This window comes from Ensifer sp. LC11, from assembly GCF_001695835.1.
Taxonomy (GTDB): Bacteria; Pseudomonadota; Alphaproteobacteria; order Rhizobiales; family Rhizobiaceae; genus Ensifer.
On record NZ_MBSO01000056.1, the window covers coordinates 170,823 to 258,332 of the forward strand.

Annotated in this window: 81 protein-coding genes and 2 pseudogenes (1 of these 83 cut by a window edge); 33 read left to right on the forward strand and 50 right to left on the reverse strand. The window is 63.0% G+C overall.

The genetic code is table 11. The features are described 5' to 3' along the window. Positions 1-401 carry the 3' end of a dienelactone hydrolase family protein gene (locus BBX50_RS26350; RefSeq protein WP_065778238.1) on the forward strand. The gene continues 499 nt to the left of window position 1, outside the view, so 401 of the gene's 900 nt are visible here — the last part of the coding sequence; the start codon falls outside the window, past its left edge; the stop codon is at positions 399-401. A gap of 45 nt (positions 402-446) precedes the next feature. On the opposite strand, the gene BBX50_RS26355 is transcribed toward BBX50_RS26350, so the two are convergent. The 8 genes from BBX50_RS26355 to BBX50_RS26395 form a co-directional block, all read right to left on the reverse strand. Next, the gene (locus BBX50_RS26355) at positions 447-1,520 is read right to left on the reverse strand and encodes an LLM class flavin-dependent oxidoreductase (RefSeq protein WP_065778239.1); all 1,074 of its coding nucleotides are present in this window, start codon (positions 1,518-1,520) and stop codon (positions 447-449) included. A gap of 11 nt (positions 1,521-1,531) precedes the next feature. Then, positions 1,532-2,467, reverse strand: coding sequence for an ABC transporter substrate-binding protein (locus BBX50_RS26360; protein ID WP_065778240.1), 936 nt, complete (start codon positions 2,465-2,467; stop codon positions 1,532-1,534). A gap of 68 nt (positions 2,468-2,535) precedes the next feature. After that, complete coding sequence (locus tag BBX50_RS26365; protein ID WP_065778241.1) at positions 2,536-3,480, reverse strand: ABC transporter substrate-binding protein; 945 nt, start codon at positions 3,478-3,480, stop codon at positions 2,536-2,538. Between the two features lie 73 nt (positions 3,481-3,553). Continuing rightward, positions 3,554-5,329: an amino acid ABC transporter permease/ATP-binding protein gene (locus tag BBX50_RS31005; protein WP_083213811.1), complete on the reverse strand. Its 1,776-nt coding sequence runs from the start codon at positions 5,327-5,329 to the stop codon at positions 3,554-3,556. Between the two features lie 63 nt (positions 5,330-5,392). After that, positions 5,393-5,956, reverse strand: a complete 564-nt coding sequence (locus BBX50_RS26380) for a GNAT family N-acetyltransferase (protein ID WP_065778242.1) — start codon at positions 5,954-5,956, stop codon at positions 5,393-5,395. A 10-nt stretch (positions 5,957-5,966) separates the two neighbouring features. Further along, positions 5,967-7,154, reverse strand: a complete 1,188-nt coding sequence (locus tag BBX50_RS26385; RefSeq protein ID WP_065778243.1) for a M20 aminoacylase family protein — start codon at positions 7,152-7,154, stop codon at positions 5,967-5,969. A 22-nt stretch (positions 7,155-7,176) separates the two neighbouring features. Next, positions 7,177-8,526: an LLM class flavin-dependent oxidoreductase gene (locus BBX50_RS26390; RefSeq protein WP_065778244.1), complete on the reverse strand. Its 1,350-nt coding sequence runs from the start codon at positions 8,524-8,526 to the stop codon at positions 7,177-7,179. A gap of 21 nt (positions 8,527-8,547) precedes the next feature. Beyond that, positions 8,548-9,543, reverse strand: coding sequence for an MsnO8 family LLM class oxidoreductase (locus BBX50_RS26395; protein WP_065778245.1), 996 nt, complete (start codon positions 9,541-9,543; stop codon positions 8,548-8,550). Between the two features lie 386 nt (positions 9,544-9,929). Between BBX50_RS26395 and BBX50_RS26400 the strand changes: the two genes are divergently transcribed. Genes BBX50_RS26400 through BBX50_RS26410 form a run of 3 tightly spaced genes read left to right on the forward strand, consistent with a single transcriptional unit; the run spans position 9,930 to position 14,784 of the window. Continuing rightward, positions 9,930-11,879, forward strand: a complete 1,950-nt coding sequence (locus BBX50_RS26400) for a PrkA family serine protein kinase (protein ID WP_065778321.1) — start codon at positions 9,930-9,932, stop codon at positions 11,877-11,879. A 25-nt stretch (positions 11,880-11,904) separates the two neighbouring features. Further along, the gene (locus tag BBX50_RS26405; RefSeq protein ID WP_065778246.1) at positions 11,905-13,224 is read left to right on the forward strand and encodes a YeaH/YhbH family protein; all 1,320 of its coding nucleotides are present in this window, start codon (positions 11,905-11,907) and stop codon (positions 13,222-13,224) included. Positions 13,225-13,236: 12 nt separating this feature from the next. Beyond that, positions 13,237-14,784: a SpoVR family protein gene (locus BBX50_RS26410; RefSeq protein ID WP_065778247.1), complete on the forward strand. Its 1,548-nt coding sequence runs from the start codon at positions 13,237-13,239 to the stop codon at positions 14,782-14,784. A 217-nt stretch (positions 14,785-15,001) separates the two neighbouring features. Here the strand turns inward: BBX50_RS26410 and BBX50_RS26415 are convergent, their stop codons facing one another. Next, positions 15,002-15,919, reverse strand: a complete 918-nt coding sequence (locus tag BBX50_RS26415; RefSeq protein ID WP_065778248.1) for a LysR family transcriptional regulator — start codon at positions 15,917-15,919, stop codon at positions 15,002-15,004. Between the two features lie 325 nt (positions 15,920-16,244). On the opposite strand from BBX50_RS26415, the gene BBX50_RS26420 reads away from it, so the two are divergent. After that, entirely contained in the window at positions 16,245-18,701 is a 2,457-nt protein-coding gene (locus BBX50_RS26420; protein WP_065778249.1) for a penicillin-binding protein 1A, read from the forward strand. Between the two features lies 1 nt (position 18,702). Next, entirely contained in the window at positions 18,703-20,439 is a 1,737-nt protein-coding gene (locus tag BBX50_RS26425) for a penicillin-binding protein 2 (RefSeq protein ID WP_139108393.1), read from the forward strand. Positions 20,440-20,517: 78 nt separating this feature from the next. On the opposite strand, the gene BBX50_RS26430 is transcribed toward BBX50_RS26425, so the two are convergent. The 7 genes from BBX50_RS26430 to BBX50_RS26460 are packed head-to-tail and all read right to left on the reverse strand — an operon-like array spanning position 20,518 to position 27,173. Beyond that, on the reverse strand, positions 20,518-21,573 hold the full coding sequence (locus tag BBX50_RS26430; protein WP_065778250.1) for an ABC transporter substrate-binding protein: 1,056 nt from the start codon (positions 21,571-21,573) through the stop codon (positions 20,518-20,520). A gap of 17 nt (positions 21,574-21,590) precedes the next feature. Continuing rightward, positions 21,591-22,733, reverse strand: coding sequence for an FAD-dependent oxidoreductase (locus BBX50_RS26435; RefSeq protein ID WP_065778251.1), 1,143 nt, complete (start codon positions 22,731-22,733; stop codon positions 21,591-21,593). Further along, positions 22,730-24,130, reverse strand: coding sequence for an FAD/NAD(P)-binding oxidoreductase (locus BBX50_RS26440; protein WP_065778252.1), 1,401 nt, complete (start codon positions 24,128-24,130; stop codon positions 22,730-22,732). Before BBX50_RS26440 ends, BBX50_RS26435 begins: the two co-directional genes overlap by 4 nt. Further along, complete coding sequence (locus tag BBX50_RS26445; protein WP_065778253.1) at positions 24,123-24,437, reverse strand: (2Fe-2S)-binding protein; 315 nt, start codon at positions 24,435-24,437, stop codon at positions 24,123-24,125. Before BBX50_RS26445 ends, BBX50_RS26440 begins: the two co-directional genes overlap by 8 nt. 6 nt (positions 24,438-24,443) lie before the next feature. Beyond that, positions 24,444-25,238, reverse strand: a complete 795-nt coding sequence (locus tag BBX50_RS26450; RefSeq protein ID WP_065778254.1) for an ABC transporter permease — start codon at positions 25,236-25,238, stop codon at positions 24,444-24,446. Positions 25,239-25,242: 4 nt separating this feature from the next. After that, a complete protein-coding gene (locus BBX50_RS26455) occupies positions 25,243-26,115 on the reverse strand; it encodes an ABC transporter permease (RefSeq protein WP_065778255.1) in 873 nt (290 codons plus the stop codon). Beyond that, positions 26,115-27,173 carry an ABC transporter ATP-binding protein gene (locus BBX50_RS26460; protein ID WP_065778256.1) on the reverse strand — a complete coding sequence of 353 codons (1,059 nt, stop codon included), beginning with the start codon at positions 27,171-27,173 and terminating at the stop codon, positions 26,115-26,117. Before BBX50_RS26460 ends, BBX50_RS26455 begins: the two co-directional genes overlap by 1 nt. Positions 27,174-27,507: 334 nt before the next feature. On the opposite strand from BBX50_RS26460, the gene BBX50_RS26465 reads away from it, so the two are divergent. Further along, a complete protein-coding gene (locus BBX50_RS26465) occupies positions 27,508-28,332 on the forward strand; it encodes an IclR family transcriptional regulator (protein ID WP_065778257.1) in 825 nt (274 codons plus the stop codon). 28 nt (positions 28,333-28,360) lie between these two features. On the opposite strand, the gene BBX50_RS26470 is transcribed toward BBX50_RS26465, so the two are convergent. Beyond that, positions 28,361-29,047: a TetR/AcrR family transcriptional regulator gene (locus BBX50_RS26470; RefSeq protein WP_065778258.1), complete on the reverse strand. Its 687-nt coding sequence runs from the start codon at positions 29,045-29,047 to the stop codon at positions 28,361-28,363. Positions 29,048-29,192: 145 nt separating this feature from the next. On the opposite strand from BBX50_RS26470, the gene BBX50_RS26475 reads away from it, so the two are divergent. The 3 genes from BBX50_RS26475 to BBX50_RS26485 are packed head-to-tail and all read left to right on the forward strand — an operon-like array spanning position 29,193 to position 32,171. Continuing rightward, positions 29,193-30,203 (forward strand): efflux RND transporter periplasmic adaptor subunit, encoded by a 1,011-nt coding sequence (locus tag BBX50_RS26475; RefSeq protein ID WP_065778259.1) that lies wholly within the window; start codon positions 29,193-29,195, stop codon positions 30,201-30,203. Positions 30,204-30,210: 7 nt separating this feature from the next. Next, positions 30,211-31,452 (forward strand): ABC transporter permease, encoded by a 1,242-nt coding sequence (locus BBX50_RS26480; protein ID WP_065778260.1) that lies wholly within the window; start codon positions 30,211-30,213, stop codon positions 31,450-31,452. Next, positions 31,449-32,171 (forward strand): ABC transporter ATP-binding protein, encoded by a 723-nt coding sequence (locus BBX50_RS26485; RefSeq protein WP_065778261.1) that lies wholly within the window; start codon positions 31,449-31,451, stop codon positions 32,169-32,171. Before BBX50_RS26480 ends, BBX50_RS26485 begins: the two co-directional genes overlap by 4 nt. An 8-nt stretch (positions 32,172-32,179) precedes the next feature. Here the strand turns inward: BBX50_RS26485 and BBX50_RS26490 are convergent, their stop codons facing one another. From BBX50_RS26490 to BBX50_RS26500, 3 genes are all read right to left on the reverse strand, one after another. Then, positions 32,180-34,234 carry a calcium-binding protein gene (locus BBX50_RS26490; protein WP_083213809.1) on the reverse strand — a complete coding sequence of 685 codons (2,055 nt, stop codon included), beginning with the start codon at positions 34,232-34,234 and terminating at the stop codon, positions 32,180-32,182. Between the two features lie 441 nt (positions 34,235-34,675). Then, a complete protein-coding gene (locus tag BBX50_RS26495; protein WP_065778262.1) occupies positions 34,676-34,939 on the reverse strand; it encodes a hypothetical protein in 264 nt (87 codons plus the stop codon). Between the two features lie 152 nt (positions 34,940-35,091). Further along, on the reverse strand, positions 35,092-35,277 hold the full coding sequence (locus BBX50_RS26500) for a hypothetical protein (RefSeq protein WP_065778323.1): 186 nt from the start codon (positions 35,275-35,277) through the stop codon (positions 35,092-35,094). 330 nt (positions 35,278-35,607) lie between these two features. Here BBX50_RS26500 and minC point away from each other — a divergent pair, with 330 nt between their 5' ends. The 3 genes from minC (at position 35,608) to minE (ending at position 37,559) form a co-directional block, all read left to right on the forward strand. Next, entirely contained in the window at positions 35,608-36,366 is a 759-nt protein-coding gene (gene minC / locus BBX50_RS26505; RefSeq protein WP_065778263.1) for a septum site-determining protein MinC, read from the forward strand. A 120-nt stretch (positions 36,367-36,486) separates the two neighbouring features. Next, a complete protein-coding gene (gene minD, locus BBX50_RS26510; RefSeq protein WP_065778264.1) occupies positions 36,487-37,302 on the forward strand; it encodes a septum site-determining protein MinD in 816 nt (271 codons plus the stop codon). Then, positions 37,299-37,559, forward strand: coding sequence for a cell division topological specificity factor MinE (gene minE, locus BBX50_RS26515; RefSeq protein WP_065778265.1), 261 nt, complete (start codon positions 37,299-37,301; stop codon positions 37,557-37,559). Before minD ends, minE begins: the two co-directional genes overlap by 4 nt. A gap of 105 nt (positions 37,560-37,664) precedes the next feature. Here minE and BBX50_RS26520 read toward each other — a convergent pair whose 3' ends face one another. The 10 genes from BBX50_RS26520 to BBX50_RS26565 form a co-directional block, all read right to left on the reverse strand. Then, complete coding sequence (locus tag BBX50_RS26520; protein WP_065778266.1) at positions 37,665-38,516, reverse strand: cupin domain-containing protein; 852 nt, start codon at positions 38,514-38,516, stop codon at positions 37,665-37,667. 70 nt (positions 38,517-38,586) lie between these two features. After that, positions 38,587-39,150 (reverse strand): TetR/AcrR family transcriptional regulator, encoded by a 564-nt coding sequence (locus tag BBX50_RS26525; protein WP_065778267.1) that lies wholly within the window; start codon positions 39,148-39,150, stop codon positions 38,587-38,589. Positions 39,151-39,184: 34 nt separating this feature from the next. Continuing rightward, positions 39,185-40,270 carry a Gfo/Idh/MocA family oxidoreductase gene (locus BBX50_RS26530; RefSeq protein ID WP_065778268.1) on the reverse strand — a complete coding sequence of 362 codons (1,086 nt, stop codon included), beginning with the start codon at positions 40,268-40,270 and terminating at the stop codon, positions 39,185-39,187. Between the two features lie 34 nt (positions 40,271-40,304). Beyond that, positions 40,305-41,144 carry a carbohydrate ABC transporter permease gene (locus BBX50_RS26535; protein ID WP_065778269.1) on the reverse strand — a complete coding sequence of 280 codons (840 nt, stop codon included), beginning with the start codon at positions 41,142-41,144 and terminating at the stop codon, positions 40,305-40,307. A 1-nt stretch (position 41,145) separates the two neighbouring features. Next, the gene (locus BBX50_RS26540) at positions 41,146-42,051 is read right to left on the reverse strand and encodes a sugar ABC transporter permease (RefSeq protein ID WP_065778324.1); all 906 of its coding nucleotides are present in this window, start codon (positions 42,049-42,051) and stop codon (positions 41,146-41,148) included. A gap of 7 nt (positions 42,052-42,058) precedes the next feature. Then, the gene (gene ugpC / locus BBX50_RS26545) at positions 42,059-43,132 is read right to left on the reverse strand and encodes a sn-glycerol-3-phosphate ABC transporter ATP-binding protein UgpC (protein ID WP_065778270.1); all 1,074 of its coding nucleotides are present in this window, start codon (positions 43,130-43,132) and stop codon (positions 42,059-42,061) included. Further along, entirely contained in the window at positions 43,129-44,055 is a 927-nt protein-coding gene (locus tag BBX50_RS26550) for an ROK family protein (RefSeq protein WP_065778271.1), read from the reverse strand. The genes ugpC and BBX50_RS26550 overlap by 4 nt, the downstream gene beginning before the upstream one ends. Continuing rightward, the gene (locus BBX50_RS26555; protein ID WP_065778272.1) at positions 44,055-44,852 is read right to left on the reverse strand and encodes a 6-phosphogluconolactonase; all 798 of its coding nucleotides are present in this window, start codon (positions 44,850-44,852) and stop codon (positions 44,055-44,057) included. Before BBX50_RS26555 ends, BBX50_RS26550 begins: the two co-directional genes overlap by 1 nt. Then, positions 44,849-45,724: a sugar phosphate isomerase/epimerase gene (locus tag BBX50_RS26560; protein WP_161490880.1), complete on the reverse strand. Its 876-nt coding sequence runs from the start codon at positions 45,722-45,724 to the stop codon at positions 44,849-44,851. Before BBX50_RS26560 ends, BBX50_RS26555 begins: the two co-directional genes overlap by 4 nt. Positions 45,725-45,795: 71 nt before the next feature. Continuing rightward, positions 45,796-47,064 carry an ABC transporter substrate-binding protein gene (locus BBX50_RS26565; protein WP_244513172.1) on the reverse strand — a complete coding sequence of 423 codons (1,269 nt, stop codon included), beginning with the start codon at positions 47,062-47,064 and terminating at the stop codon, positions 45,796-45,798. 277 nt (positions 47,065-47,341) lie between these two features. Here BBX50_RS26565 and BBX50_RS26570 point away from each other — a divergent pair, with 277 nt between their 5' ends. Then, positions 47,342-47,581 carry a MurR/RpiR family transcriptional regulator gene (locus BBX50_RS26570; RefSeq protein WP_083213824.1) on the forward strand — a complete coding sequence of 80 codons (240 nt, stop codon included), beginning with the start codon at positions 47,342-47,344 and terminating at the stop codon, positions 47,579-47,581. 13 nt (positions 47,582-47,594) lie between these two features. Here the strand turns inward: BBX50_RS26570 and BBX50_RS26575 are convergent. Continuing rightward, positions 47,595-48,688 (reverse strand): annotated as a pseudogene (locus tag BBX50_RS26575) (citrate/2-methylcitrate synthase). 69 nt (positions 48,689-48,757) lie between these two features. Here BBX50_RS26575 and BBX50_RS26580 point away from each other — a divergent pair. The 3 genes and pseudogenes from BBX50_RS26580 to BBX50_RS26590 all read left to right on the forward strand — a co-directional run. Beyond that, positions 48,758-49,891, forward strand: a complete 1,134-nt coding sequence (locus tag BBX50_RS26580; protein WP_065778327.1) for a citrate synthase — start codon at positions 48,758-48,760, stop codon at positions 49,889-49,891. 323 nt (positions 49,892-50,214) lie between these two features. Continuing rightward, positions 50,215-50,661 carry a hypothetical protein gene (locus BBX50_RS26585; protein ID WP_065778273.1) on the forward strand — a complete coding sequence of 149 codons (447 nt, stop codon included), beginning with the start codon at positions 50,215-50,217 and terminating at the stop codon, positions 50,659-50,661. A 156-nt stretch (positions 50,662-50,817) separates the two neighbouring features. Continuing rightward, positions 50,818-51,975 (forward strand): annotated as a pseudogene (locus BBX50_RS26590) (Do family serine endopeptidase); the annotation flags it as partial. A 97-nt stretch (positions 51,976-52,072) separates the two neighbouring features. On the opposite strand, the gene BBX50_RS26595 reads toward BBX50_RS26590, so the two are convergent. Next, positions 52,073-53,110 carry an AraC family transcriptional regulator gene (locus tag BBX50_RS26595; RefSeq protein WP_065778275.1) on the reverse strand — a complete coding sequence of 346 codons (1,038 nt, stop codon included), beginning with the start codon at positions 53,108-53,110 and terminating at the stop codon, positions 52,073-52,075. 141 nt (positions 53,111-53,251) lie between these two features. Here BBX50_RS26595 and BBX50_RS26600 point away from each other — a divergent pair, with 141 nt between their 5' ends. Next, positions 53,252-54,310 carry an alpha/beta fold hydrolase gene (locus BBX50_RS26600; protein ID WP_065778276.1) on the forward strand — a complete coding sequence of 353 codons (1,059 nt, stop codon included), beginning with the start codon at positions 53,252-53,254 and terminating at the stop codon, positions 54,308-54,310. A gap of 164 nt (positions 54,311-54,474) precedes the next feature. After that, a complete protein-coding gene (locus BBX50_RS26605) occupies positions 54,475-54,882 on the forward strand; it encodes a cupin domain-containing protein (protein WP_065778277.1) in 408 nt (135 codons plus the stop codon). A 40-nt stretch (positions 54,883-54,922) separates the two neighbouring features. Here BBX50_RS26605 and pcaD read toward each other — a convergent pair whose 3' ends face one another. From pcaD to BBX50_RS26650, 9 genes are all read right to left on the reverse strand, one after another. Further along, positions 54,923-55,708: a 3-oxoadipate enol-lactonase gene (gene pcaD, locus BBX50_RS26610; protein ID WP_065778278.1), complete on the reverse strand. Its 786-nt coding sequence runs from the start codon at positions 55,706-55,708 to the stop codon at positions 54,923-54,925. Between the two features lie 158 nt (positions 55,709-55,866). Further along, positions 55,867-57,201, reverse strand: a complete 1,335-nt coding sequence (locus BBX50_RS26615; protein WP_201723526.1) for an MFS transporter — start codon at positions 57,199-57,201, stop codon at positions 55,867-55,869. A gap of 39 nt (positions 57,202-57,240) precedes the next feature. Next, entirely contained in the window at positions 57,241-58,029 is a 789-nt protein-coding gene (gene benD, locus BBX50_RS26620; RefSeq protein WP_065778279.1) for a benzoate diol dehydrogenase BenD, read from the reverse strand. Continuing rightward, positions 58,026-59,054: a benzoate 1,2-dioxygenase electron transfer component BenC gene (benC, locus tag BBX50_RS26625; RefSeq protein WP_065778280.1), complete on the reverse strand. Its 1,029-nt coding sequence runs from the start codon at positions 59,052-59,054 to the stop codon at positions 58,026-58,028. The genes benD and benC overlap by 4 nt, the downstream gene beginning before the upstream one ends. A gap of 45 nt (positions 59,055-59,099) precedes the next feature. Beyond that, the gene (gene benB / locus BBX50_RS26630; RefSeq protein WP_065778281.1) at positions 59,100-59,588 is read right to left on the reverse strand and encodes a benzoate 1,2-dioxygenase small subunit; all 489 of its coding nucleotides are present in this window, start codon (positions 59,586-59,588) and stop codon (positions 59,100-59,102) included. Next, a complete protein-coding gene (locus tag BBX50_RS26635) occupies positions 59,585-60,943 on the reverse strand; it encodes a Rieske 2Fe-2S domain-containing protein (RefSeq protein WP_065778282.1) in 1,359 nt (452 codons plus the stop codon). The genes benB and BBX50_RS26635 overlap by 4 nt, the downstream gene beginning before the upstream one ends. A gap of 97 nt (positions 60,944-61,040) precedes the next feature. Further along, positions 61,041-61,979, reverse strand: coding sequence for a catechol 1,2-dioxygenase (catA, locus tag BBX50_RS26640; RefSeq protein WP_065778283.1), 939 nt, complete (start codon positions 61,977-61,979; stop codon positions 61,041-61,043). Positions 61,980-62,054: 75 nt separating this feature from the next. After that, positions 62,055-62,345: a muconolactone Delta-isomerase gene (gene catC, locus BBX50_RS26645; RefSeq protein ID WP_065778284.1), complete on the reverse strand. Its 291-nt coding sequence runs from the start codon at positions 62,343-62,345 to the stop codon at positions 62,055-62,057. A 10-nt stretch (positions 62,346-62,355) separates the two neighbouring features. Next, entirely contained in the window at positions 62,356-63,537 is a 1,182-nt protein-coding gene (locus BBX50_RS26650) for a muconate/chloromuconate family cycloisomerase (RefSeq protein ID WP_065778285.1), read from the reverse strand. 150 nt (positions 63,538-63,687) lie between these two features. Here BBX50_RS26650 and BBX50_RS26655 point away from each other — a divergent pair, with 150 nt between their 5' ends. Further along, positions 63,688-64,629 (forward strand): LysR family transcriptional regulator, encoded by a 942-nt coding sequence (locus BBX50_RS26655; protein ID WP_065778286.1) that lies wholly within the window; start codon positions 63,688-63,690, stop codon positions 64,627-64,629. Here the strand turns inward: BBX50_RS26655 and BBX50_RS26660 are convergent. The 6 genes from BBX50_RS26660 to BBX50_RS26685 all read right to left on the reverse strand — a co-directional run bounded on the left by BBX50_RS26660 (position 64,622) and on the right by BBX50_RS26685 (position 70,486). After that, the gene (locus BBX50_RS26660) at positions 64,622-65,503 is read right to left on the reverse strand and encodes a sugar phosphate isomerase/epimerase (protein ID WP_139108392.1); all 882 of its coding nucleotides are present in this window, start codon (positions 65,501-65,503) and stop codon (positions 64,622-64,624) included. The genes BBX50_RS26655 and BBX50_RS26660 overlap by 8 nt on opposite strands. After that, the gene (locus BBX50_RS26665; RefSeq protein WP_065778288.1) at positions 65,503-66,708 is read right to left on the reverse strand and encodes an FAD-dependent oxidoreductase; all 1,206 of its coding nucleotides are present in this window, start codon (positions 66,706-66,708) and stop codon (positions 65,503-65,505) included. Before BBX50_RS26665 ends, BBX50_RS26660 begins: the two co-directional genes overlap by 1 nt. Positions 66,709-66,936: 228 nt before the next feature. After that, positions 66,937-67,881: a substrate-binding domain-containing protein gene (locus BBX50_RS26670; protein ID WP_065778289.1), complete on the reverse strand. Its 945-nt coding sequence runs from the start codon at positions 67,879-67,881 to the stop codon at positions 66,937-66,939. 79 nt (positions 67,882-67,960) lie between these two features. Then, positions 67,961-68,272: a MocE family 2Fe-2S type ferredoxin gene (locus tag BBX50_RS26675; protein ID WP_065778330.1), complete on the reverse strand. Its 312-nt coding sequence runs from the start codon at positions 68,270-68,272 to the stop codon at positions 67,961-67,963. Positions 68,273-68,280: 8 nt separating this feature from the next. After that, positions 68,281-69,315 carry a sterol desaturase family protein gene (locus BBX50_RS26680; RefSeq protein WP_065778290.1) on the reverse strand — a complete coding sequence of 345 codons (1,035 nt, stop codon included), beginning with the start codon at positions 69,313-69,315 and terminating at the stop codon, positions 68,281-68,283. 169 nt (positions 69,316-69,484) lie between these two features. Next, a complete protein-coding gene (locus tag BBX50_RS26685; protein WP_065778291.1) occupies positions 69,485-70,486 on the reverse strand; it encodes a LacI family DNA-binding transcriptional regulator in 1,002 nt (333 codons plus the stop codon). A 156-nt stretch (positions 70,487-70,642) separates the two neighbouring features. Here BBX50_RS26685 and BBX50_RS26690 point away from each other — a divergent pair, with 156 nt between their 5' ends. After that, complete coding sequence (locus BBX50_RS26690) at positions 70,643-71,368, forward strand: glutathione S-transferase (RefSeq protein WP_065778292.1); 726 nt, start codon at positions 70,643-70,645, stop codon at positions 71,366-71,368. 19 nt (positions 71,369-71,387) lie between these two features. On the opposite strand, the gene BBX50_RS26695 is transcribed toward BBX50_RS26690, so the two are convergent. Continuing rightward, positions 71,388-72,521, reverse strand: a complete 1,134-nt coding sequence (locus tag BBX50_RS26695) for an aminotransferase (protein WP_065778293.1) — start codon at positions 72,519-72,521, stop codon at positions 71,388-71,390. A gap of 194 nt (positions 72,522-72,715) precedes the next feature. On the opposite strand from BBX50_RS26695, the gene BBX50_RS26700 reads away from it, so the two are divergent. Continuing rightward, complete coding sequence (locus tag BBX50_RS26700) at positions 72,716-73,285, forward strand: XRE family transcriptional regulator (RefSeq protein WP_065778294.1); 570 nt, start codon at positions 72,716-72,718, stop codon at positions 73,283-73,285. Positions 73,286-73,340: 55 nt separating this feature from the next. Here the strand turns inward: BBX50_RS26700 and BBX50_RS26705 are convergent, their stop codons facing one another. After that, positions 73,341-73,736: a DUF427 domain-containing protein gene (locus tag BBX50_RS26705; RefSeq protein ID WP_065778295.1), complete on the reverse strand. Its 396-nt coding sequence runs from the start codon at positions 73,734-73,736 to the stop codon at positions 73,341-73,343. 134 nt (positions 73,737-73,870) lie between these two features. After that, positions 73,871-76,501 carry an autotransporter outer membrane beta-barrel domain-containing protein gene (locus BBX50_RS26710; RefSeq protein ID WP_083213807.1) on the reverse strand — a complete coding sequence of 877 codons (2,631 nt, stop codon included), beginning with the start codon at positions 76,499-76,501 and terminating at the stop codon, positions 73,871-73,873. 261 nt (positions 76,502-76,762) lie between these two features. Here BBX50_RS26710 and BBX50_RS26715 point away from each other — a divergent pair, with 261 nt between their 5' ends. From BBX50_RS26715 to BBX50_RS26765, 11 genes are all read left to right on the forward strand, one after another. Then, positions 76,763-77,446: a GntR family transcriptional regulator gene (locus BBX50_RS26715; RefSeq protein WP_065778296.1), complete on the forward strand. Its 684-nt coding sequence runs from the start codon at positions 76,763-76,765 to the stop codon at positions 77,444-77,446. 1 nt (position 77,447) lies between these two features. Beyond that, positions 77,448-78,887 (forward strand): aldehyde dehydrogenase family protein, encoded by a 1,440-nt coding sequence (locus BBX50_RS26720; protein ID WP_139108391.1) that lies wholly within the window; start codon positions 77,448-77,450, stop codon positions 78,885-78,887. Positions 78,888-78,952: 65 nt separating this feature from the next. Further along, the gene (locus BBX50_RS26725; RefSeq protein WP_065778298.1) at positions 78,953-79,699 is read left to right on the forward strand and encodes an SDR family oxidoreductase; all 747 of its coding nucleotides are present in this window, start codon (positions 78,953-78,955) and stop codon (positions 79,697-79,699) included. 145 nt (positions 79,700-79,844) lie between these two features. Continuing rightward, positions 79,845-81,320: an ABC transporter substrate-binding protein gene (locus tag BBX50_RS26730; RefSeq protein ID WP_065778299.1), complete on the forward strand. Its 1,476-nt coding sequence runs from the start codon at positions 79,845-79,847 to the stop codon at positions 81,318-81,320. Between the two features lie 152 nt (positions 81,321-81,472). Next, complete coding sequence (locus BBX50_RS26735) at positions 81,473-82,423, forward strand: ABC transporter permease (protein WP_065778300.1); 951 nt, start codon at positions 81,473-81,475, stop codon at positions 82,421-82,423. Then, complete coding sequence (locus BBX50_RS26740) at positions 82,423-83,283, forward strand: ABC transporter permease (protein WP_065778301.1); 861 nt, start codon at positions 82,423-82,425, stop codon at positions 83,281-83,283. Before BBX50_RS26735 ends, BBX50_RS26740 begins: the two co-directional genes overlap by 1 nt. Then, entirely contained in the window at positions 83,280-84,296 is a 1,017-nt protein-coding gene (locus BBX50_RS26745) for an ABC transporter ATP-binding protein (RefSeq protein ID WP_065778302.1), read from the forward strand. Before BBX50_RS26740 ends, BBX50_RS26745 begins: the two co-directional genes overlap by 4 nt. After that, entirely contained in the window at positions 84,293-85,267 is a 975-nt protein-coding gene (locus BBX50_RS26750; RefSeq protein WP_083213806.1) for an oligopeptide/dipeptide ABC transporter ATP-binding protein, read from the forward strand. The genes BBX50_RS26745 and BBX50_RS26750 overlap by 4 nt, the downstream gene beginning before the upstream one ends. 53 nt (positions 85,268-85,320) lie before the next feature. Then, complete coding sequence (locus BBX50_RS26755) at positions 85,321-86,712, forward strand: amidase (RefSeq protein ID WP_065778303.1); 1,392 nt, start codon at positions 85,321-85,323, stop codon at positions 86,710-86,712. Then, a complete protein-coding gene (locus tag BBX50_RS26760) occupies positions 86,709-86,960 on the forward strand; it encodes a hypothetical protein (protein ID WP_065778304.1) in 252 nt (83 codons plus the stop codon). Before BBX50_RS26755 ends, BBX50_RS26760 begins: the two co-directional genes overlap by 4 nt. A gap of 65 nt (positions 86,961-87,025) precedes the next feature. Continuing rightward, positions 87,026-87,510 (forward strand): isocitrate/isopropylmalate family dehydrogenase (locus BBX50_RS26765; RefSeq protein WP_244515133.1); only part of this gene is annotated, 485 nt, incomplete at its 3' end.

An 87,510-nucleotide genomic window follows, 5' to 3' on the forward strand; every position in this document is an offset into this window, starting at 1 on the left:
TGGGCGCCACGCTTTCCTATTTTCTGGCTGCACTCGACGGGCGTATCGCCGCAACCGCGCATCTCTGCTGCTTTGCCGATTTCGCGTCCCTCGTCGAAACCGGCGCCCACGATCGGCACGGCCTCTATCTCACGATCCCCGGTCTGCTCGCAGAGACCTCGACCGGCGTGATCGCCGGCCTCGTCGCGCCGCGACCGCAACTGATCTGCGTGGGGCTTGATGATCCATTGACGCCGCCTCAGGCGGTGGAGCGCGCCTATGCCGAGACGCAGGCGGCCTATCGCGCTGCCGGAGCCGAAGACGCTCTGTCCCTTTTGGCGGAGCCCGGCGTCGGGCACGTCGAGACCGCGCCGATGCGCGACGCGGTGCTCGCGTTCCTGAAACGCCATCTGGGCGGCTAAGGCCGCGCCTGATGCCCTGGGCACGCATGCGGCGAGATGCCACCGTCAGATGCCGGCAGCCGGACGACGGACCTGCCCGCCATCGACGCCTGTCGGCGCGATTGCCGATGCGGCATCGCTCCACCCGAGTTCGGGCGCGATCAACCGCACGAAATCGTCGAGGATTTGGCAGTACTCGTCCTCTTGGAATTCATAGGGCAATTCCAGCCTGATCTCGGTGACCTCCGGCAGGATCGGGTCGGCAAACAGCCGCTCCAGGATTTCGTCCGAGCTTCCGACCAGATCGTCGGCGTAGAGCGTGCGCCGTTCTCCCTGAGGTGTCAGCGTGCGCTCGAAACGTCCGGCCGCATAGTCCCGATATCGCCTCCGGGTCGCGGCATCCGCGCTGTCGAGCGGAACGATCACCCGTCCGAGCGCCACGCGTTTGCCTTCCCCGCCCGAAGAACGGTAAAGCCCAAGCTGCCGCGCCTGCGCCACGAAAAACGCGTCCGTCTCCTCGCCTGTCGTGACGTTGCCGATCAGCAGGTTGAAGCCGTGGCTGCCGGCCCAGGCGGCCGAGCGCAGCGAACCGCCGCCATACCACAGCCGATCGGCAAGGCCTCTCGCATGTGGCTGCAGCCGCGGACGCTTGGCGCCGAAAGGCGTCTTGATCACCGTGTCGTCGTCGCCCAGCAGATTTCCGCGCAGGTTCTCCTGAAAGCGCAGCACCCGCTGATGCGAGAAGTCATAGGCCGACCAGTCGCCGTCGAAAGCGAGAGGCCCGATCAGATCGAGATGCGGCGGTTTTCCGGCACTCAAGCCGACGTTCAGCCGACCGCGCGACAGCACGTCGACCGTCGAGAGGTCTTCGGCGAGGCGATAGGGGTTCTCGTAGCCGATCGGGATGACGGCGGTGCCGAGCTCGATGCGGCTCGTTCTCTGGGTGGCGGCCGCAAGGAATGCGGCGGCCGACGAGATGCCGGGCTCCAGATGCCGCTGGCGCACCCAGGCGCTGGCAAAGCCGAGCGCCTCGCCATACTGCAGTAGCGACAGGGTCTTTTCGAGCCCGTCCAGCGGATTGTCGGGCGCATAGTTGCCGGGGCTCAAAAAGCCGATTTGACTGATGGATATGTTCGTCATCCACCGCGCCTTCAGAATTTCGGCAGGCCGGGCGGGTTGGTCTCGGACTTCGGCAGAGCTTCTTCCTGGAGATGCCAGCGCGCCAGAACCTTGGCATAGGCGCCGTTTTCGATCAGGCCGTTGGTGGCGATCGTCAGCGCGTTGGCAAGGCCGCTGCCCTTGCGGGTGGTGATCGCCACGTCCGAGCGCTCCGGCCAGCCGGCGCTGAGCGTGCCGACACGTTTGATGTTGCGGTCGCGCGCGGCGATGAAGACGAGCTGCGCATGCGGCTGGACGATGACATCGGCACGACCGGAAGCCAGCGCCACGAGGCTCGTCGCCTCGTCGTCGTAGTATTGCAGCGCCAAGGGTTTCAGGCCGGCGGCGACATTCTCGTCGCTCCATTTGAGCAGAATGCGCTCCTGATTGGTGCCGGCGCCGACGATGATCCTCAGGCCCGCCGCATCCTTCGGCTCCCCGATCGCGGTGATGCCGCTATCGGCCTTGACGAAGAAGCCGTGCAGGCCCTGGCGGTAGGTCGAGAAGTCGAATTTCTCCTTGCGCTGCTCGGTGACGCCGACATTGGAGATGACCGCGTCGTACTTGCCTGAGGTCAACCCAAGTGGCCAGTCGATCCAGGCGGTGGGCACGAGCTCGAGTTCCAACCCCAGGCTGTTGGCAATCGCGCCGGCATATTCCGGATCGGCCCCAATGACCGTACGCGCATCGGTGGCGTAGGTGGCAAGTGGCGGTCCACCCGGGCTGACCCCGACGGTGAACTTGCCCGGTGTAACGAACTTGAAATCGGCAGGGATCGCAGCAACAGCCTTTTCGTTGCGGGTCGCATGGACGCGGCCCGGCTGTTCCGGGCTGAGATCAAAGCCGGTTTCGGCCGTGGCCGAGCCGACATGAAGGAGGGCTACCGCGGCGGCGGCGAGAAGAGTGCGAAGGGTGGTCTTGCCGATCATGCTGTTGGTCTCCGGATGGGATGCGGAAAAGGAGGACCGGCGTTGCCGCCGATCCCCAAGGGTTGAGATCACGAGCCGCTCTTCGGCAGGCCGGGCGGGTTGGTCTGGGCGGCATCGACCGCTTCGGCGCCGAGGCTCCAGCGCTTCAGCACTTCGCCGTATTTGCCGTTCTTGATGAGATCGTTGAGCGCTGTCGTGACGGCGTCGGCCAGGCCACCGCCCTTGCGCGTGGTGACGGCGATCTCGGCCGTCAGCGGCCGACCGCCGCTGGCGATACCGACCACCTTGGTGTTGTTCTTGATCGATGCGGCATAGGCCCGCGTCGCGTTCGGATTGAACTCGACGTCTGCCCGACCCGACTGCAGCGCCAGATCGCCGGCGGCGCGATCGTCATAATACTGCACCTCGATCGGCTTCAGGCCGGCTGCGACGTTCTGCCGGTCCCATTCGAGAATGATCTTTTCCTGATTGGTGCCGGCGCCGGTGATCACCTTCAGCCCGGCGACATCCTTCGGTTCCTTGATCTCGGTTATCTTGCTGTCGGACTTGACGAAGAAGCCGAGCACGTCCTTGCGATAGGTGGAGAAATCGAACTTCTCCTTGCGCTCTTCGGTCACCGTGACATTGCTGATCACCGCGTCGTATTTGCCCGAGCTGACGCCGAGCGGCCAATCGGCCCAGGCGACGGGCACGAGTTCGAGCTCGAGACCGAAGCTGTCGGCGAGCAGCGAAGCGATATCCGGATCAGCGCCGACAACGGTCTTGGAGTCCGAGGCATAGGTCGCAATCGGCGGATCCCACGGGTTGATCGCGACGGTAAACTTGCCCGGGTTGACGAATTTGAAGTCGCTAGCGATCGCCTTGATTGCCGCTTCGTTCTTTTCCGCACGCACGCGGTTCGAGGTGTCCGGGCTGAGGTCGAATTTCTCCTCGGCCTGGACGGGACCCAAGCCAAGAGTCACCGCCGTGACGGCACCAGCCAGAAGCAACTTTGCAGTGTCGAGTATGGTCATAGTCCTCTCCTTTTCAATCTTTGGTTGTTGGCGATAGCAAAGCTTCCCCATCGGAAGATCGCCGACGGGTTTTTCAGAGAACGCGCGCCAGGAATTCGCGAGTGCGCGGATGCTTGGCTTCGGCGAAGATCTGTGCCGGCGGTCCTGCCTCCAGCACCCGTCCCGCCTCCATGAAGACGACGGTGTCGGCGACCTCGCGGGCAAAGCCGGTTTCATGGGTGACGATGACCAGCGTCGTGCCGGTTCGGGCCAATTCCTTGATGACGTCGAGCACTTCGCCGACGAGTTCCGGATCGAGCGCCGAAGTCGGCTCATCGAAGAGCAGCACCTTGGGCCGGAGTGCCAACGCACGGGCAATGGCGACACGCTGCTGCTGGCCGCCCGAGAGCTGGCGTGGATAGGCGTCGATCTTGTCGCTAAGGCCGATGCGAGCCAAGAGCTCCTGGGCAAGCCGCACCGCTTCCTCCCGGCTGAGACCGCGCACGTGAATGGGCGCCTCGATCAGGTTTTCGAGCACGGTCAGATGCGGGAACAGATTGAAGTTCTGGAACACCATGCCGATATCGGCACGCCGCTTCAGAATGTCCTTTTCCTTCAGTTCGTAGAGCGTGTCGCCCTTCTGGCTGTAGCCGACGAGTTCGTCGTCGATTGCAATGAAGCCGTCATCGACCCGCTCCAGATGGTTGATCGCCCTGAGCAAAGTGGATTTGCCGGAACCCGATGGCCCGAGGATTGCCGTGACGCTGCCCGCCGGCAGGTCCAGCTCGACCCGGTCGAGTACCTTCAGCGGCCCGAAACTCTTCGATATGCCGTGCACATGCACGGTGCCGCCGGAGCGTAGAACCTGGGCGTCGCGAAAACCAACCTTTCCGGTTGCAGCAGCCGTGCGCGCGACCTCCGACAGCGGTCGGCGAAAGCGCGAAACGAGTGCCTGGAAAGGCAGCGGCACCGGATTGCGCACAGCACCTCTCGAATAGTAGCGCTCGATATAGTGCTGGGCGATTGAGAGCCCGGTCATGATCACCAGATACCAGACGGTCGCGACCATCAGCAGCGGGATGACCTCGAGATTGCGGCGATAGATGACCTGAACCGTGTAGAAAAGTTCAGGCAACGCCAGCACGTAGACCATCGAGGTGCCCTTTGCGAGACCGATGATCTCGTTGAAGCCGGTGGGCAGGATCGAGCGCATGGCCTGCGGCAGCACGATGCGGAACGCCTGGCGGCGACGCGGCAGGCCAAGAGCGGCCGCCGCCTCATGCTGTCCCTGGTCGACGGCAAGGATGCCGCCGCGCACGATCTCGGCAAAGAAGGCCGATTGATTGAGCGTGAGACCGAGGAAAGCAGCGGCAAACGGCGTCAGAAGTTGGGTCGTCGGATAGTTCAGCCAGACGGTGTCCGTGAACGGCACGCCGATCGCGATCGTCTCGTAGAGGTAACCGAGATTGTTGAGCACCAGCAGCAGCACAATCAGCGGGATCGAGCGCAACAACCAGATGTAGCCGAAAGAGAGGCCGGCAAGCAGCGGCGATTTCGACACGCGGGCGAGCGCCAGCGCCGTGCCGAGCAGCGAACCCGAGACGGTGGCGAGCGCCGTCAAAAGCAGCGTCCGGCCGAGGCCCGCCAGTACCGGCTCAGCGAAGAACCATTCGGCGAAAACCGGCCAGCCCCAGCGCGGATTGGTCAGCACCGAATAGAGCGCGCCTGATATGACGAGTGCCGCAAACAGCGTGCCGAGCGCACGGCCTGGATGGCGTGCCGGCACGATGCGGTAGTGCGCATAGCCCGGGTTCGGCTCGCTGGTCCGGCTGACACCGGGCGCGCCGGCAAGATCGCTCAGAACTGCCATGTTGGATCCTCTCTTGAAAATCGGTTGGCGGCCGGCGTTCGCGGCCGGCACGATCGGTCGGCGTCAGGCGTGGCTTGCGACCTGGGGATGGGAGGACGGCACTTCGGCCAGAAACGCCAGGGTGGTTACGAGATGCGAGATGTTCTTCTCGAAGGGTAGCGTCTTGTAGACTTCCGGATCGGCTTCGACGTCAAACAGCGCCGTATAGCCATTGGCAAGGTAGAGGCCGACGGCCTCCGGCTGGCGGAAGCCGGTCGTGAGATAGATGCGCGAATAGCCCTGGCGAGCGGCCTGCGCCTCAAGCTCGAAAAGCACCTTTCGCGCCAGACCCTGACGCCTGAGATCGGAGCGGGTCCAGATGCGTTTGAACTCGGCGGTATGGTCGTCATAGCGCTTGAAGGCGCCGCCGCCGATCGTTTCGCCATTGCGGATCAGGAGGACGAAGTTGCCGTGCGGCGGGGCAAAGGCTTCCGCCGGATAGCGGTTGAGTTCGGCCGCGGCCCCTTCGTCACTGAAATAATTGCCGTAGCGGCTGTCATATTCGACGATCAGTTCGTCGATCAGCGGCTGGGCGCGGGGATCGAGGGGCGTGGTGTAGAGAAACGTGTCGCTCATGTCGTTCGCCATCCCATGGTCGTCATGCGAGGAAGGTTTCCACCAGCCGGACCCAGTAGCGGGCGGCCGGTGCGATGATCGCGTCGTTGAAATCGTACTCAGCGCTGTGGAGGGCTGCGCCTTCGCCATTGCCGATGAAGGCGTAGTTGCCAGCCTTCTCCTCGAGGAAAAATGCAAAGTCCTCGCTGGCGGTGCGCGGTTTGAAGTCGGCAATGACCGCTTCGGGACCTAGGTCCCTCAGCACGACATTGCGGGCGAAGTCCGTTTCGCTCGGATGGTTGACAAGGGCCGGGAAGCCGAGCCGATAGTCGACCTCGGCCGTCGCGCCAAAACTTTCGGCCTGTGCCCGCGCCAGCGCCTGCACACGCTCGCCGAGCAGGCGGCGCACATCGCCATTGAAGGCGCGCAAGGTCAGCTTCAGCGAAACGCTCTCGGGTATGACGTTCGACGCCTGGCCGCCATGAATGGAGCCGACGGTGACGACGGCCATTTCCTGCGGGTTCACATTGCGCGCAACCAGGCTCTGCAAGGCAGTGATCAGCGATGCCGTCGCCAGCACCGGATCAACAGTCAAATGCGGCTCGGCGCCATGGCCACCCTTGCCGATGACCGTGATGTTGGCCTGGTCCACCGACGCCATGGCAGGGCCCTCGACGAAACCGAAGCGCCCGGCCGGCACGCCCGGCCAATTGTGCAGACCGAAGACGGCATCGACGGGGAAGCGCTCGAACAGGCCCTCCGACAGCATCTTGCGGGCGCCAGCGCCAATCTCCTCGGCGGGCTGGAAGATCAGCTGTAGCGTGCCGTCGAAACGGCCGTCGGCGGCGAGAAAGCGTGCCGCGGCCAGAAGGATCGCCGTGTGGCCATCGTGGCCGCAGGCGTGCATGACGCCCTTGTGGCGGCTGGCATAGGTTAGTCCGGTTGCCTCCTCGATCGGCAGCGCATCCATGTCGGCGCGCAGGCCGATCGCCCGCTCGCCATGTCCGCGCCGGAGCGTGGCGACGAGGCCGGTGCCGGCGATGCCGCGGTCGACCTGATAGCCCCAGGAAGCAAGCAGATCACCAACAACGGCGCTCGTCCGCTTCTCCTGAAAGGCGAGTTCCGGATGCTGGTGCAGATCACGGCGGATGGCGACGATCTCGTCGAGAAAGACGCCGAGGCCGCGCTCCACCGCCGCGGACCTCTGGGTGTCGGTGAGAATTAGGTTCATGAGCGCAGCTCCGCCGAAGCCGTCAGGCCCCGACGCCCCTTCCCCGTTCGATAGCCGGCACGGGTGCGGCGTAGCGGCTTTCGCGGTAGGGGAGCCCCAGATGGTCGCGCAGCGTCTCGCCCTCGAGTTTGGGCTTGAAGTACCCTCTGTTTTCGAGCAGCGGCAGAACATGCTGGGTGAAATCGGCAAGCCCTTCGGCGATCACAGGGAAGCCGAGAATGAAGCCGTCGGCCGCATCCTCATCGATCCAGCGAATGATCTCATCGGCGATGTGCTCGGCCGTGCCGATGAAGGCGGTTCTTGGCGTTGCGACATCGAGCGCGATCTCCCGCAGCGTCGCGCCGGTGTCACGCGCGGTCTTTTTGATGCGGTCGGTCGTTGCCCGGAAACTGTTCTTGCCGATGTCGCCGATATCAGGGAATGGCGCATCCAGCAGGTAGGCGCTGAAATCGTGATGATCGAAGAAGCGGCCGAGATAAAGCAGCGCCTCCTCGATCGTGACGAGATCACGGATGGCACGGTACTTCGCCTCGGCCTCTTGCGCAGTCGTGCCGACGATCGGACCGATGCCGGGAAAGATGCCGATCTCGGCGGCACGGCGCCCCTGAGCCACCGCGCTCTGTTTGACTTGCCTGTAGAAAGCCTTGGCGTCCTCGATCGGGCCGCCATTGGTGAACACCGCATCGGCATGTTTGCCGGCAAGGCGGACGCCGGAATCGGACGCACCCGCCTGGAACACCACCGGCTGGCCCTGCCTGGAGCGCTCGATGTTGAGCGGCCCCTCGATGCGGAAGAACCGCCCCTTGTGATTGAGCCGGCGCAGCTTCGTCTTGTCGGCATAGACACCGGTTGCCCGATCGCGCACGAAGGCGTCGTCGTCCCAGCTATCCCAGAGCCCCTTGATGGCGTCCAGATATTCGTCGGCGATCTCGTAGCGCAGTTCGTGCTCCGGATGCTCGCGCCCGTAGTTGCGACCGGAACCTTCGAGCGGCGAGGTCACTGCGTTCCAGCCGGCGCGGCCACCGCTCAAGAGATCGAGCGAGGCGAATTGGCGGGCAACCGTGAACGGGTCGCTGTAGGAGGTCGAAACCGTGCCGACGAGGCCGATCTTCGAGGTCGAGGCGGCAAGCGCCGAGAGGATCGTCAACGGCTCGAAGCGGTTGAGAAAATGCGGGATCGACTGCTCGTTGATGTAGAGGCCGTCAGCGACGAAGGCGAAGGCGATGCCGGCCGCTTCGGCCTTGCGCGCCGTCTCGACGAAAAAGTCGAAGTTGACGCTGGCGTCGGCCGGCCCGCTCGGATGCTTCCAGGCGTTCATGTGCCCGCCTGGTCCCTGCAGCATGATGCCGAACGTCACGTTCTTGTTGGTCATGAGAGATCCTTTCCGGAATGATCAGGCGGCGAGCGACAAGCGCTCGCGTGCAATGAGTTCGATCGAGGCGAAGCGTTCGGTGGCGCCAACCGAAGGCGTATCGATGACGAATTCCTTGACGCCGTAGCGGCGATGCAGGTCGTCCAGTTCCTGGCGCACTTGCCGCGCCGTGCCATGCAGAACGCTCGGGTTCTTTTCCTCGACACGGTAGTCGGCGAACCCGGCCTGGCGGGCGTATTCGGCCGCCTGTTCCTCGCTGCCGACATTCACGCTCTGGCCGTTGCCGAAGAGCACTTTGAAGATCTTGAGGCCCGCCACCCGTTCGCGTGCCCGCTGTTCGCTGTCGGCCGCAAAGGCTGCAGCAAGCGCGAGCAGCGGCCGCTTCCCACCCGTGGCGCGCTCATAGGCATCGAAGGTCTTTTGCAGATTGTCGGGATCGCCGTTGAGATGTCCGGCAAAGACGAGCTTCCAGCCCTTTTCGGCGGCCAGCACGGCGCTGTCGACACTAGCCCCAAGGAGGAACCGCTCCGGTGCGACGGGCGGCAGCGGTGTCGCCAGCAGCTCCGATTGCGTTGCGGCGCCAAGGAGGTAGCGATTGAGATCGGCCAGTTGCTCGGCAAAGCTCGGCCGCAGCGCCGGGTCAATCCCTGCCTGAAGCGCTCGGGTCGAAAGCGGAAAGCCGCCCGGTGCCTTGCCGACGCCGAGATCGACACGTGACGGCGCGAGGCTGGCGAGAAGATTGAAAGTCTCGGCCACTTTGTAGGCGCTGTAGTGCTGTAGCATGACGCCGCCGGAACCGATGCGGATCTTCGACGTCCTCGCCAGGAGGTAGGACATCAGGGTCTCCGGCGCCGAGCTTGCAAGGCTCGACATGTTGTGGTGCTCGGCCACCCAGAAGCGATGATAGCCCCATTCTTCGGCGCGGACCGCAAGGCGTATCGTTGCCTGCAGCGCCTCGGTCGCGGTTTGCCCCTCATCCAGAGGGCTCTTGTCGAGAAGGCTGAGCAGATAGGACATGACGCGTGTTCCAGATTGCCGCGGTGTCGCTCACCGCATTAATCTATAAAACACATAGACAATATGCATTATAAGAAATGGATTTCCATTTCCGCCAGCGGATGGAGAAAATCAGCGTCGCCACCTGCGCACGCACGTATATGTGAGAGAACGCCAAAAGGTAGTTGCCTGGGGCGGCATGCCCGCTCACCGGGCGCTGCGGCGGGACCGCAATCAAATTTCGTGACGCTCCGTTCACGATCTTTCAAACAGTGAAAGCAACCCCTTCGAGAATCACAAGAAAGCGAGTACTCTGAAGGAACTTTGCGAATGGGACGCCGTTTATTCGAATGAGCGAGCCGATAAGCAGCGATCCCCGTCTCAGCCAGCGGCCGCGGGAGAGCATGATGCAAAAGAGCGAATGCGACGTCTTCGATCTCTTCTCGGAGATCTACACCAGTGCAGCGCAAGAAGAAATCAGCCTTCAGGAATACCTCCTCGCATGTCGCGATGACAAAAGCATGTATGCCACCGCGCAGGAGCGGATGGTTTCAGCCATCGGTAATCCGACCCTGATCGATACCAGCGCAGACGAGCGCCTCGGTCGCATCTTCTCCAACCGGACCGTCAAGATCTATCCATCCTTCGCTGATTTCTACGGCATGGAGGATACGATCGAGCGGATTGTCGGCTACTTCCGCTACGCCGCGCAAGGGCTCGAGGAGCGAAAGCAGATCCTCTACCTGCTCGGCCCGGTCGGCGGCGGCAAGTCGTCGCTCGCCGAAAGGCTAAAGAAGCTGATGGAACAGCAGCCGATCTACACGCTGGCGGTCGGCGGCAAGATAAGCCCCGTCTTTGAATCGCCCCTCGGCCTCTTTCATCCCGACCGCATGGCCGACCTGCTCGAAGACAAATACGGAATTGCGCGACGCCGCTTGACCGGCCTGATCTCGCCCTGGGCAACGAAGCGGCTCGACGAAGTCGACGGCGACATTTCCAAGTTCAGCGTCGTCAAGCTGATGCCGTCGCGCCTGCGCCAGGTGGCGATCGCCAAGACCGAACCGGGTGACGAAAACAACCAGGACGTCTCCTCGCTGGTCGGCAAGGTCGATATCCGCCAGCTTGAAAACTACAGCCAGGCCGACCCCGACGCCTATTCCTACAGCGGTGGCCTTAACCGCACGACGCAAGGCCTGCTCGAATTCGTCGAGATGTTCAAGGCGCCGATCAAGGTTCTGCATCCGCTGCTGACTGCCACCCAGGAAGGCAATTACAACGGCACGGAAAGCTTCGGCGGCTTCCCCTACCAGGGCATCGTCGTCGCGCACTCCAACGAGTCGGAATGGCTGCAGTTCAAGAACAACAAGAACAACGAGGCCTTCCTCGACCGCATCCTGGTGGTCAAGGTTCCCTATTGCCTACGCGTCACCGAAGAGCGGCAAATCTATGAAAAGCTGCTGCGCGAAAGCGAGCTCACCAAGAGCCCTTGCGCCCCGGAAGTGCTGGAAAGCCTCAGCCGCTTCACCGTGTCGACCCGCCTTGCCCGCCACGAGAATTCGCCGCTTTACACCAAGATGCGCGTCTATGACGGCGAGAACCTCAAGGACACGGATCCCAAGGCGAAATCGGTGCAGGAATACCGCGATGCCGCCGGTGTCGATGAGGGCATGACCGGCATCAGCACCCGCTTCGCCTTCAAGGTGCTGTCGGAGACCTTCAATTACGACACCAAGGAGGTCGCGGCCGACCCCGTGCACCTCATGTACATCCTGGAACAGGCGATCCGCCGCGAACAGTTCCCGAAGGAGACCGAGGCGAGCTATCTCGACTTCATCAAGTCCGAACTGGCCTCCCGCTACGCCGAGTTCATCGGTCACGAAATCCAGAAAGCCTACCTCGAATCCTACAGCGAATACGGCCAGAACCTCTTCGACCGCTATATCGCCTATGCCGATGCCTGGCTCGAGGATCAGGATTTCAAGGACCCCGACACCGGGCAGATCCTCAACCGGGAGATCCTCGACAGCGAGCTGTCGCAGATCGAAAAGCCGGCCGGCATTGCCAACCCCAAGGACTTCCGCAACGAGGTCGTGAAATTCACGCTGCGCGCCCGCGCCAAGAACCATGGGCGCAACCCCTCCTGGACGAGCTACGAGAAACTTCGCGACGTGATCGAGAAGCGCATGTTCGGCCAGGTCGAAGACTTGCTGCCTGTCATCAGCTTCGGCTCGAAGAAGGACAGCTCGACCGAAAAACAGCATGCCGAGTTCGTCCAGCGCATGACCCAACGCGGCTACACCGAGCGTCAGGTCCGGCGACTGGTCGATTGGTACATGCGGGTCAACAAGGCGGGCTGACGATGCCGAAGCAGGGGATTGGTATATGCCGAATTTCATCGACCGGCGGCTCAATCCGAAGGACAAGAGCCTCGGCAACCGACAGCGTTTTCTGAAGCGGGCCCGCGAGGAACTCAAGCGGGTCATCAAGGAACAGGTCAAATCGGACAGGATCATCGACGTCGATGCTGCCCACGGCGTGCCTATGCCGACCGATGGCGCCAGCGAGCCGACCTTCCAGCCCTCCCGCGGCAGCGGCGAGCGCGACTACGTGCTTCCCGGCAACAAGGAGTTTTCGGCGGGCGACCGCCTGCCGAAACCGGAGGCCGGCGGCGGCGGTGGCGGCAAGGGCCGGCCCGGACGCGGCGAGAGCGATGATGACTTCCAGTTCATTCTCTCGCGCGAGGAAGTGCTCGACCTCTTCTTCGAGGACCTCGAGCTCCCCGATATGGTCAAGCTGAACCTCAAGGAAACAGTCACCTTCAAGCCCCGCCGTGCCGGCTTTGCCACCGCCGGGACGCCGACGAACATCAATGTCGGACGGACGATGCGCAACAGTTTCGGGCGGCGGATGGCGCTGCACCGGCCGAAAGAGAAGGAGCTGACGGCGATCACCGACGAGATCGCCCTGCTGGAGGCGGCACCCGAGCCGACGGCAAAGGACCGCCAAAGGCTCAAGGAACTGCGCTCCGAACTGGAGAGGATCGAGAAAAAGCGGCGGCGCATTCCCTATGTCGACCCGGTCGACATCCGCTTCAATCGCTTCGAACAGCAGCCCTTGCCCAACGCCAATGCCGTCATGTTCTGTCTGATGGACGTCTCGGCCTCGATGGGCGAACGCGAGAAGGATCTTGCCAAGCGCTTCTTCGTGCTTCTGCACCTGTTCCTGAAGCGGCGCTATGAGCGCATCGACATCGTCTTCATTCGTCATACGGACGAGGCGCACGAGGTCGACGAGCAGACCTTCTTCTACAGCACCCAGAGCGGCGGCACGATCGTATCGACCGCGCTTGAGGAAATGCTTCGGATTATCGAGGACCGCTACCCCTCGCAGATCTGGAACATCTATGCCGCCCAGGCGTCTGACGGCGACAACATCATCGGCGACAGCGAGCATTGCGCCGCACTGCTCAGAGAAAAGCTGACGAAGCTCTGCCAGTACTATGCCTATGTCGAGATCATCGACGAGCGCGAAACGGAGATCTTCGGATCGACGGACAATGGCACCGCACTCTGGCGCGCCTATCGCACGGTCGACGGCGAGAAGACGAATTTCCAGATGACCCGGATCGCCAAACCTGCCGACATCTACCCGGTCTTCCGCAGGCTTTTTGCCCGGCAGCCGGCCACACGCACGCGCAAATGAGGGGGAGACTGAATGGCACGACGCGCGACTTCAGGTCTCCTGTTCCAGGGGTCCGACTGGAATTTCGCGACGCTGTCGCGTACCTATGACGCGATCGAGACGATCGCGCTCGAGGAAATGGGCCTCAGCATCTATCCGAACCAGTTGGAGATCATAACCTCCGAGCAGATGCTCGACGCCTATTCCTCGGTCGGCATGCCGCTGATGTACCAGCACTGGTCGTTCGGCAAACGCTTTGCCTATGAGGAACATCACTATCGCAAAGGGCATCGCGGCCTTGCCTATGAGCTGGTGATCAACTCCAATCCGTGCATCACCTATCTCATGGAAGAAAACACCATGGCGATGCAGGCGCTGGTGACCGCGCATGCCGCCTTCGGCCACAATCACTTCTTCAAGAACAACTACCTGTTTCGCCAATGGACCGACGCCGGTGCCATCCTCAGCTACATGGATTTCGCCAAGAAATACGTGATGAAATGCGAGGAGCGGCACGGCACCGCCGCCGTCGAAGCCATTCTCGATTCCGCCCATGCGCTGATGGACCAGGGCGTTTTCCGCTATCGCCGCCCGCCGCGGCTATCCTCCGAGAAGGTGCGGGAAAGGGCGCGCGAACGGCTGGAATACGAGGAACAGACCTATAGCGATCTCTGGCGGACCCTGCCGCAGGTCGCGGAAAACCGCGATCCCGCAGATGCCGAGCGCGACGCCTCCGAACGCAAGAAGGTGCTCAACCTGCCAGAGGAGAACCTGCTTTATTTTCTTGAGAAACACAGCCTGATCCTGGAACCGTGGCAGCGGGAGCTGCTCCGGATCGTCCGCGTCATCGCCCAATATTTCTCGCCTCAACGCCAGACGAAGGTCATGAACGAGGGATGCGCCACCTTCGTGCATTACACCATCATCAACCGGCTCTACGATCAGGGCAGGATCGGCGAAGGGCACATGCTGGAACTTTTGCAGAGCCACTCCAATGTCGTGTTCCAACCGGATTTCGACGACCGGCGCTATCCCGGCATCAACCCTTACGCGCTCGGCTTCGCCATGATGCAGGACATCCAGCGGATCGCCACCGAACCGACGGCTGAAGACCGCGACTGGTTCCCGTCCTTTGCCGGCAATGGCGACTGGATGGAGACCCTGCGCGACGCCTGGGCGAACCACCGCGACGAGTCCTTCATCCTGCAATATCTGAGCCCGGCGGTGATGCGCAAATTCCGGCTGTTCCAGCTTTCGGACCGCTCCTCCGATCGTTTTGTCGAGGTCGCCTCGATCCACAACGAGCGCGGCTATTCGGCCGTTCGCACGGCACTTGCCAACAGTTACGACGTCGCCGCCAACCAGCCGGACATTCAGGTGATGGACGTCGACCTGCTCGGCGACCGGCAACTGCGCCTCCAGCACAACGTCAAGCACGGCATCCTGCTTGACGAAGGCAGCCGCGACGCAACGATGCGCCATATCCGTCACCTCTGGGGCTACGAAGTCAGCCTCGCGGGCGTCGACGTGCAGACCGGACGCACTGTCTATGAATGCTCGACGGCAAAGGCCGCGGATTGATCGTCGCCAGGGGATTTGCAGAGCCGAAAGCCGACTTTCGGCCGATCGGAGCAATCGCGCTGGCCATGACAAGAATTCAAGGCTGCCATTAGAAATATTGAGCCTCAGGCGCTTGCTTTGCCGACCCATCAGCGCAGAGCCCACATGACGGGACAGCCCGAGTGCTGACGCTTCGGCTCCGCCCTCGACCAGCACCTATCTCTCTCGTGACGTGACGTCAGCCCGCAACCACCTCCTGCACGAAAGACAAGGACATTGCCTCCTGCTCCGCCGCCGCAGAAAGCCAATCGTGAAAGGCCTTCATCGCCGGCGTGAGCGGGCGCGACTTCAGCCGCGTCAGCCAATAACTTCCCATCGAGGTGTGAACGTCGAAGGGCTGCCGGATCGTGCCGTTCGACAGCAGCCGCGAGAACATCAGCGGCGGCGCCAGCGCGATCCCGATCCCTTGGGCCGCCGCCTCCATCATCGCCAGCGACGAATCGAAAACGATCCCTTTCAAGAGTGGCGCCGGATAGGCGATACCGGCCGCCTCGAACCAGTTCACCCACTCGTCCGCGCGATAGGACCTGAGCAGCGTTTCGTCCAGCAGATCGGCGGGCGTCTGCATTCTGTCGGCGATCTCTGGAATACAAAGCACCGATAGCGGCGCTTCGAACAGCCGCGTCGCCTCGATGTTGTGCCAGGAGCCGCCACCGAAGCGGATGGCGAAGTCCAGCCCTTCAGCCGCCATGTCGACCCGATTGTTGTTGGTCGAAAGGCGAACGTCGATAAACGGATGTTTCGCCTGAAAATCGGCAAGCCGCGGCAACAGCCAGCCAACCGCGAAGGTGCCGACGGCGCCGATCATCAGGACTTCCCTGATATGACCGGCCTCGAACCGCTCGAGCATGTCCGCCATCCGGTCGAAGGAATCGCGCAGCACCGGCAGCAGCGCTTCGCCCTCCGCCGTGATCATCAGGCCGCGTGGCAGCCGCTTGAACAGCGTCACGTTCAAACGGCTCTCGAGCAGCTTGACCTGGTGGCTGACGGCCGCCTGCGTCACGCACAGCTCGATCGCCGCGCGGGTAAAACTCAGATGCCGCGCAGAAGCCTCGAAGGCACGCAGCGCATTGAGCGGAAGATATGGTCTGACCATGTATGCCCTAACTCACCTAATGGGTCTCGCAAATAAACGTGGTTTGTTGCGTGAGCACAATCCCTTTACGGTGAAGTACATCGGCTGACCGGTCATGGGCCGCGGTATCGACAAATCAGGAGCGGCCCGCCAAACCGCCACCCTTCGGAGAACCGATCCATGCGCCGCTTCAACTGGCCGTAGCGCCCTGGTCACACGCGTCATCGTCGCAGTCGGCGCCTCCAGCAAGCGCCCTCAAGTACCCGCTCTCGGAACATCATCAGCCGCTCGGACAGCTGTGTCGGCTGGGTTTTGTCTTTTGCCCTGAAGGTCAGTTCAGCCCATCATGAAATTCGTTACAAATCTGCTTGGCACCGCTCTCAATCTTGCGACCGTCGTCGCACTTGCCTCGGCCACGATGGTCGCAGCGCTGACCAGAAACCTGCCCGATCACCGAACCCTCACCAGTTGGGAGCCGGCGGTGACCACCCGCCTCTACGCAAGCGACGGCACGATGGTCGGCGAATTCGCGCGGGAACGCCGGCTGTTTCTGCCGATCGGCGCCATCCCCGCACGCGTCCGCCAGGCATTCCTTTCGGCCGAGGACAAGAATTTCTACACCCATCCCGGGATCGATCTTGCAAGCGTCGGCACGGCGCTCGTCGCCAACCTTGCCAATTACGGCTCCGGCCGGCGCATGATCGGCGGCTCGACCATCACGCAGCAGATCGCCAAGAATTTCCTGCTCACCTCCGACCGGACGGTCGAGCGCAAGCTGCGCGAGGCGATCCTTTCGCTGCGCATCGACCAGACTTATTCCAAGGACCGCATTCTCGAGCTCTATCTCAACGACATCTATCTCGGGCTCGGCGCCTATGGCGTCGCGCAGGCGGCGCTGACCTATTTCGACAAGCCGGTTGGCGAGCTCTCGGTCTCGCAGGCGGCCTTTCTGGCTGCCTTGCCGAAAGGTCCCAACAACTACGACCCCTACCGCCAGGCGGAGCGGGCGACGGGGCGCAGAAACTGGGTCATTGAGCAGATGCGGCAGAACGGCTTCATCGATGCTGAGACCGCGACCAAGGCGACGGCGACCCCGCTCGGCGTCAAGTCCCGCATGCATTCGCCGGCGATCGCAACGGCGGACTATTTCACCGAGGACGTCCGTCGCCAGCTCAACGGCCAATACGGCGATGCAGCGCTTTACACCGCAGGATTTTCGGTGCGCACCACGCTCGATCCGCGACTGCAGAACGCCGCCATGAAGGCGCTGCGCAAGGGCCTTGTCGCCTATGACCAGGCGAAGGGGTATCGCGGGCCGATCGAGCGGCTCCCCTCGACGGCGGACTGGTCTTCAGCACTCGCCGAGCTCCGCCCGCTCTCCGACGTCCCGGAATGGCGGCTCGGCGTGGTGCTGGCGGCAGGGACGACGGAAGCGGAAATCGGGCTAAGGCCGCAGACTGCCGAACCAAGCGGCTCTGCCGGCGCGGGAGAGACCATTCGTCTCGACCGTCAGGCGGTGGCCTGGGCGCTCTGCCGGTCGGCGAAAGGAAGCCGCGGCTGCGCGGCGAGTGTTGATGGCGTCCTGTCTCCCGGCGACGTCGTCTATGTGGAGAAGCAGGGTGGCGGATATGTTCTGCGTCAGCCACCGCTCGTCCAGGGCGCGCTCGTGTCCATGGATCCGAATACCGGCCGTGTGCTTGCTGTTGCCGGCGGCTTTTCCTATGCCCAATCGGAGTTCAACCGCGCCACTCAGGCCTATCGCCAGCCCGGCTCCTCCTTCAAGCCTTTCGTCTATGCCGCGGCGCTCGACAACGGCTATGCACCGACGACGCTGGTGATGGATGCGCCGATCGCCCTTGCCGATGGCGCGGGCAGGACCTGGAAGCCGAAGAACTATGACGGCCGTTTCAGCGGACCCTCGACCCTGCGCGTCGGGCTGGAGAACAGCCGCAACCTGATGACGGTGCGTCTCGCCCGCCATCTCGGCATGGATCTCGTCGCCGACTATGGCAAGCGTTTCGGCATTTATGATGAGCTCAAGCCCTATGTGCCGATGTCGCTTGGCGCTGGCGAAACGACGCTGCTGAGGCTGGTCTCGGCCTACGCGGTCATTGCCAACGGCGGCAAGGCTGTGACGCCCTCGATGATCGATCGTATCCAGGATCGTTATGGCCGCACCATCTTTCGCCATGACCAGCGCGGTTGCGACGATTGCAATGTTTCCGCCTGGAGCGGCCAGGAGGAGCCGGTGCCGGTCGATGATCGCGAGTACGTGCTCGATCCGATGACTGCCTTTCAGGTGACCTCGATGCTGCGCGGCGTCGTCGAGCGCGGAACCGCCAGAAATGTCAGTTCGCTCGGTGTTCCGATTGCCGGAAAGACCGGCACCACCAACGACGAGAAGGATGTCTGGTTCGTCGGCTTCACACCCAACATCGTGACCGGCGTGTTCCTCGGCTACGACACGCCGAAACCGATGGGCAATGGTGAAACCGGCGGCGGCCTGGCCGCACCGATCTTCATCGATTTCATGAAGACGGCACTTCAGGGCCAACCGGTAGCGGATTTCCATGCGCCGGCGGGCATGATGCTTGAAGCGATCGACCGGAAGAGCGGCCAGCCGGTGCCCGGGGGAACCCCAGGCGCCATCATCGAGGCCTTCAAGCCGGGGACCGCGCCTTGCGCCAGCGGTTGCCCCATCATCGATGGTTTCGAAACGGCAAGCACCTCGGCGACCGCCGAGGTCGATCTCTCTCCGGAACTGCGCGAAAAACTCCTCACCAACGGCAATGGGCTCTACTGAAATGGCGCGCGAGCTCCAGCCCCGTCGGGATCATCGCGGCCGCCTCCTTTTCGTCATTGGCGCCTTCGCGCTCGTCTTCGGGCTCATGCTGGCACGCCTCATCCAGCTTGGCGTCGCCGACTATGAGCGCACCGGCTACATTCCGCCGCCACCGAGCCTCGGCCGCCCTTCGATCCTCGACCGGCACGGCAATCTTCTGGCAATCGACGTGCCGAGCTCCGGGCTCTATGCCGAACCGCGCCTGATCGTCGACGTCGACGAGGCGGTCGAGAAACTGACGGCGATCTTTCCCGACATTGATAGCGGCGACCTCTATCGCCGTCTGAAGAGCGGCGCTGCGTTTGCCTGGATCAAGCGCCAGGTGACGCCGGCGGAGGAGCAGGCGGTCTGGAACGCCGGCATTCCCGCTATTGGCTTTCAACGCGAGAAGCAGCGCTTCTACCCCAACGGCTCGCTTGCTGCCCATGTGCTTGGCGCCGTCGACATCGACAATATCGGGATTGCCGGCATCGAGCGGTGGATCGAAGGCCAGGGGCTGGAGGTGCTGCGCCAAAGCGGCATGGATCTCTCTCACCGCAATCTCGACCCGGTCAGCGTCACCCTCGATATCCGCATCCAGCACGCGCTCGAAACCGAACTTCGCAAGGCTATCGCCAAGTTCAGCGCCAAGGCGGGAGCCGGCCTGGTGCTGGATGTCACCAATGGCGAGATCCTGGCGCTCGTCTCCTATCCGGATTTCGACCCGAACCTGCCAATCGATGCGGTGAAACCAGACCGCATCAACCGCATCGCCGCCGCAACATTCGAGATGGGTTCGACCTTCAAGGCGCTGACGACAGCCATGGCGCTCGACTCCGGGCAATTTACGCTTCGCTCCGTTGTCGACGCCAGCAAGCCGCTCGCCTTCGGTCGCTTCCGCATCAACGACTATCGGGGCCAATATCGGCCGCTGACGCTGCCGGAGGCGTTCATCTACTCGTCCAACATCTCGATGGCGAAGATGGCGATATCAGTCGGACCGGAAAATCTACGCGCATTCCTGACACGGTTCGGGCAGATGTCGCGGCTGACGACCGAATTGCCTGAGAGCGCCCACCCGCAATTGCCGCGACGCTGGGGCGAGATCGATACGGCAACCGCCTCCTACGGTCATGGCATTGCCGTCACCCCGCTGCAGGCGAGCATCGCGGTGGCGGCGCTCGTCAATGGCGGCCGGCTGATCCGGCCGACCCTGATCAAGGACGCGCCGCTCGAAGACCGTGTGCTTGCGCGTGATCTGATCAAGCCGGAAACCGGCGAGGCGCTGCGCTATCTGCTGCGGCTCAACGCCAAGACCGGCTCGGCGAAGAAGGCGGAAGTCAAAGGCTATTTCATCGGCGGCAAGACCGGAACGGCCGAAAAGGTGGTCGGGGGCCGCTATTCCAAGGAGCTCAACATCACGTCCTTCATGGGTGTCGTTCCGGTGGACAATCCGCGCTACCTGCTCCTGACACTGCTCGATGAACCGAAGGGCCTGCCGGAAACCTATGGTTTTCGTACCTCCGGCTGGAACGCAGCACCGCTTGGCGGCGCCGTCTTCGAGCGCATCCTGCCGATGCTCCAACTCATGCCCGATTTCGATATCGCCGATGTCAGCTTTCCGGAGATCAGCAGTCAGGGCGCGTTTGGCTCGCGGCTCTTTCCGTCATCTGCGAGCAAGGGCGAGCGGAACAGCGATGTGATCAATGGCGCGCTTTGATGCGCCATCATGAATGCAGCAACGCCCCCGTGTCTCCGCGGGGGCGCGCTCAAAGTGCGAATAAAGGTTAGCTTGCGCTTACCTTTCGATCATGCGGTTCCAGCGCTTGTTCCACTCCTGCCGGCTCTGGTTGATCGCGTCCCAATCAAGGACCTTGGCGGTCTGCATGTTGGCCTTGAAGGTCGCAAGCTTCTGGTTCGCCGCATCCGTGCCGGCCTTGGCGTTGACGTTCGACGGAATGATGTTGCCGTTGTCGAGCGCCAGGCTCTGCGCCTCGGCCGAAAGCAGGTAATGGGCGAGCTTCTGGCTGAGCTCCGGCTCGCTGTTGTTGGCGATCACGCATTCGGTGACCGCGAGCACGACGGAGCCTTCCTTCGGCTGGGCGTATTCGACCGGGATGCCCTTGTCCTTGAGGTTGTTGACCGCCGTCGGGGTCAACGGGAAGATCGCGGCTTCGCCGGTCTGCACCATCTCGGAGATCTTGGCCGAGCTCGGGATGAACTCGATGACGTTCTTGCCGATCGTATCGGAGAATTTTTCAAAGCCGGGCTCGACGTTTGTTTCGTTGCCGCCCTGGATGCGGTTGAACATCAGGAAGGCGTGCAGGCCGAAGCTCGATGCGGAAGCGGACTGGAAGACGACGGCATTTTCGAACTTCGGATCGGCCATATCCATCCACGAGGTCGGTGCCGGCCAGCCCTTCTCGTCGAAAAGCTTCTTGTTGTAGGCAAGCCCGGTCATGCCCATGTCGACACCGATCGCCATATCGTCCTTCAGTCGGGCGGCTGGCTGGATCTGCTCGAGCACCGGATCGGCAGCAATCTTCTGGCAAAGGCCGCCGCCGATGGCGCGTACCATCACGCCGTCGTCGAGCAGCATGACATGCATCTGCGGATTGTCCTTGGCGGCGGTCGCCTTGGCAAGGATGTCGGCGGAGGTGCCGGGCACGACGACAACCTTGACGTCGTTCGCCTTCTCGAAGGGCGGAAGCACGTGTTCGGTATAGGCGCGCTCGAAGTTGCCGCCATTCATGCCGATATAGAGCGTCTTGGTCTCCGCCGACGCGGCGCTCTGCTGCAGGACGAAGGCCAGCAGTGCGAGGGCAGTGGTTTTCATAAGCCGTTGGTCGATCATGGTATTCCCCTTTCTGTTTACAACGAGGCTGCAGTTTCGACCGCCACCTTGCGGAAGCGGCCAATGGAAAAGGCTTCGATGGGCGTGGTGCTGCGCCCCTCGGTGACGAGCTCGGAAAGCACCGCGCCGACGGCGGGTGCGGTCTGGAACCCGGCACCGCAGAAGCCGAAGGCGTGGAAAAGGCCTGATGTCGTTTCGCTCGGTCCGATCACCGGATTACCGTCAGGCATCTCGGCTTCGGTGCCGGACCAGAAGCGGATGACCTGGGCTTCAGCCAGATGCGGAAAAAGCGCGATGGCGCGCTGCATGACGGAAGAAGCAGCCGTCACCGACGGGCGCGAATAATCGGGATCGGCAAGAGGCAGGCCACGGCCACCGCCCATGACGTAGTTGCCGCGCGCCACCTGCCGGCCGTAAAAGCTGCCGCCCTGCTCGCCCATGCTGACAGGCAGGCGCAGCGGCTGCGGCTCAGTGACGACCATCGAGGGGTATATGCGCGTCAGCGGTACTGGCTCGCCGAAATGGGCAGCGAAGCGGTCGGACCAGGCGCCCGCGCTGTTGACCAGCTGCCGGCAGCGGATCTCGATGTCATCGCCGGCCAGAATTTCGAAGCCGCTGCCGGTTGCCGCAACCGCCCGTACCGGTGTCTGCTCCAGCACGGTGACACCGGCCCGCTCGGCGGCGCGGGCAAACGCCGGTGCGACCAACCGCGGATTGGCGTGGCCGTCGTCGGGGCAGAGCGACGCGCCGACGGCTTTCGCCGAAAGCCAGGGAAACCGCTTGCTCAACGCCGATCCGGCAACGAGTTCCAACCCGAGACCGTAGTCCCGGACAGTTTCGGCATAGGTTTCGAGCTTGGCGAAGTCCTTTTCAGTGCGGGCGAGCTTCAGGTGTCCGGACCTGATATATTCGGCATCGATGCCGATCATCGCTCTCAGTTGCGGCCAGATGCGGTGCGCCCGTTGCGACAGCGGCAACTGCTCGGGCGGCCGGCCTTGCCGGCGTACGCCGCCATAGTTCACGCCGCTCGCCTGGGCGCCGCAGTAACCCTTGTCGATGAGCGCGACGGAAAGCCCGGCTTTACGCATGGCGAGCGCTGCGGAGCTGCCGACCAGCCCGCCGCCGATGATCGCGACGTCGACGGAGATACGCCGTCTCATGACCGCGCCTCCAGTTCGCCACCACCAAAACCGAGCGGGATCGGCTTGACCGGCGCCTGTGCGCGCAGCCGGCCGACCTCGCCGGTGGGGACACCGCAGGCCCCGCTCAGCAGCTCGGTCGCCGCGGCAGAGCACATGCGCCCCTGACAGCGCCCCATGCCGACGCGGCTCAGTGCCTTCAGGCGGTTGATCTCCGTGATCGAACCTGCCGTCATCGCGCGGCGCGCTTCAGCAACGCTGATCTCCTCGCAGCGGCAGAGTGTCGTCTCGTCCGGGACCGTCTCGAACCAATCAACCGGGAACGGAAAGGCGCGTTCGAGAATGTCGCGCTCCCGCAAAATGGCTTCCCTCGATGCCAGCAGACGCGCCACATCCGTTGATACGTTGCCCTGATCCTGCAGCATTGCCACAGCGGCGAGTTCGCCCGAAATCTCCGCCGCATCGGCGCCGGCAATGCCGCTGCCGTCGCCGGCGACATAGACATCGGTTCGGCTCGTGCGCCCCAGGGCGTCGCGCTCCGGCAGCCAGACACGATCGCGCTCGTCGAAGCGGAAACGGCAGCCGGCAAGATCAGCAAGCTGGGTTTCCGGACGAAGGGCGAAACCATAGGCGAGTGCGTCGCAGGTGACCGTTTCGACGCGCTCGCCCTTGAGCGTCCGCCGACGGTAACGAAGACCTTCGACTTTGCCCTTGCCGAGAACCGCCTCGGGTCTCACGCCATGGCGGACCTTCACGCCGGCAAACTGGAGCTGCAGCCCATAGAAGAGACCGAGCGCGACGATCCGCGGCGCGTGAGCGGCGAGCGACAGCAGGTGCCGCTTCGACGCGAGGGGTGCCGTATCAAGCACCGCTTCCACACGTGCGCCGGCCTTCATGTATTGCCAGGCGACGAGATAGAGCAGCGGCCCGGAACCCATGAAGGCGACGCGGTCGCCGATCGTGCAGCCCTGCGCCTTCAAGGCGGTCTGCGATGCGCCGAGCGTATAGACACCTGGCGTCGTCCATCCCGGGAAGGGCAGCACGCGATCGGTCGCACCGGTGCAGAGGATCAGTTGCGAAAAGCCGATCTGCCGGTGAACGCCTGATGAGAGAATATCGAGCTGATTGCCGCGTTCGGGTGCAGAGATGTTCCAGACAAGGGTTTCGGGCCGGTAGTCGATCGCAGGCAGCAGCGCCTCGAAAGCCTGGTGCAGCCTCTGCGCCTTGCCGGCTCCCGAGCCATAGCGGCTGCGATAGGAGCGTCCGTCGTCGATCAACGGGCGGCGATAGATCTGCCCGCCGGCGCGCTGGCCTTCGTCAAGCACGATCGGCCGAAGACCGGATCGGACGAGACGCTCGGCGGCGCGAATGCCGGCAGGGCCGGCACCGACGATGACCGGTTGCAACGGCTCACTCATGGGCCGCCTCCGCCGTTGCACCGCGACCGGTGATGAAGGCCATGCCCGGCTGCAAGGCCGTGCTGCAGGCCCTGATCCGGCGGCCATCCGCCATCATCACATAACAATCCTGGCAGGCGCCGATCAGGCAGAAGCCGGCCCGGTCCTCGCCGGTGAATTCGCTTTGCCGGAGGCGGCCGCTGACCGAAAGGATCGCCGTCAGCACCGTGTCGCCGCGACGCCCGGTTTCGGCCACGCCGTTCAGCGAGAAGGGCACGGGTGTCTCGTCCAGGCGGTAGCGCCGGCGGAATTGTGCATGCATCGACATCGGTTCTTAGCCCTTGCCCACCAGGAGCCGGTCGAGACCGAACAGGCGATCGAGAATGATCATGGTGACGGTGGCAAGTGCGATCATCAGCGTCGAAACGGCCGCCATCATCGGATCGATGGATTCGCTCGCATACATGTACATGCGCACCGGCAAGGTCACGGTCGACGGCGAGGTCACGAAGATCGACATGGTCAGCTCGTCGAAGCTGTTGATGAAGGCGAGCAGCCAGCCGCCGCTGATGCCCGGCAGCATGAGCGGCATGGTGATCCGACGAAACACCGTCCATTCCGCCGCACCCAGCGTGCGCGCCGCGTTCTCGGCATTGCGGTCCATGCTGGTCAGCGACGCGAGGATCAGCCGCAGCGTATAGGGTGTGACGACGATCGCATGGGTGGCGACCAGCCAGGCGAAGGAGCCGCCCATGCCCATCAGCGAGAACAGGCGCAGGAAGGCGACGCCGAGCACCAGGTGCGGGATGATCAGCGGCGACAGGAACAGGGCATTCAGCGCGTCGCGGCCGCGGAACTCGTAGCGGGTGATCGCCAGTGCTGCCGGCACCGCAAACACGGTCGAAATGGTCGCCGAAAGCAGCGCCAGCCGGACGCTGTTGCCGAAGGACGACATGAAGTCGGCGTGCTGGAAGACCGCCTCGAACCAGCGCAACGACAGGCCGTTCCAGGGCATCGCCAGCGTGTTTTCGGGCGTGAAAGCGACCAGACAGACGACCACCATCGGCGCCAGCATGAAGACGACGACGAGGCTGTGGAAGGCGAGAGCGATGGGTCCGTTTCTCTGCATGGCTTCAACCCAGCTTGCGCTTCGCCTGCCGCTCGATGAGGCGGTTATAGGCGAGCATGATCACGAGATTGGCGACGAGCACGATGATCGCGATGGTCGCGCCGAGCGGCCAGTTCAGCTCGATCAGGAACTCGTCGTAGACGAGCGTCGCCGCCATTTTCAGACGCCGGCCACCGAGCAGGCCGGGAATGGCAAACGAGCTCGCCGAAAGCGCAAAGACGATCAGGCTGCCGGAGAGAATACCGAGGGCCGCCTGCGGAAAGACGATGCGGCGAAGGGCAGTGAAGCGCGAGGCGCCGAGCGTGAGCGCTGCCGCCTCGACCGTCGGATCGAGCTTCTGCAGAACGGTCCAGACAGGGATCACCATGAATGGCAGCATGATATGCACGAGGCCGATGACGATCGCCGTTTCGGTGTAGAGAAGCTGGACCGGATCGAGGCCGACGATGGCCAGCGCGCTGTTCACGAAGCCGTTTTTACCCAGCAGCATGCTCCAGCCGAAGGTGCGCACGACCACGGAGACCAGCAGCGGACCGATGATCACCAGGAGGAAGATCGACCGCCAGGGTTTGCGCATGTTCGAGAGGACATAGGCCTCCGGCACGCCGATCAGCACGGTGATGACTGTCGTCAGCAGCGCCAGGCGCAGCGTTCGCCAGAAGGTCGAGAGATAATACTCGTCCTGCAGCACCGTCAGGTAGTTGGCGAAGGTGAAATCGCTCTGAATGCCGGCGGTATAGTCATAGCTGTTGAAGGAGAGAATGACCGTCAAGAGCAGCGGCAACAGGACGAGCCCGATGAAAAGCAGGGTCGTCGGCCCTGAGAGCGCCAGCGGCGCGAGCAGGCGCGGTTTGATGGCGGAGGTGGCAGCGCTCATCACTTGGCCGCTCCCGCAAGGACCCGACAATCGGCGTTCTGCCAGGCGAGCCCGACGGTTTCGCCTTCCAACGGCGGCGGCGCACCGAGATTGGGAACAGCGACGGCGAGAACGCCCGCCGGCGTCTCGGCGCTGACCAGCCATTGGCTGCCCAGGAAGTAGCGCGTCGTCACCTTGCCCTCGATCTGGCCCTCACCCGGCTCAGTCAGCTTTAGCTTTTCCGGGCGGATGAAGACCGAAACCTTGCCATCCGGCTCGCGGCGGTCGGTGTTGAAGCGGATCGGCGTGTTGTCGATGCTGATCGAAGCGCCCTTGCCGTTAAAAGCCGCGGTCGCGTGCAGGAAATTGGACTTGCCGACGAAGGACGAAATGAAGTCGTTGCGGGGGTGCTCGTAGAGTTCATAGGGCGTGTCGACCTGGGTGATGCGCCCCTTCTCCATGACGACAACGCGGTCGCTGATCGACAGTGCTTCCGCCTGATCATGGGTCACCATGATGGTGGTGATGCCGACGGTCTGCTGGATGCGGCGCAGTTCGAACTGCATCTCCTCGCGAAGCTGGGCATCGAGGTTCGACAGCGGCTCGTCAAGCAAGAGCACCGGCGGATTGATGACGAGCGCACGGGCAATCGCGACGCGCTGGCGCTGACCGCCGGACATCTCGCGCGGATAACGATCGGCGAGCGCCGAGAGATGGACGAGCGCCAGGATCTCCTTGATGCGCCGGTCGCGCTCAGCCTTCGCAACTTTGCGCATTTCGAGGCCGAAGGAGACGTTCTGCGCGACCGTCATGTGCGGGAAAAGCGCATAGCTCTGGAAAACGACGCCAAGTTCGCGCTGCGGCGGCGGCAGATGGGTGATGTCGCGCCCACCCATGGTGATCGTGCCGGCGGAGGGACGCACGAGCCCGGTAATCATCTGCAGGGTCGTCGTCTTGCCGCAACCGGATGGGCCGAGCAGCGAGATGAACTCGCCCTTTTCGACCGCCAGATCGAAATCGTGAACGGCCGCCACCGATCCATAGAACTTGGAGACCTTCTCGAGGTTCAGGAAACTCATGCTCACTCTCCCGTGGGTCGCAGCCCCCAGGGATCGCCTGCCCCGTTTTTCTTGTCGGCGATCCCGGCGGCGACGACACGTCGTCAACCAACAAACCTCGTTTCAGGCGATGGGATCTCCGCCGTGCGCGAACGCGCCGATAAAGGCACGGTTTCGCGTTCGGGATAGCCGCTCGACCATCCACGCTTTGGCGCATCCACCCTCAAGAAAGGCTTGTGAATTAACTCCAGGAAATTGACGAAAAACACAAATGCAATTTTCTATATCGGAATTTTTTGTTAGAAAAATCCGATATACGGAATCTTGTTCTGTGAACTTTGAAAGATTTGCGCACATGTCGGAATCAGAGAATGCCGGAAGCTCCAGCCTCGCCAAGGCGATCCACATCCTGAAAGATCTCGCCGAGAACGCGAGCGAGGGTGTGCGGGTAATCGATCTCGCGCGGAGGCTGAATCTCAGCCAACCATCGACGCATCGGCTGCTGAAAACCCTGATTGCCGAAGGTCTCGTCGAGCAGATGCCGGAAGGAAAATCCTACCGCCTGTCGCTGGAGTTCTTCTCGATCGCGTCACAGGCGCGAAGGCGCGAGGGCATTCTGGACATCGCCCGGCCGTCGCTGCTGCGGCTGTCTGCCACCTTCAACGACACTGTGTTCCTGCTGGTGCGCAGCAACTTCGACGCGATCTGTCTCGACCGGGTCGAAGGTCCCTTCCCGATCCGCTCCTTTACCGGCGACATTGGCGGCAAGGTGCCGCTCGGAATCGGTCAGGGCAGCATCGCCATTCTCGCCCACCTGCCGGAGGAGGAACGCGAAGCGATCATCAAGTTCAACATGCCGCGCATCATGGACCGGGCCGCGATCGACGAGGTGGACTTGCGCATCAAGATCGAAGAGGTGCGACGGATCGGTGCGGCGCAGATGAATTTCGAGATGATCGAGGGCATGGCCGGCCTCGGGGTCCCGGTGCTCGACCGCAACGGCATTGCGGTCGCCTCCCTGAGCATCGGCACGCTGGCGTCCCGTTTGACGGAGACGCGAAGCGGCACGATCACTGAACTCCTGAAGGCCGAGGCGCAGGCGATCAGCAGCAAGCTCAATCCCTTCGACCCGACCCTGCGCTATCCGGCGTCAGCCCTGCGCGCGGCGCAGAAGAGCTGAGAGGCCCGAACCGCACCCGGGCGGCCGCTCATGCCTGCAGGAAGGCGCGGGCAAAGCCCGGCTCCGTCACCTCGATCGAGCCATCCGGAAGCTTCAGGAAGCGCTCGATGGCGGTACCGTAGGTTCGCATCCAGCCGTCGAGCATCGCCGCCGCGGCATCGAGATCGCCGGCCTCGTAGCGCTGCAGCGCCTTGTGCATCACCTTGGCGACGCTCAAGCGCAGTTGCAGCAGCATCAATGCGGCGGCTTCCGGGTCTGGCGCATCGAGCGTGCCTTCCTCGTGCCCGCGCCGCAACATCTCGGCGACCAAGGGCAGACTGACCGCCAGCAGGGCCTCGTCGATGCGGTGATAGAGGGCGACATTTTCAGGCTTGAAGAGCGCGTTGAAGGTGTTCTTCAATTGCGGCGCCATGTCGAGCTTCAGCCGTCGGGACCCGGCGAAAAGCGCATTCAACTGACCGACCGCATCAAGCGACGGGTCTTCGAGAAGCGGCTGCAATTCGTTCAGGTTCCGCTGCGCCAGCCGGGTGGCGACGGCCTCCAGCAGCGCCTCCTTCGAAACGAAGTAGTGGTAGAAGGCGCCCTTGGAGACATTGGCCTCGCGGATAACGTCGTTGACCGTCGAATTCTCGTAGCCGTGCTGAAAGAACAGCCGCTCGGCGCAATCGATCAGCTCGTTCGATCGGACTTCCGGCGATTTTTTCGTTCTGACCATAAGCACTCCCAGAACAACGGCTTAACACGGGTTCACTGCCCGGTCCACGACGCAGCCGATGGCAAGGGCAACACGCATTCTTGAAACAAACCGACCGTCGGTCTATTTATACAAAAGGTACTGGAAGGTTTCAAGGAGCGTTCTCATGCGTCTGGCGCGCTATGCAGCTGGAGCGGTCACAATCGTCGCCATCGGCGCGGCCGTCTCGTGGTATCTGTTTCGTCCGACGCCCGTTTTCACAATCATCCCGAAGCGCGGCGATGCGGCGGAGATCATCTATGCAGATGGCGTCGTGGAGCCGCGCACCTGGGCAAAGGTCACCCCGACGGTCGCCGAACGCATCGTCGAACAATGCGATTGCGAGGGCGAACGCGTCGGCAAGGGAGATGTGCTCGCCCGCCTCGACGACACCGAGGCGCGAGCCGCACTTGGCGAACTCCAGGCTCGATTGACGCTGGCGCAGGAGGAATACCGGCGCAAGGTCGCACTGGCCGAGCGCAGAACCATCAGCGAACAGGAAGTCGACCGGGCACGCAGCGAGCTCGGCCAGCTCGAAGCCCTTGTGGCCGGCCGTCAGGCACGGCTCGCGACCTACGTGCTGAGGGCGCCGAGCGCCGGTCAGGTGCTCCGGCAGGACGGCGAGATCGGCGAGGTCGCGGATCTCGGCACCGTGCTCTTCTGGGTTGGGGAGCCAAGACCGCTGATCGTCACGGCTGATGTCAACGAAGAGGACATTCCGCGCGTCGAAGTCGGTCAGAAGGCGCTGTTGAGATCGGACGCCTTTCGCGATCGGAAGCTGGAGGCGACAGTTGACAGCATTACGCCCAAAGGCGATCCGGTGACAAAGACCTACCGCGTCCGCTTCCGCCTGCCCGACGACACGCCGCTCCGGATCGGCATGTCCACCGATGTCAACATCATCGTGCGGGTGTCGCATGACGCCTTGATCATCCCGACGGTGGCACTGGAAGGGACAAAGATCGCGGTGGTCGACGGCAATCGTGCGAAAATTCGCGACTTGAAAACAGGCATACGTGGCGCGGACGGCGTCGAAATCCTGTCCGGCCTGGAAGACGAGACGCGTATCATCTCCCCCTTCCCGACCGGCCTTGCCGATGGCACGCGCGTCAAGGCCACGCCTGCTCCAGGGGATTGAGATCGCCATGCGCCTCATCCTCGACATCGCATTGACCCACATTTCCGGCCGAGGCCGACAGACGGTCGTCGCGATGCTGGGCGTTGCGGTCGGCGTCGGCTTCTCCATTGCGATGGCGGCATTGATGCAGGGCGGCCAGGATGATTTCGTCCGCCAGCTCGTCGACACCATGCCGCATGTGCAGGTGACCGACGAAGAGCGCACGGCCAGGCGGCAGCCGGCGGAGGACCTGTTCGACGCCGCGGCCATTTCGGGCCTCCGGCCGCGCGACGACCGTCGCGGCATCATCAATCCCACCGCCGCCCTCTCCTGGCTCGACGGCTGGACTCCGGGCCGTTTCGCCGCGACTCTCAAGGCACAAGGCGTCATTCGCTATTCCGGCCAGGAGGTCGGCGCTGCGGTCATCGGCATCGATCCGCAGGCGGAGCCGCGCGTTTCGCCGATCATCGGCGACTTCAAGGCCGGAAGCTTCGCGGCACTTGCCGCCGGCGGCAACAATGTAGTGATCGGCGATACCATGGGGACCCGGCTCGGCGCCAAGCTTGGCGACACGATCACCGCCGTCTCTTCCGAGGGGCTGACCCGCCGTTTCAAGATCGTCGGTCTTTTCCACACCGGCACGACGGCGCGTGACGAAGGCGAGGCCTATGTGCTGCAGAAGAACGCACAGATCCTTTCGGTCCGACCGAACGCGATCAATGAAATCAACATCAAGCTCGACAACCCGAACGCCGCGCCTGCGGTGGCCCGCCGGATCGAGGCGGAACTCGGCTACAAGGCCGTCGCCTGGCAGGAAGCGAATGAATCGATCCTCGAGGCGCTCGTCGTGCGCAACGTCATCATGTACACGGTCGTTGCGGCCATCATGCTTGTCGCCGGCTTCGGCATCTTCAACATCATCTCGACGATCACGCACGAAAAGGCGCGCGACATCGCCATCATGAAGTCGCTCGGCTTCACCGAGGCCGACATGCGAGTGCTGTTTGTGCTCGAAGGGGTGGCGATCGCAACAGCCGGCACGCTGCTCGGTTGGGCGTTCGGCTTCGCGATGGTCTATGCGCTCTCGCTCGTCCGCTTCGAGATATCCGCGACCGGCCAGGAAATGACCCGGCTGCCCATTGCCTGGAGCATGCTTCACTATTTGATCGCCGCCGCCTTCGCGCTCGGTTCGGCGGCCGTCGCCGGCTATCTGCCGGCAAGGCGAGCGGCCCGCGCCAATCCCGTCGACATCATCAGGGGCGCGACATGAGTACGCTGATCGAAACAAGGGATTTGACGCGTATTCTGAGAGAGACCATACCGGTCACGCTGGTGAAGGACATATCGCTTGTCATCGGCGAGCAGGAATTCGTCGCGGTCACCGGGCCTTCGGGTTCGGGCAAGTCGTCGCTTCTCTACCTGCTCGGCCTACTCGACCAACCAACCAGCGGCACGCTCAGGATTCGCGACCGCGACACGGCGCTGATGGACGAGCGGGAGCGGGCTGCGACCCGCCTTGCCAATATCGGTTTCGTCTTCCAGTTCCACTTCCTGCTGCCCGAGTTCACCGCCCGCGAGAATGTCGAGATTCCCATGCGCAAGCTCGGTCGCCTCGCCCGCGACGCGATGCGCCGGCGGGCGAGTGATCTGCTCGCAGCACTCGGTCTTGCCGATCATCAGAACAAGCGACCCGACCAGCTGTCCGGTGGTCAGCGCCAGCGCGTGGCGGTGGCCCGCGCGCTCGCCAACGATCCACCCCTGATCCTTGCAGACGAGCCGACCGGCAGTCTCGACAGCAAAAGCTCCGAGCAGGTGTTCAAGACCCTGGAAACACTCGTGCGCGAGCACGGCAAAACCGTGGTGGCCGTCACCCATGATCTCGACATGGCGGCCCGGATGGACCGGCGCCTCGACCTCATCGATGGACGCCTGACCACGGAGACGGACACGGGCGCGACCTCAGGCGAAAGCCAGACCCCGGACACCTGAGCGGGACGTCAGCCCAGACCGAAGACGACGTCACTTTCGGTGAGGGTTGAAAGCGAGACGTCCTCGATCAGGATGCCTTCGAAATTGGAGCCGTTAAAGGCAACGAACACGCCGGCGGCCTTCGCGTGCGCTGCGGCAAGAAAATCGGCATAGCTGTGAATGCCTGTGGCGTCCTGGGCCTCCGCGGAAAAGGCGATCCGGTCGCCCTGCCGGGTATTGAAGTCGAGAATGCGATCGATGCCCGTCTGACCGAGGATTTCGGTAGACCAAAGAAACGTGTCGGCACCGCTGCCGCCGATCAACACGTCGGCGCCGTTGCCGCCGCTCAACAGGTCATCCTGCGCGCCACCGTCGAGATAGTCCGCACTGTCGCCGCCGAAGAGCTGATCATTACCCGAGTATCCGTAGAGCGCATCGTTGCCGCCCCGCCCGTCGAGAATGTCGTTGCCGCCATGCGATTCGAAGGTTTCGTGGTCGTCGCCCCCCCGCAGCACATCATCGTGAATGCCGGTCGACACTCTGAAATTCTCGACATTGACAAAGGTCAGTCCGGTCTGCGTTACCCCGCGCGTCACATCGAAATCGATCGGATCCGGCAGCGCCCCGAGCGTGAGGCTCAGCAGATCCCGCCCTTCACCGCCATCGACCTCGCCACGGAAATGAGCGTTGAACCAATCGTTTCCGGCGCCGCCGCGCATGATCGATCCGTCGCCAAGGCTACCGTTGCCAGGAATGGTATCCGAGAACGTATCGTCGCCGGCACCACCGTCCAGCACGTCCGTTCCGCCGTCATTGGCGAACCTATCGTCGCCGCCGCCACCAAAGGCGATGTCGTCGCCCAAACCAGTCGATATAGTGTCGTTTCCCGCGCCGCCGTCGATGCGGTCGCTACCGTCATCGCCATAAAGCGAGTCTCGTCCGGCCCCGCCTTCGAGATGGTCGTCGCCGGAACCGGCATGCACCACGATATAGGCGAGATTGGCCGTGATCACTCGATCGTTTCCACTGCCGAGCGCGAGGCTCGCCTCCTCGATGCCGCGCAGAACCGTACCGGTCGACGCTTGGCCGGCACCGAAATCGACAGTGAGGTCGCTCGTGCGCTGCGTCTCCTTGATCAACAACCAGTCCTGGCCCGCGCCGCCGTCGATCTCGGCGGAGAAGAGCGTCGATATGATCTGATCGCGGCCGTCTCCGCCAAAAAGACGATTGGCACCGAGCCCATCGGTGATCATGTCGTCCCCTGCGCCGGCGTCGACGAAATCGTTGCCGGCGGCCGTCTCGATGACGTCGCTCAGCGCGCTGCCCGTAATAAGGTCGCTGCCGCGTCCCGTCGTCAGCACGATCCGCTCGACATCATGATACTCGACGAAAAGATGCCGCTCCGCCGGTGTCTGGTATCCAACGATGCCGTGGCCGTTCTCCAGGTTGAACACCACGGGAGCCGCTCCCGCCGAGAGATCGACCGTCAGCATATCGTCTCCAGCGCCGCCGAAAACGGTGCTGCCCGTCCCGACGAGAACAAAGCGGTCGTTTCCGTCACCGCCGTCGAGACGGTCGTGACCGCCGGTATTGGTGATGATGTCGTGTCCCGCACCCGCATGGACGACGTCGTTGCCGGCACCGGTCGAGATCCGATCGCCCCCGGCGGTGCCGGTGATGCGGTCGTCGCCGCTGCCCGCGAGCAGCCGCAGCCACTCGATATCGTGGAAAAAGATGTGTCGACCACTGGCACTCGGGTCGCCAACATAACCGTGGCCACTGGCGCCGTTGAAGACCATTCGTTCGGTGCCTTGCGAGAAGTCGACGACGAGGCCGTCAAAGCCCTGGGCTCCGGTAACCGCACCACCGGTCCCGGTGAGAACGATCTGGTCATCGCCGGCGCCGCCGTCGATCCGGTCGTAGCCGCTCGAACTCGTCAACATGTCGGCATGCGCCCCGCCGTCGACAAAATCATCACCACCGCCGCCATCGATCGTATCGCGGCCGGGGAGGCCCCATATGTAGTCGGTTTCCTCCGAGCCTTTCAAAACATCGTTTGAGTACGAGCCTGCGATCTTCGCCATATCGCCATCCTCTTCGGCCGATTTATATCAATACTTGCACTGGTCCGAATAAAATCAACCGGTAGCAAATGTATTTAGGTAACATTCCAACGCAACATGAATAAACTTCCAAATTATTGGTATTTTAATTTGAAATATATATTAGAAATTTCGAGAACAGATCTGCCGATCACAAGATCGCACGGACGAAATGGTAGGGAAATGCGGCAGGTTGCTCTGAAGTGAAACCGCGATCTGCGGAAAGACAAAACTAGGAGATGGTCGTGGCAAAGAGGAACTTTCAGGGGAGCGGCGCGCGGCAAGTCAGCCTATGGCGCGGAGATCGCAAAAAAGGGAGCGCCAACGCTTCAGGACACGTCAGTCTGTCGTGCGCCATGCCGTTTTTTAACGGCGGGCACTTCAACGGCGAGCAACAGGCATCTCACTCTCACCGCTTGGCTGTTAGTCGCGCGGCAATCTGCCAAGGAGCAGCTTGTTCCCTTCCCTGTTCTCGCAACGCGAACATTTCAGCGTTCGGGCAATGAAATTAAGCGGGGTAGCGTATCCATATGCACTGGCGATCAGCCGGCGATCGACCTGTCCCTGGCGCCGGCACTTGCCGCATTTCGCCACAAGCACATACCATTCCGGCAGTTGCTCCAGGGTCGAGCCATAATCAGCAACATCTTCGCGCGGCATCAGATCGATACTTCGACGATGCCTCATGGTCATTCCTCTCGAAGCTGCGTCTCAATCAATGCGCATCCCTGCGAACAGCTGCGGAATTTCTGGGCCGGACACACGAGCCTAATACCCTCACAATCGCCGCCCGGCATCCTCGTCTGCGCCTTAAGTCCGCCTGCCTTTCTAGAAGGCCTTCAGCGTACAGAACCGCCGAGTTGCAACGAAAGCTGCACGCCACCGCGTTTCAATCGGGGCAGAGGCGGTGTCATGTCGATACGTCCGAAAGTCCGCTTTCGCCACTCAGCCTCGCGTTCACGCTTCATCCGAGCCGCGGCCACGGCCGCCATGGCGCGCTCGATCACCTCTTCCGTGTGGGTCATGGTTTCTGTCCGATTCATGGGAAACCTCCGCTTTGTTCTTGTTATGTTCTTATTTTAGCACTCCAATGTCAACTCCCTCTCCGGCACCGGTCGATTCGCGTTCGCTTGGATCAGCGCTGCAAGTCCCAGCCTGCGGCCGATGGGAAGCCAGTTCCGCTGTTGCCAAGGCAACACAGCACGAAAGATCAGCATGGCTCGACAGCTGATTTCCTTTTGTTTTCAAGCATCGGACAGCCGGTCGAGCGTGCGCCTCATTAACCTTCGCATTGCCGAATTAACCATTTGTTAACCATTTCCTCGATACACCAAAGCAACGGAAAATTTACCAAGATGAACGATGTGTTAACTGAATCCCGGCCGATCCGCCTCAAGGGGCGTTCCTTCCTTGCACTCGCGCTGACGCCAGAATTGCCCTTCGAGGACTGGCTTCGGCGACTGGACGATCTCGCTTCCCGCTCCGCCGGTTTCTTCCTGCGGCGCCCGGTGGTGCTCGACGTCGATGGTCTGGATATTGATCGCCAGCAATTGCGCGATCTGGTCAGTCAACTGACTGCGCGCAATGTCCGGATCATGGGCATTGAAGGCGCGCGCCAGTCGTTGCTCGGCGCAGACCTGCCGCCTGCGATGAATGACGGACGTCCGGCCGCCGATTTCGAAGCGAAAATGGCGGAACAGGCCGAGAGAGCCGACGTCTCCGAAGGGGAAACCGAAACCGAAACCGAAACGGTCATCACGGCCGAACCGATCTCGGCCAAGGCGACACCCTCGATCGTCGTCACCCAGCCGGTACGCTCCGGGCAGTCGCTGTTCTTCCCAGAGGGCGACGTGACGGTCATCGGCTCGGTCGCCTCGGGCGCCGAAGTCGTGGCCGGCGGATCGATCCACATCTACGGCGCGCTGCGCGGCCGGGCGATGGCCGGAACCACGGGCAACGCATCGGCACGGATCTTCTGCCGCAAGCTCGAGGCAGAACTGATTGCGATCGACGGCTTTTACAAGACCGCCGACGACATGGAGCAGAACCTGCGCGGCAAAGCGGTGCAGATCTGGCTCGACGGCGAAGCGCTCAAGGCGGGAACTCTCGGCTAGGGCGAGACCAGGAAGAACGCGGGCGGTTGCCGCTCGCATCCCGCTTATGATTTCGGTCGAACCGACCCAAATCATAGAGACGCAAGGCGAAGGCGAATTCTTAAATACTTGGAGAGACGAATGGGCAAGGTAGTCGTAGTTACATCGGGCAAAGGTGGCGTCGGCAAGACGACGTCCAGCGCCGCATTGGGCGCCGCGCTCGCGCAAAATGGCGACAAGGTCGTCGTCGTCGACTTTGACGTCGGTCTGCGCAATCTCGATCTCGTCATGGGCGCGGAACGGCGCGTCGTCTATGACCTGGTCAACGTGATCCAGGGTGAGGCCAAGCTGTCGCAGGCGCTGATCCGCGACAAGCGCGTGGAGACGCTCTACCTGCTGCCGGCCTCGCAGACCCGCGACAAGGACAATCTGACGCCGGAAGGCGTCGAGAAGGTCATCGCCGCCCTGCAGAGTGCCTTCGACTGGGTCATCTGCGACAGCCCCGCCGGTATCGAACGTGGCGCGACGCTCGCCATGCGCCACGCCGATATCGCCATCGTCGTGACCAATCCGGAAGTCTCCTCGGTTCGCGATTCCGACCGCATCATCGGCCTGCTCGATTCCAAGACGCTCAAGGCCGAAAACGGCGAGCGCATGGAAAAGCACCTGCTGCTCACCCGCTACGACCCGGTGCGCGCAGAGCGTGGCGACATGCTGAAGGTCGACGACGTCCTGGAAATCCTGTCGATCCCGCTGATGGGCATCATCCCGGAAAGCGCGGACGTCCTGCGCGCCTCCAACGTCGGCTCTCCGGTCACGCTGGCGGACGGCCGCTGCGCCCCGGCGCTGGCCTATTTCGACGCAGCGCGCCGGCTGAAGGGCGAAACCCTGCCGATCACCGTTCCCGGCGAAAAGCGCAGCTTCCTCGGCAAGATTTTCGGAAGGAAAGCGGCATGAACCCGTTCCGTTTCTTCTCCCGCTCCCAGTCAGCCCCGGCCGCCCGCGAACGGCTGCAGGTGCTGCTGGCGCATGAACGCGCATCCGCCGGCGATAGCGATCTCGTCACCAAGCTGCGCGACGAAATCCTGAAGGCGATCTCCAAGCACATGCAGATCGACGACGACAAGGTCCGCGTCACGATGGAACGCGGCGCCCAGGTCTCGACGCTCGCGGTCGACATCGAGATCCCCTTCGATGCAAAGAAGGCGGCCTGAGAGGCCGCCGACCCGCTGGGCAGGTAACGTCGCTTAACACGCGATCCCGATCTCTTTGGCTGGACGATATCCCGACGGATCTCGTCCAGCTTTCTCGTGGAGAGATCAGAAGTCCGGCGCAACGCCGAAGACGAATTCCACCCTCTCGCCCGACATGTTGAAGTACTGGTGGTCGGTCCCCGCCGGGATGTAGAAGCCGTCGCGCGGGTTGAGCTCGAACCAGACCTGGCCCTCAGCCTCCGGCACGTGAATGTTCAGCGTCCCCGAGACGACATAAAGGCACTCGTCTCCTTTATGGCGCTCGATGCCGGTGCGTTTGCCCGCAAGCAGCGTCGTCTTGCCGACGGTCAGCTGGTCGGTCGCGCAATATAGCCCGGTATAGGCACCCTGCGTTTGCTGATCGAGGCTCCAGAGCAGATCGGCGTCGCGCATCGGTTGGATCGTTCGGGCCTTGCGCTGCGCCTCCGCCTCCATCGGCCAGCGGCCGATGAACTCGCTCTGGCCGTAACGCGACTGCTCGATTTCGAGATAGGGCTTGGTGCGGGCATAGGGACCTGACGTGCCTTTGGCCGGCGGCGGCGCGAAGAATTCCAGCACGCGCAGCTGTTCGTTGCCGAGGTTGAAGCCATGGTGCCAGGTGTCCTTGCGGAAGAACAGCGCCTCGCCTTCCCTAGCGATGCAGAATTCGCCGGTCTCAGGATTGGCAAGGCCGAGCGTGCCGGAGAGCACGTAAAGAACCTCGTCGGCCCCGAAGATCGTGCGAAAGGCTTCCGTATGCTTGAAGCAGCCGCCCGGCTGCATGCCGAAGACGATCTGGTGGATGCTCTCCGTCGAGGCATAGATCCAGTCGTCGACCAGGCCGGCATTTTCCTCGCCCCAGAGGTGGCGCGTGACGCCTGCATAGGGGATGTGCGTAGGACGATCGAAAACGGGACGGGGAGACGGTTTGTAACCCATCGGAAAACTCCTGAATTTTGGGCGCGCAAAGCGAGCGCCAATGCGGGGGGATCTCTGCGCGCGGAGCGCGCTATTTCGGCGGTTGTACGTGCGTTCGCTCCAAAAGCCGGGCGGTGACGGCGCGCTTCATCTCGGGGTCGAGATGCATGACGTTGAAGACCTCCGCCAGCCACATGCCCTCAACCGCCAGTCGGGTGATCGTCGCCTCGACCGGGTCGAGGCCGTCGTTTTCGACAGCCGCCTGGCAGCGGATGTTCTGCTGGCGCACGATTTCGAGGAGATCGGGGAAGTTCGAAAGTGCTGCGGTAATGCTGGCGCCCAGGCGGTCATATTGATCGCCGGTGCTGGCGGCTTCGCCAAGCGTCGCACGCACATAGGCGCGGGTGTAGCGGCCATGCGGCTCCTCGTCTTCGGTTTCGAGCCCGGAGAGGCCGGTCTCGAAACGGTAGACGAAACGCTCGACCATCGCCCGCACCAGCGCGTCCTTGCTGGCGAAATGGTAAAGGATGCCGCCTTTGCTGAGGCCGGTTTGTTCCGCCACTTCGTCGAAGGTGAGAGACGACACGCCCTTACCGACGACGATCGCTTCGGCGGCGGTGAGGATGCGGTCACGTGCGGTTTCGCGTTTTGCCATGTCGATACAACCCAAAATGTTGGAAACGTGCCTGCTATAGCCCTGAACTTTCCCGCAGGCGACCGACGATCTCAGCCATCAGCGCCAGGTCCTCACGCGAGTCTGAGAGCGTCGTCTTCGGTTTCGTGCCGTTGATCAGATGGTCGTGAAAGACGCGCAGCTCGACTGCGAAGGGATCGGTATAATCGGGGCCGAAGCTCCGTGTTTCCGTCTCGGTATCGGTCGAGTCGATCACTTCGAGCGAGGTCGGCAGGTTGCGGATATAGGGCGTGTCATAGCTGACCCGCAGCTGGCGGCGATCTGAGAGCACCTCGATGCGCGCGTCGAAACGGGCGACATTGTCGATCATGGCTTCGTAGATCGCGGTGAAATGACCGTAGTCGAACAGCGCGACAATGGACTCGCCATTGGCTTTGTGGTGCGCGGCAATGACGCGCTTCGGCAGGCCGATCAGCTCGCGCATCGCCGAGAGACTGTGCGAGGACAGGCCCGTCAGCACCTGATAGGCCCGCATCAGGTCGGCGGGCGCATCGTCACCGACCACCTGTTTCAGCAGCGCCGTCGTCTGCGCCCGGGACTCCGCGAGGAACGCGGCGTCGAGATCATCAGGGTAGAAGATGTTGCGCGTCTGGCGAATGAAGAACGGGCCCTCGCAGATGATGTCGCGGACGCGAACGTAACGCACATCGTTCTGCGCCGGCATCATCGCCTTGGCACGCAGGAAGCTCGGCGAATAGCGGCGCATGTAAGCGACGAAGAGCAAGCGATCGGCGGCCTCGGCCAACGGCGCGACGGCGTCGATCTCGCCGAGCGTCAGGCAGGCGGGCTTTTCGAGGAACACGTGCTTCTTCGCTTTCAGCGCCATTTCGAGATAGTAGCTGTGCGTCTGGTCCGGCGTCAGGATGAAGACGGCATCGATATCCGGCGACGAAACGAGCGCTTCTGCGGTCTCGTATTTCTTCGCTCCCGGGTAACGGGCCGAGCAATAGGCCGTCAGGCTCGGCGAGACATCGTAGACGCCGGCGATTTCGAAGAGCTGGCGATGATCGGCCAGGATCGGCAGATGCATCAGCTGGCTGACTTCGCCAAGCCCGATCAGACCAACACGAACGACACGCATGTGAGTACCCTTTCCGCCTCGAATAGAGGCCATTTCAACCCTTGACCGCGCCGGCCGTCAGCCCGGAGACGATGTGTTTCTGGAATAGGAGTGCGAGAACGATCAGCGGCACCGTGACGATGGTCGAGGCGGCCATGATCGCACCATAGGGGAATTCGTAGCGGCTTGATCCGGAGATCAGCGCGATCGCCACCGGCACGGTGCGGTTCTCGTCGGTCAAGATGAATGTCAGCGCGAACATGAATTCGTTCCACGAGGCGATGAAGGCGAGCAGCCCGGTCGAGATCAGCGCCGGCCCCATCATCGGCAGGAAGATGCAGCGCACGATGCGCAGCGGCGAGCAGCCGTCCATGATCGCCGCCTCCTCAATCTGCTTCGGCAGGTCGCGCATGAAGGTGGTCAGCACCCAGATGTTGAAGGGCAGCGTGAAGATCATATAGGCGAAGATCAGCGATCCGATCGTGTTGTAGAGCCCGAGCCAGCGGATCATCTCGAAGAGGCCTGAGAGAAGCGCTATCTGCGGGAACATCGAGACCGCGAGCACCAGCAGCATGATCGGCGAACGGCCGCGGAAATCGATGCGACCGAGCGCGTAGGCGGCGCCGACGGCGAGCAACAGCGACAGCGCCACGACCGAGAAAGCGACGATCAGCGAGTTCAAGAGCGAGCGCAGGAAGACCCCGTCGGAAAGGATCGCCTGATAGTTGTTGAACTTCAGGTCTGGCAAGAAGGTCACGTCGAAGATCGCCTGCCCGGACTTCAGCGACGAGGCGATCATCCAGTAGAACGGAAACAGCGTGTAGAGCGCGACGATGCCGAAGAGGGCGTAGATCGCGATCCGGTGCAGGCGCCTGCCGGTGTTGCTTCTGACCATGTCAAACTCCCATGAGGCGGCGATTGAGACGGAAGACGGTGACGTAGATCGCCGTCACCAGGGCGATCATTAGGAAGACGGCGGTGCTGGCGGCTGAGCCGACGCCCATGTCCTGGAAATTGACGAGAACCTCGCGGGCATAGATCGAGACCGTCTTGGTGTCGTCGCTGTTGGAGGACAGCACGTAGCTGAGGTCGAACATGCGCAGCGCATCGAGCAGGCGGAAAAGCACGGCGACGGCGATGCTGGGGGCCAGCAGCGGCAGCGTCAGCGAGGTGAACTGCTTCCATGCCGGCACGCCATCGATCGAAGCCGCTTCATAGATGCCGCGCGGCAACATCGACAGTCCCGCGAGAATCAGGAGCACCATGAACGGCGTGGTAATCCAGACGTCGACCGCGATGATAACCGGCATGACCAGGGCGGAATTGGCGGTCCAGGCAACGCCAGTCTCGATCAACCCGGCAAGCTTCAGCACATGGTTCACGATGCCGAACTGGTCGTGCAGCATCCATTGCCACATGCGCGCGCTGACGACGACCGGGATCGACCAGGGAATGAGAATGATCGCCCGCATCACGCCGCGCCCGGCGATATGCGAATTGAGGAGAAGTGCGATCGTCAGGCCGAGCACGGTCTCGATCGAAACGGAGATGACGGTGAAATAGAGCGTGTTGCGGACCGACTGCCACCACAGCGGATCCTCGAACAGCGCCCGGTAATTGTCGAAGCCGACATAGCTGTAAAAATCCGGCTCGGTGAGCAGGGCGTCGGTGAAGGAAAAGAGAAAGGTGCGACCGAGCGGCCAGAGCGCCACGCCGGTCAAGACGAGCAGGCTTGGCGCGAGAAAGAGCCAGGCGGTGCGAACACGGGCCTGCCGCAGTCCTGCCGATCGTGAGCCCGACATCATGACCTCACGCTCCCTTGGCCGAGAGCGCCCTGTCGTCGGCGCCGAAAAGATGCGCCTTCGACGTCAGCCAGCCGACGGTGATGTCGGCATTCGGCTTGAGATCGGGCTTGCCCTGCGCCTTGACGACCAGCGACTGGCCATTGCCAAGCCGGGCGTGGACGAGTGCCTCACCGCCCAGGGGCTCGACCAGTTGCACTGACGCCGGCAGGCGGATATCGCCGCCGCCGAGGATGAGGTCCTCAGGCCGGATGCCGACGCTGACCTCGCCTTCGTAGCCGAAATTCTCGAGGCCATGGCGGGCATCAAGCACGTCGAGGCGGCTCCCGCTTCCGTCAATTGCAAGCTTTCCCGTGAGAAAATTCATGCGCGGCGCCCCGATGAAGCTGGCGACGAACTTGTTGGCCGGGTGCTCGTAGAGTTCCATCGGTGTGCCGACCTGCGAGATATGGCCGTCTTTCAGGACGACGATGCGATCGGCAAGCGTCATGGCTTCGAGCTGGTCATGCGTCACATAAACGGTGGTCGCTTTCAGCTCGCGGTGAATGCGGGCGATCTCGACGCGCATTTCCATGCGAAGATCGGCATCAAGATTGGACAGCGGTTCGTCGAACAGGAAGAGCTTCTGCGAGCGGACGAGCGCGCGGCCGATGGCGACGCGCTGCTGCTGGCCGCCGGAAAGCTGGGCCGGACGCCGCGCGAGCAGATGCTCGATCTTGAGGAACCGAGCGACCTTCGCCACCCGCTCCGTGATTTCGCCGGCGGCAAGCCGTGCCGTTTCCAGCGCGAAGCCGAGATTGCGCTCGACGCTCATGTGCGGATAGAGCGCATAGGACTGGAACACCATGGCGATGCCGCGACGCGCCGGCGGCGTCTCGTTCATGCGCTCGCCGCCGATCTGAAGTTCTCCGTCCGAGATTTCCTCAAGCCCGGCGATCATGCGCAACAGCGTCGATTTTCCACATCCTGAAGGCCCGACGAAGACGACGAACTCGCCTTCTGCGACGGAAAGGTTGACCTTGTCGATCACGGTCAGGGCGCCGAAGCGCTTGACAACATTGGTAAGGGCAATTCCACTCATTGGCGCACCGTCCGGTTGGCAGATCTGTTTGCGAGTGCTGCGACGCCGATGGCGCAGGCCGCATCACCGAGAAGGCTCGGAACAATCGGCAGGTCGCGGGCCTGATCGGCCCAGATGAACGGCCGCGTCAGCGCCGCGAGCCTTGCATTGACCGAGGGATCGCCGCCGATGCCGCCACCGAGAATAAGCACGGCCGGATCGAGCGTGTTGACGAGCTGGCCGAGATAGGAGGCGAGGGAAAGCAGGCCGTCGGCGACCATGCGCGCGGCCCGCGGGTCTTCACTTTCAGCGTCGAAGAGCTGCAGCGCGCTCGCATCAGCGCGGCCGATCAATCGGCCGTAACGCTCGCCGAGCGCCTTGCCGCTCGCAAAAAGCTCGAGGTTGTGGCGAACCTCAAGGTCCTGCCGTTCTCCGGCAAAAGCGACGAGGTCGCTGCCGGAGAAATGGATCGCGAAGCCACGGGCGCCGGCATAGGGCACACCGCTGATGACCAGCGAATGCGACAGCCCGGTGGAGATGGTCACATAAACGAAGGGGTCGACGCCGGCGCCGGCGCCGATCCAGCCTTCGGCGAAGGCAGCAGCCCGCACGTCGCTGTCGATATGCAGCGGTCCGAAGCCGCCAAGACGACCGTGATAGTCGAGACCGCGCCAGTCGAAGTTCCAGGCGGAGGCCGGCTCGCCGCTGCCGGTCACCAGTTCCGGCAGGCAGACGCCGAGCCCCGTCGTCTCGACCCCAAGCGCTTCGCCTTCATGACGAATGGTCTCGGCCAGCGAGGCGACCAATTCCAGCACGGCGGCACCGCCTTCCCGGCAGGAGGTCGGCTCGGTGCGCTCGGCGATCACGGCACCGTCGGCAAGGCGGACAAGGCAGGCCTTGGTCTTCGTTCCCCCGACATCGATGCCGATGGCATGCAGGCTCATCACCGCGCTCCCCATTCACCGGCAGCGTCGGCATCGGCATAGAGTTCGGCCATCCGGCATTCGGTGGCGATGGTGGCGGGCCAGCTCGGATCATAGGCCCGCGCGCTCGTCAGGCGATAGAAGGCGTGGCGCTTGCCTTCGCCCCAGACGATCATCGCCACGGCCTTCGACTGCTCGGCGATCGAGCCGATGCCGATCGTCACGCCATGCGAGGGAACGTCGTCGATACCGGCAAAGTCCGGAAAGGTCGCGAGATTGTCGCGCCGCGTCTGTTCGGCGAGAGCAACGATGCGGGTGCGGCTGTCGCGGACCGAGCCAGGCGGGTTGAAGGCGATATGGCCGTCGCCGGCGCCGGACGCCAGCAGGAAGAGATCGATACCGCCGGCGGCAGCGATGCGGGCGTCGTAGTCGCCTGGAGCCTCGATATCCGGCATCCAGAAGTTTTCGGACGGGATGCGGAAGCGATCCGGCAGCGCGGCATTGATCCGGCCGACGATCTCGCGCTCGCCGAAGCCACGGCAGGAATAGTGCGCCGAGGCCGGCGGCGCAGCAAAACCGTCGCCTTCGGCAGGATGCAGATATTCGTCCATCATGACGATGATCAGCCGGGAGCAATCGGCCGGCTCTTTCGCAAGACGACGACCGAGCGCCTCGTAGACCGGCAGGGGGCTGCGTCCACCCGGGCAGCCGAGCACGTAGTTCCGGCCAGCGGCGGTCGCCGCCCGAATGCCGGCGATGATCCTTTCCGCTAGGCGTTCGCCGATGGCGGTGGGCGTATCGTGGATTTCAACCTTCATGCCTTTGCCCCGGTCGTGAGGAGCTGCGAGACGAATTCGTAGTTGCGCCGGGCGATCGCTTCCGGCGTATCGGGATGGTTCCGCGCAAGGTCCTGCTCGATGACCAGCGGGCCGTCATAGTCAGTCTCGCGCAGCGCCGAAACGAACGCTGTAATGTCAACCACGCCGCGGTCGAGATCGGTCATGATGCCCTCTTCGAAAGCGCGGTCCGAGTGGATACCTTCGGAGAGCACGCGCTCGCGGAAGGCACCGTCGACATTCTTCAGATGCACCGAATTGATCCGCTCGCGATGCCGCCGGTAAAAGGCGATCGGGTCGGCCTTCCAATAGGCATGATGGCCGGTATCGAGGCAGAGCCCGACGAGGTCACGATCCGTCTCGGCAAGCAGGCGTTCGATCTGCTCTTCATGCTCGACGCAGGTGCCGACATGCGGGTGGAAGCTGAACTGCAGCCCGTAACTGCGGGCAATGGCAGCCGACCGGTTCGTCTGATCGATGACGGCGCGCCAGCCAGCCTCGTCGACGACGCCCATGCGGTCCTTCGGATAGAACTCCGACTCGTCCATCAGGATAAAATGGGTGCCGCCGACAGCCGCGAGTAGTTTGCAGATCGCCTGGGTCTTTTCTTCAAGAACCGACCATGAGGATGCATCGGCAAGTGTGTGGACATGGGCGGCCGCGACGACCTTGAGATCGCGGCTCTCCAGCTCGGATGTCAGTACCGTGGCGTCGGTGGAGAAGTAGCCGTAGGGGCCAAGCTCGGTATGCCGGTATCCGGCCGCACCGATGCGGTCGAGATAATCGGTCCAGCCGAGGTCGTTGCCTTGTGGCCAGTAGATGCCCCAGCAGCACGGTGCGATCGCGATATTCACGTTGGCTTCCTCAATTCCAAATGTCAGGGATTGTTGGCAGGCCCGCCGGAGCAGGCCCACCTGCAGGGGCGTTACCACCCACGCGCCTTCAGCCGCTCCAGATCGCTGCTGACCTTGGTCAGCGCGTCCTCGGCGCTTTCCTTGCCGCTCAGCACATTGTGCACGCCGTTGAAGATCCGCTGCGACACGCGGTTGTAGGAGGCGCCCGTCACCTGCGACGGCCGCGAGGCGCTTTCGGCATAGGCCTTTTCGGCAAACTGCAGCGACGGATTGGCGGCAAGCACGTCCTTGTCCTCGTAGAGCGCCTTCAAAGTTGGGCTATAGGCTTGCAGCGCCCGGCGTTTCTGTTCCTTGGCACCTGTCAGGTAACGCACCAGGCTCACCGCCGCGTCGACGTCATCGGCATATTTGGAAACGCCGAGCAGGCCCGCGCCATAGCAGCCGCTCGACTTCTGGCCGTCCGCACCGACGGGCAGCGCCATGACGCCGATCTTGCCGCGAAGCGACGAGTCCTGCGCCTGGGTCGTGCCCCAGACATAGCTCCAGTTGCGGTGGAAGACGGAGTTTCCGGCTTCAAAGACACCGCGCGACCCCTCTTCGTCGTAGTTCAGAACACCTTCGGGGCTGATGGTGTTGATCCAGGAGTGGGCGAGATCGAGCGCCTTGACGGCCTCGGGATTGTTGGCGGTGATCGTGCCATCGGGCGCGATGAAATTGCCGCCGCCGAAGGAGGCGACCCATTCGAGCGCATCGCAGGTCAGCCCCTCATAGGCGCGGCCCTGCCAGACATAACCCCACATGTCGGGGCTGCCGGCCGCGCGCTCCTTGTCCTGGATGAACTTCGCCGTTTCGGTCAGCTCCTGCCAGGTCTTCGGTTCGCCCTTGCCGTACTTTTCAAGCAGATCCTTGCGATAGAACATCAGGCCGGCATCGACGAACCAGGGCATGGCGAGCAGCTGGCCGTTGATGGTCGCGTCCGCAAGCGAGGATTCGAAATGGGCGGAGACTTCGTCGGCCGGGACCTTTTCGCGCAGGTCGACGAGATGCGGCGCCAGCGTTCCGACCCAGATGTTGTCGAGCGTCAGCACGTCGACATCGCCGGACTTGCCGGCGAGCAGCTGCTGGTAGAGCGGCAGCGCCTCGCCCCAGTTGGCGGGCATCTTGTTGATCTTGACGGTATTGCCGGTTTCTTTGGCCCAGGCCTCGGAGGCCGACTGGCAAAGCTCGAGCTCGGCACCGGCCGAACTGCAGAAAATCGACACTTCGGCTGCAGCCGCAGGATAGGCGGCAAAAGCAACGCCGGCCATGGCGGCCGCCTTGAGACACTTCATCCAACGCATTCTCGTCTCCTCCCCAGAAAACGTGTTGTTGCGATCAGCGATAATTGAGCTACTATACCGTCCGGACGGTACAGTAAAGTGGAAAAAATTGCGGAGCGGCCGGGACACCCAAGAAACTATCCACGTCTGGCCGCCTTCGAGGACCCACGTTGCCGACTCCGGTGGTTTGGGGAGGATTGTTGTGGAGGCAACTGCTATGTCGATGAATTATGGGGACGCGGACACCCGAACGAACGCGGGACAAGGGCGTCCTGGTGACATGAGGGAGTTGAAGGGTATGTTCGCGTCCAGAGCCCTCAGGCTTCCGAAGCAACTCGAACAGATCGCTTTGGTCGCGCTGGCGAGGCCGGACCTGGTTGCCTTCGGCAGCGCCCGGTCGATCGCGCTCGCCTGCGCTGTATCGCCGACGACGGTCGCCCGTTTTGCGACCGCCCTCGGCTTCAACGACTTCCGTGACCTGAAGGCGTTCTTTCAACAACACCTGCGAAATGCGCGAATGATTTCAGCCTCACCGTAAAACACGCCCGCGCTCAGGCCGCCTGCTGCGGCAGCGGCCCGACATAGAGCGAACGCGGCCGGATCAGGCGCCCCTCCAGCGCCTGCTCGCGCGCATGCGCAATCCAGCCGACCGTGCGGCCGATGGCAAAGACGCCGGTAAAGGCATCGCGCGGAAATCTCAGGGCGTCGAGCAGAAGCGCCGTGTAGAATTCGACATTGACGTCGAGCGGCCGGTCGGGCTTGCGCGCCTTCAGGATGGCAAGCGCCGATTGCTCAACCACTTCGGCCAGCTGAATGCGGCCACGATCCAAGGGATCAGCTGCGATGAGCTGTTTCAGCGCGCCTTTCAACGCATCGGCGCGGGGGTCGCGGACGCGATAGACGCGATGGCCGAACCCCATCAGCCGTTCGCCGCGGTCGAGCGCCTCCAAGAGCCAGGCGTCCGCGTTACCAGCGGTCCCGATCGCATCCAGCATGTCGAGCACCGGCCCCGGGGCGCCGCCGTGGAGCGGCCCCTTGAGCGCGCTGATCGCGGCAAGTACCGAAGACGTGAGGCCGGCCTTCGTGGAGGCGACCGCGACGCGAAGGTGGACGCATTGAGGCCGTGATCGGAAATCGTCACCAGATAGGCGTCGAGCGCCGCCACCTCTTGCCTGCTCGGCACTCTGGCGCCGAGCATCGCGAGAATATCGGCGGCATGGGACAAGGTCGGTGTCGGCGCGACCGGCGTCTTGCCCTGCTGCAGGCGCAGCGCCGCCGGAAGGAAAACCGCGGGAGCGGCGAGCAGGCGCAGTGCCGTGTCGAGATCGTCACCATCCGGAAGCCGGGCGATCAGCGCGCGCATGATGTCGACCGGCTGCAGTCCCAGCAGGGCGTCGTCGATGGCGCGGACATGGGCGAACACTTCCGCCCGCTTCTCACCCAGGCACCTGGCAAGTTCGGTCCGATCCGGTGCCGGCCCCAGCAGCCCGCCGAACAACAGCGCCACGACATCTTCATAGCTTGCGTGGCCGACCAGGTGATCGAGCGAGACGCCGCGGATGATCAATTGACCAGCTTCACCATCCACATGGGAGAGCTGCGTTTCGGCGGCAACGACGTCTTCAAGTCCGTTTTTCATCAACATGTTTCTCCTTTACGCGGAGAATGATCCGGCTTAGTTCTATTGACGTCAATCTTGATGCAATTGATCAACATGAAGACACTCTGGATCACCGCCGATGAGGCGCTTGCACGCCTCGGCAGCAAGCGACAGACGCTTTATGCCAATGTCAGCCGCGGGCGCATTCGCGCCAAGCCCGACCCGTCCGATCCGCGCCGCAGCCTGTATCAGGCCGACGACGTGCAGCGGCTGGCCGAGCGCCATGCCGGGCGGCGTCAGGCCGCTGTCGTCGCGGCCGAAGCCATCCGCTGGGGCGAGCCCGTCCTGCCGACGACGATCTCGAACATTGCCGGCGGCCGGCTCTTCTATCGCGGGCACGACGCGGTCGAGCTTTCCGCCAAAGCAACATTGGAGGAGGTCGCCGCGCTGCTTTGGCAGTCACCGGAGACCATAAGCGTGCCCGCCGTCAGCGACCATGACAGCAGCCAGTCGCGCCAGGCCGCGACCTTTCGGCTTCTGGCGGGCCGGATCGAACGCGACCTGCCCGCCCTTGGCCGCCGGCCGGCCATTTTGAAGGTCGAAGCGGCGGAAGTGCTCGCGACCGTCGCGACGGGACTGGCTCCATCCAGAGAGCTGGTGCCGCTGCACCAGCGCTTGGCCCTGGGCTGGAAGCGGCCGGAAGCGGCAGAGCCGATCCGCAAATGCCTGGTGCTGACCGCAGAGCACGAGCTGAACGTTTCGGCCTTCGCGGCCCGCGTTACCGCCTCGTCAGGCGCAGCACTTTCCGCCGCGACGCTTTCCGGTCTTGCTACGCTCACCGGCCCAAGGCACGGCGGCGCGTGGCTGAGCGTCACCCGGCTCGCCGAGCAGGCCGCTTCGGTCGGTGTGCGCGAAGCGATCCGCGGTATGCTGTCCTCGGAAGGCGTGGTTAGAGCCTTCGGCCACCGGCTCTATCCCGACGGCGATCCGCGCGCCAAGGCAATCATGGCGAGCTTCAAGGTTCCGGAACTCTACGCCGCGCTCGCCGAAGCCGGCGAAGACCTCCTGGGCGAACCGGCCAATCTCGACTTTTCGCTGGCCGCGCTCGCCGCTCGGTTCGATCTCCCGGAGGATGCGCCCCTCGTCATATTCGCACTCGCGCGCACCGTCGGCTGGCTCGCCCATGCGATGGAGCAGGTGCAAAGCGGCGAGTTGATCCGGCCACGAGCACACTACACCGGATCCTAGTTCTGCATCTCGCCGTATGGTCTTGATCCGCCCTCGGCTGCCCACGTTGGAGGCCAGGCTCTTAAGAATGAGCCAGTGGGGCATGCAGAAACAATGTCAGTCAATCAAGCATAATCGCGTTTATTAAATAATGTTAATGAAGCAATTCTCCACGGGCTCTCGCAGAAATATTACACGGTATTAACATGACGGTTGGATTTATAAGTATTACGTTCATCTCGAGGCTGATTATTGCCGGCGACCGCTTCGGCCGTGACGCGACAATAGGAGACAGCCTTCTCTGGAAGCGCTCCGAGCTTTCTTGAATTCAAGGAGATGCAGACATGCGCTCGCCCCTCAAGACCACCACCATCGCAGCCCTCGCCCTCGCCATGCTGACCGGCGGGGCCTTTGCCGCCGACCATCACGACTTCGGTCGTGACAACGACAAAGGCGCCTATACGGGCGACTACTACCAAGGCATTTTCGGTATGGACGATATGACGACCCCGGCGAGGCCGATGGTCACTGCACCTGCCCGTGTTGCCTCGTCGCGGCTCGATCGGGTCCTCCACGAACTGAAGACCCACAACCGCCAGATCAAAGCGGACCGCGCTGAGGGCAGATTGACCGTCGCAAGCTACAACAAGCTTGAACGGGAAGATGCCATGGTTCGCGCCCAGGCAATCAAGACCGCCGCCGCTCACAACGGCATGCTGCCCGCCCAATCCTATGCGCGGCTGCAGAACGAAGTTCGCCGCCTCGACCGGGACATGTCCCGAATGGCCTGAGCGGCAGCCAGTCGCTCACTGGCGGTGAGCTGCCCCCGGCGGCCACTTGGCCGGCCGCCGGTCCTAGTGATCAACCAAAGCCCTGCGCACATCGCGGTGTCGGCGCCTCGCCGCCGCAGACATCGTGCGGCCGTCAGTTCGTGAAAGGACAAGATCATGCCAACCATTCTCATGAGGTATCGTGCCGCCGCCCTTCTCGGCGCGGCCGTCATCATCGCGCCCCTGTCCGTGGCAGCCTTCTCGGCACACAACGTGGCGGCAGCGGCGCCGACCCTTTCTGCCTCGCCTAACACGGGAGGATCATTCGCGCCGATCGTGTCGGCCGACAAGCCCGCCGTTGTCACTGTCACGACGGTGATCAAGGCGGAGAATGCCGGCGATGAGGAGGCGTCGCCATTTCGCGGCAATTCGCCTTTCGACGAGCAGTTCCGCCAGTTCTTCCAAGACCAGGGCATTCCGATGCCGGACCAGTCGCCCGAGCCACGTCAAGGTCAGCGCGCCGAAGCGCTCGGCTCCGGTTTCGTCGTCAGCGCGGACGGCTACATCGTCACCAACAACCACGTCATCGACAAGGCGTCGGGCATCACGGTGACCCTTGACGACGGCACGCAACTACCTGCGAAGCTCGTCGGCGCGGATCCGAAGAATGATCTCGCGGTCCTGAAGATCAAGCCATCGAAGCCGCTTGCGACCGTTGGCTGGGGCGACTCCGATGCCCTGCGGGTCGGCGATCAGGTGCTGGCGATCGGCAACCCGTTCGGCATCGGTACGACGGTGACATCAGGGATCGTCTCGGCGCGCGGCCGCGATCTCAACAGCGGTCCCTATGACGACTTCATTCAGATCGACGCGCCGATCAACCACGGCAATTCCGGCGGTCCCTTGGTTGATGCGCAGGGCAAGGTGGTCGGCATCGACACGGCCATCTATTCGCCGAACGGCGGCAGTGTCGGCGTCGGCTTTGCCATTCCGTCCGATCAGGCGCGGAAGGTCGTTGCCACGCTGATGAAGGATGGCTCCATCGAGCACGGCTTCATCGGCGTGCAAATTCAGCCGGTCACGGCTGATATCGCCGATGCAATCGGCCTTGGCCAGCCGGAAGGTGCGCTTGTCGCGGGCGTCAACGGCGGAACCCCGGCAGCAAAGGCGGGCCTCAAGGCCGGCGACGTCATCAACGCTTTCGGCGGTAGTCCCGTCAAGTCGCCGCGCGATCTGTCGCGCATGGTTGCCGACCTCTCGCCCGGCACCTCGAAGAGCCTGAGCGTCTGGCGGACCGGCCAGTCCAGGGATGTCCCGATCACCATCGGCCGGAATACCGGGGATCAGCAATAGCGGCCAATTGCTCCGCATCGCAAATTGCCTGACCGGGCCCAGCCGCCAGGCATTTTTCACGGCTATGATCGCTGGCCGGTCATTGTGAGCCAGCGATCTTTTCCGCCCGGCTCTGCTGCCGCCAGGACGCAGGACTGAGGGCCGTGACCCGGCGGAATTCGCGATTGAAGTTGGACTTCGTCTGAAAGCCGGATTCGAACATCGCCGAGGTCACCGACATGTCGGTCTCCCGAAGCAGCCGACAGGCTTCGGCAATCCGAAAATCGTTGATGTATTGCGAAACATTCTTGCCGGCCAACCGATTGACCGCGGTCGATATCTGCCGGGCCGGCAGGCCCGCGCGTCGCGCCAGGCGCGACAAAGTGAGGTTTTCGTCGCGGGCCAGTTTCTCACTGACGAGCAGATGGTCGATCCGGTCCAGGATCTCGCGATCCTGTGGCTCTGGGGTCGGTTCCTCATCGAGGATCGCGTTCACCGCTGGAAGCGCACGCGCGCGGTCTGCGACCATGGCCGTCAGGCCGATGAAGAGCAATCCCAGCATATTCGCGTTGCTGACGATGAGGCCGATGTTCGCACCCTTCGTCCATTCAAAGTCCAGAATGATCGCAAGATCGAAGAGGGCCGACAGACAGAGCGAGAAGGCGGCAATGACCAAAGCGCGGTGCGCCGCGACGGCGCCTTCGAAACGGGCCTCGCCCAGCGCGTCCGTACCAGGGCGCGCAAGGTTCAAAAGCGCCAACGCATAGCCGACATATTCGACGATCAGGGCGAAGTCGATGTATCGCGGCGCAAGCAGCACCAGCATGAGGGCGCCGATCGTCGGGGTCGCGTGAACCCACGCGGCGCCAGGGACGTTTCGCTCCTCACAGCCAATCAGGCTATGGAAACTCGCGAGCACCAGCGGCGGTACGCCACTTGCAAGCACCGGCAGAGCAAATCGCAATGCCGTGACGTCGTAACCCCAGCGCAGGCCGACAACCACCGACTGGAGAGCACAGAGCGCCACCAGGGCAAGAAAGGCCCAGTTGCGCTTCGCGGGTTCGTCGCCGCGCAACATGACAACCAGCAGGATCAGCAACAGCAAGGCGACGACGAAGGGCAACGGCAGGAAAATCAAAAGTGGGTCCTTTGGCGGGCAAGCAACCTGGCAAGTCATGGCTCAGATCGCGATTCGGGACGACCTCAATCACGATCGAGGACGCAGACGAGCGCGCTGTTGGCGATCATCGGCCGTCTTTCCCAATAAAGCGAGATGCCCATGCCACTCCTCCAGTTTCTGCCCGCCGCCGCCTTCGTCCTGACCGTTGCCACCCCTTCTTACGCCCATGATGTCGGCGTGCGCGAAATCGCCGTTTCAGCTCCTGACCGGGGACAAGACCTTTCCGTAACCATCTGGTACCCTGCCGCAGATGGAGGCGATACTGTGCTTGTCGGCGACAATCAGATCTTCAAGGGATCCGAGGCTTCGAAGGATGCCCCCTTCCTCCCCGGTCCGTTTCCCCTGGTCGTTGTCTCGCACGGTTCAGGCGGGCGGGTTCAGGCCATGAGCTGGCTTGCCAGCGAGTTGGCCAAGGAAGGGTTCATCGTCGCCGGCCCCAACCATCCCGGCACCACCAGCGGCGATTCGACGCCAGCCAACACGCCGAAGCTCTGGGAGCGCACGTCCGACCTTTCCGCCGTCATCGACAGGCTCACCGGCGACAGCGAGTGGAACCGGGTCATCGATACCGACCGGATCGCCGTCCTCGGCTTTTCGCTCGGAGGTTCGACCGCCATGGAGATCTCCGGCGCTGAAGCCAGTCTCGAGGCCTATGCCCGCTATTGCGACAGCTACAAGAAATGGGATTGCGCCTGGTTCGCCGGCGGCAAAGGTTATGTCGACGACATGCCGGTTGAGGTCGACAAGCTCGATCTTCGCACCATCGACAAGGGCCGCTTCGAACAATCGAACCTCGACCGGCGCATCAAGGCAGCAGTGCTGGTCGATCCGGGCCTCGCCCAGGCCTATCGCGAAGAAAGCCTGAAGAAGATCGAGATCCCGATGCACTTCATCAATCTCGGCAGCGTTGAAACGATCCCCTTGGCCGTCGCCTCGCAGCCGCTGGCAGCGCGAACGCCGAAGGGGTCCTATGCGACGGTTGCCGGCGCGGATCACTTCAGCTTCCTGCCGGAATGCAAGGATGGCGCAAGCGAACGGCTGAAATCCTTCGGCGAGGTCGATCCGATCTGCGAACCGACCGAACGCCCCCGGACCGAAATCCATGCGGATATCACCAAGATTGCCCGCGAGGCCTTGCAGCAGAACCTTGGGGAATAAGCAAGCGCCGCAGGCGCGGCGAGAACCGATCGGCTCGGTTCTCGCCGGCTACAAAGGCTTACAAAAGTCAGGAACGGCCGACACACGGCCAATACACGCCTCCGCTCAAATGAGCGTGCTTCCAACGACGCACACTCGATCAACTCGGAAAAACGGAGGATCCCATGAAAACCGCCCGCATCATCGTCGCTGCACTCCTCATCGCCGGCGGCGTCGCGACGTTTCACGCGGCCCAAGCCCAGCAGATGATGAAGGGCATTGAGCGCACCGATCTCATCAAAAACGACATCAGCGTTTCAGGACATGAAGCCGTGCAAGTCCGCGTCGACATCGCCCCGGGCGTGCTGGCGATCAAACATTCCCATCCCGGCGAAGAAATCGCTTACGTGCTAGAGGGTTCGCTCGAATACCAGCTCGAAGGCAGGGCTCCCGTGACACTCCAGGCAGGCCAGGCGCTGTTCATTCCGGCTGGCGTTGCCCATTCGGCAAAGAACGTCGGCAGTGAAACGGCATCGGAGCTTGCAACCTATATCGTCAAGAAGGGCGCGCCGCTCCTCGTACCGGTCAAGTGATCGCGCACACTGCGCGGCGCATGTTGTGGGTCGCAACCTCTTACGGCCGAAGGAACTCCAGAAGCGCCGCGTTGAACGCCTTTGCCGATTCGATGTTGACAATGTGCCGGCCTGGCAGAGTCAGATGCCGGCCGCGCTGCACGCTAGCGGCGATCTTTTCGAGGTCGGATGGCGGGCACACCGGGTCCGCGTCGCCGGAAATGGTGAGCACAGGGTTGGCGATCTTCGCGATCGCCTCTCTCAGATCCGCATCAGCCAGCGCGGCGCAGCCGCCGATATAGCCCTCGGTCGAGGTGGTGACGAAGCTGCCGAAGATGCGATCGATGGCTTCTCGATGGCTGACTGCAAACTGCGGACTGAACCATCGTTCCGCAGTTGCCGCGGTCAAGGCTGCCAGTCCGTTCGCCCTGACGTCCTCTATCCGCGTGGCCCAACCCTCCGGCGTGCCGATGCGCGCCGCGGTTGCTGAGAGCACGATCTTGTCCAGACGCTTGCCGGCGTGGATCCCCAGCCATTGCCCGGTCAGGCCGCCGATCGAAAGGCCGCAGAAATGCGTACGCTCGATCTTGAGAGCGTCCAGCAAGGCAATCACGTCATGGCCGAGATCGGCAAGCGTATAGGGCGGCGGCGGAGCAGTCGAGCGGCCATGGCCGCGCCGGTCGTAGCGCAGCACGCGAAAATGCGGCGAGAGTTCGCCGATCTGCGCGTCCCACATGGAAAGATCGGTACCGAGAGAGTTGCAAAAGAGCAGCCAGGGCGCGCTCGCGCCTTGGGCGCTGTCGATGCGGTAGTGCAGCCGATGGCTGGGCAGGTCGAGATAGGCCATGAAACAGGGACTCCAATCGGAAAGCCGCCAAGATGGCGGCTTCGTTGTTTCTCGCGTGACGCCGCGCCTCTACTTGCGCACTGCGGCCAGTGTCACACCGGATGTGCCCAAAGGGATGCCGGCCGGACCGTTTGGTGATCCGGCCGGCCTCCCATTTGCTAAGCGGTCGCCAACTGCGCGACCTCGGCGCGGCGCGCGTTGCTGATCGCAAAGACCAGCATGGCGAGCGCCGAGACCGCCGCCGGTATGGCGAAGATCGCGAAGTTCTGCTGCAGCGGAAACTCCTGCGCCAGGAGCACGCCACCAAGCGTCGGACCGACGATGGCACCGATGCGGCCGACACCGGAGGCCCAACCCAGTCCGGTGGAGCGAACCGAGAGGTTATAGAGCTGCGCCACGCTGGCATAGAGCAGGATCTGCGTGCCGATCGTGGTGGCGCCGGCAACGAATACCATCAGGAACAGAAGGGCCGGCGGCAGGCTGAAGCCGATCAACGCGATCGAGAATGCTGCGGCGACGAAGAAGCAGACCACGACCTTCGGCAAGCCGAACCGGTCGCCGAGCCGGCCTCCCGCAATGGCGCCCACCATGCCGCCGAAATTCAGCGAGAACAGGCTGAGCAGGCTTGCCTTCTCGGCATAACCTGCCTCCTGCAGCACCTTCGGCAGCCAGGACGACAGCAGATAGACGAGCAGCAGGCAGCAGAAGAACGCGATCCACAGCATGAGGGTGCGCAGCGTGCGCTGATGCCGGAACAGTTCCATGACCGATGCCGAGGCACCCTTCGTCTCGGAAAACACCAGCCTATCCGCCACGCCGAGGCGCGCGTCGGGATCGATCTTCGCATAGATGCGCTTTGCTTCTTCCTGCTTGCCCTGGCGGATGAGGAAGCCGAGCGATTCCGGCAGCTTCCACAGGATCACCGGCAGCAAGACCAGCGGTACCGCCGCGATGAAGAACATCGGCTTCCAGCCATAGGACGGGATGAGGCCGATGCCGAGACCGGCTGCCACCATGCCGCCGACCGAATAGCCGGAGAACATCAGCGCAACCATGGTGCCGCGCAGTCGCTTCGGCGCATATTCGTTCATCAGCGCCACCGCGTTCGGCATCAGGCCGCCACAGCCGAGACCGGCGAAGAAACGGAAGACCTTGAACTGCTCCGGCGAGCTGGCGAAGCCGGTCAAAAGCGTCGAGAACGTGAACAGCAGGAAGCTGATCGCGATCCCCTTCTTGCGGCCGATCCGGTCGGCCAGTGGGCCGAAGATCAAGGCGCCGAACATCATGCCGAACAGCGCCCAGGCCTGCAAAGCGCCGGCCTGCGGCTTGCTTAAGCCCCATTCGGCAATCAACGTCGGCAGCACCGTGCCGGCGACGAAGACATCATAACCGTCGACGATCAGGAGCAGCGCTGATAGCGCCACCACCATCCATTGAAAGCCTCCGAGCGGGCTATTGTCTATTGCTTCATTCACATCGATAGAGCGCATCATCTCCTCCCCAGGTCGTTTGCGCGTTTCAACTCAGAGCCGTCAGCCGAGATCGCCGCCGGCAACCGGCAAGACGTTGCCGGTGATGTAGGAGGCCTCGTTCGAGGCCAGAAACAGAATGGGAGCCGCCTGCTCCTCGATGCTGGCGTAGCGTTTCATAAAGCTCGACTGCTTCACCTGGGCGACGACATCGCCCATCCAGGTCTTCTCGGCGTTGCTGTCGCCTTCGGCATTGCGCGGGACACGGCGCGGCGGTGCGTCTGTCCCGCCGGGTGCGGTGGCGACGACGCGGATGTTGCGTTCGGCAAGTTCCATCGCCAGCGACTGGGTGATGGCGTTGACGCCGCCCTTGGCCGCCGAATAGGGCACCCGGTGAATGCCGCGTGTGGCGTTCGAAGACACGTTGACGATGGTGCCGCCGCCGCGGGCAAAGAGATGCGGCAGCACAGCGTGGCAACAGTAAAGCGTCGGCATCAGCGAGCGGCCGATCTCCGCGTCGATCTGCGCCGGCTCGAACTCGGCAAAGGGACGCATGCGGATTGCACCGCCGACATTGTTGATGAGGATGTCGATGCCGCCGAACTGTTCGGCGGCAAAGCGCATGGCCGCGGCCGCGCCGTCATGGGTTTCAAGATCGGCGTTGAAGGCTGCGGTCTGCGCACCCTTGGCCTCCGCCGCCACCTCGGCGACGAAATCGGCGCGGTCGACGAACAGAACCTTGCCGCCTTCCTCGGCGGCGCGAAGTGCCACGGCACGGCCGATCCCTTGAGCCGCACCGGTGACAACAAGCACCTTGCCGGCGAAACGACCTTCGAAGCGGGCCGTGGTCATGCGGCCTCCTTCGCCACGACATTTGGCGTGAACTTCTCGTAGTGGAAGCTGTTGGGTTTGACGCCGGTGTCGTCGAAGTGCTTGCGCACCGCATCGACCATCGGCGGGGGGCCGCAGAGATAGACGTCGACATTGCCGCCGTTGAAGAGCTCTTCCGGCATATGCTGGGTCACCCAGCCCTTGCGCGGATGGTTGGAGGCGGCATGCGCAACGACAGTCGCATAGGTGAAGTTGGCAAGGCGTTTGGTGTAGGCCTCGATCTCCTCGACAAGCACCAGATCGAGGTCCCGGGTGACGCCGTAGATGAGATGAACCTTCTGCTCGGCGTTCGTGCGGGCCAACGCCTCGAGCATCGACAGGAACGGCGCGAGACCGGTGCCGCCGGCGAGCAACAGCAGCGGACGCTGGACCTCCCGCAGGTAGAAGCTGCCGAGCGGACCGGTCAGCTCGAGTTTCGTCCCGACTGCGGCGCCCTCCAGCCAGGTGCTCATCACGCCGCCCGGGATCTTCTTGATCAGGAAGCCGACGCGTTGTTCGCCAGGCACCGACGAGAAGGAATAGGAGCGGCTCTGGCCGCTGCCCGGCACGTCGATATTGACATATTGACCGGGCAGAAAGGCGGGTGCAGCAGCGGGTTCGACGTCCAGTTCAAGCACGATCGCCGCGTCATTGTGCGGGGTGATGCGCGCGACCGAGGCCGCGAACTTCTGCTGTCCGGTTTTGCAGGCCGCCGCCGTCGTCGGCACCGCGATGACGCAATCACTGGACGGCTTCATCTGGCAGGTGAGCACCAGACCGCTTGCTGCCTCGTCGGATGTCAGCGCATCGTCGATGAAATCGTCGCCGAGATCATAGGCGCCGCTTTCGGCGCGGCACTTGCAGGTGCCGCACACGCCGTCGGAACAGTCCATCGGCAGATTGATCTTGTTGCGGAAGGCAGCGTCGAGCACCTTCTCATCGTCCCTGCATTCGACAAAACGGGTCACACCGTCCTCGAAGTTCAAAGCGATCCTGTAGCTGGCCATGGAACCCTCCTCTTAACGTTCCTTCGCTTCCGGCGGGCGCGCCCGTCAGATGTGGTAGACGTCGATGACCTGGCGGATGTAGTCGTTCTTCAGCACGATTTTCTTGCGCGAGATCACCAGCTCTTCGCCGCTCTTGCGCAGCGTGACGAAGATGGTGCCGAAGAAATGGTCGGTGACCTTGTAGCGATGGTTGAGGGTGTGAAAGTTGTAGCGGAAATCCACTTCCTCGCCGCGATCGGCCACGCGCTCGACATTGGTGACATTGTGGCTGGTGCGCGGCTCCGGCGTGGACGCGCCCGACCGTTCGGTCTTGATGCGAAAGACACGATCCTCCAGGCCGTCGCGGCTCGGATAAAAGATCAGCGAGATCTGCGACTGCGGATCCTCGGTCAGTTGGTCGTCGTCGTCCCAGGCCGGCATCCAGTAGCTGACGTCAGGCGCATAGCAGGTCAGCCATTCGTCCCATTGCCGGTCGTCGAGCAGGCGCGCTTCGCGGTAAAGGAAGGCGCAGGCGGCGTCATAGGAGATGCTCATGCGACCGCTCCCTTCTTCTCAGAGGCGAGTGCTGCGCGCATCACCTTTGCCCAATATTCGTGCTGGCGGACGAACAGGCCTTCGTCCTCGCTACGCTCGCCCGAAAGCAGCGGCTCAAGGCCCATCCGCTTGGCGTTCTCATCCGGACCGTCGATCCAGAGCGGTGCGCCGCGCGACAGGTCGTTCCAGAGCGCGGTGATACCGGCATAGCCCTGCTGGCAGGCGCGGAACTCCTCAAGATCGTCAGCGGTGCCCATGCCGGAGACGTTGAAGAAATCCTCATATTGGCGGATACGCAGCGTGCGATCGGCAGCGCTTTCGCCCTTCGGCGCGAAGCAGAAGATGCTGATCTCGGTCTTGTCGACGCTGATCGGACGGGTCACGCGGATCTGGGTGCTGAACTGGTCCATCAGGAACACGTTCGGGTAGAGGCAGAGATTGCGCGTCTGGTTGACGATGAAATCAGCCTTCACCTCGCCGACACGCGCCTTGATCTCCTCGCGGGCGTGGAAGACCGGCCGGACCTCGGGGTTCATGGTGTTGGTCCAGAGCAGGATATGGCCGTTGTCGAAGCCGTAGACGCCGGCAATCGAACGGCTCCAACTGCTGGCGTCGACCGCCTTGGTGCCCTCTTCGTTGCGGCGCCCCATGGTGGCGGCATAGTTCCAGTGCACGGAGCTGACGTGATAGCCGTCGCAGCCGTTTTCCATCTGCAGCTTCCAGTTCCCGTCATAGATGTAGGAGGAGTTGCCGCGCAGCACTTCGAGGCCGTCCGGTGCCTGGTCGACGATCTGGTCGATGATGACCTTCGTTTCGCCGAGATAGTCTTCGAGCGAGGGGACGTCCGGGTTCAGACTGCCAAAAAGGAAGCCGCGATAGCTCTCGAAACGGGCGACACGCTTCAGGTCGTGCGAACCGTCTTTCGCAAACTGCGGCGGATATTGCGTCGTCTTCTCGTCCTTCACCTTCAGAAGCTTGCCGGTGTTGGAGAAGGTCCAGCCATGAAACGGACAGGTGAAGCTGCCCTTGTTGCCGTGTTTGCGGCGGCAGAGCATGGCACCGCGGTGGGCGCAGGCATTGATGACCGCATGCAGCTCACCCGATTTGTCGCGGGTGATGACGACCGGCTGCCGGCCGATATAGGTGGTGTAATAGTCGTTGCTCTCGGGGATCTGGCTCTCGTGGGCGAGATAGACCCAGTTGCTTTCGAAGATGTGCTTCATCTCCAGCTCGAAGAGATCTTCGTTGGTGAAGATATCGCGGCGGCACCGGAATGTGCCGGCCTCATGATCGTCCTCGACTGCCGTGGCGAGCAGGTGGTCGAGGGCTTGGGCTTTGTCGATAACTGCAGACATGGTTCTTCTCCCGCAAACGGCGCGCCGCATTCGGCCTGGCGATTGCAACGATGTCGGTGGTCAGGGGCGGTGGCTCATCCGGCCGCCGCGAAAAGGATCAGGCGGCGGCGCGCTTGCGCTGCTCGTTGATCTGGTTGTCGACGCCATTCACCAACGAGGTCAGGTGGATGTCGAATTCGATCTCGGCGAAGGGGCCGGAAAGGCCGTTCGCCTTGATGCTCGCCTCGTCGGTCCGCTCGGTAACATCGGGCACCAGCCCGTCGCGGGTCGCATAGGCGAAGTCGTCGTTGACCAGCGGGTCGCCGGCGATGTTGATCTGGGTCGTCAGCTTGCGATGACCGTCGGCGCTGATGAAGAAATGGATATGCGCCGGGCGCTGGCCGTGACGGCCGAGCGCCGAAAGCAGCTGCTCCGTCGGGCTTCCCGGGGGGACGCCGTAACCATGCGGCACGATACTCCGGAACTTGTAACAGCCCTTGGCGTCGGTGACGATCGTGCGGCGCATGTTGAACGGCGCCTGCACGCCGGTCGGGTCGAAATGCGAATAGAAGCCGCGGGTATCACAGTGCCAGACCTCGACGGTTGCACCTTTCAGCGGCTGGCCATCGGCATCATAGACAGTGCCGTGCATGATCAGCGGATGGCCGTTGGTGTCGCGGCCGTCATCGAGCCGGGCGAAACCTTCCGATGCCGGTGCACCGGCGACGTATAGCGGGCCCTCGATCGTGCGCGGCGTCGGGTTCTTGATACCGAGTTCCTCGTCAATCGCGTCGAGACGTTCGTCGAGGAAGTGGTCCAGGCCGAGGCCCGGCGAGATCAGGCCGGCCTGGCCGGCAGCGCCGATCTCGTTCAACCAGGCGATGCCCGTCCAGTATTCGTCCGGGGTGATGTCCAGATCGTCGATCGCCTTGAACAGGTCCGACATCAGCCGGTGCACGATCTGCTTGACGCGCGGGTTGCCGCCATCCTTGTCGAGACCGCTTAAGATCTTCAGGAAATCCTGGGTTTCCGGCTTGTCGAAAATCTTCACGCTCATGATATTTCCTCCACTTGGATTGTCTTGAAAGCGGGTGCCGCCTGCCAACCTCCCGGCAGCGGCACGGACAAAATTCTAGCTATCGTTCTCACGGACCGACGATGGGTGCCGAAGCAGCGGCGTCACCTCGATCTCCATGAACTTGAAGAGCGGCAGACCGGATAAAATCTCGTGCAGTTCCGCATTGTCCTTCACATCGAAGACGCTGTAGTTCGCGTACTGGCCGGCGATCCGCCAGATATGCCGCCACTTGCCGCTCTGCTGCAGCGCCTGTGAATAGGCCTTTTCCCGGGCGATGATCTCGGCCGCCTGCTCGGTGGGGAAATCATGGGGGATGCGAACGTCCATTCTGACGTGAAACAGCATCGTCCACTCCTCACTTCGCAACGCTGATCGTCTTGCGCAGCCCGTCGCGCGCAAAGAACTTCAGTCGATCTTCGTCGAGTTCGATCCCCAGCCCTGGTCCATCCGGCACCGTCAGTTCGAACTCGCTGTAGTCGAGCGGCGTCGCCAGGATTTCCTCGGTCAACAACAGCGGCCCGAAGAGTTCCGTGCCCCACTGCAGATTGGCGAAGGTGGAAAACACATGGGCTGACGCCACCGTGCCGATGGCACCTTCCAACATCGTGCCGCCATAGAGTTCGATGCCGGCAGCATCGGCGATCGCCGCCACACGCTGCGCATTGAAGAGACCGCCGCTCTGCTCGATCTTGACCGCAAAGACGTCGGCGCCTTTGCTCTTGGCAATTTCGAAAGCCGATTCAGGCCCGGTGAGGGACTCGTCCGCCATCAGCGCCACCGGGAAGCGACGGACAAGGCGACCGAGTGCTGCGGTCGACGCGACCGGCTGCTCGACCAGTTCGCAACCGGCATCGGCCAGTGCCGCCATGCCGTAGGCGGCCTCGAATTCGCTCCAGGCCATGTTGACGTCGACGCGCACCGCGCCACGGTCACCAAGCGCCCGTTTGATCGCGGCCACATGGGCGATGTCATCTTTCAGCGGCTTCGCGCCGATCTTCAGCTTGAAGATCCGATGGCGGCGAAGGCCGAGCATCGTCTCAGCCTCGGCGATGTCCTTGGCGGTATCGCCTGACGCGAGCGTCCAGGCGACCGGCAGGCGCTTGCGCAGCGCTCCGCCCAGGAGTTCGCCGACCGACAGACCATGGCGCTTGCCGTTGGCATCGAGCAGTGCCGTTTCCACCGCGCATTTGGCGAAGCGGTTTTCCTTCACCGCCTTGCCGAGACGCGCCATCAGCGCCCGAACGCGGGTCGCGTCCTCGCCGAGCATCAGCGGCGCAAAATAGGTATCGATCGCCAGTTTCATGCTTTCCGGGCTCTCGCCGCCATAGGCGAGCCCGCCGATCGTCGTGCCTTCGCCGATGCCGACCGTGCCGTCGCTGCAATGGACCTTCACCAGCATCAGCGTCTGGCCGGTCATGGTCGCGACCGAGAGCTTGTGCGGCCGAATGGTCGGCAGATCGACCAGCACCGTCTCGACCCGTTCGACGACGGGGAGGAAGGTTGCTGACGGTGCGATGGGTGCAAGGGTCGTGTTCATGGCGTGACTGTGCGCCGCGCCCTGTGCTGCGTCCAACACCAAATAGGTTCGCTACGATACCTTTATGGTATAGTGTGGCAAAGATTGCGCTTATTCATGCAGTTGCCGCACCGCAACATACCGCAATGATAGGCAAGTGAGGGCCATAACATGGATCTGCGCCAGCTTCGCTACTTCGTCGCCGTCGCCCGTGAGCGCAATTTCACCCGTGCCGCCGAGATGCTGCACATCGCCCAACCGCCGCTCAGCCGACAGATCCAGCTTCTTGAGGAGGAACTGGGCGTGCCGCTCATCATCCGCGCAAGCCGCCCCGTGCGGCTGACGGAAGCGGGCCGGTTGTTTTACGAGCAGTCGCTGCAGGTTCTCGGTCGAGTCGAGCAGATGGTGGAAGCCACGCGCCGTGTCGGGCTCAACCAGAACCGCGTTCTCTCGATCGGCTTCGTCGCCTCCACCCTCTATGGCGGATTGCCGACGCTGGTGCGCAAACTGCGCCAGAACGCGCCGGAACTCGACATCCGCCTGCTGGAGATGGTGTCGGTGCAGCAGATCGAGGCACTGAAGGAAGGCAGGATCGATGTCGGCTTCGGCCGGCTTCACCACAGCGATCCCAATGTCGTCGGCATCCTCATGCGTGAGGAGCGCCTTGCCATGGCTATACCCCAGGGCACGCCCTTGGCCGAGGAAACATCCCCCCTGCCCTTGGGCGCGCTCGCCGGGCAGAAACTCATCGTCTACCCGAAGGAGCCACGCCCCAGCTATGCCGATCATGTGCTGAGCCTGCTTCACGCCCACGATGTGCACCCGGCCGAAGTGCATGAGGTACGCGAGATCCAGAGTGCCCTTGGCCTCGTCGCCTCGGAAGCCGGCCTTTGTATTGTGCCCTCCTCCGCGCGCCAGGTGCGCTCAGATGTCCATTACCGCATGATCGAGGGGGAGCGCGCGACCTCGCCTGTCATCCTCAACCACCGGGTCGGTGACAATTCACGCTACATCGTGCTGATCAAGCAGCTGATCGAGGAAATGTATGCGGAGAACCCGCCCTGGCTCGGCCTTGAGCACAATCTCCCAATTCGGCCCGCCTTCGTTAAGTGACCAAGTCCGGCATTCGCGCCCCGGTCATCCTGCTATCCGAGGCGTCGGCGCTCTCGGCCCATAGCTCCTGCACCATTTGCCGAAGCACGAGTGCCTCCGCCCACCGATCCGTGGAGTCCTCGCCGTCCGCCCCGGTGATCGCATAGGGTCTGGGGCCGAGCTCACAGGTCATGACCAATTCAGCATCTTCAGCGGCGCGGGATCGCCAGCTGCGAAAGCCATAGTCCCACCAGTCGCGAAAGAGGTCGACCCAGGGGCGATGCTGCGGAAAGGACATTTCGATCTGGATCTGCTGGCATGACCCGATGCGCCCGTGGAACGCCTGAGCGTTTTGGAGGATGCGGCGGATCTGATCGTGGCTCTCGCCTTCGACGGGAAAGGCGAACTCGCGGCCGACCAGATAGTGCGAGAGATCGGCGAGCAGCGGCAGGTCGGGTCGCCGGTCGAGCAGATCGAGCGTGAACAGAAGATCGCTGGTAATGCGGTGGCGATGGGTTTCGATGTAGGCGGGAACACCGGCCTCTTCGGCGAGCCGCATCCACGCATCGAGAAGCGGCAAGCAATCCTGGACCCGGCGCAGACGGACATCCGCCTGCAGGTCGATGTGACTGACCGGAAACTCGCTCGCCAGTTCCAGCGTCAGGCGGAGATCCTCGACACTCCTCGGGAAGCAGACGCCTTCGACCTTCAGACCGGTGCCCCGAATCACTGCGTTCAGAAGTTCGACATCACGGCGGTTGGTGTAATGCGCGCTGATGCCGTCGAACCCCGCCTCGACAATATCAGTGATGTTGTCTTCGAGGCTGCGCTCGTAGCCGTCCGCGTGCCGGCGCTCCATCGCCCAGAGCGACTGAAAGACAAGCAGTTTCTGCATCAGGCGGCCCGCGCGCTTTTCAGCAGCGCCTTGAGATTCGCGCCGGGATCGGCGAGCACGGCAGGGTCGGGGCCAATGCCAGCGGCAATCAGCATTTCCGCCAGCTTGATATCCTTGGCAAGAGCATTGCCGAGACCAAGGCCCGCCGCGGCAACGAGACGTCCGCCGTCCAAGTAGAATTCGAGCTCGCCGCCGTCGAGCTGGCGCGTCACACTTTGATGGTCCAGCTGCGGCAGGCCCGCCACCTGCAGGCCGAGATCGTACTGATCGGTCCAGAACCAGGGGATGGCGGCAAAGGCCTCCTTGCCGCCGGCCATGTTCCGCGCTGCGGTCTCCGCCTGATTGCGCGCATTGCGCCAGCTTTCAAATCGTACATGCCCGCCACCCGGCTGAGCCACTGCCGCGCAATCGCCGGCGGCAAAGATAGCGGGGTCGCTGGTGCGAAGAAAGGCGTCGGTCAGGATGCCGTTGCCGGTGGCGAGCCCTGCCGCCTCGGCAAGTCCGACGTCTGGCAGAACGCCGATCGCCGCAACGACGACATCGGCGGGCACCGCGCTGCCATCCGCAAGGCGTACCGCATTATCGGTGATCTCGGCGATACCCTGACCGAGATGAAACGCAACGCCCTCTTGCTGATGCCGCGCATGGAGTTTGGTGGCAAAGCGCGGGGGAACTGCGCGTCCAAGCGGCTTCGGTGCCGCCTCGATAACGCTAACGGTTATACCCTTGCCGCGCAGCACCGCCGCCAGTTCCATGCCGATCAGCCCGCCGCCGATGATGGCGACGCCTTTTCCTGATTCGGCACGCGAGAAGATCGCCGCCGCGTCGGCATAGGTGCGGAAGTCAAGCGCGCGCTCGGCGCCAGGGCATGTCAGTCGTCTCGGGCGCGCACCGGTCGCCAGCAACAGCTTGTCATAGGCGAGTCTTCGCCCGTCGCTTAAGGCGACGGACCGGGCAGCCGGGTCGAGCCTCAGCGCAGAAACACCCTGGAGATAGTCGATGCCGGCAGCCTGAAGAGCCGCTGCACCGCAGATCGGCTTCATCTGCACCGCACCATTGAGTGGCTTCGACAACGGCGGGCGCTCATAGGGCAAATGCGGTTCCGTGCCGGCGAGCGTGACGCTGCCGGCAAAGCCCGCCTCGCGCAGTGCAAAGGCGGCCCTTGTGCCGGCTTCGCCGGCGCCGATGATGACGATGCCGTCCATGGCTTGCTTGCTCCATCGATCATAGTTGGAGCGGGAGGCGGGCGGAAACCGCACGCACTTTGCCTCACCCCGCTCAAGAAAAGGTGGCCGGCGCAGGCAGGAGAAATGCGCCGGCCTACAGCGCCGCGCGTCTTATCAGACGCGCAAAGGGTCGCTGTAGAACTTTGAATTCCTGCATGTTTTTGACCTTTGATCGGCTACGATCAAAGGAAACATGCAGGAGGAGGATCAGTTGCGGGCCGCGTAGTCGGCCATATTCTCAGGCGTAACGAGCTCGAAGGGAACCCAGACGTTCTTCTCGACGGTTTCGCCACGCACGAGCGAGACGGCGGCATCGACCGCACTTGCCGACTGTCCCTTGGCGTTCTGGAAAACGGTCGCGTCTAGACCGCCGGCGGCCATAGCGGCGAGCCCGTCCTGGGTCGCGTCGATGCCGACGATGATGACGTCGTCCATCGACACGCCGGCGGCCTTCAGCGCCTGGATGGCGCCAATCGCCATTTCATCGTTGTTGGCAAAGACCACGTCGATCGGCCGGCCGGCCGTGATCCAGTTGGTGGTGAGGTCCATCGCATTGGTGCGCGTCCAGGCGGCCGACTGCTCGTCGGCGATGGTGGCGCCCTTGCAGTCGCCGGCAGCCAGCGTCTCCTTGAACGACAAGGTGCGGTCACGCGAGGCCTGGTGGGCGAGGTCGCCCATCAGGATATAGACCTGGGCATCACCCGCCTTGCCCTTCTCCTTGAGCAGCGAACAGGCGGCCTCGGCTCCGAGGCGGCCAGAGTCCGTCTCCTTCGAGCCGACATAGGCCTGCTTTTGCGGCAGCTTGCCGAGGTTCTCAGGCTCGAGATTGAGATAGACGAGCGGAATGCCCGCTTTTTCCGCCGCTTCACTGATGCCTGGCGCGGCCGAGGTATCGGTCAGCGTCATGATGATCGCATCGACGCCCGCCGCGATGAAGTTGTTCACCTGGTTGAGCTGCTTGGAAATGTCCGTCTGGGCGTCCTCGATCTGCACCGTGGCGCCGTTGACTTCTGACGCGCGGGCGTTGATGCCCTCGCGCAGCAGGGTCTGGAAGTTGTTGTCGAAGCTCTGCATCGACACACCGATGGTTTCTGCCGAGGCAGCACTTCCCATCAAGGCGGCAAGCGCTGCCGCCAGGTACATGGATTTCATAATTTCCTCCCAATGGGTGCCGGATCACCCGAGCGCATTCCGGGGGCCCCGCGGGCCCGGTCAATGCTGGTGGCCGGTCCTAGCCGAGGGCCACGCGGACCTCGCCGTTGACGATTTCGGCGGGATAGGTCTTCAGGTTCTCGCAGGCCGGAAGCCTTATGGCCTCGCCGGTGCGATAGTCGAAGGCGCCGGAATGCTTGGGACATTCCACCTCGTAGTCCATGACCAGCCCATCGGCGAGATGGATCGCCTCGTGGGTGCAGAGACCGGCGGTGCAATAGACGCTGTCATCAGGGCCGCGGTAGATCGCGTAGGTGCGCCCAGCATGGTCGAAGCGGATCGCTCCCTCCTGTTCGATGTCGTCCAGTTTGCAGGCTGGTACCCAGGTGATCACGTTGCTCATTCAGCTGCCTCCCCGATCGTGTTGCGTGCCTTGCGGGCTGCGAGTTTTTCCTTGCGTTTGCGGTATCGCTCCTGCATCCGCGCCTCGCCTTCCTTGGAGCCGTCGTGCCAGGTGCCGAACCAGCGGTCGAGCGGGATCAGCGCGTCGCCGTAGTTCACCTCGAAATACTTGTGGTGCAGGTAATGCGCATAGGCATGGCTATCGACCAGCTTGCCCTCGCCGACCTCGACCTTGTCGAAACCGACATGGCCGGGAATGGCGCCGAAGCCCGCATAGTGAAGCTGGTAGAGCATCAGGATCGGGTTTGACGGCAGGATCAAGTGATAGAAAGCCGTTGCGAAATAGAGCAGGTGCTCGACCGGATGCATCGACAGCGACGACCACGGCGACGGGTTCACCGAATTGTGGTGGACCGAATGCACCCACTTGTAGAGCAGCGGCGTATGGATGAGCCGATGGATGCAGAAGAAATGGAACTCGTGGATAACAGGCACGACGAGCGCGACAACAGCAAGCGTCCAGGGATTGTCGGCGAAGGCGAGCCACGGCGCATAGCCATTGGCGTAGGCCCAGAGCATGGCGACCTCGACGGCCGTCCAGATCGTTACACCTGACAGAAAGGTGCGCAGGATGTTGTCGAGGTTCTGGCTCTCGAACCAGAAGGCCTTGCTCTTCTGCTCCGCTGGAAACTTGCCGTTGTACTTGAAACGGTTTTCCTGCCGCTTCAGCACATAGAGGTGCAGTTCGAAGGCGCCGTAGAACAGGAAGACGCAGACGGCGTTGACCGCGTAAAGCCAGGCGATCCAGCCGAGGCCCAAAGTCTGCATCGTCTCGATCGGCGGAATGACCCAGGCCCAATAGGCAACCGCCGAGGCCGCAAAGATCGCATTCCACGGAAAGAAGTAGTGCGGCAGCCACTTCAGGAGTGCCAGAACCCGGGGCGGAAAGGCAAACAGCGGCGCCGTCTCGATCGGCTGGTTCGGCGCCCAGTCGCCGCGCTTGTTGCGCGTTCCATACTTCAGATCATCCATGACGCTTCCTCCCGGCGGACCGCGTGCGTTCCGCAAAACTCACTGAGGAAGGAGAGCGCTCCTGGCGCCGTTTTCCGGTCCGGTTCCTCCAAAGAACCCCGGCCTCCTTCTTGATAAAAATCTAGCAGGCGGCGTTCTGGACGGCGAAGGCTTGTTTGATCAAATCAGATCAAAGGCTCTCGGCGGTGATGGTGACGAAGCGGATGGGTGCCTTGTCCGGCTCCATCTCGGAAAGCCCGATCCGGCGCAGGATGAGGTCGAGCGCGCGGCGAGCCTGCGCCTCGGGCGCCTGGTCGAGCACGACGTCCATGACGCCGTCGCCGAGCGCCTTGCGGGTATAGTCGGTCAACTCATGGCCGACGAAGAAGATTTCCTTGCCGCGTGGATGCCGGCGCAGCACGTCGATCAGCGCCGCGTTTGCGCCGCCTGCATTATAAAGCCCGACCATGTCGGGATACGTCTCAAGCGCCGATCGCAGTGTTTCGGCGCCGTAGTGCTCCTCGTCGCGGGTGAAGCCCAGCCACTGAAACCGGCGCTCGCCCGGATGTTCCCGGAAATAGTCCGAGAAACCACTCAGACGATCACGATGGACCTGATAGATCGGATGGCAGAGCGCGACGACGGGGCCGGTCCGGCGTGCCATGCGCGCGATGAAGAGCGCCGCCGTTCGTCCCGCGGCGTGATTGTCGATGCCGACGAACTCCCCCAGTTTCTCCGATGCCCGCGTGACGACGTGAATGACAGGCACGCCGCGCGCGACCACGGCTTCGACGGCGGCGCTGATCAAGGGATGGTTAGGCACCGCAAGGATCAGGCCCGCGCGCGGCGTCTCGGTCGCATCAATCCGCCTGGCGATCTCCTCCGGCTTCATCTCCTCGGTGAAGCTGCGATGCACGACGACGAGAGGGTCAAGCGTCTCGGCGATCCGCTGGAACGCCTGGGACAGACGGCGATAGAAGGTCGTCTCGGGACGCACCATCAGCACGTCGATCCGCAGCAGCCCGCGATGGGCATCGGGAAGCGTGCGCGGATAGTTCAGCGTCCGCGCCGCAACGACCACCTTTTCGACCAGTTCCGGCCGAACGCCGCCGCGCCCGTTCAGAACCCGCTCGACGGTCGCGGTCCCGACGCCTGCAAGCTCGGCAATGTCGCGATAGTTCGGCTTGCTCACCTTGGCTTCCCTCGCACGGGCCTAAGAGACATGTTTGTATCGCCTTAGCACGTGGCGGGGCCCGCCCGACAGAGTGCCTGCTTCCTTGGCCCTGCCCTCGCCTCCGCTCTCTCGTCGCCTATATCAACCGCTATCGAGAACCGGATCGAGGCATTCATGACCTATGAGTTGTACTACTGGGACGGAATTCAGGGCCGCGGCGAATTCGTGCGGCTGGCGCTCGAGGACGCCGGCGCCGATTATGTCGATGTCACACGCGTCCCTCATCGCGGCACCGGCGAAATGCTGAAGCTGATGAAGAGCACCAACCAGGCACAGGTCCCATTTGCCCCGCCTTTTCTGAGAGATGGCGACCTGACCGTCTCGCATGTGGCGAACATCCTTTCTTACCTCGGCCCAAAGCTCGGGCTCGCACCGGAGGACGAGGCGCTCCGCTGGTTCGCCAACGGCCTGCAACTCACCATCACCGACTTCATCGCCGAGGTGCATGACACGCACCACCCGATCGCGACCTCGAAATATTACGAAGAGCAGAAGGAGGAAGCGAAGGCCCGCGCGTTTGAATTCGTCGCGAACCGCATGCCGAAGTTTCTCGGCTATTTCGAGCGGGTGCTTTCGCAAAACCCTGATGGCGGCGGCCATGCGGTCGGCAACACCACCACCTATGTCGACCTTTCGCTGTTCCAGGTGATCGAAGGGCTCAGCTACGCCTTCCCGAAGGCGATGCGGCACTACGAGCAGCAATACCCCAAGCTTTTGGCGTTGCACGCCTCGGTGAAAGCCCGACCGAACATCGCGACCTATATCGCGTCGCCGCGACGCCTGGCTTTCAACGAAGACGGCATCTTCCGTCGCTACCCGGAGCTGGATATCGAGCCCTGAGGGATAGTCCCCTTGCTTCTCATGCGGCAGCGGCCTGCTGCTCGCGAAGGAAGCCGGAGATGCGCTGCAAACCTTCACGAAGAATGCTTGCGTTGTTCGCGTAGCCGATCCTGAGGTTACCCTCCATGTCCATCGCGCTGCCGGGCGTCAGCATGACGCCGGTACGCTGAAGCAATTTCAGGCAGAACGCCTCGGAGGTGATCGGCAGGTCGTATTTCAGCAGCGCCGTCGTGCCCGACTGCGGCTTGACCCAGGAGATCAGCGGTTCGCCCTCCACCCAGTCGGAGAGAACCGCGAGATTGGTGCGGGTGATGCTCTGACTGCGGGCAAGGATCTTATCCTTGTTTTCAAGGGCGATCGCCGCGAAATGATCGTCGAGCATGCCGACGCTGATGGTGTTGTAGTCGCGGTGAACGGAAACGGCCTGGATCAATTCGGGCGGCGCCACGATCCAGCCGAGGCGCAGGCCGGCAAGGGAAAAGGTCTTCGACATGCTGCCGGTGCTGATGCCCTTTTCGTAGAGGTCGGCAATCGAGGCCGTCAGGCCGTCGCCCTCCTGGTCGGTGCCGCGATAGACCTCGTCTGAGAGGATCCAGGCGCCACAGGCGCGCGCGATCGAGGCGATCTTTTCGAGATAGTCGCGATCCATCAGCGCGCCGGTCGGGTTGTTGGGATTGTTGATCGCGATCAGCTTCGTGCCGGGGATCGCGAGGCGCTGCAACCGCTCTAGGTCGGGCAGAAAGCCGGTCTCTTCCGTCAGTTTCAAGATCTGCGTATCGGCGCCGTAGCTTTCCGGGATCGAATAGTGCTGCTGGTAGGTCGGCAGCACCGAGATCACCCTATCGCCCGGTTCCACGAGCGTCTCATGCACCAGCGCATTGGCACCGATCGCGCCATGGGTGGTGACGACGTTTTCGATCGTCTGCTTCGCATAGAGGTTTGCGATCAGACCGCGCAGCCGTTCGGAGCCCTCGATCGCGCCATAGGTCAGCTTCAGCGGCAGCAGTTCGGACAGGATCGTATCCGTCTTGCCGGCCATTTCCAGGAGTTCCGCCACGGTCAAGGATTCGACGCAGGTCTCGGCGAGGTTCCATTCACAATGGTTCTCATAGCGGTTCATCCAGATTTCGACGCCGAAGTCGCGGATTTTCATGCGAAGGTCCCTTCGATCATTTGAGACGTGGCTTGGAGAATGCGTGCAGTTTCCAAGCCACGCTCGTTGAGCATTGCCGTTTGCTGTGACATGAACCAGTCATGCCGGCACGACTTCGCAGGCGCACTCCGTCGCTGTCGGAGGCCCCGGAAATGGCTGTGGCATTTGGTGGTTTGTCCCTGTAGAAGGACATTATGAGCAATATATTGCACAGTCAAGATCGATCCGACGTTTTGGCCCACGTCGCCGAAAATCTCAGGCGGATCCGCCTGGCATCGGGGTTGAGCCAGACGGCATTGGCAAAGGCGTCCGGCATCAGCCGTCGGATGATCGTCGCGGTCGAGGGTGGCGATGCCAATATCAGCCTCTCAAGCCTCGACAGCCTGGCGGCAGCCATGAATGTCGGCTTCGTCGATCTGGTCAGAGACCCGTCGCGCCATTCTCGCGACAACATCGACGCGGTAACCTGGCGCGGCCAGCAGGCGGAAAGCGAAGCGCGGCTGCTTGCTTCCGCCCCCGCCGCCAGCGAGGCCCAAATGTGGCTGTGGTCGATCGCGCCCGGCGAGCGCTATGACGCCGAGCCCGACCCGCAAGGCTGGCACGAGATGCTGTTGGTGACGGAAGGAACGCTGACGCTCGAGCTTGGCGGCGATCGCAAGTGCTACGCAAGCGGCGCGTTCACGGTCTATAGCTCGGCGCAGACCTATTCCTACGTCAATGACGGCGACGACGTCGTGAGGTTCGTCCGCAATGTCATCTCGTGATGCGGTAGCAAGGCAGAGGCGACATGCCGCACGGGCTACCGGGTTGCCAAAGCTGCTACTTATCGCATGTTTCCGCCGACAACTCCTCGATCGAGTCGACGCGGTCCGGGTAGAATGCCAGCCGATCCCTGATATCGGCGACCGCCGCATGCGGGCTTTCATAGGTCCAGACGGCGTTCTTCAACCGCTCGCCGCCGAACGGAATACTGTAATAAGAAGCCTCGCCCTTGTAAGGGCAATGGGACGCGTGATCCGTGCGATCAAGCAACGACATGTCGACGTCCTTGCGCGGGATATACTGCACCGGCGGATAGGACGCTTCGCGTAACGTCAATGCATCGCGCGTGTCGGCGATCACACGTGCATGCAGTTTGACGACGACACGCGCCGGGTTTGGCTCGATGGTGATCGGATGATCGGGGCCGGGAATCTTGATCGGTTTGTCGGACATGAACGATCGCCTTCGCAAGATTTCAAACTCTTTAGATGGGATCGCGCCCGCCGATTTCCAACCGCTGGCGACGAGCGGTTGGAAGCGATCGCGGCCCGCAACAACTCTAACAAGATGTGAGACCCGCTAGCTGCTCACCACTTGACCCGAAGGCCGATGTTGCCTTCGAGCACGTCGATCTTTTCGCCACCGAGATTGGTGGTGTAGTCGGCCGTGACATAGAGGCTTGCTGTTTCCGACAGCTTCGCGACCAGACCGCCGCCCAGTTCCAGCGCCGTTCCGCCCGTTTCCGTGACAATCGGATCCGTGCCGAAGGTCACGCGCTGGTCGGCGTCGAAATTGTGCCAGAGGTTGGCCTTCAGGTAAGGCTGGAAGGTTGTCGTCTCGGCGATCACTTCCCCTTGCAGCCGGAAGCCCAGCCGTCCGGTCACAGCATTGTCGCCGTCGAACTTCACGGTTGAAAACGCATCGCGCTGATCGTCAAGCGAGAGATGCTGCCAGATGATCTGCGCCTGCGGCTCCAGCGTCCAGTTTTCGCCGAGGGCAATCGGATAACCGGCTTCGAGCGAGGCGGTGACGCCGGTGCCATCGACCTCGACGCCGCTGCCGCCGATCGAGCGGGCGTCGCCGTCAAACCACGTGCCCATGAGCACGGCGTCGAGATACCAGCCACCGGGGCCAATATGCGTCCAGTAGCCGCCCAAACTGTTGGCCCTGACATCGATCTCGCCGACATGGAGGTTGTTCCAGCCGACCGCCTGCCCGGTGATATCGCCATCGGCACGCGCGTGACTGAAGAACACGCCGACGCGGTCGTGATGGCCGCCTTCCGTTTCCCAGCCGAAAAGATCCTGACCGATTTGGAAGCCCAGCAGATTGCCATCAAAGCCGGGATCGACGCTCCCCTTCCATTGCAATTCCGCCTTCTGGCCGAAGACGCGGCCCCAGCTCGCCGTCAAAGCGCCGGCGCCGTCGAGCAGGGACTGCTCGCCGCGCCGCTCATGGAAGGTGCCGAGGCTCGAAAGCGCCAGATACTCGGCGATCGGCGGGACAGCCGAATAGGTCGCCACTTCGACACGGTAGAGCGGCACGATCTCGACGGCGGTCGGTATGCCACCGATGTCCACGATTACGGTTTCGGGCTCCACAGGTGTCGCGCCATCGGACGGCGGCGCCACGCCCGGGCCTGGCGGAACGATGACGATTTCCGGTTCGACGACCGGCGGCACCGTCGGCGGGACTTGCGGCGGTACGACGATGATCGGCGGCACGATCTCGGGCGGCGGCGTTATCGGCGTCGGCACGACCACGAGCGTCGAGCGCAAGTAGAAATTCTGCTCTGATCCGGCTGTCACTCCGCCCCTGTAGAGCAAGTATTCGTGGGCCCCGGCGGCAACCCGGCCATTGAGCGCGAAGGCGCTTGCGGCCGACGTCGCGCCGTTGGCGAGTTCGACGACCATGATGCCGTTCGCAAGCGTGTCGGCACCAGCGCCGCCGGCGTTGACGACACTGATGGCCGTGGTGCCCGTCGCCGTACCGCCTGATACGACCAGCCGATCGGATGCAGAGGAGTCGTCGCCCAGCACGGTATCAAGCACCAACAGGCCACTGTTGCCGCTGTAGTTGCCATTGACCGTGAAACGATCGCTTGTGCTTGCGCCGACGTCTGACAGGTCGATGGTGCCGCTGTTGTTGACCGTGACCAACTGGCCGATCGTGGCCGCCGAGATCGCCGCGTTGGTACCGCCGCCGCGAAGGGTGCTGGCGGCATCGACATTGAGCGTTCCAGTTCCGGTGCCGCTGTCGCCGAGGGTCAGATTGCCGTCGAAGGTCAGCACGCTGCCAGCACGGGCATCGATGTTTTCCCAGCTTTGGAAGCGGGCCACGCCGCCTGTCTGGACGTCTTCCAATGTCAAGCCGTCGACGCCCAGGCCACCTGTCAGCGCGTCGGTCCCCGCGAGGTTGGCGCTGGTCAGATTGCGAAGCGTCGCAATGTCGGTGTCGGCCCCGAGGTCAATGCTGCCCTCGATGGTGCCGCCACCGTCCCACGTGAACGTATCCGTCCCGAAGCTCATCAGCACGTTGCCGCCGACAGCCCCGCCGGTCACCGTCACGCTGTCCGTGCCGCCGCTGACGCTGATATTGCCGCCGATGCTGCCACCGGAGAGAATGATCGTGTCGTTGCCGAAGCCCGTGACCAGGTTGTTGTCGATGGTGCCGCCCGACATGGCGAACAGGTTATCGTCGAGCAGCATGTTGACGCGGCCGATGCGCCCGCCGGTCATCACCGCGCTGTCGCCGTCGTCGAAGAAACCGACAATGTGGCCCCCCGACATGAAGAACGTATCGAGACCGGTACCCTGGTTCAGTGATTGCAGCGTGCCGCCGGTCATCGTGAAGCTGTCCCTGCCATCGCCCTGCTGGAGATTGGCGCTGATCGCTCCGCTGTGGATCTCGACGGTGTCGACACCTGCGCCGAAGGTTATGGCGCTGGTGATCGTTCCCGTGCCACCGGCCGGCAGAGTGAGCGTATTATTGCCGCCAAGATCCGTAAATCCGGCCGAGGTACCGCTGTCGCACACATAAATGTCATCGCCCGCAGTCGGCACGAAGGTGCACGCCGCGGCAGCCGGTAGGCTCTGAAGACAGAGGCCGACTGCCGTAGAAGCGAGCAGGGCGAGTTGTCGGGTCGAGAAAAGTCTCGTGGCCGTCAAACAGTGAGCGGGAAAGAAGGCGGATTCGTCCGCTGTGGCCTCGTGATGCATCGTCTCCCCCTCGTTCGCAATATCTGACGGTAGAACGGCGCAATCGGCACCCCATTCCCGGTTGCGAATTTCAGCCATGGGCTGCGCAATCTGACAACCGTCAAATTTTGGGGTGTGCGCGCCTTAGCGTTGCGCAAAGCGGACCGATGTCTTCGCGATCGCAGAACAGCACAGGCAATCTTGTCTGCCGGCCATGTGCGCCTTGGCCGATTGACATTGTCTGTATCCTGGATACAATTTGCCTCGATCTTGGAGGGATCGATGAACCAATCCTTCGAATGGCGAAGCCAGTCACGCCTTCTCGACGAAGTGGCACAGGCCCTTCGCGAACGCATCTATGCCGGTGTTTACGCGCCCGGCGCGACACTGCGCCAGGAGCGCATCGCCGCCGAGTTCGGCATCAGCCGCACGCCGCTGCGCGAAGCTTTGCGGGTACTCGAGCGTGACGGGCTCGTCGTCAACAAGCCGGGTAGCGGCGTGAGGGTCGCGACGGCCGACCTGCCGAAACTCCTGGACGCCTACGCGGTGCGCGAGGCAATGGACGGAGTGGCTGCGCGCAACGCCGCCGAACGCGCGACATCGGCCGAAATCAAGGACCTGTCAAAGCAGGTCGAACGGCAGCGCAAGATCGTCGAACGCTGGGATCCCGGCGCCTACACCCAGTCCAATGTCGTCTTTCACGAGGCGATCGTCAGTGCCTCGCGCAACGCGTCGTTGGCGCCGCTCGGACCGCTTCTGCGCATGACCTCGCAGGTCTTTGCGCCGGCCTTTTCGCTTTCGAGCGAACGGGCGAGCACGGCGGTCGCCGAACACGGGCTGATCGTCGAGGCAATCGCGGCACGAAACCTCGACGAGGCCGAAAAGCTGGCGCGCGCCCATATCAACGCGACGGCAATGAGATTGAAAGCGCTCCTTGAGGCGCGCGAGACTGACAAAGAGGCATGACGTGAAGACCTACGGCAATTTCATCGCGAACAACTGGCAGGATGCATTGGGCGGCGACACCATCGCCGTGCGGGACCCTTCCAATGGCCAGGAATTCGCGCGCATCGCCCGCGGAACCCGGGAGGATATCGATCTCGCGGTGCGCTCCGCACGCGCTGCTCTGGCGGGCGACTGGGGACGCATGACGCCGACCGAGCGCGGCCGGGTGCTGAGCCGGATTTCGGCGGCGGTCTTGCGCAACATCGACCTCCTGACCGAGCTTGAGGCGCGCGATGTCGGCAAGCCGCTGACCCAGGCGCGCGCCGACGTCGTGGCGCTCGCCCGCTACCTCGAATTCTATGGCGGCGCTGCCGACAAGGTGCACGGCGACACCATCCCCTACCAGAACGGCTTCACCGTGCTGACCGTCTATGAGCCGCATGGGGTCACGGGGCATATCATTCCCTGGAACTATCCGATGCAGATCCTCGGCCGCAGCCTCGGCGCAGCACTCGCCATGGGAAATGCGGCGGTGGTCAAGCCGGCCGAAGAGGCTTGCCTGACGATCCTGGAATTCGCACGCATCGCCCAGGAAGAAGGCCTGCCATCAGGCGCGCTCAATGTCGTCACCGGCTTCGGCTCGGAAGCGGGCGCGGCCCTCTCCGCACATCCTGACGTCAACCACATCTCCTTTACCGGCTCTGTTCGCACCGGCGAAATGGTGCAGGCGGCCGCCGCGAAGAATGCCGTGCCGGTGACGCTCGAACTTGGCGGCAAGTCGGCGCAGATCGTCTTTGCCGATGCCGATCTCGACCGCGCCGTTCCCTTCCTGGTGAACGCCGGCATCCAGAATGCCGGACAGACCTGCTCGGCTTCGTCACGCATCCTCGTCGAGCGCGCCGTCTATGAAGAGGTTGTGGCGCGGATGAGCGAACGGTACCGCGCGCTGAAGGTCGGCCCGGCGGGCGCCGATCTCGCTGTAGGTCCGGTCGTCTCGCAGAGGCAGAAGGCAATCATCGAGGACTTTCTCGCCGGTGCCGTAACGGATGGCCTGAAGGTTGCGGCCCAAGGCGAGATCGTCGCCGATGCTCCGGCCGAAGGCGCCTATGTCGCCCCCACCCTTCTCCGTGACGTGCCGCATGAACACCGCACCGTACAGGAAGAGATCTTTGGCCCGGTGCAGGTGATCATGCCGTTCGACGGCGAGGACGAGGCGGTTCGGCTCGCCAACGGCACCGCCTACGGTCTCGTCTGCGGCGTCTGGACCAATGACGGCGGCCGTCAGTTGCGGATAGCGCGCGCCGTGCACGCCGGCCAGGTCTTCATCAACAACTACGGCGCCGGCGGCGGGGTCGAGCTGCCCTTCGGCGGCGTCAAGAAATCCGGCCATGGCCGCGAGAAGGGTTTTGAGGCCCTCTACGGCTTCGCCAGCATGAAAACCATTTCTGTCTACCACGGCTAGAGCAAGGAAACGCGCGGCTTTCCGCTCGCTTCCCGCTCTGACCTATGATCCCTCGGGAGGAACACGTGTCACTAGAAGGTAAAGTCGCTCTCATCACCGGTGCAGGCTCCGGCTTCGGCGAGGGCATCGCGAAGCGCTTCGTCGAAGGCGGCGCCAAGGTCATCGTCGTCGATCGCGATGCCGCCGGCGCCGAACGCGTCGCCAAGGAGCTCGGCGCAAGTGCTTTTGCCGTGGTCGCCGATATCTCCAAGGAGACGGACGTCGCGGCCGCGGTTGCCGCAGGTCTCGAGAAGTTCGGGCGTGTCGACATCCTCATCAACAATGCTGGCATCGGTCACAAACCGCAGAACGCCGAGTTGGTCGAGCCTGACGAGTTCGACCGCATCCTCGGCGTCAACGTCCGCGGCGTCTACCTGATGACGCGGGCGCTGCTGCCGCACATGAAGGAAAACAAGGCGGGCGTGATCGTCAACATCGCCTCGACCGGCGCCAACCGGCCGCGGCCGAACCTTGCCTGGTACAATGCGACCAAGGGCTGGGTGGTCTCGGCCACCAAGGCGCTGGCGATCGAGCTTGCCCCCTTCAACATCCGCGTCGTCGCGCTCAATCCGGTCGCCGGCGAAACGCCGCTGCTTTCCACCTTCATGGGCGAAGACACCGAGGAGATCCGCAAGAAATTCCGCGACTCCATTCCGCTCGGACGCCTGCTGAAGCCCGAGGATCTCGCCGAAGCCGCCGCCTTCGTCGCCTCGCCGCAGGCATCGATGATCACCGGCGTGGCGCTCGATGTCGACGGCGGACGCTCGATCTAAAGCATGTCGCGCAAACGTGCACAGCGGTTTTGCGATAACGATATGCGATAAATCAAAGACTTAAAGCGCGAAGAGCGAATCCGAAAGATCGCGACGCGCTTTAAACTGGGACTATAAACAAACGAAACCGCAAAGCGGGGGAACCATGATGAACTTGACGAAATGGGCGCTTGCCTCGTGCTTCATCGCCGCGTCGCTGACGACGGCGATGGCCAAGGACACGATCACCGTCGGCCAGGTGCTTGAGCCGCCGGGCCTCGACCCGACCGCCGGTGCCGCAGCACCGATCCGCTACATCACCTACGGCAACCTCTTCGAAGGTCTCGTCCGCGTGGTGGAGGACGGCAGCGTCAAGCCGCTGCTTGCCGAGAGCTGGACGGTCTCAGAAAACCAGAAGACCTACAGCTTCAAGCTTCGCCAGGGCGTCAAGTTCCACGACGGCACGACTTTCGACTGCTCGGTGGTAAAGTTCTCCTACGAGCGCGCGGTCGCAGCCGATTCCACCAATGCCCAGAAGGGCCTGTTCGAGCCGATCGAAAAGACCGAATGCCCGGATCCGGCAACCGCGGTCGTGACGCTGAAGCGCCCCGCCTCCAACTTCCTGTTCAACATGGCCTGGGGCGACGCTGTCATGATCGCGCCGTCGTCGGCCGCCGACAACAAGACCAAGCCGGTCGGCACCGGCCCGTTCAAGTTCAAGGAGTGGGCGAAGGGCGACAAGGTCGTGCTCGAAAAGAACGCCGACTACTGGGGCGAACCGGCCAAGCTGAGCGAAGTGACCTTCAAGTTCATCAGCGACCCGTCCGCTGCCGCTGCCGCCGTTCTTGCCGGCAATGTCGATGCCTTCCCGATGTTCCAGGCGGCAGAACTCGTCAGCCAGTTTGAGAGCGATCCCAACCTGCAGGTCGAGGTCGGCAGCACCTCGGGCAAGGTGGTTCTCGCGCTCAACAATGCCCGCAAACCCTTCGACGACGTGCGCGTCCGTCAGGCGCTCGCCCATGCGATCGACCGCAAGTCGCTGGTCGAAGGCACCTATTCGGGCCTCGGCACGACGATCGGCTCGCACTATTCGCCGGTCGAACCTGGCTATGTCGATCTCAACGAAACCTACCCCTATGACCCCGGCAAGGCGCAGCAGCTGTTGCAGGAGGCCGGTGTCCAGAATCTCGAGATCACCATCATGCTGCCGCCGCCGGCCTATGCGCGGCGTGGCGGCGAGATCATCGCGGCGATGCTCAGCGAAGTCGGCGTGAAGGTGAACCTCGTTCCGATCGAATTCGCGCAGTGGCTCGACCAGGTGTTCAAGAACTCGGACTTCGACGCCACGATCATCGCCCATGCCGAGGCCCGCGACCTCGATATCTATGCTCGCGACAAATACTACTTCAACTACCAGAACCCGGAATACAAGGCGCTCTACAAGTCCTTCACGCTCGCTTCGACCGAAGCCGAGCAGATGGATCTCGCAGGTCAACTCCAGCGCAAGCTGGCGGCCGACGAGCCGAACGTGTTCCTCTACGCGCTGCCGAAGATCGGCGTCTGGAACAAGAAAGTGAAAGGCCTCTGGAAGAACATGCCGGTGCCGGCCGACGACCAGACCCAGACCTATTGGGAAAATTGATCATTTCGTTGGAGCGGGATGCGGACGAAAAACCGCATGCACTTTTCCTCATCCCGCTCCGGCATTCGCCCTCCTCGTTGGGGCGGACGCAGATCTGCCGTTGACCGACGCACCCGGCGCCGGTCAGCGCTCGCTCTTTCCGGGAGGTTGATGTGATTTCGTTCATTGGCGGTCGCCTCGTGTCGCTCGTTCTGACGACGCTTACCGCCTCAGTCATCGTCTTTCTGCTGATGCAGGTGCTGCCCGGCGACCCGGCGGTGCTGATGCTCGGCATGAATGCCGACGCCGACGCGATCGCCGCGCTGCACCGGCAGCTCGGTCTTGATCAGCCGATCTGGATCCGCTACCTCCACTGGATCGGCGGCTTCGTCGTCGGCGACTTCGGCATGAGCCTCACCTATTCCGTGCCGATCCGCGAACTGCTCGGCCCCCGCATTCTGGTGACGCTGCCGCTTGCTTTGCTCTCGATGGCAATCTCCGTCATTGTCGCCATCGCCATCGGCGTCTATGCCGCCGCCAATCGCGGCAAGGCCGGTGACACCGTCGTCATGGGCATTGCCCAGGTCGGCGTCGCCATCCCGAATTTCTGGCTGGCACTGCTCTTCATCCTGCTGTTCGCACTGAAGCTCGCCTGGTTCCCGGCATCGGGTTTCGCCGGTTGGGAAGGCGGCATCTGGAACGGCCTGCATTCGCTGATCCTCCCGGCCTTCGCACTCGGCCTGCCGCTTGCCGCCATTCTCGGGCGCGTGACGCGCTCGGCCGTCATCGAAACGCTCGGCGAAGATTTCATCCGCACCGCTCGCGCCAAGGGGCTCAGCCGTTCAGGCGCGCTCTGGAAACATGCCGTACCGAACGCATTGATCCCGGTCGTCACCATCATCGGCCTGCAGTTTTCCTTCCTGCTCGCCGGTACGATCATCATCGAGAACGTCTTCAATCTCCCGGGCATCGGGCGTCTCGTCTTCCAAGCGATCGCCCAGCGCGATCTGGTGACCGTGCAGACGCTGGTGACGCTGCTTGCCGCGTCGGTCATCACCATCAATTTCCTCATCGATCTGGTCTACGGCTATCTGGATCCACGGCTGTCGAGAGGAGGCCACTGATGTCCGCACCCGCAGTCGCCTCGGAGCCCCGCCTCATCTCCAAGCTCATCGGCAGCCGAAACCTGACGATCGGCGCGACCGTCACCCTCGTCCTCGTGGCGATGGCGGTCGTCTCCTATGTCTGGACGCCCTATGCGCCGACCGCGATGAACTTCCGCGACAAGCTGCAGGGGCCGAGCTTCAGCCATTGGTTCGGTACCGACAATTTCGGTCGCGACATCCTGTCGATGATCATGGTCGGCGCCCGCAACTCGATCAGCGTCTCGATCGTCGCAGTGCTGGTCGGTGCCGGCATCGGCGTGCCGCTCGGCGCCTGGGCTGCCGCGCGCGGCGGCTGGGTCGATGGCCTCGTCATGCGCATGAGTGACCTTGCCTTTGCCTTCCCGGCGCTTCTGACCGCCGTCATCATCACCGCAATCTTCGGCCCTGGTGCCACCAATGCGATGATCGCGATCGGCATCTTCAACATTCCCGTCTTTGCCCGCGTCACCCGCGGCGCCTCGATGGGCCTCTGGAAGCGCGAATATGTGCAGGCCGCACGCTGCGCCGGCCGCGGTGACGTCGCGATCACGGTTCTGCACATCCTGCCCAATATCAACCACGTGTTGCTCGTCCAGGTGACGATCCAGTTCGCCTTAGCGATCGTCGCCGAAGCCGGCCTTTCCTATGTCGGGCTTGGCACCCAGCCGCCGATGCCGAGCTGGGGCAAGATGCTGAACGATGCCCAGACCTTCATTTACCAGGCGCCCTGGCTCGCGATCTTCCCGGGGCTGGCGATCACTTTCGCCGTGCTCGGCCTCAACCTTTTAGGCGACGGCCTGCGCGACATTCTCGACCCGCGCGTAAGGCGGCAACGATGACCAAACCCTTGCTACAGATGGCCGGCATGTCGGTCGAACTCTCGGCGGGCAAGAGTCAGGTCGATATCGTCTGCGACATCGATCTTGAGCTCAACCGCGGCGAACGCCTCGGCATCGTCGGCGAATCCGGCAGCGGCAAGTCGATGACGGCACTTGCCGTGATGGGCCTCTTGCCCCAGCGCATGCGGGTACGTGGCGAGCTTTTGTTCGACGGCCGCAATCTCGCCAACCTGGGAGAAGCCGACTATTGCGGCTATCGCGGCCGGCGCATGGCGATGATCTTTCAGGAACCGATGACGGCGCTGAACCCGGTGAAATCAATCGGCGCCCAGATCGCCGAAGGGCGGCGCCTGCATCTTGGTGAAACCAAAGCTGATGCCGAGAAGAAGGCGCGTGCCCTTCTCGATCGCGTCGGCCTGCCGGCGCCACGCTTCGATCTCGACCTCTACCCACACCAGCTCTCCGGCGGCCAGCGCCAGCGCGTCATGATCGCCATGGCGATCGCCTGCGAACCGGACCTGCTGATCGCCGACGAGCCGACGACGGCACTCGACGTGACCGTGCAGGCGCAGATCCTCGATCTGCTCGACGAACTGATCGAGGACACCGGCACGGCGCTGATGCTGATCACCCACGATCTCGGCGTCGTCTCGGAGATGACCGACCGCATTGCGGTCATGTATGCCGGCCGCATCATCGAAACCGGACGCACGGACGACGTCTTCGCCCGCATGGCGCATCCCTATGCCCGCGGTCTCTTTGCCGCCTCGCCGCACGGCGCGGCCCTTGCGCCACGTCAGGCGGGTGAAGGGCGGCCGAGATTGAACGCCATCCCGGGCATCGTTCCGGATCCCTTTGGCCGGCCGCCGCACTGTTCCTTCGCCGAGCGCTGCGCCTTCGTGCAGACGGATTGCCGTCATGCGATCCCGCCACTAGATCTAATCAATACCGATGGAAATGTGCCGCATCGCGCCGCTTGCTTTCATCCGCGTGAAAGGATGGTCGCACCATGAGTGAGGTCATCCTCAAGACCACCGATCTGGTGCGCGAATACGACTTGCCGCGCCCGTCGATTTTTTCGAAGCAAAGCCGCCTGCGCGTCCTGCACGGCGTCAGCATCGAGCTGGCGGCGGGTCAGAGCCTTGGCATCGTCGGTGAAAGCGGTTCCGGCAAGTCGACGCTGGCGCGCGCCGTAATGGGGTTGGAGCGCCCGCAATCGGGCGAAGTCGACATCGCCGGCAGGAACATCTACGCGCTCGACCGCACGGGCCTGCGCGAGGCACGCAAAGGTTTCCAGGCGATCTTTCAGGATCCCTACGGCTCACTCGACCCGCGCCACACGGTGAGAACAATCATCTCTGAGCCGATCGTCTCGCTGGAACGCGGGACGAGCACCGCCGAGCGCAACCAGCGCATCGCCGAAGTGCTGGAGGCGGTCGGCCTGCCGCTCGCATCAGCCGACAAATACCCGCACGAGTTCTCCGGTGGCCAGCGGCAGCGCATCGCCATTGCCCGCGCGCTGATTACGCGGCCGGCGCTGATCGTCGCCGACGAGCCGGTCTCGGCGCTCGACGTCTCGATCCAGGCGCAGGTGCTGAACCTGATGATGGACCTGCAGGAAAGGCTCGGCCTTTCCTACCTGTTCATCAGCCACGATCTCGGCGTGGTACGCGCCATCACCGACCGGGTCGCCGTCATGCATCTCGGCCGGATCGTCGAGGAAGGCCCGACGAACGACGTGTTCGACAAGCCGCGCCACCCCTATACCCAGGCGCTGGTTGCCGCCGTGCCGAAACCCTTCTCCGGCCGCCGCAAGCGCGTGCGCTCTGACGCGCCGCCGCAGACGCCGGTGCATACCGCAACGACCACGGCCGGCTGCGCCTATGCCGCCGTCTGTCCGGTGAGGCAGGAGATCTGCCTGACCCGCACGCCCGTGGCCAAGCCGGTAACGCCGGCCTGGTCCGCCCGCTGTCATTTTGCCTAGAGTCCCAAGCTCTGCAGTTCCCCGGAATTGCTCCTATTGCAGGAATTTTTGCCATGTCCGAACTCGCCGATTTCTCCGCCGTCGACCTTGTCGAGGCATACCGCTCGAAAAAACTCTCTCCGATCGAGGTCACAGAGGCCGTCATCACCCGCATCGAAGCCTCGGAGCCGAAACTCAACGCGCTCTGGGCCTATGATCCGGTCGAGGCGCGCAAGGCCGCAAGAGCATCGGAGGAGCGCTGGGCGAAGGGTGAGCCACTCGGCGCAATCGACGGCGTGCCGGTGACGATCAAGGAGAACATTGCGACCAAGGGCACCGCCGTGCCTCTCGGCTGCGCCGCCGTGTCGCTGACGCCAGCTACCGCCGACGCGCCGCCGGCGGCCCGCACCCGTGAGGCGGGCGGTATTCTTCTCGCCAAGACCACCATGCCCGACTACGGCATGCTTTCCTCTGGCCTTTCGAGTTTTCACAAGCTTGCCCGCAACCCGTGGGACCTCTCGGCCAATCCGGGTGGTTCGAGCGCCGGAGCCGGAGCGGCAGCGGCCGCTGGCTATGGCCCCTTACATATCGGCACCGATATCGGCGGCTCGGTCCGCCTGCCGGCCGGCTGGTGCGGTGTCGTCGGTCTCAAACCATCTGCCGGCCGCGTCCCGATCAACCCGCCCTTCATCGGCCGGGTCGCCGGCCCGATGACCCGCACGGTCGCCGATACCGCCCTCTACATGTCGGTGCTCTCGAAGCCGGACGCCCGCGACACCATGGCTTTGCCCTATGCCGATATTCCCTGGCTCGACCTTGATCGTGACCTCAAGGGTCTGAAGATCGGCCTCTGGCTCGACGCCGGTTTCGGCCAATCGGTCACCGAGGAAACGGAACAGGCGGTCAAGCGGGCAGCCAGGCTTTTCGCCGATGCCGGCGCGATCATCGAACCGGTCGGCCCATTCCTCACCCGTGATATGATCGACGGCCTTGACCGCTTCTGGCGGGCACGTGGCTGGGAGGACGTGTCGCGCCTTTCGCCGGAAAAACAGGCGCAGATCCTGCCCTATATTTTCGACTGGATCAAAACGGCAGAGAACTTCTCCGGCCGCGAGGTCTATACCGGCTTCGCCCAGATCGAAGCCATGCGCAACGCGCTGCACACCGCACTCGCCGGCTACGATTTCATCCTGTCGCCGACCGCGCCGACCGCGTCCTACCCGGCCGAATGGGCCTCGCCGGTCAATGACCCACAGAAGCCATTTGAGCACATCGCTTTTACCGTCGCCGTCAACATGGGCGGACAGCCGGCGATCTCGATCAATTGCGGCTATACCGCCAATGGCCTACCGATCGGCCTGCAGATCATCGGCCAGTCCTTTGACGATATCGGCGCCCTGCGTCTCGCCCGCGCCTTCGAAGCCATGCGTCCCGAGCAGCGGCCCTGGCCGAAGGTGGCGGCATGAGCGACACGATGCGCTACACCGTCGAGAGCGGCGATCTCGAAAACATCGTCTCTCGCCTGCTCGATATTGTTCGCCGGCTCGGCGTCACCGTTTCGAAACTTGCCGTCGAAGTTGACGGCGGCAAGGCCAATCTTGAGATCGCCGTTGCCTCCGCCTCTCACGCTGTGACGAATACACTGCGCGAACGCATCGGCCAGATCGAAGGCGCGCGACCGGTCCCCGAAACGGGGAAACGCGCAGCGTCGTAGTGCCGGCACGTAATCACCAACGCGGCTTGGCCGCTTCAGATCAGACTAGACACAGGAGTGCCGAAATGGCCCGCAAACTTTTCATCCTTCCCGGCGACGGCATCGGCCCGGAAGCCATGGCGGAAGTCCGCAAGATCATCGCCTACATGAATGCCGAGCTTGGCGCCGGCTTCGTGACCGACGAGGGCCTTGTCGGCGGTTCGGCCTATGACGCCCACGGCCAGGCGATCTCGGAAGCGGACATGGAAAAGGCGCTTGCCGCCGATGCGGTGCTGTTTGGCGCCGTCGGCGGTCCGAAGTGGGATGCGGTGCCCTATGAGGTCCGTCCGGAAGCCGGGCTGTTGCGGCTGCGCAAGGACCTCGAACTGTTCGCCAACCTGCGTCCGGCGATCTGCTATCCGGCGCTGGCCGCCGCCTCGTCGCTGAAACCGGAACTGGTCGAAGGCCTCGACATCCTGATCGTGCGTGAACTCACCGGCGGCGTCTATTTCGGCGAACCGAAGCAGATCATCGATCTCGGCAACGGCCAGAAGCGCGGCATCGACACCCA

Bases quoted from the DNA above. Each gene is read 5' to 3' on its own strand.
- BBX50_RS26355 (WP_065778239.1), bottom strand. From the start codon at position 1,520: ATGACGAACATATCCATCAGTCAAATCGGCTTTTTGAGCCCCGGCAAC.
- BBX50_RS26360 (WP_065778240.1), bottom strand. From the start codon at position 2,467: ATGATCGGCAAGACCACCCTTCGCACTCTTCTCGCCGCCGCCGCGGTA.
- BBX50_RS26365 (WP_065778241.1), bottom strand. From the start codon at position 3,480: ATGACCATACTCGACACTGCAAAGTTGCTTCTGGCTGGTGCCGTCACG.
- BBX50_RS31005 (WP_083213811.1), bottom strand. From the start codon at position 5,329: ATGGCAGTTCTGAGCGATCTTGCCGGCGCGCCCGGTGTCAGCCGGACC.
- BBX50_RS26380 (WP_065778242.1), bottom strand. From the start codon at position 5,956: ATGGCGAACGACATGAGCGACACGTTTCTCTACACCACGCCCCTCGAT.
- BBX50_RS26385 (WP_065778243.1), bottom strand. From the start codon at position 7,154: ATGAACCTAATTCTCACCGACACCCAGAGGTCCGCGGCGGTGGAGCGC.
- BBX50_RS26390 (WP_065778244.1), bottom strand. From the start codon at position 8,526: ATGACCAACAAGAACGTGACGTTCGGCATCATGCTGCAGGGACCAGGC.
- BBX50_RS26395 (WP_065778245.1), bottom strand. From the start codon at position 9,543: ATGTCCTATCTGCTCAGCCTTCTCGACAAGAGCCCTCTGGATGAGGGG.
- BBX50_RS26400 (WP_065778321.1), top strand. From the start codon at position 9,930: ATGCAAAAGAGCGAATGCGACGTCTTCGATCTCTTCTCGGAGATCTAC.
- BBX50_RS26405 (WP_065778246.1), top strand. From the start codon at position 11,905: ATGCCGAATTTCATCGACCGGCGGCTCAATCCGAAGGACAAGAGCCTC.
- BBX50_RS26410 (WP_065778247.1), top strand. From the start codon at position 13,237: ATGGCACGACGCGCGACTTCAGGTCTCCTGTTCCAGGGGTCCGACTGG.
- BBX50_RS26415 (WP_065778248.1), bottom strand. From the start codon at position 15,919: ATGGTCAGACCATATCTTCCGCTCAATGCGCTGCGTGCCTTCGAGGCT.
- BBX50_RS26420 (WP_065778249.1), top strand. From the start codon at position 16,245: ATGAAATTCGTTACAAATCTGCTTGGCACCGCTCTCAATCTTGCGACC.
- BBX50_RS26425 (WP_139108393.1), top strand. From the start codon at position 18,703: ATGGCGCGCGAGCTCCAGCCCCGTCGGGATCATCGCGGCCGCCTCCTT.
- BBX50_RS26430 (WP_065778250.1), bottom strand. From the start codon at position 21,573: ATGATCGACCAACGGCTTATGAAAACCACTGCCCTCGCACTGCTGGCC.
- BBX50_RS26435 (WP_065778251.1), bottom strand. From the start codon at position 22,733: ATGAGACGGCGTATCTCCGTCGACGTCGCGATCATCGGCGGCGGGCTG.
- BBX50_RS26440 (WP_065778252.1), bottom strand. From the start codon at position 24,130: ATGAGTGAGCCGTTGCAACCGGTCATCGTCGGTGCCGGCCCTGCCGGC.
- BBX50_RS26445 (WP_065778253.1), bottom strand. From the start codon at position 24,437: ATGTCGATGCATGCACAATTCCGCCGGCGCTACCGCCTGGACGAGACA.
- BBX50_RS26450 (WP_065778254.1), bottom strand. From the start codon at position 25,238: ATGCAGAGAAACGGACCCATCGCTCTCGCCTTCCACAGCCTCGTCGTC.
- BBX50_RS26455 (WP_065778255.1), bottom strand. From the start codon at position 26,115: ATGAGCGCTGCCACCTCCGCCATCAAACCGCGCCTGCTCGCGCCGCTG.
- BBX50_RS26460 (WP_065778256.1), bottom strand. From the start codon at position 27,173: ATGAGTTTCCTGAACCTCGAGAAGGTCTCCAAGTTCTATGGATCGGTG.
- BBX50_RS26465 (WP_065778257.1), top strand. From the start codon at position 27,508: ATGTCGGAATCAGAGAATGCCGGAAGCTCCAGCCTCGCCAAGGCGATC.
- BBX50_RS26470 (WP_065778258.1), bottom strand. From the start codon at position 29,047: ATGGTCAGAACGAAAAAATCGCCGGAAGTCCGATCGAACGAGCTGATC.
- BBX50_RS26475 (WP_065778259.1), top strand. From the start codon at position 29,193: ATGCGTCTGGCGCGCTATGCAGCTGGAGCGGTCACAATCGTCGCCATC.
- BBX50_RS26480 (WP_065778260.1), top strand. From the start codon at position 30,211: ATGCGCCTCATCCTCGACATCGCATTGACCCACATTTCCGGCCGAGGC.
- BBX50_RS26485 (WP_065778261.1), top strand. From the start codon at position 31,449: ATGAGTACGCTGATCGAAACAAGGGATTTGACGCGTATTCTGAGAGAG.
- BBX50_RS26490 (WP_083213809.1), bottom strand. From the start codon at position 34,234: ATGGCGAAGATCGCAGGCTCGTACTCAAACGATGTTTTGAAAGGCTCG.
- BBX50_RS26495 (WP_065778262.1), bottom strand. From the start codon at position 34,939: ATGAGGCATCGTCGAAGTATCGATCTGATGCCGCGCGAAGATGTTGCT.
- BBX50_RS26500 (WP_065778323.1), bottom strand. From the start codon at position 35,277: ATGACCCACACGGAAGAGGTGATCGAGCGCGCCATGGCGGCCGTGGCC.
- minC (WP_065778263.1), top strand. From the start codon at position 35,608: ATGAACGATGTGTTAACTGAATCCCGGCCGATCCGCCTCAAGGGGCGT.
- minD (WP_065778264.1), top strand. From the start codon at position 36,487: ATGGGCAAGGTAGTCGTAGTTACATCGGGCAAAGGTGGCGTCGGCAAG.
- minE (WP_065778265.1), top strand. From the start codon at position 37,299: ATGAACCCGTTCCGTTTCTTCTCCCGCTCCCAGTCAGCCCCGGCCGCC.
- BBX50_RS26520 (WP_065778266.1), bottom strand. From the start codon at position 38,516: ATGGGTTACAAACCGTCTCCCCGTCCCGTTTTCGATCGTCCTACGCAC.
- BBX50_RS26525 (WP_065778267.1), bottom strand. From the start codon at position 39,150: ATGGCAAAACGCGAAACCGCACGTGACCGCATCCTCACCGCCGCCGAA.
- BBX50_RS26530 (WP_065778268.1), bottom strand. From the start codon at position 40,270: ATGCGTGTCGTTCGTGTTGGTCTGATCGGGCTTGGCGAAGTCAGCCAG.
- BBX50_RS26535 (WP_065778269.1), bottom strand. From the start codon at position 41,144: ATGGTCAGAAGCAACACCGGCAGGCGCCTGCACCGGATCGCGATCTAC.
- BBX50_RS26540 (WP_065778324.1), bottom strand. From the start codon at position 42,051: ATGTCGGGCTCACGATCGGCAGGACTGCGGCAGGCCCGTGTTCGCACC.
- ugpC (WP_065778270.1), bottom strand. From the start codon at position 43,132: ATGAGTGGAATTGCCCTTACCAATGTTGTCAAGCGCTTCGGCGCCCTG.
- BBX50_RS26550 (WP_065778271.1), bottom strand. From the start codon at position 44,055: ATGAGCCTGCATGCCATCGGCATCGATGTCGGGGGAACGAAGACCAAG.
- BBX50_RS26555 (WP_065778272.1), bottom strand. From the start codon at position 44,852: ATGAAGGTTGAAATCCACGATACGCCCACCGCCATCGGCGAACGCCTA.
- BBX50_RS26565 (WP_244513172.1), bottom strand. From the start codon at position 47,064: ATGCGTTGGATGAAGTGTCTCAAGGCGGCCGCCATGGCCGGCGTTGCT.
- BBX50_RS26570 (WP_083213824.1), top strand. From the start codon at position 47,342: ATGTTCGCGTCCAGAGCCCTCAGGCTTCCGAAGCAACTCGAACAGATC.
- BBX50_RS26580 (WP_065778327.1), top strand. From the start codon at position 48,758: ATGAAGACACTCTGGATCACCGCCGATGAGGCGCTTGCACGCCTCGGC.
- BBX50_RS26585 (WP_065778273.1), top strand. From the start codon at position 50,215: ATGCGCTCGCCCCTCAAGACCACCACCATCGCAGCCCTCGCCCTCGCC.
- BBX50_RS26600 (WP_065778276.1), top strand. From the start codon at position 53,252: ATGCCACTCCTCCAGTTTCTGCCCGCCGCCGCCTTCGTCCTGACCGTT.
- BBX50_RS26605 (WP_065778277.1), top strand. From the start codon at position 54,475: ATGAAAACCGCCCGCATCATCGTCGCTGCACTCCTCATCGCCGGCGGC.
- pcaD (WP_065778278.1), bottom strand. From the start codon at position 55,708: ATGGCCTATCTCGACCTGCCCAGCCATCGGCTGCACTACCGCATCGAC.
- BBX50_RS26615 (WP_201723526.1), bottom strand. From the start codon at position 57,201: ATGATGCGCTCTATCGATGTGAATGAAGCAATAGACAATAGCCCGCTC.
- benD (WP_065778279.1), bottom strand. From the start codon at position 58,029: ATGACCACGGCCCGCTTCGAAGGTCGTTTCGCCGGCAAGGTGCTTGTT.
- benC (WP_065778280.1), bottom strand. From the start codon at position 59,054: ATGGCCAGCTACAGGATCGCTTTGAACTTCGAGGACGGTGTGACCCGT.
- benB (WP_065778281.1), bottom strand. From the start codon at position 59,588: ATGAGCATCTCCTATGACGCCGCCTGCGCCTTCCTTTACCGCGAAGCG.
- BBX50_RS26635 (WP_065778282.1), bottom strand. From the start codon at position 60,943: ATGTCTGCAGTTATCGACAAAGCCCAAGCCCTCGACCACCTGCTCGCC.
- catA (WP_065778283.1), bottom strand. From the start codon at position 61,979: ATGAGCGTGAAGATTTTCGACAAGCCGGAAACCCAGGATTTCCTGAAG.
- catC (WP_065778284.1), bottom strand. From the start codon at position 62,345: ATGCTGTTTCACGTCAGAATGGACGTTCGCATCCCCCATGATTTCCCC.
- BBX50_RS26650 (WP_065778285.1), bottom strand. From the start codon at position 63,537: ATGAACACGACCCTTGCACCCATCGCACCGTCAGCAACCTTCCTCCCC.
- BBX50_RS26655 (WP_065778286.1), top strand. From the start codon at position 63,688: ATGGATCTGCGCCAGCTTCGCTACTTCGTCGCCGTCGCCCGTGAGCGC.
- BBX50_RS26660 (WP_139108392.1), bottom strand. From the start codon at position 65,503: ATGCAGAAACTGCTTGTCTTTCAGTCGCTCTGGGCGATGGAGCGCCGG.
- BBX50_RS26665 (WP_065778288.1), bottom strand. From the start codon at position 66,708: ATGGACGGCATCGTCATCATCGGCGCCGGCGAAGCCGGCACAAGGGCC.
- BBX50_RS26670 (WP_065778289.1), bottom strand. From the start codon at position 67,881: ATGAAATCCATGTACCTGGCGGCAGCGCTTGCCGCCTTGATGGGAAGT.
- BBX50_RS26680 (WP_065778290.1), bottom strand. From the start codon at position 69,315: ATGGATGATCTGAAGTATGGAACGCGCAACAAGCGCGGCGACTGGGCG.
- BBX50_RS26690 (WP_065778292.1), top strand. From the start codon at position 70,643: ATGACCTATGAGTTGTACTACTGGGACGGAATTCAGGGCCGCGGCGAA.
- BBX50_RS26695 (WP_065778293.1), bottom strand. From the start codon at position 72,521: ATGAAAATCCGCGACTTCGGCGTCGAAATCTGGATGAACCGCTATGAG.
- BBX50_RS26700 (WP_065778294.1), top strand. From the start codon at position 72,716: ATGAGCAATATATTGCACAGTCAAGATCGATCCGACGTTTTGGCCCAC.
- BBX50_RS26705 (WP_065778295.1), bottom strand. From the start codon at position 73,736: ATGTCCGACAAACCGATCAAGATTCCCGGCCCCGATCATCCGATCACC.
- BBX50_RS26710 (WP_083213807.1), bottom strand. From the start codon at position 76,501: ATGCATCACGAGGCCACAGCGGACGAATCCGCCTTCTTTCCCGCTCAC.
- BBX50_RS26715 (WP_065778296.1), top strand. From the start codon at position 76,763: ATGAACCAATCCTTCGAATGGCGAAGCCAGTCACGCCTTCTCGACGAA.
- BBX50_RS26730 (WP_065778299.1), top strand. From the start codon at position 79,845: ATGATGAACTTGACGAAATGGGCGCTTGCCTCGTGCTTCATCGCCGCG.
- BBX50_RS26740 (WP_065778301.1), top strand. From the start codon at position 82,423: ATGTCCGCACCCGCAGTCGCCTCGGAGCCCCGCCTCATCTCCAAGCTC.
- BBX50_RS26745 (WP_065778302.1), top strand. From the start codon at position 83,280: ATGACCAAACCCTTGCTACAGATGGCCGGCATGTCGGTCGAACTCTCG.
- BBX50_RS26750 (WP_083213806.1), top strand. From the start codon at position 84,293: ATGAGTGAGGTCATCCTCAAGACCACCGATCTGGTGCGCGAATACGAC.
- BBX50_RS26755 (WP_065778303.1), top strand. From the start codon at position 85,321: ATGTCCGAACTCGCCGATTTCTCCGCCGTCGACCTTGTCGAGGCATAC.
- BBX50_RS26760 (WP_065778304.1), top strand. From the start codon at position 86,709: ATGAGCGACACGATGCGCTACACCGTCGAGAGCGGCGATCTCGAAAAC.